The 115,343-nt window shown below is 51.1% G+C and carries 88 protein-coding genes, 1 tRNA gene, 2 rRNA genes, 4 pseudogenes and 2 riboswitches (2 of these 97 only partly in view); of the genes and pseudogenes, 53 read left to right on the forward strand and 42 right to left on the reverse strand.

The features are described 5' to 3' along the window. From QWU00_RS15405 to QWU00_RS15435, 7 genes are all read left to right on the forward strand, one after another. A 23S ribosomal RNA gene (locus tag QWU00_RS15405) occupies positions 1-1,429 on the forward strand; it begins 1,312 nt to the left of the window's first position. Positions 1,430-1,540: 111 nt separating this feature from the next. Further along, positions 1,541-1,656 (forward strand): 5S ribosomal RNA (gene rrf, locus QWU00_RS15410). Between the two features lie 29 nt (positions 1,657-1,685). Beyond that, a tRNA-Met gene (locus tag QWU00_RS15415) sits at positions 1,686-1,762 on the forward strand. A gap of 750 nt (positions 1,763-2,512) precedes the next feature. Beyond that, positions 2,513-2,977, forward strand: a complete 465-nt coding sequence (locus tag QWU00_RS15420) for a (2Fe-2S)-binding protein (protein ID WP_035380748.1) — start codon at positions 2,513-2,515, stop codon at positions 2,975-2,977. Positions 2,978-2,979: 2 nt separating this feature from the next. Further along, positions 2,980-5,235, forward strand: coding sequence for a xanthine dehydrogenase family protein molybdopterin-binding subunit (locus QWU00_RS15425; protein ID WP_035380750.1), 2,256 nt, complete (start codon positions 2,980-2,982; stop codon positions 5,233-5,235). A gap of 57 nt (positions 5,236-5,292) precedes the next feature. Beyond that, a complete protein-coding gene (locus tag QWU00_RS15430) occupies positions 5,293-6,654 on the forward strand; it encodes a c-type cytochrome (RefSeq protein ID WP_035380752.1) in 1,362 nt (453 codons plus the stop codon). 76 nt (positions 6,655-6,730) lie between these two features. After that, positions 6,731-7,603: an aldo/keto reductase gene (locus QWU00_RS15435; RefSeq protein WP_166443807.1), complete on the forward strand. Its 873-nt coding sequence runs from the start codon at positions 6,731-6,733 to the stop codon at positions 7,601-7,603. A gap of 74 nt (positions 7,604-7,677) precedes the next feature. Here the strand turns inward: QWU00_RS15435 and QWU00_RS15440 are convergent, their stop codons facing one another. Next, entirely contained in the window at positions 7,678-8,661 is a 984-nt protein-coding gene (locus tag QWU00_RS15440; RefSeq protein WP_035380756.1) for an aldo/keto reductase, read from the reverse strand. A gap of 301 nt (positions 8,662-8,962) precedes the next feature. Further along, on the reverse strand, positions 8,963-9,883 hold the full coding sequence (locus QWU00_RS15445; RefSeq protein ID WP_035380758.1) for a LysR family transcriptional regulator: 921 nt from the start codon (positions 9,881-9,883) through the stop codon (positions 8,963-8,965). Positions 9,884-10,050: 167 nt separating this feature from the next. Between QWU00_RS15445 and QWU00_RS15450 the strand changes: the two genes are divergently transcribed. Both QWU00_RS15450 and QWU00_RS15455 read left to right on the forward strand, forming a co-directional pair. Continuing rightward, positions 10,051-10,635 carry a flavodoxin family protein gene (locus tag QWU00_RS15450; protein ID WP_035380760.1) on the forward strand — a complete coding sequence of 195 codons (585 nt, stop codon included), beginning with the start codon at positions 10,051-10,053 and terminating at the stop codon, positions 10,633-10,635. Between the two features lie 89 nt (positions 10,636-10,724). Continuing rightward, positions 10,725-11,102: a carboxymuconolactone decarboxylase family protein gene (locus QWU00_RS15455; RefSeq protein ID WP_231551758.1), complete on the forward strand. Its 378-nt coding sequence runs from the start codon at positions 10,725-10,727 to the stop codon at positions 11,100-11,102. A 98-nt stretch (positions 11,103-11,200) separates the two neighbouring features. On the opposite strand, the gene QWU00_RS15460 is transcribed toward QWU00_RS15455, so the two are convergent. From QWU00_RS15460 to QWU00_RS15470, 3 genes are all read right to left on the reverse strand, one after another. After that, the gene (locus tag QWU00_RS15460; RefSeq protein WP_035380762.1) at positions 11,201-11,944 is read right to left on the reverse strand and encodes an SDR family oxidoreductase; all 744 of its coding nucleotides are present in this window, start codon (positions 11,942-11,944) and stop codon (positions 11,201-11,203) included. A gap of 106 nt (positions 11,945-12,050) precedes the next feature. Beyond that, entirely contained in the window at positions 12,051-12,413 is a 363-nt protein-coding gene (locus QWU00_RS15465; RefSeq protein WP_035380764.1) for an MmcQ/YjbR family DNA-binding protein, read from the reverse strand. A gap of 52 nt (positions 12,414-12,465) precedes the next feature. Next, the gene (locus tag QWU00_RS15470; RefSeq protein WP_035380766.1) at positions 12,466-12,813 is read right to left on the reverse strand and encodes a cyclophilin-like fold protein; all 348 of its coding nucleotides are present in this window, start codon (positions 12,811-12,813) and stop codon (positions 12,466-12,468) included. 464 nt (positions 12,814-13,277) lie between these two features. Here QWU00_RS15470 and QWU00_RS15475 point away from each other — a divergent pair, with 464 nt between their 5' ends. Continuing rightward, positions 13,278-14,483 carry an MFS transporter gene (locus QWU00_RS15475; protein ID WP_035380768.1) on the forward strand — a complete coding sequence of 402 codons (1,206 nt, stop codon included), beginning with the start codon at positions 13,278-13,280 and terminating at the stop codon, positions 14,481-14,483. A 100-nt stretch (positions 14,484-14,583) separates the two neighbouring features. Here QWU00_RS15475 and QWU00_RS15480 read toward each other — a convergent pair whose 3' ends face one another. Continuing rightward, entirely contained in the window at positions 14,584-15,486 is a 903-nt protein-coding gene (locus tag QWU00_RS15480; protein WP_035380770.1) for a LysR family transcriptional regulator, read from the reverse strand. Between the two features lie 83 nt (positions 15,487-15,569). Next, positions 15,570-16,142: a redox-sensitive transcriptional activator SoxR gene (gene soxR / locus QWU00_RS15485; RefSeq protein ID WP_316248921.1), complete on the reverse strand. Its 573-nt coding sequence runs from the start codon at positions 16,140-16,142 to the stop codon at positions 15,570-15,572. A gap of 27 nt (positions 16,143-16,169) precedes the next feature. Here soxR and QWU00_RS15490 point away from each other — a divergent pair, with 27 nt between their 5' ends. The 7 genes and pseudogenes from QWU00_RS15490 to QWU00_RS15515 all read left to right on the forward strand — a co-directional run. Continuing rightward, a complete protein-coding gene (locus QWU00_RS15490) occupies positions 16,170-16,913 on the forward strand; it encodes an SDR family NAD(P)-dependent oxidoreductase (protein WP_035380773.1) in 744 nt (247 codons plus the stop codon). 257 nt (positions 16,914-17,170) lie between these two features. Further along, a complete protein-coding gene (locus QWU00_RS15495; RefSeq protein WP_035380774.1) occupies positions 17,171-20,362 on the forward strand; it encodes an efflux RND transporter permease subunit in 3,192 nt (1,063 codons plus the stop codon). Next, the gene (locus QWU00_RS15500; RefSeq protein WP_035380776.1) at positions 20,352-21,530 is read left to right on the forward strand and encodes an efflux RND transporter periplasmic adaptor subunit; all 1,179 of its coding nucleotides are present in this window, start codon (positions 20,352-20,354) and stop codon (positions 21,528-21,530) included. Before QWU00_RS15495 ends, QWU00_RS15500 begins: the two co-directional genes overlap by 11 nt. A gap of 2 nt (positions 21,531-21,532) precedes the next feature. Further along, entirely contained in the window at positions 21,533-23,005 is a 1,473-nt protein-coding gene (locus QWU00_RS15505; protein ID WP_035380778.1) for an efflux transporter outer membrane subunit, read from the forward strand. 60 nt (positions 23,006-23,065) lie between these two features. Further along, entirely contained in the window at positions 23,066-23,266 is a 201-nt protein-coding gene (locus QWU00_RS16890; protein WP_081939078.1) for a helix-turn-helix domain-containing protein, read from the forward strand. A 260-nt stretch (positions 23,267-23,526) separates the two neighbouring features. Continuing rightward, positions 23,527-23,748, forward strand: a pseudogene (locus QWU00_RS15510) (IS481 family transposase); the annotation flags it as partial. After that, a pseudogene (locus QWU00_RS15515) lies at positions 23,744-23,845 on the forward strand (IS630 family transposase); the annotation flags it as partial. The pseudogenes QWU00_RS15510 and QWU00_RS15515, both read left to right, overlap by 5 nt. Before the next feature lie 76 nt (positions 23,846-23,921). On the opposite strand, the gene QWU00_RS15520 reads toward QWU00_RS15515, so the two are convergent. The 4 genes and pseudogenes from QWU00_RS15520 to QWU00_RS15535 all read right to left on the reverse strand — a co-directional run bounded on the left by QWU00_RS15520 (position 23,922) and on the right by QWU00_RS15535 (position 28,792). Then, entirely contained in the window at positions 23,922-24,950 is a 1,029-nt protein-coding gene (locus tag QWU00_RS15520; protein ID WP_035380780.1) for a methionine synthase, read from the reverse strand. 27 nt (positions 24,951-24,977) lie between these two features. Further along, a complete protein-coding gene (locus tag QWU00_RS15525; protein WP_035380782.1) occupies positions 24,978-25,961 on the reverse strand; it encodes a DUF1852 domain-containing protein in 984 nt (327 codons plus the stop codon). Positions 25,962-26,313: 352 nt separating this feature from the next. Continuing rightward, positions 26,314-27,001, reverse strand: a pseudogene (locus QWU00_RS15530) (IS5 family transposase). 957 nt (positions 27,002-27,958) lie between these two features. Continuing rightward, entirely contained in the window at positions 27,959-28,792 is an 834-nt protein-coding gene (locus QWU00_RS15535) for an IclR family transcriptional regulator (protein WP_035380788.1), read from the reverse strand. 1,821 nt (positions 28,793-30,613) lie between these two features. On the opposite strand from QWU00_RS15535, the gene QWU00_RS15540 reads away from it, so the two are divergent. After that, complete coding sequence (locus tag QWU00_RS15540; RefSeq protein WP_052051395.1) at positions 30,614-33,001, forward strand: Hint domain-containing protein; 2,388 nt, start codon at positions 30,614-30,616, stop codon at positions 32,999-33,001. A 232-nt stretch (positions 33,002-33,233) separates the two neighbouring features. Here the strand turns inward: QWU00_RS15540 and QWU00_RS15545 are convergent. Continuing rightward, a protein-coding gene (locus tag QWU00_RS15545) for an IS3 family transposase (RefSeq protein ID WP_150395534.1) occupies positions 33,234-34,420 on the reverse strand; the annotation gives its coding sequence in 2 pieces (ribosomal slippage) (positions 33,234-34,150 and positions 34,150-34,420; 1,188 coding nt in all). Positions 34,421-34,444: 24 nt separating this feature from the next. Here QWU00_RS15545 and QWU00_RS15550 point away from each other — a divergent pair. Then, entirely contained in the window at positions 34,445-35,470 is a 1,026-nt protein-coding gene (locus QWU00_RS15550) for a TonB-dependent receptor domain-containing protein (RefSeq protein WP_262411420.1), read from the forward strand. Between the two features lie 179 nt (positions 35,471-35,649). On the opposite strand, the gene QWU00_RS15555 is transcribed toward QWU00_RS15550, so the two are convergent. From QWU00_RS15555 to QWU00_RS15575, 5 genes are all read right to left on the reverse strand, one after another. Beyond that, on the reverse strand, positions 35,650-37,410 hold the full coding sequence (locus QWU00_RS15555; protein WP_052051428.1) for an FAD-dependent oxidoreductase: 1,761 nt from the start codon (positions 37,408-37,410) through the stop codon (positions 35,650-35,652). A gap of 7 nt (positions 37,411-37,417) precedes the next feature. After that, positions 37,418-38,482, reverse strand: a complete 1,065-nt coding sequence (locus QWU00_RS15560) for a Gfo/Idh/MocA family protein (RefSeq protein WP_052051427.1) — start codon at positions 38,480-38,482, stop codon at positions 37,418-37,420. Next, positions 38,479-39,297 carry a sugar phosphate isomerase/epimerase family protein gene (locus QWU00_RS15565; protein WP_035381190.1) on the reverse strand — a complete coding sequence of 273 codons (819 nt, stop codon included), beginning with the start codon at positions 39,295-39,297 and terminating at the stop codon, positions 38,479-38,481. Before QWU00_RS15565 ends, QWU00_RS15560 begins: the two co-directional genes overlap by 4 nt. 55 nt (positions 39,298-39,352) lie before the next feature. Further along, on the reverse strand, positions 39,353-41,119 hold the full coding sequence (locus QWU00_RS15570; protein ID WP_035381188.1) for an FAD-dependent oxidoreductase: 1,767 nt from the start codon (positions 41,117-41,119) through the stop codon (positions 39,353-39,355). Between the two features lie 75 nt (positions 41,120-41,194). Next, on the reverse strand, positions 41,195-42,046 hold the full coding sequence (locus QWU00_RS15575) for an IclR family transcriptional regulator (protein ID WP_052051426.1): 852 nt from the start codon (positions 42,044-42,046) through the stop codon (positions 41,195-41,197). Positions 42,047-42,406: 360 nt separating this feature from the next. Between QWU00_RS15575 and QWU00_RS15580 the strand changes: the two genes are divergently transcribed. Next, entirely contained in the window at positions 42,407-43,975 is a 1,569-nt protein-coding gene (locus tag QWU00_RS15580) for a carbohydrate porin (protein WP_166443797.1), read from the forward strand. Between the two features lie 30 nt (positions 43,976-44,005). Here QWU00_RS15580 and QWU00_RS15585 read toward each other — a convergent pair whose 3' ends face one another. Together QWU00_RS15585 and QWU00_RS15590 are read right to left on the reverse strand one after the other, a co-directional pair. Further along, a complete protein-coding gene (locus tag QWU00_RS15585) occupies positions 44,006-44,809 on the reverse strand; it encodes an IclR family transcriptional regulator domain-containing protein (RefSeq protein WP_035381184.1) in 804 nt (267 codons plus the stop codon). A 47-nt stretch (positions 44,810-44,856) separates the two neighbouring features. Next, positions 44,857-45,381 (reverse strand): helix-turn-helix domain-containing protein, encoded by a 525-nt coding sequence (locus tag QWU00_RS15590; protein WP_166443798.1) that lies wholly within the window; start codon positions 45,379-45,381, stop codon positions 44,857-44,859. Between the two features lie 589 nt (positions 45,382-45,970). Between QWU00_RS15590 and pcaH the strand changes: the two genes are divergently transcribed. The 12 genes from pcaH to QWU00_RS15650 all read left to right on the forward strand — a co-directional run bounded on the left by pcaH (position 45,971) and on the right by QWU00_RS15650 (position 58,534). Beyond that, positions 45,971-46,672 (forward strand): protocatechuate 3,4-dioxygenase subunit beta, encoded by a 702-nt coding sequence (gene pcaH, locus QWU00_RS15595; protein ID WP_035381180.1) that lies wholly within the window; start codon positions 45,971-45,973, stop codon positions 46,670-46,672. A gap of 11 nt (positions 46,673-46,683) precedes the next feature. After that, the gene (gene pcaG, locus QWU00_RS15600) at positions 46,684-47,271 is read left to right on the forward strand and encodes a protocatechuate 3,4-dioxygenase subunit alpha (RefSeq protein ID WP_150395664.1); all 588 of its coding nucleotides are present in this window, start codon (positions 46,684-46,686) and stop codon (positions 47,269-47,271) included. Beyond that, on the forward strand, positions 47,264-48,661 hold the full coding sequence (gene pcaB / locus QWU00_RS15605; protein WP_052051425.1) for a 3-carboxy-cis,cis-muconate cycloisomerase: 1,398 nt from the start codon (positions 47,264-47,266) through the stop codon (positions 48,659-48,661). Before pcaG ends, pcaB begins: the two co-directional genes overlap by 8 nt. Continuing rightward, on the forward strand, positions 48,652-49,821 hold the full coding sequence (gene pcaDC / locus QWU00_RS15610; protein WP_035381176.1) for a bifunctional 3-oxoadipate enol-lactonase/4-carboxymuconolactone decarboxylase PcaDC: 1,170 nt from the start codon (positions 48,652-48,654) through the stop codon (positions 49,819-49,821). Before pcaB ends, pcaDC begins: the two co-directional genes overlap by 10 nt. Positions 49,822-50,152: 331 nt before the next feature. Continuing rightward, positions 50,153-50,854, forward strand: a complete 702-nt coding sequence (locus QWU00_RS15615) for a 3-oxoacid CoA-transferase subunit A (RefSeq protein ID WP_035381175.1) — start codon at positions 50,153-50,155, stop codon at positions 50,852-50,854. Positions 50,855-50,856: 2 nt separating this feature from the next. After that, a complete protein-coding gene (locus tag QWU00_RS15620) occupies positions 50,857-51,519 on the forward strand; it encodes a 3-oxoacid CoA-transferase subunit B (RefSeq protein WP_035381174.1) in 663 nt (220 codons plus the stop codon). After that, positions 51,512-52,717, forward strand: a complete 1,206-nt coding sequence (pcaF, locus tag QWU00_RS15625) for a 3-oxoadipyl-CoA thiolase (RefSeq protein ID WP_035381172.1) — start codon at positions 51,512-51,514, stop codon at positions 52,715-52,717. The genes QWU00_RS15620 and pcaF overlap by 8 nt, the downstream gene beginning before the upstream one ends. A 117-nt stretch (positions 52,718-52,834) precedes the next feature. Further along, positions 52,835-54,226: an MFS transporter gene (locus QWU00_RS15630; RefSeq protein WP_166443799.1), complete on the forward strand. Its 1,392-nt coding sequence runs from the start codon at positions 52,835-52,837 to the stop codon at positions 54,224-54,226. Continuing rightward, positions 54,223-55,053, forward strand: a complete 831-nt coding sequence (locus QWU00_RS15635; protein ID WP_035381170.1) for a shikimate dehydrogenase — start codon at positions 54,223-54,225, stop codon at positions 55,051-55,053. Before QWU00_RS15630 ends, QWU00_RS15635 begins: the two co-directional genes overlap by 4 nt. Then, positions 55,054-55,881: a sugar phosphate isomerase/epimerase family protein gene (locus QWU00_RS15640; RefSeq protein ID WP_035381168.1), complete on the forward strand. Its 828-nt coding sequence runs from the start codon at positions 55,054-55,056 to the stop codon at positions 55,879-55,881. It begins immediately after the preceding gene. Next, the gene (gene aroD, locus QWU00_RS15645; RefSeq protein WP_035381166.1) at positions 55,875-56,630 is read left to right on the forward strand and encodes a type I 3-dehydroquinate dehydratase; all 756 of its coding nucleotides are present in this window, start codon (positions 55,875-55,877) and stop codon (positions 56,628-56,630) included. The genes QWU00_RS15640 and aroD overlap by 7 nt, the downstream gene beginning before the upstream one ends. 20 nt (positions 56,631-56,650) lie before the next feature. Continuing rightward, positions 56,651-58,534, forward strand: a complete 1,884-nt coding sequence (locus QWU00_RS15650; protein ID WP_035381164.1) for a bifunctional sugar phosphate isomerase/epimerase/4-hydroxyphenylpyruvate dioxygenase family protein — start codon at positions 56,651-56,653, stop codon at positions 58,532-58,534. A 30-nt stretch (positions 58,535-58,564) separates the two neighbouring features. Here QWU00_RS15650 and QWU00_RS15655 read toward each other — a convergent pair whose 3' ends face one another. From QWU00_RS15655 to QWU00_RS15685, 7 genes are all read right to left on the reverse strand, one after another. Further along, positions 58,565-59,788 (reverse strand): carbohydrate porin, encoded by a 1,224-nt coding sequence (locus tag QWU00_RS15655; RefSeq protein WP_231551809.1) that lies wholly within the window; start codon positions 59,786-59,788, stop codon positions 58,565-58,567. 524 nt (positions 59,789-60,312) lie between these two features. Further along, complete coding sequence (locus QWU00_RS15660; protein WP_231551808.1) at positions 60,313-62,604, reverse strand: TonB-dependent receptor; 2,292 nt, start codon at positions 62,602-62,604, stop codon at positions 60,313-60,315. Positions 62,605-62,890: 286 nt separating this feature from the next. Then, positions 62,891-63,123, reverse strand: a riboswitch (cobalamin riboswitch). Between the two features lie 237 nt (positions 63,124-63,360). After that, positions 63,361-64,119 carry a precorrin-6A synthase (deacetylating) gene (gene cobF, locus QWU00_RS15665; RefSeq protein ID WP_035381160.1) on the reverse strand — a complete coding sequence of 253 codons (759 nt, stop codon included), beginning with the start codon at positions 64,117-64,119 and terminating at the stop codon, positions 63,361-63,363. A gap of 175 nt (positions 64,120-64,294) precedes the next feature. Continuing rightward, positions 64,295-65,620 (reverse strand): cobyrinate a,c-diamide synthase, encoded by a 1,326-nt coding sequence (locus tag QWU00_RS15670; protein ID WP_035381158.1) that lies wholly within the window; start codon positions 65,618-65,620, stop codon positions 64,295-64,297. Further along, on the reverse strand, positions 65,617-66,411 hold the full coding sequence (cobM, locus tag QWU00_RS15675) for a precorrin-4 C(11)-methyltransferase (RefSeq protein ID WP_035381156.1): 795 nt from the start codon (positions 66,409-66,411) through the stop codon (positions 65,617-65,619). The genes QWU00_RS15670 and cobM overlap by 4 nt, the downstream gene beginning before the upstream one ends. Then, the gene (locus QWU00_RS15680) at positions 66,408-66,815 is read right to left on the reverse strand and encodes a cobalamin biosynthesis protein (RefSeq protein ID WP_052051423.1); all 408 of its coding nucleotides are present in this window, start codon (positions 66,813-66,815) and stop codon (positions 66,408-66,410) included. Before QWU00_RS15680 ends, cobM begins: the two co-directional genes overlap by 4 nt. Next, positions 66,812-68,005, reverse strand: coding sequence for a bifunctional cobalt-precorrin-7 (C(5))-methyltransferase/cobalt-precorrin-6B (C(15))-methyltransferase (locus QWU00_RS15685; protein WP_035381154.1), 1,194 nt, complete (start codon positions 68,003-68,005; stop codon positions 66,812-66,814). The genes QWU00_RS15680 and QWU00_RS15685 overlap by 4 nt, the downstream gene beginning before the upstream one ends. On the opposite strand from QWU00_RS15685, the gene QWU00_RS15690 reads away from it, so the two are divergent. Continuing rightward, positions 68,004-68,753 carry a cobalt-precorrin-6A reductase gene (locus QWU00_RS15690; protein WP_035381152.1) on the forward strand — a complete coding sequence of 250 codons (750 nt, stop codon included), beginning with the start codon at positions 68,004-68,006 and terminating at the stop codon, positions 68,751-68,753. The two genes, QWU00_RS15685 and QWU00_RS15690, sit on opposite strands and share 2 nt — an antisense overlap. Here the strand turns inward: QWU00_RS15690 and cobJ are convergent. The 9 genes from cobJ to QWU00_RS15735 form a co-directional block, all read right to left on the reverse strand. Next, positions 68,729-69,463 (reverse strand): precorrin-3B C(17)-methyltransferase, encoded by a 735-nt coding sequence (gene cobJ, locus QWU00_RS15695; protein WP_035381151.1) that lies wholly within the window; start codon positions 69,461-69,463, stop codon positions 68,729-68,731. The two genes, QWU00_RS15690 and cobJ, sit on opposite strands and share 25 nt — an antisense overlap. Then, on the reverse strand, positions 69,463-70,206 hold the full coding sequence (locus QWU00_RS15700) for a precorrin-2 C(20)-methyltransferase (RefSeq protein WP_035381150.1): 744 nt from the start codon (positions 70,204-70,206) through the stop codon (positions 69,463-69,465). Before QWU00_RS15700 ends, cobJ begins: the two co-directional genes overlap by 1 nt. Positions 70,207-70,211: 5 nt before the next feature. Then, positions 70,212-70,841, reverse strand: a complete 630-nt coding sequence (locus QWU00_RS15705; RefSeq protein ID WP_035381148.1) for a precorrin-8X methylmutase — start codon at positions 70,839-70,841, stop codon at positions 70,212-70,214. After that, on the reverse strand, positions 70,825-71,973 hold the full coding sequence (gene cobG, locus QWU00_RS15710) for a precorrin-3B synthase (protein WP_035381146.1): 1,149 nt from the start codon (positions 71,971-71,973) through the stop codon (positions 70,825-70,827). Before cobG ends, QWU00_RS15705 begins: the two co-directional genes overlap by 17 nt. Continuing rightward, positions 71,970-75,209, reverse strand: coding sequence for a cobaltochelatase subunit CobN (cobN, locus tag QWU00_RS15715; RefSeq protein ID WP_035381144.1), 3,240 nt, complete (start codon positions 75,207-75,209; stop codon positions 71,970-71,972). The genes cobG and cobN overlap by 4 nt, the downstream gene beginning before the upstream one ends. A gap of 5 nt (positions 75,210-75,214) precedes the next feature. Beyond that, on the reverse strand, positions 75,215-76,297 hold the full coding sequence (gene cobW, locus QWU00_RS15720; RefSeq protein ID WP_045543523.1) for a cobalamin biosynthesis protein CobW: 1,083 nt from the start codon (positions 76,295-76,297) through the stop codon (positions 75,215-75,217). A gap of 3 nt (positions 76,298-76,300) precedes the next feature. Further along, positions 76,301-76,657, reverse strand: coding sequence for a DUF1636 domain-containing protein (locus QWU00_RS15725; RefSeq protein ID WP_035381142.1), 357 nt, complete (start codon positions 76,655-76,657; stop codon positions 76,301-76,303). A gap of 97 nt (positions 76,658-76,754) precedes the next feature. Next, positions 76,755-76,979, reverse strand: a riboswitch (cobalamin riboswitch). Between the two features lie 174 nt (positions 76,980-77,153). Further along, positions 77,154-77,907, reverse strand: a protein-coding gene (locus QWU00_RS15730) for an IS5 family transposase (RefSeq protein WP_304651050.1) whose coding sequence is annotated in 2 segments (ribosomal slippage) — positions 77,154-77,568 and positions 77,567-77,907 — 756 coding nt in all. Because the reading frame shifts where the segments join, the coding sequence is not laid out codon by codon here. Between the two features lie 207 nt (positions 77,908-78,114). After that, on the reverse strand, positions 78,115-79,038 hold the full coding sequence (locus QWU00_RS15735) for a LysR family transcriptional regulator (RefSeq protein WP_035378540.1): 924 nt from the start codon (positions 79,036-79,038) through the stop codon (positions 78,115-78,117). A gap of 120 nt (positions 79,039-79,158) precedes the next feature. Here QWU00_RS15735 and QWU00_RS15740 point away from each other — a divergent pair, with 120 nt between their 5' ends. From QWU00_RS15740 to QWU00_RS15765, 6 genes are all read left to right on the forward strand, one after another. Further along, complete coding sequence (locus QWU00_RS15740) at positions 79,159-80,796, forward strand: MFS transporter (RefSeq protein WP_035378542.1); 1,638 nt, start codon at positions 79,159-79,161, stop codon at positions 80,794-80,796. A 16-nt stretch (positions 80,797-80,812) separates the two neighbouring features. Beyond that, positions 80,813-81,889 carry an HlyD family secretion protein gene (locus tag QWU00_RS15745; protein WP_035378545.1) on the forward strand — a complete coding sequence of 359 codons (1,077 nt, stop codon included), beginning with the start codon at positions 80,813-80,815 and terminating at the stop codon, positions 81,887-81,889. A 4-nt stretch (positions 81,890-81,893) separates the two neighbouring features. Further along, a complete protein-coding gene (locus QWU00_RS15750) occupies positions 81,894-83,414 on the forward strand; it encodes an efflux transporter outer membrane subunit (protein WP_035378553.1) in 1,521 nt (506 codons plus the stop codon). A 4-nt stretch (positions 83,415-83,418) separates the two neighbouring features. After that, positions 83,419-84,168, forward strand: coding sequence for a pirin family protein (locus QWU00_RS15755; RefSeq protein ID WP_035378547.1), 750 nt, complete (start codon positions 83,419-83,421; stop codon positions 84,166-84,168). 94 nt (positions 84,169-84,262) lie between these two features. Then, complete coding sequence (locus tag QWU00_RS15760) at positions 84,263-84,973, forward strand: TetR family transcriptional regulator C-terminal domain-containing protein (protein ID WP_035378549.1); 711 nt, start codon at positions 84,263-84,265, stop codon at positions 84,971-84,973. Positions 84,974-85,211: 238 nt separating this feature from the next. Further along, positions 85,212-85,685 carry a c-type cytochrome gene (locus QWU00_RS15765; RefSeq protein ID WP_035378551.1) on the forward strand — a complete coding sequence of 158 codons (474 nt, stop codon included), beginning with the start codon at positions 85,212-85,214 and terminating at the stop codon, positions 85,683-85,685. Between the two features lie 321 nt (positions 85,686-86,006). Here QWU00_RS15765 and QWU00_RS15770 read toward each other — a convergent pair whose 3' ends face one another. The 3 genes from QWU00_RS15770 to QWU00_RS15780 form a co-directional block, all read right to left on the reverse strand. Further along, a complete protein-coding gene (locus QWU00_RS15770) occupies positions 86,007-88,667 on the reverse strand; it encodes a GH36-type glycosyl hydrolase domain-containing protein (protein ID WP_231551617.1) in 2,661 nt (886 codons plus the stop codon). 338 nt (positions 88,668-89,005) lie between these two features. Then, positions 89,006-90,093 (reverse strand): IS3 family transposase gene (locus tag QWU00_RS15775; RefSeq protein WP_150395605.1). Its coding sequence is split into 2 segments (ribosomal slippage): positions 89,006-89,832 and positions 89,832-90,093, totalling 1,089 coding nucleotides; the frame shifts between segments, so codons are not numbered across the junction. A 54-nt stretch (positions 90,094-90,147) separates the two neighbouring features. Beyond that, positions 90,148-95,772 carry a glucoamylase family protein gene (locus QWU00_RS15780; protein ID WP_081939003.1) on the reverse strand — a complete coding sequence of 1,875 codons (5,625 nt, stop codon included), beginning with the start codon at positions 95,770-95,772 and terminating at the stop codon, positions 90,148-90,150. 485 nt (positions 95,773-96,257) lie between these two features. On the opposite strand from QWU00_RS15780, the gene QWU00_RS15785 reads away from it, so the two are divergent. Continuing rightward, on the forward strand, positions 96,258-97,019 hold the full coding sequence (locus tag QWU00_RS15785) for a DNA/RNA non-specific endonuclease (protein ID WP_231551637.1): 762 nt from the start codon (positions 96,258-96,260) through the stop codon (positions 97,017-97,019). 262 nt (positions 97,020-97,281) lie between these two features. On the opposite strand, the gene QWU00_RS15790 is transcribed toward QWU00_RS15785, so the two are convergent. Continuing rightward, a protein-coding gene (locus QWU00_RS15790) for an IS3 family transposase (RefSeq protein ID WP_150395605.1) occupies positions 97,282-98,369 on the reverse strand; the annotation gives its coding sequence in 2 pieces (ribosomal slippage) (positions 97,282-98,108 and positions 98,108-98,369; 1,089 coding nt in all). A gap of 142 nt (positions 98,370-98,511) precedes the next feature. On the opposite strand from QWU00_RS15790, the gene QWU00_RS15795 reads away from it, so the two are divergent. The 6 genes from QWU00_RS15795 to QWU00_RS15820 all read left to right on the forward strand — a co-directional run bounded on the left by QWU00_RS15795 (position 98,512) and on the right by QWU00_RS15820 (position 105,779). Next, the gene (locus QWU00_RS15795) at positions 98,512-99,864 is read left to right on the forward strand and encodes an NCS2 family permease (RefSeq protein WP_035379692.1); all 1,353 of its coding nucleotides are present in this window, start codon (positions 98,512-98,514) and stop codon (positions 99,862-99,864) included. Positions 99,865-100,057: 193 nt separating this feature from the next. Continuing rightward, positions 100,058-101,365, forward strand: coding sequence for an allantoate amidohydrolase (locus QWU00_RS15800; protein WP_052051301.1), 1,308 nt, complete (start codon positions 100,058-100,060; stop codon positions 101,363-101,365). Beyond that, a complete protein-coding gene (locus QWU00_RS15805) occupies positions 101,365-102,591 on the forward strand; it encodes a pyridoxal-phosphate-dependent aminotransferase family protein (RefSeq protein ID WP_035379690.1) in 1,227 nt (408 codons plus the stop codon). The genes QWU00_RS15800 and QWU00_RS15805 overlap by 1 nt, the downstream gene beginning before the upstream one ends. 40 nt (positions 102,592-102,631) lie before the next feature. Then, complete coding sequence (locus QWU00_RS15810) at positions 102,632-102,817, forward strand: AtzG-like protein (protein ID WP_035379687.1); 186 nt, start codon at positions 102,632-102,634, stop codon at positions 102,815-102,817. A gap of 2 nt (positions 102,818-102,819) precedes the next feature. Continuing rightward, complete coding sequence (locus tag QWU00_RS15815) at positions 102,820-104,169, forward strand: AtzE family amidohydrolase (RefSeq protein ID WP_035379685.1); 1,350 nt, start codon at positions 102,820-102,822, stop codon at positions 104,167-104,169. A 5-nt stretch (positions 104,170-104,174) separates the two neighbouring features. Then, positions 104,175-105,779, forward strand: a complete 1,605-nt coding sequence (locus QWU00_RS15820; protein WP_035379682.1) for a gamma-glutamyltransferase family protein — start codon at positions 104,175-104,177, stop codon at positions 105,777-105,779. A gap of 58 nt (positions 105,780-105,837) precedes the next feature. On the opposite strand, the gene QWU00_RS15825 is transcribed toward QWU00_RS15820, so the two are convergent. Next, on the reverse strand, positions 105,838-106,740 hold the full coding sequence (locus QWU00_RS15825) for a LysR family transcriptional regulator (RefSeq protein ID WP_035379680.1): 903 nt from the start codon (positions 106,738-106,740) through the stop codon (positions 105,838-105,840). A gap of 252 nt (positions 106,741-106,992) precedes the next feature. On the opposite strand from QWU00_RS15825, the gene QWU00_RS15830 reads away from it, so the two are divergent. The 5 genes from QWU00_RS15830 to QWU00_RS15850 are packed head-to-tail and all read left to right on the forward strand — an operon-like array spanning position 106,993 to position 111,621. After that, positions 106,993-108,441 (forward strand): NAD(P)-binding domain-containing protein, encoded by a 1,449-nt coding sequence (locus QWU00_RS15830; protein WP_035379678.1) that lies wholly within the window; start codon positions 106,993-106,995, stop codon positions 108,439-108,441. A 20-nt stretch (positions 108,442-108,461) separates the two neighbouring features. Then, positions 108,462-109,355 carry an allantoinase PuuE gene (puuE, locus tag QWU00_RS15835; protein WP_035379677.1) on the forward strand — a complete coding sequence of 298 codons (894 nt, stop codon included), beginning with the start codon at positions 108,462-108,464 and terminating at the stop codon, positions 109,353-109,355. Next, complete coding sequence (gene uraD, locus QWU00_RS15840; protein WP_035379675.1) at positions 109,352-109,867, forward strand: 2-oxo-4-hydroxy-4-carboxy-5-ureidoimidazoline decarboxylase; 516 nt, start codon at positions 109,352-109,354, stop codon at positions 109,865-109,867. The genes puuE and uraD overlap by 4 nt, the downstream gene beginning before the upstream one ends. Beyond that, positions 109,864-110,196 (forward strand): hydroxyisourate hydrolase, encoded by a 333-nt coding sequence (uraH, locus tag QWU00_RS15845; RefSeq protein WP_035379673.1) that lies wholly within the window; start codon positions 109,864-109,866, stop codon positions 110,194-110,196. Before uraD ends, uraH begins: the two co-directional genes overlap by 4 nt. 3 nt (positions 110,197-110,199) lie before the next feature. After that, positions 110,200-111,621 (forward strand): nucleobase:cation symporter-2 family protein, encoded by a 1,422-nt coding sequence (locus QWU00_RS15850; protein WP_035379671.1) that lies wholly within the window; start codon positions 110,200-110,202, stop codon positions 111,619-111,621. Here the strand turns inward: QWU00_RS15850 and QWU00_RS15855 are convergent. Then, positions 111,618-112,370, reverse strand: a complete 753-nt coding sequence (locus QWU00_RS15855) for a LysR substrate-binding domain-containing protein (protein ID WP_238706765.1) — start codon at positions 112,368-112,370, stop codon at positions 111,618-111,620. The two genes, QWU00_RS15850 and QWU00_RS15855, sit on opposite strands and share 4 nt — an antisense overlap. Before the next feature lie 15 nt (positions 112,371-112,385). After that, positions 112,386-112,592, reverse strand: a pseudogene (locus QWU00_RS16895) (LysR family transcriptional regulator); the annotation flags it as partial. Between the two features lie 213 nt (positions 112,593-112,805). On the opposite strand from QWU00_RS16895, the gene xdhA reads away from it, so the two are divergent. Both xdhA and xdhB read left to right on the forward strand, forming a co-directional pair. Continuing rightward, positions 112,806-114,281 carry a xanthine dehydrogenase small subunit gene (gene xdhA, locus QWU00_RS15860; protein WP_035379667.1) on the forward strand — a complete coding sequence of 492 codons (1,476 nt, stop codon included), beginning with the start codon at positions 112,806-112,808 and terminating at the stop codon, positions 114,279-114,281. Further along, positions 114,274-115,343 carry the beginning of a xanthine dehydrogenase molybdopterin binding subunit gene (gene xdhB, locus QWU00_RS15865; RefSeq protein WP_262411413.1) on the forward strand. The gene runs 1,327 nt beyond the window's last position, so the window shows 1,070 of its 2,397 coding nt (coding positions 1-1,070); the start codon lies at positions 114,274-114,276; its stop codon lies off the right edge, out of view. The genes xdhA and xdhB overlap by 8 nt, the downstream gene beginning before the upstream one ends.

Raw genomic sequence — 115,343 nt, forward strand, 5'->3', positions numbered from 1 at the left:
TCCACGCAGGGTTAGTCGGCCCCTAAGGCGAGGGCGAAAGCCGTAGTCGATGGGAATCAGGTGAATAGTCCTGAACCTGCCAGAAGTGACGAATGCAAGATGTTGTCAGTCCTTATCGGATTGGACTGGCTTTTTGCGCATTCCAGGAAATAGCTCTGGCGTATAGACCGTACCCGAAACCGACACAGGTGGACTGGTAGAGAATACCAAGGCGCTTGAGAGAACGATGCTGAAGGAACTAGGCAAATTACTCGTGTAACTTCGGGATAAGCGAGACCCGTTGGTGGGCAACCATTGGCGGGTGGCACAGACCAGGGGGTAGCGACTGTTTAGTAAAAACACAGGGCTCTGCGAAGTCGAAAGACGACGTATAGGGCCTGACGCCTGCCCGGTGCCGGAAGGTTAAGAGGAGGTGTGAGAGCACTGAATTGAAGCCCCGGTAAACGGCGGCCGTAACTATAACGGTCCTAAGGTAGCGAAATTCCTTGTCGGGTAAGTTCCGACCTGCACGAATGGCGTAACGACTTCCCCGCTGTCTCCAGCATCGGCTCAGCGAAATTGAATTCCCCGTGAAGATGCGGGGTATCCGCGGTCAGACGGAAAGACCCTATGAACCTTTACTGCAGCTTTACAGTGGCATCAGAGACATTCTGTGTAGGATAGGTGGGAGGCTTTGAAGCGGGGGCGCCAGTTCCCGTGGAGCCATCCTTGAAATACCACCCTGAATTTTTCTGATGTCTAACCGCGGTCAGTTAGCCTGATCCGGGACCCTGTATGGTGGGCAGTTTGACTGGGGCGGTCGCCTCCCAAAGTGTAACGGAGGCGCGCGATGGTGGGCTCAGGCCGGTCGGAAACCGGCTGTTGAGTGCAATGGCATAAGCCCGCCTGACTGCGAGAGTGACAGCTCGAGCAGAGACGAAAGTCGGCCATAGTGATCCGGTGGTCCCGCGTGGAAGGGCCATCGCTCAACGGATAAAAGGTACTCTAGGGATAACAGGCTGATCTCCCCCAAGAGTCCACATCGACGGGGAGGTTTGGCACCTCGATGTCGGCTCATCACATCCTGGGGCTGGAGCAGGTCCCAAGGGTTCGGCTGTTCGCCGATTAAAGTGGTACGTGAGCTGGGTTTAGAACGTCGTGAGACAGTTCGGTCCCTATCTGCCGTGGATGTTGGAGACTTGAGAGGATTTGTCCCTAGTACGAGAGGACCGGGATGAACACACCTCTGGTGCACCGGTTGTCGCGCCAGCGGCACCGCCGGGTAGCTAAGTGTGGACGGGATAACCGCTGAAAGCATCTAAGCGGGAAACCCACCTCAAAACTAGGTCTCCCCAAGGGCCGTGATAGACCATCACGTCAATAGGCCAGGTGTGAAAGCGCAGTAATGCGTGCAGCTAACTGGTCCTAATCGCCCAATAGGCTCACTCTCTTACCGTTCCCTTAAAAGAACGGCCCGTGCACAGAAATCATCCATGCAAAACGTCATACTTCATCATACCCAACCGTCCACACCACCCCAACTCAAGGGTGATTTGGATGACCTGGTGGCCATGGCGGGGAGTGATCCACCCGATCCCATCCCGAACTCGGCCGTGAAAACCCCCAGCGCCTATGATACTGCGGCTTAAGTCGTGGGAAAGTCGGTCGCCGCCAGGTCTTCCAAATCACCCAAAAATCAACACAAACGCGGGGTGGAGCAGCCCGGTAGCTCGTCAGGCTCATAACCTGAAGGCCGCAGGTTCAAATCCTGCCCCCGCAACCATCTCAAGTCCTTGATAGGACACGATAAACCCGCCCTCAATAGGCGGGTTTTTTTTGTGCACAAATCACACCGCAGGAAACACATAGGAAACAAATGGAAAGGTACCAGGGCGCAATTTTGTCGGTGTTCACGTTCGCGTGAGTTCCGGAGCCAACCTAGAATTGGCACGAGAAGCCACTTACGAAGCGGGTCAACCGGTGAGTGAATGGCGAATACGTCTTACTCGGGGCGCCCAGATCATAGCTTCTCGGTGCACACCGGGTGCTGCGAGTGTTTTGCCGGCAGTGTCTCCAGTGATTAGACCGCTATCAAGCTCTTCACAGAGAGCGTTGAGCGGCCATTCCACCATCCCGCCGTATTTTCGATTGCCACGTGTAAACATAGTATCTCTGGTCCTGAGCCTGCGGCATAAATATGTAGCCGCAGAACATGTCTGACCCCCCTTCAGGATCCCGATGACATGATTCTGGGTATTTTTTAATGTCAGTTTTCAGGGCACAGACTTCACTTCAATCCAAAGTCCAGTTCATGGGAAGACATAGAATACCTCAAGTTTTACAGCTTCAAATCGTTATACATTTATGTGCTGCGCTCATGATGATATGCATTAAATTAGGGCTAATTTTCTATTTTGAAAAATAATAACATAAGAGTTCACGCCGTTGAATGGACTGAAAACAAAAATCTAGATTGGTGAATTATGTCACCATTCATAATGATTTTGTACAAAATCAATAATGGGAGGTTTACATGGAGTTGAACATCAACGGTATTCAGCACCATGTGGATGTCGAACCTGATACTCCCTTGCTCTGGGTTCTGCGCGACGACCTTGCGATGACGGGCACCAAGTATGGCTGTGGGCTGGCGCAGTGCGGGGCCTGCACTGTGCTGGTTGACGGCCAGGCCGTGCGGTCCTGCGTGACTCCTGTTGAAAAAGTGGCGGGCGCGTCGATCACGACCATCGAGGCGATCGAGCAGGATGATCTTGGCAAGCGTGTGGTAGCTGCATGGGTGAAACATCAGGTTCCGCAGTGTGGTTACTGCCAGTCCGGGCAGGTCATGGCCGCGACCTCACTGCTCAGGCAGGTTCCCCACCCCACGGATGCCGATATCGACGCAGCGATGGTCAATCTCTGCCGCTGCGGAACCTATAATGCCATTCGTGCCGCCATTCATGATCTGGCATCCGGTTCAAAGGACGGGGGAGCATAAGAATGGTGAACGGTCTTTTTGATGATGCTCCCCTGATGCAGCAGGGACCGGTCAATCTGTCCAGACGGCGCTTTATGCTGACATCGGCAGGCGCTGCAACGGGCGCATTCGTGCTGGGTTTCGGCCTGCCGGCCCGACAGGCGCGCGCCCAGGCCGCGCAGGGACCAAAATATCGCGGAACACAGGTTCCAGCATTCCTGGAAATCCGTCCGGATAATACCGTGCGCCTGCAAAGCCCCTTCATTGAAGGCGGGCAGGGAACGTTCACCGCCATGGCACAGATCGTCGGCGAGGAACTGGACGCGGACCCTTCGACTTTCCTTGTTGAAAATGCCCCGGCAGGGGATGAATACGCTGTGATGGACAGCGGTATGCGCATCACGGGTGGGAGCATGTCGGTGCAGAACGGTTATCCGGCCATGCGACGTCTCGGTGCACTCGGACGTGAAATGCTGCTTCAGGCCGGGGCGCAGCATCTGGGTGTTCCCGTGTCAGAGCTGACCACTCTGCCGGGACAGGTTGTTCATGCCGCATCGGGCCGAACGGTCACTTATGGAGAACTGGCGCCTGTGGCCATGGATCTCCCGGTGCCTGATCCGGCCAGCGTAAAGCTGAGAGATCCGTCGCAGTTCCGCTGGATCGGCAAATCGGTCAAGCGGCTGGATATCTACGAGAAATCGACAGGCAAGGTCGACTACGCAATTGATGTGCGGGTTGATGGCATGCTGCACGCAGCGGTCCAGCATGCGCCGCGCCTTGGCATGACGGTTGGCTCCATCCGCAACGAAGAACAGGTGAGCCAGATGAAGGGTGTTCACTCCGTTCATCGTCTGCCGGGGGCGGTGGCGGTCGTGGCCGAGCGGTGGTGGCACGCCAGACGCGGGGTTGAAGCTCTGCTGGTGAACTGGGTCGAGGCTGAACCGGGGGCAGCCTCAGACATTCGTGTGATGCCAGCGGATTTTTCGACGGAAGAGTTCAGGAAACATCTGGCGACAGTATCCGGGAAAGAAGAGAACGCGGAGACCAAAGGCGATGTGACGCGTGGATTGAAAAACGCCCATACAGTCGTCGAGGCAACGTATTTCAGCCAGTACGTGAACCATGGGCAGCTTGAGCCTCCTTCCGCACTGGCACGGTATAATCCCGATGGAACACTCGACATCTGGCTCCCCAACCAGGCCCCCGACATGTTCCGTGCCGATATGGCCAGGCGCACCGGGATGGATGCCGAAAAGATCACGATTCATTCACCGTTACTGGGTGGGTTTTTCGGACGTCATTTCCTTTACGACCATGGTAGCCCCTATCCGCAGGCCATTGCGCTCGCCAAAGCGACGGGTCGGCCCATCAAGCTGATCTGGACCCGTGAGGAAGAGTTCCTGCGCGATGCCCTGCGTCCCATGGCGGCCGTGCGGTTCCGTGCGGGGCTTGATGCCACTGGTCGTCCTGTTGCGCTTGACGTCGTCAGCGCTACGGAAGGAGCAACGGAAGGTCTCGGGACGAAGCGCGGAAAAGACCTTGACCCGACAGCCCTCGAAGGACTGACCAACAAGGCCTACGATATTCCCGACCGTCGGATCGCCCAGTTGTTCGTCAGAAATCCGGCGACGCTGGGATACTGGCGTTCCGTCGGGAATTCCATGAATGACTTTCTCTATGAAACATTTCTGGACGAACTTGCGGACAAGGGACATCAGGACCCCTACGAGCTTCGGTTACACCTGCTCCGGGACAACAGGCGTCTGACGACTTTGCTCAAGGCGGTCGCAGACCTGTCGGGCGGCTGGAAGCGTGGCCCGTTTACGGCGGCAGATGGTTCACGCCGTGCGCGCGGGATTGGCATGGCGTCACCTTTCGGGTCTGAAGCTGCGGCGATTGCGGAAGTGTCGATCGAAAACGGGCGTGTCAGGGTGCACGAGGTCTGGGAAGCCATCGACCCTGGAAAGGTCGTGAACCCCGCGATTGTGGAAGCGCAGGTCAATGGAGCCATAGCTCTCGGACTGTCTCAGGTGCTTCTTGAAGAGACTGTTTACGAGAACGGTATGCCGCGTGCGCGGAACTATGATGGCTACCCAATTCTCGCTCTGAATCAGATGCCTCGTGTGCATGTGAAGATTGTCGAGAGTGGCGAGAAGATGGGTGGCGTCGGGGAGCCACCGCTGCCTGCCATCCCACCCGCGGTGGCGAACGCGGTTTCGACCCTGACCGGGCGGCGTATCCGAAGCATGCCGCTGTCACGTCATGATTTTGCAAGCTGAGACTTTGATCGTCGTCTGGCACGTCCCGCGTGCAGCAGAAAGAGTGCGGAACTGAACATGACTAACCGCCTGAAGAAAATTTTCGCAGTCGTGATCCCTGCGTCGGCTGTTCTGGCTGCGGGAGCGGCATGGTTCGTGACCCGTCTCCCTGCGTCGTCCTTTGAGAAAACCGGTTCTCAGGAAGAGCCGTCGGCGCAACTCGTGGCGCGAGGGGAGTATGTGTCCCGTCTGACGGATTGCGTGGCCTGTCACAGTGTGCCGGGTGGGGCAGCCTATACCGGGGGCCTGAAGATGGTGACGCCGATGGGCGCAATCTTCGCCACGAACATCACGCCTGACCGTGAGACGGGGATCGGTGCCTATACGCTGGCGGATTTCGACAGGGCGCTTCGTTCCGGCGTGGCAAAGGATGGGCACCGTCTTTATCCGGCCATGCCCTATCCGTCCTATGCCAAGCTTTCTGACGATGATGTCAAAGCGCTTTATGCCTATTTCATGAAGGGCGTCCCGGCCGTTCATCAGGAAAACCGTGAAAGCACGATCCCCTGGCCGCTGAACATGCGCTGGCCTCTGGCTTTCTGGAATGTGGTTTTTGCCCCGTCAGACGTTTATCGCCCGGACACGTCGAAAGATGCCCAATGGAACCGCGGGGCCTATCTTGTTGAAGGGGCGGGGCACTGCGGGGCCTGTCATACGCCGCGAAGTCTGGCCTTCAACGAAAAGGGGACAGACAGCCATAGTGCGGCCTTTGTCTCCGGCGCTCTGATCGATGGTTGGTTCGCGCCTAGCCTGCGCAACGACCCCAATACGGGGCTGGGCCGGTGGAGTGAGGACGATATCTTCCGTTTTCTCAAGACCGGCCGGAACGACCATGCCGTCGTGTTCGGCTCCATGACAGAGGCTTTCAACAACTCGACGCAGTTTTTCTCGGATGATGATCTACGGGCTGTGGCACACTATCTCAAATCCCTGCCTGGCGACGGGCAACGGGATGGTGCTCCGTGGCAGTATGAGCCGACACAGGCCAGGGCACTCCAACCCGCCGGACGGCAGGGCATCCCCGGTGCGCAGACCTACATGGCGAAATGCAGCTTCTGTCATGGGGCGGATGGGCGCGGGCAGGGGCAGTGGGTTCCGCCGCTGGCAGGAGCAGCTTCGTCTCTGGTGCCGGACAGTTCCTCTTCCATCAACGTCACACTCAACGGGTCTGGCCGTGTCGTCGCGGCCGGTGTGCCGGATTCCTACCGAATGCCGTCATATCGCGAGCAGCTCTCCGACGGGGAAATCGCAGATGTGCTGACTTTTATCCGATCTTCGTGGGGAAACCGGCAGTCTCCCGTGATGAAGCCGGATGTGAAAAAACTCAGGGAGCAGACCGTTCCTGCCAGCAGCAGTCCGGTTATTTTGAAAACTCGTTGAATTTCTCGGGGATTGAAAAAAACGAGTGTTACGATGCCCGAGTGCAGGTGCCGAATGCGTGATGAAGGATGCCGACATGACACGAATTAATGCCAGTCTTTCCGGAGAGTTCCTGCTAGGCGGAGAAATTTCCGTTCATCGTCTAGGGTTTGGTGCAATGCGCCTTACCGGACCGGGTGTGTGGGGAGAGCCTGAGGATCGGGAAGAGGCCCTGCGCGTCTTGCGCCGCCTGCCGGAAATCGGTGTCAATTTCATCGACACCGCGGACAGCTATGGCCCTTTCGTCAGCGAGGATCTGATTGCCGAGGCTCTGGCGCCTTACAGGGGCCTGACCATTGCGACGAAAGGCGGTCTGGTTCGTCCTGGCCGGACGGAAGGACAATGGCCGCAGGTCGGGGACCCAAACTATCTCGGGCAGGCTGTTCGTCTGAGCCTTCGGCGGCTGAAGGTTGAACGGATCGATCTCTGGCAGCTTCACAGGATCGATCCCAAACTTCCAGCAGAGGGACAGTTTGAGACCATTCGCTCCTTTATCGATCAGGGCTTCATCCGATATGCCGGGCTGAGTCAGGTGTCGGTCGCGGAGATTGAGGCTGCCAGAAAGATATTCCCGGTCGCTACTGTTCAGAACCGGTACAATCTGACCGACCGTGCGGATGAAGATGTGCTGGAATACTGTGAAGCCAATGGCATCGGTTTTATGCCCTGGTTTCCTCTGGCGGCAGGCGAACTGGCAAAGCCGGGCGGGATTGTCGATAGCATTGCCAGAAAACATGGTGCGACACCGGGTCAGATCGCATTGGCATGGCTCCTCAGGCGTAGTCCCGTGATGTTGCCCATTCCGGGAACCAGCCGTGTCAGCCATCTGGAAGAGAACGTTGCTGCGGCTGCGATCACGCTTTCGGATGAAGAATTCGACCAGCTCGATGCCGCGTCGAGAAGTCTATAAAAGGGTATCCTCCCCCTGACACAGGCAGGCGTGCTGGTGTCAGGGGGAAGTGGCAGTCGGAGGAGGGCCGGTTGTTACCAGGCGTAAGCTTCGGGTGCTTCACCGCCGGGGCCGGGCCAGATTTCATCCAGACGCTTCAATGTGTCTGGAGAGAGACTAACGTCCAGTGCTTTAAGACTGCTTGCCAACTGCTCCTGCGTGCGGGGGCCGACGATTGGGGCTGTCACGACAGGGTTGTGGAGCAGCCAGGCCAGTGCGACGTCAGCGGGCTGTTCGCCAAGTTCCGCGCAGAGGGATTCATAGGCTTCAAGCTGTGGTCGGTATTTCTCGATTTCCTTGAGTTTGCTGGCTCTGCGCGTACCGTTTTCCTTACCAAGAACGCCACCGAGCAGACCGCCGCCAAGCGGGCTCCACGGGATGATGCCGAGACCATGGTGCCGACAGGAGGGAATGACCTCAAGTTCGATCATGCGGGCGGTCAGGTTGTACAGGCTCTGTTCCGAGACCAGCCCCATGAAGTTCCGGGCTTTGGCCGCGGCCTGTGCGGTGGCAACGTGCCAGCCGCCGAAATTGCTGCTGCCGACGTAAAGTACTTTGCCCTGCTGAACGAGCAGTTCCATTGCCTGCCAGATTTCTTCCCAAGGCGTCCGGTGATCGATGTGGTGCATCTGATACAGATCGATATGATCTGTCTTGAGGCGTCGCAGGCTGTCCTCACAGGCCTTTCTGATGTGATAGGCTGACAGATATTTGTCGTTCGGACCCAGCCCCATCGGCTGGTACACCTTGGTGGACAGGACGATCTGGTTCCGGCGATTTGTATCTTTTGAGAGCCAGTTGCCGATGATCTCTTCGGACGTGCCAAAACCCTGTGCCATGTCCGGTGTTTGTGGCCCACCGTAAACGTCGGCGGTGTCGAAGAAATTGATCCCGGAGTCCAGCGCAGCGTCCATGATGGTGAAAGCCGTTGGTTCATCCGTAACCATACCGAAATTCATGGTGCCCAGACAGAACTTACTGACTTTCAGACCTGTCCGACCAAGATATGTATAGTGCATGGTCAATCCTTCCGTGTTTGATCGCGCCTCGTTACCGCTGTAAATTCCTTCCTGTTTTCGAATGACAGGAGCCTGAAGCGACCTTTCAGGTAACTATTTGGGCCGCCGATTATCCGTTGAAACAGCTCTGTCTATCGATCAGCTCTTGATGAAGGCGCTAATGAGGGAAAAGATAGCCCTTTTCCCAGGCAGGGATTAGCCCTTTCATTATAGACATGGTCATGAGGTATTCTCATGAGTGTGAGTAAACTGTGTATGGTTTAAAGCATCCTTACAACAGTGCCATTTTTACTCAATTACATTAGTGGGGCATCGGATCTTCTTGACTGATACCGGGCAATTTTTCAGCCAAAGTATCGACGATTACACGCAGGCGTTTGGGTAATGTTGGCGTTTCTGGCCAGACAGCGAACGTGTCAACAGCAGTAGAGGGAAATCCGTCCAGGAGAGAGAGAAGGCGACCTTCATTCAGATGAGGTCTGATAAGCCAGTCTGGTAACCACGCAATCCCTAGTCCTGCAACGGCAGCATCGACAATCGCCTCGAGATTGTCGAACTGAAGACGCCACTTTAATTTACAGTTCTGTAGATTGCCGTCCAGATCCCTTAACTGCCACGGGAAAAGCCTGTTTGAACGCCAGTAAACCAAGGCATCGTGCATCTCAAGATCATGAATTGTTTGAGGTTTGGCACGTTCGGAAAAATATGATGGTGCAGCACAAACAATTTTATTCTGACTGCATATTTTTCGAATGCGTAATCCGCTTCCGTCTGCGATCGGACCTTGGCGGATTACCAGATCAAAACCTTCTCCTATCACGTCCACAAGGAGATCGCTGAAGCGCAGATCAAGATCAAGATTGGGATATTGGCGGGCCAGTTCCAAAAGAATCGGTGTGACACAATGACGACCAAACAAGATTGGCATCGACACGCGAACCTTGCCAGCAACGTCGGTACGACCCGCGTGGAGCTGTTCTTCTCCCGAGCGTAATTCCTTAAGGGCGCGTCGACATTTATCGTAATAGATCTGCCCTTCTTCGGTCAGGGTGAGAACGCGCGTTGTCCGGTTGAAGAGCCTGGCGTCAAGCCGTTCCTCCAGTCGTGCCACGGCCTTTCCCACAGCAGAACGCGACAGACCGAGACGCTCTGCCGCGCGGGAGAAACCGCCTGCCTCAACGGCTTCGACAAAGACGGATATATTTTCAAGGCGGTGGTGCATGGTGCCCTTATTGTAGAATTATACGCTCATATTATGGGAATGGATTTCGCCACACGCTCATATAATTCTACATTATAAACTTACCGAGGCCCAGCGTGGAGTTGGTCGGAAGAGTGTCGCTCTTTGCCCACCCTCTGCGGCAAAAACATAGTGCAGGATTATCTATCATGCTGATTTCTATCGTATATCACAGTGGTTATGGCCATACCGCGAGGCAGGCAGAAGCGGTTGCGGAAGGCGCGCGTCGCGTGGCGGGAGCCGATGTGAAGCTGACTTCGATCGGTGACGGGGAGATTCCCTGGGACACGCTGGAAGCCAGTGACGCGATTATCTTTGGTTCGCCGACCTATAACGGCCTGATCAGCGCGAAATTCAAGGAATTCATGGAAGCCTCGACCAAGACGGCATGGTTCGAGCAGAAATGGCTTAACAAGATTGCGGCGGGGTTCACCAACTCTGGTGCACAGCACGGCGACAAGCTCAACTCGCTGGTGTCCATCGCGCTCTTTGCTGCCCAGCATGGCATGACGTGGGTCAATCTCGGCCTGATGCCCGGCAACAGCAGCAGTACCGGCAGTGTGAACGATCTGAACCGCATCGGAAGCTGGCTGGGTGCCATGGCGCAGTCCAACAATGATCAGGCCCCGGATGTGACGCCGATCAAGAGCGATCTCGACACGGCGGCCCATCTTGGGCAGCGTGTGGCGGAAATCACCCAGCGTTTTGTCTCGGGTTCAACACAGGGCAAGTAACTTTTGGAACGCTCGGTTCTGCTGCGTATGCGGCAGCGGAAGAGCATTGTCTCTTTCGCTTCGAGCGGTGTCGTGGAGGACGCGAGACGATGTCAAATACTCCATCTCTGACGCTGGAAGATGTGCGCGGTGTGGCTCCTGCTCTGGCGCATTATACGGAAACCGCAATTATTGGGGATCTGTGGGCGCGCTCCGGTCTTTCCGCACGTGACCGAAGTCTCGTGACTGTCTCCGCTCTCGTGGCTGGAGAGCGGACAATCGGGTTCGCGCATTATTTCATCAGGGCGCTCGATAGTGGTGTGACACCTGGTGAACTGTCTGAACTCATCACGCATGTCGCTTTTTATGCGGGGTGGTCAACGGCGTTTAATGCGGTTGCCATTCCAGTCGTGGCGCTGACCAGACGTCTTCCACGCAGACATCTTTTGATCGGCCGGCTTTCCAGAGTTTTATCGATCCGGCGTTGATGATTATTCTCGTGAACGCAAGGGTATTTTCAAACCGGAAAAACGAAGCGGAAATGTCAGGCTCGTAAAAGGAGCGAGCCTGACACTATGCCTGCCTGTTACCAGGGTTGGTTTACAGGACCGACCGTGAATTCATTGACAGTGGTGTCTTCCGGTAGGTCGATGGCAAACGCAACGACTTTGGCAACGCGATCAGGCGAGATGCCATACGTCTTGTAAAGACCCTGCATCTGTTCCTGCACGGCACTGTCCGTGATGGAATCAAGCAACTCGGTGTTGATCGCAGCGGGGTAGAGCGTTGCGGTACGGATGTTGCTGTTCGCGGATGCGGACTCCATACGCAGCACTTCCATGAAATTGCGCACGAACCATTTCGTGCCGCCGTAGACGGCGCATCCCGGATAGGCCTTGATGCCGGCAACGGATGACGTCGCAATGATCTGTCCGGATTTCTGCTCCAGAAAAGTCGGCATGACGGCTGCCACGCCGTTCAGGACGCCCTTGATGTTGACGTCGACCATCCTGTTCCAGTCATCGGTTTTGAGTGCTGAAACCGGAGAATTGGGCATGAGGCCCGCGTTCAGGAAGATGACATCCACACGGCCGAACGTATCCTTGGCGAATTGTACAATGCGTTCGTTATCAGATGGCTTCGTGACGTCCAGAACCTGATAGGCAGCCTGACCACCAGCTTTCTCAATGTCAGTCACGATCTGCTTTAGCTGGCTCTCCCGGCGCGCACCGAGGACAACTTTTGCCCCCTTTGCTGCCAGTAGCTTTGCCGCTGCTTCGCCAATCCCTGAGGAAGCGCCCGTGATGAGGACGACTTTATCTTTAACCATTTATGGTAATCCTATGCGGTTTGAGTGTTGCCACGCAGCAATCGACAGAGTGTTCAGAGACTACGATTTTTAGTCTGTCTGAAGCCTTGTGCATGGGAAAAAATCTCTAGAGCGTCAGTTCGAAACTGACGTCGATAAGATTTTCGATGAGAGCATCAGAAACGCTGCCATCCAGCAGGATACTGATCCAGTGGGATTTGTTCATATGGTAGGCCGGAACAATTCCTTCTGTCGTAAGATAATCCTGTATATTTTCCGGGCGGCATTTGACGTCGAGAATATCGACATTCCCGCCTTCACTCAGCTTGAGTGTCTGACGGGGCACATTCAAGATAAGTCCAAACCACGTCTCGCGATCTTCGTGCCGGAGTGCGATATAGTCGGGAAAGTAATGAAAGGAATGGTCTGGGATCGTATCGTATTTTCTTTTGACGTAGGATAAAACACACTGTTTCTGACTCAGGTTCATATGGTGGTTCCTCAGACAATACTTAATACATCAATGGTATTATGTATTTTGCTTAAAGAGCTTCCACCTGCATTTTTATGCGACCGGTAAGAGCAAGCCCCTCAAGGTTGTCTTCAATCTGGCCTAGCTTGATGAGGCCAGATGAATATTCAAAATTACGATAAAAGATGGCGATATTTCCCCAAGGAGCATAATAGGTAATGTCACCTGCGGAAGGAGCATATCCTTTGGGTGCTTTGTCGCTCGACAAATGCCTGGGAAGGTCACAGATTTTCTCAGTCGTATTGTAATCTTCAAGCATCAAGGTCATTGGCAAAAGAGAGAGAAAATCTCTCCCGGAAGGAGTGTCTTCCAACGAAGCAAAGATCACTTGTTCTCCAAGTGTCAGACGTATTTTCATATTCACCTTTCTTCCGTCTGGAGATGAAACCTTTGCGAAAACCGTAACGTGGGTGACACATTCAGACCGACTTACGCAGTAGACGGGCTCACCGAGCTTTGTAGAAACAAAATACGCCGTGATCTTGCCGCTGAGAATCACTCATCCGGTACGCCTGACTTAACCATTATAGCGATATAAAAAGCTTGGGTTTAGAGGCGATATTTAGAACATAGAGATGAGTATATTTCATGAATGCTGCTGGATGGGATCTTGGTCTAATTAATGAAATCTACTCATTTTGATCATGATATTATACGGTCTAGTTCTGGCACATCATCTGGTTTATTCAGCACATGCTTGATGAGTTCCTTATTGTGATTAAAATTATTTCTCGTTTTTATTCACAATATACTTAAGAAAATACAGAATAATTCAAAAAATGGTCCTTATATTTCGAAGGAGGGCCACTCAGTTGAGGTATAATGAAAGAAGTATCTGAAATATCACCTGATGTGGAAGTGGAGCCAGAAGCGATATCTGGCTCGTGGAGCGGCGTGCTCGCCATGTCTCTCGGCGCATTCGCTCTCATTGCATCCGAATTTATGCCCGTCAGTCTCTTGACCCCGATTGCGGCTGATTTACAGATCAGTGAAGGGCAGGCTGGGCAGGCCATTTCAGTTTCTGGTGCTTTTGCCGTATTGACGAGCCTGTTCATATCTTCCCTGACCAGAGGGCTCGATCGCAAACGGCTCCTGTTGGGGCTGATTGGTGTGATGATTGTTTCCGGGAGTGTGGTGTCCGTCGCACCCAATTATCTCATTTTCATGCTCGGCCGCGCTTTAATCGGGGTGGTCATTGGCGGCTTTTGGTCTATGTCGGCTGCTACAGTCATGCGGTTGGTAGAAGAACATCATGTTCCACGGGCTCTGGCTATTCTGAACGGCGGAAATGCTCTGGCAACCGTTATCGCAGCTCCTGCAGGCAGTTTCCTTGGCGGTCTGATCGGTTGGCGTGGAGCATTTTTTTGTGTTGTTCCTGTTGCTGTTATTGTCTTCCTTTGGCAACTGGTAAGTCTGCCGTCCATGATGTCTGGCAAGACTCATGCGTCACCAAATGTTTTTAGGTTGCTCAAAAAGCCTCTGGTCGCCGTTGGGATGGCGGGAGCAGGCCTTTTCTTTATGGGGCAGTTTAGTCTGTTTACTTATGTAAGACCATTTCTTGAAATTGTTGCTCACGTCAACGTCTCCACTCTGTCGTTCATTTTGTTGCTGATAGGGGTCTCCGGTCTTGTGGGAACCTTGCTGATTGGCGGGTTGTTGAAGAACAGCGTTTATCCGGTTCTTATTATCATTCCATTTATTATGGCGTTACTGGCTGTCGGGCTTCTTTGCCTGGGTAAGTCGATCGTGATGTCTGCCGTCATTCTTACCATCTGGGGGATGTTTGCGACATCTGCCCCTGTTGGCTGGTGGACCTGGCTGGCGAGAACGCTTCCCAATGATGCTGAAGCAGGAGGTGGGCTTATGGTTGCGGTCGTACAATTGGCTATTACCATGGGAGCAACCTGCGGGGGAATTCTCTTCGATGGCAGCGGATATCGTGCGACCTTTGGTGTGAGCGCACTCATTCTCACAGCAGCGTCATTCAGCGCGTTAATGGCAAACCGCATATACAAACGCGGAGTATAGTGCGTGTCGCCATATTAAAGTAAAATCTAACGTAATATTTGAACGTTAATTTTAATATCTCCCCCATTTTTAATCTTGAAAATGGGGGGCTTGTTGAAATTCAAGGGGTGCTTTTATGAAGGCGCATTTCGTCAATAAAAAGAGAAAGTGGAGCAACATTTTCATGGTGTCTTGGGAAGCAGAGATGATACCCGGACCAGTAAGGGCACCAGTCTTCTAAAACCTGCAGAAGGCGTCCTTCCTGAATGTATTTTCGTGCTACCATTTCAGGCATATGAGCCAAACCTAAGCCTTCCAGGCAGGCATCTCGAATGGGAAAGATGCTATTAAAAATTAAAGATCCTTCTACCTTCACGGTTATGTCTTTCCCCTTTTTCTCGAACTCCCAGGCGTAAATGCGACCATGCGTTGGAAGCCGTAAGGTCAGACAATTATGATTTAATAAATCCTTTGGGTGTTTCGGTTTGGGGTTTTTTGAAAAATATTCAGGTGATCCAGCTACAACAAAACGAATATCTGGTGTGATAGGAACAGATGTCATTTCTTTTGTAATATTTTCACCAAGTCGAATTGCTCCATCAAAATCTTCAGAAAAAATATCAATAAGTTTAAGATCTGCTACAAACTCCATATTGATTTTGGGGTATTTTTGGACGAATTCTTTTATCTTAGGCAGGACAACGTAAGCCAGAGCATCATCAGGCATTGTAATTCGAAGATTTCCAGATTCCTGATTTCTTAATTCTCCTAATGATGTCAGTTGATTTTCTATTTGGTCTAAATGTGGGGCAATGCCGCTGATCAGTTGCTGTCCAGCAGTTGTGGGCGTAACGCTTCTTGTCGTGCGGGTCAGCAATCTCAAGTCAAGGCGCTCTTCCAAAAGACGAATGGTATGGCTGAGTGCCGATTGTGATACGCCTAATTTCGCGGCAGCTTTTGTAAAACTTTTTGCCCGTGCAACAGCGACCAGAGCGGTTAAATCATTCAAGTTTTCGCGTGCCATGTAATCGTCCCGATCCGCCGTATTTTAGTTAAGAAATAGACGCGTTATATGCGAAGGAATCCCTGATGTAATGAACTCAATGATCAGGAGAGAACGACCGCGCCGCGACCCTTCTTGGAAAGACAGTCTGAAGGATTGACCAATGGGCAATCGGTTCGGGACAAGCATCCGCATCCGATACATTTATTAAGATGATTACGGAGTTTTGTCAGTCCTGCAATACGCCCATCTAGCATTCCAGACCATTTCCTTACCATTTGATCAATATCTTTGGCGGAAATTTTGTCAGTGAGCGGAAACGCAGCCAATATGGCTGTAATATCCGCTAAAGAGATACCCAGGGATTGCGCGGCTTTAATCAGCGCAATTCGCCGCAGCATATCCCGCGCGTATCGCCTTTGGTTGCCTTGTGTTCTGATTGAAGAAATTAGATTTTTACTTTCGTAAAAATGTAAAGCCGACACGGCAACGCCACTACGACGCGAGACTTCCCCGACTGTTAGAAAATTCGCAGATGATTTTTGTCCTGTCATTTTAGCTCTTGACCTCAAGTTAGCTTGAGGTTTTATACGGGTTGTCAGCCTGATTCCGCAAGGCTCTCGCTCATTTATGATCGGGTCCGTTTCTTCAGGATATGCCGCAAATTTGCTGCTCATATCCGATTACGTTCTGGAAGACTGACAATGTTTCAATCAAGCAATCAGAAAAAGATAGCCTTGGTGAGTGGTGCAAATAGGGGCATCGGTTTTGCAATTGCCAAAGGTCTGGCGCAGCAAGATGTAACGGTTCTTTTAGGGAGCCGGAATCTGGAAAAGGGGGACGAGGTTAGTGCCGCCTTAAGGCAGGAGGGGCTGGATGTCCGTGCTGTCCAGCTTGATACGACAGACGATGCAAGCGTGTGGAAAGCCTGTGGCCTTATCCAGCGTGACTATGGACGCTTGGATATTCTGGTCAACAATGCTGGCATAGGTTTAGATTTTGCCCAGGATCTGACGCTTGTTGAGCGTATGGAACAGACTTTGACCCTCAATGTCGTCGGCACGCTTCGCTTGATGGATGCTTGTATTCCGCTCCTCGAAGAGGCGCCCTTTGCGACCATCGTGAATGTCTCCTCGGAACTGGGTTCGTTTGGTCTTCGGAGTGACAAGGCATGGCAGTATTCAGCCTTTGTTCTGCCGACCTATCAGGCGTCAAAGGCGGCTGTAAATTCACTCACACTCACTTATGCGACACTGTTGTCCGAGAAGGACATCAAGGTGAATGCCGTCTGTCCAGGATATACAGCAACGGATGCAACGAAAGACGCTGTGGTTGCTCCAACGCGCAAACCTGAACAAGCCGCTGGTATCGCCATCAAACTGGCATTGAGCGGGAAAGATGGACCAACCGGAACGTTCCAGAATGAAGAAGGTCATCTCCCTTGGTAATTTCAGGACGGTCGGGATAGTTTTTTTGAATCTCATGAGGTGCCTCGATAAGGTGTTCCTCATGAGATCATTGATGAATTTGTCTCATAATCATGTTCGGAAAAAACCGACTAGTCTCAATATGGAGCTTATGAATATTCTGCTCATCTAATCGTTCCATAAATGTGCAGTGTACATTCCAAGATGATTGACTGTCTCGATGTCAAAATCATCGTGGTCGCGTGCGCTCCCGGTTAAAAGCAGGATTTTCAGAAGATATGGGCATTGTTGGTCTCGCTCTCCGAAAGCCCTATACTTTTATCGTCGGCGCAGCGCTGATCCTTCTGCTTGGTATTTCCGCCATCTTCAGAACGCCGACTGACATTTTCCCCAATATCGATATCCCGGTCGTGACCGTCGTCTGGTATTATGATGGCCTTTCTGCACCGGAAACCGAAAAACGCATTAGTACATATACGGAATTTTCTCACAGCTTTTTCGTCAACAATCTGCGGACGATTGAAAGCCAGACCACGCCCGGTCTTGTGCTTCAGAAACTGTATTTCCAGCCGGGAGTGGATATCGGGGTCGCTCTCGGGCAGACCGTTGCCGCCACGCAATCCATTCGTGCCCAGCTTCCACCAGGCGTGCAGCCGCCCATTATCATGCAATACAGTGCCTCCAGCGTGGCTGTTCTCCAGCTTTCCCTGTCATCAGACAAACTGACAGAAAGCGAGCTGTACGATTATGGCGTGTATCGTCTGCGGCAGCAGATGGCGCCTGTTCCTGGCACGCTCCTGCCCCCGCCGCATGGCGGCAAGATCCGCCAGATCATGGTCGATATTGACCCGACCAAGTTGCAGGCGATGAAAATCAGCCCGCTGGATGTCTCTAACGCCATCAACGCTCAGAACCTGACACTTCCGGGCGGCACGGTGAAATTCGGGCCGTCCCAATACAATATCCAGATGAACGGCATCCCGTATTTTTCAAAGCAGCTGAACGATATTCCGTTGCGGAAAGACCCAAACACAGGTGCCATTATCCGTATTCGCGATGTTGCACAGGTCCGTGACGGCTGGGAGGTGCAGCATAACGTGGTGCGCCGTGAAGGGCAGCGTTCGGTTCTTCTGCGGATTATGAAAGCCGGGAACGCGTCCACTCTGGCGGTGGTGAACGCCATGCGGGACACGGTTCTGCCCATCTCACGCGCCGCAGCGCCTCCGGGCATGAAGATTGACGAACTGTTCGATCAGTCCCTGTTTGTAAAGGCTGCCATCAAGGGCGTGGCGTCTGAAGCCGTGATTGCCGGTTTGCTGACTGCCGCCATGATCCTCGCCTTTCTGGCAAGCTGGCGTTCCACGTTGATTGTGGCAGTCTCCATCCCACTCGCTATCCTGTCTTCCATCGCCATTCTCTCTGTTACCGGAGAGACGCTCAATCTCATGACATTGGGCGGCCTCGCACTGGCCGTGGGCATTCTGGTGGATGATGCCACGGTCACGATCGAGAACATCCACCGTCTGCATCATGACGGCGCAGACTTACGCAAAGCCGTTCTGGATGGTGCCGCGGGCATTGCACTGCCGACACTGGTGTCCACGCTGGCGATTTCCTGTGTGTTCGTGTCCGTGGAATTCCTGACCGGCCCATCACGCTTCCTGTTCACGCCTATGGCGCTGGCCGTTGTGTATGCGATGCTGGCCTCCTACGTCATCAGCCGGACTCTGGTGCCGATTTTTGCGGCTCTGCTTCTGCGCTCGGAAGAACAGGCCAAAAAACGCCGTGAAGAGGCTGGAAAGCCCCCCACGATTTTTGAGCGGTTCGGTGCAAAATTTGATGCCCGGTTCGAGCACTTTCGGAATGGTTATGAAAAGGCGCTGTCTGGCCTTCTGAACAGCGCATGGAAAGTTCCGGCTCTGGGCGGCATCTTTATTCTAGGCGCTGTGCTTCTTGCAACGCAGGTGGGACAAGACTTCTTCCCAGTTATTGATGCTGGCGAGTTCAAACTCCATGTACGCGCGCCTGCAGGCACGCGGATTGAGACCACCGAACGGATTTTCGATCAGGTTGAAGATACCATTCGCGAAGTTGTTCCCAAGGATGAGCGCGAGCTTGTGCTCGATGATATCGGCATTCCTTTCCGTTTCTCCATGCCCTTTGATGATGGCTCAACCATCGGCCCGAATGACGGACAAATCATGGTGGCCCTGAAGGAAAAACACCGCCCGACAGCGGAGTATATCAGCCGTCTGCGCACGGTTCTGGCCAAGCGCTTCCCGGATGTCGTGTTCTATTTCCAGCCCGCCGATATGGTGACGCAGATCCTGAATTTTGGTCTGACATCCCAGATTGATGTGCGGATTACGGGGTATGATCAGGCGAATAACCGAGCGGTTATGGGCAAGATCATGGAGGACATGCGGCATGTGCGCGGTCTGGTGGATGTGCATCTGCACCAGCAGCTTGCAGCCCCAGCCCTGAACGTGTCGATCGACCGTGAACGGGCACAGGACCTCAATCTCGTTCTGAACGATGTAGCCCGTAGCGTCATGGTCTCGCAGGCGTCCTCCAACACCGTCACGCCGAACTTCTGGCCCGATCCGCAGATGGGAACGCTTTACCCGGTTGCCGTGCAGACACCGCAATATCAGGTCAACACCGTTGATGATCTGGGCAAGCTGGTGGTGGCAGGGAATGCATCACAGGCGGCCGCGATCCCGACCCTTTTGCGGAATGTGGCGACCATTGAACGCACGGTAGCCCCTGACGTGATTTCACACAGCAACATTCAGCCGGTTCTGGATATCGACGCCAGCGCCGAGGATCGCGACCTCGGGAGCATTGCGCGGGATATCGGGCGGATTGTCGAACGCCATAAAGGCGACCTGAAACCCGGCAACAACATCGAAGTGGCAGGGCAGATTGACAGCATGAACACCTCGTTCACGCGCCTTGAAATAGGCCTGCTGGTGGCGGCTGTTGCGGTCTATCTGCTGATGGTCGTGAACTTCCAGTCCTTCATGGACCCGCTGGTTGTCATACTGGGTCTGCCCGGCGCCATGTGCGGCATTGTGCTGATGTTGTTCGTGACAGGAACAACTTTTTCCGTGCCCTCACTCATGGGCGCGATCATGAGTGAGGGTGTGGCGAGCGCCAATTCCATCCTGCTTGTCACCTTCGCCAAGGAAAGCCGTGCCCATGGCATGACCGCCCTAGAGGCTGCGATGGAAGCCGGGCGGGAGCGTTTGAAGCCCATTTTAATGACTTCCCTTGCGATGGTGATCGGCATGCTGCCGATGTCGCTGGGCCTCGGAGACGGCGGCGAGCAGAACGCGCCACTGGGCCGTGCCGTAATCGGTGGGCTGATGATTGGCACCTGCACCACGCTTTTTGTTGTTCCCTGGCTCTACAGCCGTCTGCGCCGTCGTGAATCCCGCATGCTTGAGGAATATGAGAATGTCGTCTGAGCCTGTCATTTCCCATTCTGGCCAGGAACGCAGGCGGCTTTCCCCCGGCATTGTTGCAGGCTTGAGTGTCATCGTCGCAGTTGGTTATGGCGTTTATACCCATATCGAGCGTGCGCACGCGGTCACGGCAACGGCCAGAGAACGCGACCAGCAGGTTCCGGATGTGCGGACCATGATCGCGCGTGCTTCGACACAACCTTTATCACTGGACCTGCCGGGCGAAACCGTGGGGATTGAGACAACACCCATCGGCGCACGCGCATCAGGCTATATCGACAAGCGGCTTGTCGATATCGGAACCCCAGTGCAGGCGGGACAGGTTCTGGCTATTATCCGAGCGCCGGAACTTGATCACCGCGTAGAGCAGGCGCAGGCGACACTGGCGCAGGCTCGTGCCAATCTAGCTCTGGCGCAGATTACCGCGAGGCGGTCCGGCGGACTTGTCGGTGGCGGGGCTGTCAGCAAGCAGAATTTTGATGTGGACCGCCTGACACAAAATGTCCGACAGGCCGAACAGAAAGCCGCTGATGCCGTGCTGGCTGAAACAGCGCAACGTCGGGCCTATACGACGGTAACCGCCCCTTATGACGGCGTTGTCACCGTCAGGAATGTGGAGGCCGGGGATCTGGTCAGCGCTGATAATGCCACGTCACGCCCCCTGTTTGTGGTCACCCGCACCGACCGGTTACGCGTGCGTGTCCACGTTCCCCAGGATGCTGCTCTGACAGTCAAAGTGGGTGAGCCGGCCTCGATCGTAGTGCCGGAACGACCTGGTCAGATTTTCAAAGGCACAGTGACGCGAACTGGGCACGCGCTGGAACAGGGAAGCCGTATGCTGCCCGTTGAGATCGAAATTGATAACCACGATAATCGCCTGACAGCCGGGCTCTATGCGGAAATCCATTTTGATCTGCCACGAGCGGCCTCTGTCATCATGGTGCCCTCAGAAGCCCTCAATTATGAAGCTGATGGTCTGTCTGTTGAAACTGTCACTGCTGACAACAAAATCGTGGTTCACAAGGTCAAGATCGGCCGGGATTATGGAGATCATCTGGAAATTCTGGACGGGTTGCCCGATGGCAGTCTGCTTGTGGTGCATCCCCCGTCCGCTTTGCATGAAGGCAGTGTTGTCGCGCCGCAACTCGACAAGAACCTAAAGGTGATCTGAGCGTGAGGTCTTCATTCCTTCTTCACGGGATCGCGCTGACGGCTTTGCTCGGCGGTTGCACCATGATCCCGCATTATCACCGACCGGCGGCACCGGTGTCCACGACATGGCCATCCAGCGGCGAACGCTCTACGCAGGCGAAGGATGATACGGCGCTCATGCAGGACTGGCGCGATTTCTACCGCGACCCTGTCATGCAGAACCTCATTGCCACGGCGCTGGAGAACAACCGGGATCTGCGCATTGCCCAGCAGCAGACGCTGGCTGCCAGTTCGCAATTCGACATTGAGAATGCAGCCCTTTTCCCGACTTTGAACGGAACGGCGGGTGCCAATATCCAGAAAATGAACTCTCATATCTGGAGCCTCTCCCGCACGGACGAACCAATCTACATGCGGCAGTATGCAGTTGGTTTCGGCGTTTCCGCCTACGAGGTGGATCTTTGGGGCCGCATACGAAGTGCCTCAAGAGCTTCTTTTGACCGTTATATGGCTAGCGCGCTGAACCAGCAGGCCATGAGGCTGAGTATTATTTCCAGTGTTGCGACGGCTATGCTGAACTGGGTGGCAAATGCGCAGGCGCTGACCCTGACACAGGCCGTTCTTGCCAACAGACAGCGTACCTACGATCTGGTTAGGCGGACGGCGGACGTGGGCACCGGAACGCAACTCGATGTTGCGGAGGCTGAATCTGCTCTGCATGATGTGGAAACGAATGTTGAAATCTACACACGTCAGAAAGCCGAAGCGTTTAACCAGTTGACCCTGCTTGTCGGGATGCCGTTACCGGACGCGACTGTACAGTCGCTCAACGCGAAAGCATCTCTTGAAGCGGTCACTGTTTTCCCCGAGGTTCCCGAAGGTCTGCCTTCGGAGATGATCGCGCGTAGACCAGATATTCGCGTAGCAGAAGCGGATCTGCGCGCCGCTAACGATGATATTGGTGCGGCCCGGGCCGAATTCTTCCCTAAAATCCAGATCACCGCCGCCAATGGTACAGCAAGCAACAATATTACGCGCCTGTTCCAGAGTGGGATGGGAGCGTGGAATGTGGCGCCTCAGATCACAGTACCACTGTTTGATGCAGGCCGCCTGACCGCCCAGCTTAAGCAGGCCCATAGCCGCAAACGCGAGGAAGTGGCGCGATACGAAAAAACAGTTCAGCAGGGATTCCGGGAAGTTGCGGATGCTCTGATCGGACGTGAGACATATACGCGACAGACGAGCGCGCAGCAAAAAGCCGTTGCAGCCAACCAGCGACAATATGATCTGGCTTTGCAGCGTTATAAGGCAGGATACGATCCGTATCTGGAGACTCTCGTGGCACAGCGGGCACTTTATACAGCGCAATTGAGCGCGATTACGACGCAGCTTCAGACGCTCTCTAACAGTGTCACCTTATACAAGGTGTTGGGGGGAGGTTGGAATGATACCCCACCCAAGCGTAAGTCATCTTTCAAGGAACATATTTTGTAAAAATTCGAGAGCAATACTGTTTCGCATAGCGATACTATTACGAAAAATCCTTTCGTATGAGTGAGCATCTTTCTCGCAACGGTCGAGGCTGGAGGTTTCGCCCCAGCCGCTGAATGTTTGGGACTCTCGCGCTCCGCCGTGGCGAAAATAATTGGTCGCATTGAGCATCTACTGGGCGTAAAATTGTTCAATCAAACGGCCCATCGCAACAGTTTGACGGAAGAGAGGCATTTACTACGAACGGTGTGTTTGTGCCCTTGAAGAACTTCGAGCTGGTGAATCTATGCTGGAGTTCGGAGGCTTTAATGTCAAATGTAGATTGAAAGTTGCGATGTCGGCATCGTTCGGGAGGCATTGTGTGGAGCCATTACTGCTCGATTTGGAAGAGAAATACCAAAACCTGAATTTGGATCTTCGTTTCTCGGATACAGACCATAATTTTGTTACCGAACGATATGATTTAGATGTTTAGTTCAGGGATTCGATGGTGTATTATTTTCACGGGAGTGGAAGGAAGCGCTATGGGCGAGGTTCACCACGGGAGCGCCACTACTACTATGACAGTCCGTCGAGCGATACAGCATAGTCAAGAGAGCCTAAAGGCTCTGGCGAAACACTACGCGATCAACCCGAAGATGGTCGTCAAATGGAAGGGCCGGCCCGATACGGCGGATCTGCTCACTGACCTGAAGGCTCCTCTTTCGACGGTTTTGTCGATCGAGGAGAAAGCCACTCTGTGTGCTTGAGCGCCCTATCAACAGGCGTAGTTTCCTAGCCTATGTCGAGCAGGTTCTGTTTTCAACACTCAAGTCAGGTGATATCGTCGTGCTCGATAATCTCCTGATGCGAGCTTAAAACCCTCATATGACCAGCATAAAACCGATACAAACTCAAAACGAATTCTGCCAAAGCAGAGCTAGGCTGAGAGCTCTCTTCGAATGATCTCTGCGCCTGCACCTAAAGCATAGAGCTTATCTCGTGCCACTTGGCGCGTTAGAGGAGCCATGCCGCAGTTGGTGCACGGATAAAGTTTGTCAGCATCTACAAATTGAAGGGCTTTTCGTAACGTATTGGCAACTTGCTCTGGTGTCTCAATGACGTTGGTGGCAACATCAATAGCGCCTACCATCACTTTCTTACCGCGAATGAGCTCAATGAGATCCATCGGGACGCGGGAGTTCTGGCATTCGAGTGAAATCATATCGATATTGGATTTCTGAAGTTTTGGAAAAATTTCTTCATACTGACGCCACTCTGTTCCCAGAGTATTTTTCCAGTCGATATTGGCTTTGATGCCATAACCATAACAGATATGGACTGCGGTTTCGCACTTAAGCCCTTCAATGGCTTTTTCCAATGTGGCAATACCCCAGTCATTCACCTCATCAAAGAAAACATTGAATGCTGGTTCATCGAATTGAATGATATTGATGCCGGCATCTTCCAACTCTTTGGCTTCCTGATTAAGGATTTTCGCAAATTCCCACGCCAGTTTCTTGCGGCTTTTGTAGTGGCCATCATAGAGCGTGTCGATCATGGTCATAGGACCAGGCAATGCCCATTTGATTGGCTTCCTCGTCAGCGTACGTAAAAACTTGGCATCCTTGATAAACACCGGCTTCTTGCGCGTCACAGGTCCGATGACTGAAGGTACGCTAGCATCATAACGGTTGCGAATTTTAACAGTCTGGCGGTTCTCGAAGTCTACACCGCCAAGATGCTCTATAAACGTTGTGACGAAATGCTGACGCGTTTGCTCACCATCGCTGACGATATCTATGCTTGCCCGGTCTTGATCATCTAGCGCCAGGCGTAGCGCATCTTGTTTTCCTTCGAGCAGTTCCTCTCCCTGCAACATCCAGGGAGACCAGAGAGTTTCGGGCTGAGCAAGCCAGGACGGCTTAGGCAGGCTACCAGCCGTTGAGATGGGAAGTAGGGGGGGCATGAGAGATGGCCTCGTGTTTCTGATTGATCAAGCGTTGTAAGTGGCAGACCATTGTTCAAGGATACCCTGATAGGGCTTGATGAAATTTTCTTCCGTATATTTGCCTTGTACTACAGCCAATTGGTTGCGTTCCTCACGGTCATAGACAATACGAGTTATGGAATAATCCTGATGCGTTAAACTCGGTTGATAATAAGCCGGAGCTGCAGAGTTAGCGTTGTAAATTTCAGGTCTGTAAATTTTCTGAAAAGATTCCATCGTACTAATAGTGCCGACAAGCTCAAGAGGAGAGTAATCCGAAAGCAGATCACCGAAGAAATAGAATGCCAGAGGTGCAACACTCTTTGGCGGTATAAAATAACGGACTTTCATACCCATTTTTTCAAAATATAGGTCTGTAAGAGAAGAAGTGCGACTGTGATATTCAATGCCCAGAACAGGGTGCTGACTTTCTGTCCGATGATAGGTCTTGTTGGTTGAGACACTCAGGCATATGACTGGTAGTTTCTTGAAGTTATTCTTATATGGGATGGATTTCACGATGCTTTTAAAAAGATTCCCATGCAAATTCCCATAATTATGAGGAATGCTAAATTCTGACCTATCTTTGTTGTAGTTCGGCAGAAGCACACTAAAATCATAATCTCGCACATATGAGGAAAAACTATTCCCTACAACACCATCTATGCGTTTGTTGTCTTTTTTATCAACAATTGTCGTGTTCAGGACCTCAATTAGAGGAAAATTATCACTTTTCCCAGAAAAATCAATATCCATCTCAACTGAAACGATTTCAAGTTCGATGGAATAGCGATCCCCTCTAGCATTGTCCCAATGCGCAATATCATTGAAACGATTGTCAATCATTTTCAGAACATTATGCAGGTTTTTCTGACGGCTTTCTCCTCTTGCCAGATTAGCAAAATTGGTCGTAAGACGCGTCTTATCGGATGGATGATAATTCTCATCGAAACGAACTCGATTGATACTAAATGTAAAATCTTTAATCATTATAGTTCTGTATCCTTTTTTTTACGAAAAACCAGTATTTGGTTTTGGAGGATTCAAGAAGGTTTTAATTTTTATCCTGATTCTTTGAGGTTGTGGTCATTAGCATGTCTTCTGTTAAGCAATCGTCTGTTTGTCTTGTGTCTCAACGACAAAATAAATAAAAATGATTTGTTTTCATTAGAGCATAAACTTTGCTTATGGGTTGATGAAAACAAACTTTCATTGCTTAAAATAGAAAGCGCCTTGCTGACGAGGCATACGGAAAAATTCAAGCGCATAAGCTTTACAATTGGCACTGAGTAGCGGTTTAACACGAGTAAGTATTGCACAAGTCGCCAGGGCTAATCGACATTCAAGCGATCCAGATCATGGCTACTGTGAAATGGATGGTTGTGCGATCGTAGCGCGTTGCGAAACGACGAAAATGTTTGAGGCGATTGAAGCATCGTTCGATACGGTTTCGGTCTTTATAATGAGCCAGGTCGTGCGAGATGAACACCTTGCGGTTCCGTTTTGACGGAATGGCAGCCTCTGCGTTCATGACAGCAATCTGTTCGCGGAACCCATTGCTGTCATAAGCCTTATCGGCTATGACCGCGCTCGCAGCCTGGCCTTCGAGCAATGCAGATGCCTGGGTGGCGTCATGAACCTGACCGCCGGTGATAATGAACCGTAACAGTCGACCAAGAGCGTCGGCCAGTATGTGGATCTTGGTGGTTAATTCACCTCGGGAACGCCCCAGCGCCTGATTTTACGCCCCCTTTTTCGGTCGCCGTGTCCTGGTGTGCGCGGACAATGGTGCTATCAATCATCAGATACGAGTTATCGCGATCGGCGGTCAGCGCGGTAAATACTCACTCCCGCCCGCCCGCATGGCACCAACGACTGAAGTGCCGGTGGACCGTCTTCCAGCTTCCATAGCGTTCAGGCTGGTCGGCATCAGTGGGCGCGCCGGATCGCAACACCCATAAACATCCGTTTACACACAGACGGTTGTCCGATCCAGTCCGCCCAGGATCGCTCGCCTTCTCTGTCAACAGAACTCAGATCTGCTCCCACTGCGCTGTGCTCAATTCGGATCGCTTGATCCCCATCGCAAGCTCTCCCCATCAACACAGAGACCTAGAAGCAGCGATTGGCCTATTTGGAAATCCTGAATGTCGATTGGCTCTAAGGCGAGACAGGCGCTCTTCAATATTAATGAAGGCAGGCTGTTTCATATCGCGACTTATACAATTAGAACTGACAAATAGAAATCAAAGAGATAGCTTAAAAAAAGAGTTTTTTAGAACGATCTATCTGAGGTGGTAGGCCGTAACGTCTGGTCGAATTGTCAGCTGTTTCTCTCAGGTGTCGCATTGAGGTGCGAGGAAAAAAAGAGATAATCATGCTTATTCGCTGTTCATTATGGACAGTCCTGAATGCGGCCTTTGTTAGCGAGCCGGATTTCATAAGGAAAACCCTAAGCTTAATTTATACAGAACCTTATTGGATAACGAAAATTTATCCATAACGATAAACACATAAATCTTTATTTTCGTTTCGATGATAGGTTAGATGTCGAAACGAAATGAATGGTTTATGTGAAACACCATAAATTCTTGACGATATGGGATAGAGGGATATCAGGAATGTTTGGCCATCGTACTAACCCATTATTGTTTCGGAGTGATAACGCACTATCGCCTGTTGTGTGGGCTCTTGTTCTGATCTGTGTGGTATGTAGTAACGAGGGACGTGCTGCTTCCATGTCTTCCACTACAAGTCATGTGAAAAAAATCGATCATAAGAAAAAACAAAAAACTTCATTATTATCAATAAAAAAACAAAAAATATTCGTCAAGTTACTGCACATGCAAATGAAACAGTTTCTGTCCAAGGGACGCGGCTTGGTAATTCAGTTCTGTCTCCTTCCACAAGGGAGCATAGTACAGTACAAGTTTTCCGTTATAGTGTGGATCAATTGAAGGAAACTGGTCAAACTAATATTTTGGCGGCTATTGCACAGCTTTCACCTGCCGTAACATCATCCCCGTTTGGGGGGATAGGGGGCAATGGCCTGAACAAGACAATGCAATTACGTAATCTTGGTGCTGATCAAACAGAGGTGGACCCCGTATTTCGGACATATAGATTGTCGCGCTAGCCAAGCTTACGGCGGCTACTACCTTTCCCCCAGCATCGCGGATTGGAGCTGCTACGCAGCGGATGCCGGGTTCATTTTCCTCTAAATCGAAGGCGCAGCTCATTAGGCCAGATTGGCGCAGTCCGGCTCGATAATCACTCCAGTCAGGAAGCCGCGCATGGGGCGTTGCTGGATGGCTTAAAGCAACATTGTAGAGCGTGCGCCATTCGGATTCAGGTAAATCCAGCATCAGTGCTTTGCCAAGCCCTGTCGAGGCAAGAGGCATACGTTTGCCGATACGCGAGCGCATTTCCAGCCCGCGTTGACCGGGAATCTTGTCCAGATAAAGCACTTCAACACCCTCCCGGATACCCAGGTGAACGGTGTCACAGGTTTTGGCACCAAGCGCGGTCAGATGATCGCGTGCCAAGGTTACTACCGGCAGATGATCGCGTGCCAGAAATCCCATTTCTACCAAGCGGGAGCCTAAGATGAAAGATTGGCCGTTGGCACTGGATGTTGAACGCAAATAGCCAGCCTGCACTAGTGTGCTGGCTAGCCGATGGGTGGTGCTTCGGCTGCATCCAATGACAGAGGCAATTTCCATCAATGTACTATGGCCTTCGGCCACAGCTTCGATCACCGACAGGCCTCTCGTCAAAGTCTGCGTTCCAGGTGGGAACGCAGATGTTTCAATCCCAGTCATCTTGGTTCTTTCGTTTGCTTTCAGCACATCATGGACACCAGCCTAAGGAGTCGTCAATATTTTGGAGCTCTATCCTACATAGTGGGATGATGAGGTTGATTAGTTGTTTTCTTTCCTTCTATAAACCCTGAAAATTGTGAAATAATTCGTTCTCTTTTCTTCTTTTTTTAGAAAGAATTCGAGTTTCTCAGGTCACGCCAAGCGTTGATAGGCCTGTGATAGTGAACGGCGGCGTATGGCCATGGTGGATATCGCGAACTGTTTTATGCGAGGCGCAACTCATGACGCACAATGCTATCCCGTCGTCTTGCGGGTGTTATTGCAGTATGCCTGTCGGTTGTTCCAGTCTGGCAAAGGAAAGGTACAGGAAACTTTCTTTTCTGGCCTATATTGGCTTTGACTGGAAAACGCGTTTCTTCCGCCGGGCTGATCTTTCGATTGGTATCCTCCACGGACGGCACACCGCGTGTCTATACTCTTTCCATCAGGCAGGGGGCAGGTGTGGGGAATTATAGAGTATCTGGCGCTGAATGACGTGGAGGCAGTTTTGAACGTTGCTGAAGCGCAGGTCCAGCGCGATCGATTTCAGATATGAAACATGAACTCTCTGCTGTTTAGTCTCGGGATTTGATGGTGTGATATTTTCACGTCAATGGAGAGGCAAACCCACAGAGCTGTTCCCTCAGGATCTTCATGGACAATCAGCACTGAAGTTTACGAAAATGCGCCAGAAGGATGATGGGCCACCTATCCAACAGACCTCTCACTCCCGTTCTTGGGCCACAAGTTGTATGTTCTCCATCGACCAGAGATGCAGGTTGATTTAAAAATGGAAGGACAAAGATGCTATAGGCAGCCACGGAGTACTATTGAAAGAAGGACTGCTTGAGCGCAGAGATACGGCATCCGATGTCTGGGCACACACCATGTACCGATCAAAAAAACCCTTACGAGGCCTTCATGGAAAAGCATGGCCTTGTTTCAAAAATCCATCACAGGGCCATGCTCCGAGATATCAAGAGATCCAATGCGGGAAAGCCAGTGAGCCGTTCGCGGGGCGACCAGGTTTTGCTGGTCAGAAATCACAGATGGCTCTTGTCATTCGAACAATGAGAATCACCAGTGCTACCATGAGGATTAGGTTGGCCAATATCGTTTCCATCTCTTCCTGTCGCGGATCAGCGCGACCGGCTGGCAATCTAGGGCACAATATTTCCCGCGTTGCTTTCAGTGTAGGGCAGAAACACGTTTAGAGAAATCATTAATATTTATTATGTTATTCCTTGAATAAGGGATTCAGAACTTGAATTAACTGTTTTTCGATTTCTTCACGTGTGGGCAGACGTGATATATCAGCTCCCGAATGAGGCTAACAGACGTGCTTTCCTTGGCCTCCCAACGTTTTAATCCTTTTTACTGGCGACTACATTATCCTGGCGGATGACAGCAGGTGACTGCTGTTGGGCTTTCTTTGAAGAGAGACGGCGTTGCTATATAATAAGGAAAGGAAAATAAATCTTATACCAGATGAATGTTGTTTCAGTATAAATATAAAGTTATTAATTATAAAAATAAATAATAAATAACTTAAGTATGAACTATTAAATAAATAAAAACATCATAAAAAAATAAAAAATTAATAAATGAAAATAATAATTAAGGTTTTGTTTACTAAAAATAGTTTTCATTTGTTTTGTAGCTTTGCTAATTATACAGATTAGTAATGTTTGTTCGTTCGTTACAAACGGATGGGTCTTTTCTAGTTCGAAACTCGGTCCGCGTCCGTTCTCATTAAACGATCGTTGGATAGGGAGTGCTGTCATGGCAACAGACGATCAAAGCGACCTGCTTTATAGCAGTTACGTTTCGGGCTATGTAAATTATGATCGTAGTTACGGTAACCTTGTTAACGGTGCCGTTGCATCTGGTACGGCCAATGGTAATAGTGCCACGCTGAACGTTCTGTCTGGAAGCAGTAATGTTTCGGGGGCGACAGCAAACAATCTGGGTGTCCTTCTTACGTCTGGAACTCTGAATGCTGCGTCCATTCAGTCCGGCGGTGCGGGCGTTGCAGTTGCCAATGGCATTATTAGTGGCGCGACAGTTGCATCCGGCGGAAGTATGATTGTTACCCAGAACGGTACAATCACAGATCCTACAGTGCATGGCGGTGGTGTCGTTGCAGCAGGTGCTTTCACTGCCAAAGGGCAGCCTTTTCCAGCCGGCGGTGTCATTTCAGGCGGGACATTCGACGTGGGGGCCACAGAAATGGTCAGCGCTGCGTCCGCATATGGTGGCCATTTTAAGGGCACCCAGCTTCTTCTGAATGGTGCAACCGCGAGTGGGGGCCTTTTCGAGGCCGGTGGCCAGCAGATTATTGGTGGCTATTACCTTTCAGCAGTCGATAGCTCGGGTGGGACAATAACCAAGGTCTCCAATGTTTCGGGGACGGAAAGCGGTTGGACGGCAAATACTGCTGTTGCCTCAGGTGCAAGTATTCAAAATGGCGGAACAGCCTACGTTCTGCATGGCGGCACGGCAGTAAGTGGTTCCGTGGGAACCGGTGGGAAAGAAATTGTTGAATCTGGTGGTAGAACACTCTCGCTTACCGTAAGCGGTGGCACTGAAATTATAGAAAGTGGTGGCGTCGCTTCTGGCAGTATTGTTATGTCAGGCGGCACTATAACTGTCAGTAGTGGCGGCACGGCGTCAAATACCATTCTCGGCGCCGGAGGTGTGGAGGTTGTTAGCAGTGGTGGAACCGCTTATGCGACTACTATTTCGAATGGCGGTACACTCAGCGCAACCAGTGGCGGTATTCTGAGTGGTATAACGATCGTTTCCGGTGGTGGCACTCTTGTGTTGGGTGGAAATAACGGGAATTCAACAGTTAACCTTGCTGGAACCAGTTTTGACCAACCGGCTAATGTTGTTATCTCTGCGGGAACGACCAACATTGCCGAGACCTTTACAGGATGGAGTGACGGCGACCAGATTATCTTCAAGGGGCTGACAGGAGCGGCTTCTTCGATCTCTTTTTCTGATGCAAACCATATTACATTTGCATTGGGTGGTCAGACATTCACTTTAAATATTATAGGGGTGAGAAATAAATTTAAATTTATTAATGACAATGGCACCACAATTCTGGAAACGTGCTTTCTCACTGGAACCTTGGTGCGTATGCTAACCGGGTATGTTCCTGTAGAGGATATACGGCCTGGTGATGTCATTATGGTACGTGATGGTGATACTTTCATGTCTCGTGATGTAAAATGGGTCGGAAAAAGCCAAGCTGTGGTCCGCACAACATCTCCTTACCCGGATGAAGCTGGTTATCCAGTAAGGATCAGCAAAGGCGCTCTTGAAGATAACGTGCCTTTCAAAGACATGCTTGTTACACCTGAACATTGCCTCTTTATCAACGGTGCCTTTATTCCAGCCCGTATGTTGGTGAATGGAAAAAATATCAGCTACGATACACGGTATGCTGTTTATGATTACTACCATGTTGAGACAGAGCAGCATGCAGTTATCGAAGCGGATGGTGTCCTGACAGAAACGTATCTCGATACAGGTAACCGGACGAGCTTTAACAGTTTGTCAGATAGTGATGTTGTTGCAGGCCACTTCGAGACACCGAAGGACTGGGCGCGTGATGCGGCTGTTCCGCTAGTAACCAGCCGTGAGAGTGTTGAGCCTATATATCGGGCTATCGACGGCCGTAATAAAATGAGCGGATTTAATGGTGAAGTGCATGGGAGTCAGGATATATGGTCTCACGATCCAAATCTGTACCTTGAAACGCCAGACGGTGCAGTTATCCGGCCGGTAAAACAAAATGGGAAGAATGTGGTCTTCATGTTGCCGCCGGGCCTACAGAAAGTGTATATTGTTTCCAGAACAGCACGCCCGGTAGATGTTATTGGTTCTTTTGTTGATGATCGGCGCGAGCTCGGCGTTCTGATTGGTAACATAGAGTTAATGGGTGGACGGAATAAGTGCTCTCTTGAAGCACCTCTGGAGCCGCAAAATATTCTAGGTTGGGCATCGTACGAAGCTGACACTGCTAGGTGGACCGCTGGTAGAGCTGAAATTGATCTTTCCACCTTCCTCGTTGAAGGGTTTAGATTGTTGAATATTGAAGTTGTTTCCTCTCTTTCTTATCGTGAGAAGATGGTGGAACAGAAGAATAGCCTAAGTGCCTGACGCCTAAGTGCTAAAACATCTCTTGTAGCTATAATATGGCCGCAAGAGATGTTTTGTATTTAGAGTATGACTTAAAAAGGTAAGAGACCAGATGATCGAGACGCTCCTTCTTCAACTGCGAGATGCGGCGCAACACAGTGTAGCCTTTGAAAGCGCGTCCCGATCATGGAGTAGAGGTGGTCCCGTCCGTTCGGACAGTTTTGCGGGCTTGATAAGCTATACCCGGTTGTTGTTATGCCGCCCTTCTGACGGCGTTGCTGTTGGCCATCTGGTCCGGGGTTAACCCCGGACCAGATGGCGTCGGCACGTTATGATACGCCTCATCGGGCGTTCGTCCAGCCAGCGCCGTATGCGGACGCCTTTCGTTATAATGGGCGATCCATCTGCCAAGCCCGGCCCTCAGCTCTGATCCGGTCTCGAACGCGTGCAGGTAGACGCATTCATATTTCAGCGACCGCCACAGACGCTCGATGAACACGTTGTCCAGCCATCGCCCACGCCCGTCCATACTGATGCGGATCTGACGCTCTTCCAGTATCCCGGTGAAACGGGGTGTCGTAAATTGCGACCCCTGGTCAGTATTGAAAATGTCCGGGGCGCCATAGCGCATGAGGGCATCCTGTAGCGCCTCGATACAGAACTCCACGTCCATCGTGTTCGACAGACGCCAGGACAGGACCTTGCGCGTGAACCAGTCCATGATCGCCACGAGATAGAGAAATCCCCGTTTCATGGGAATATATGTGATATCGGAACACCAGACCTGGTCAGGCCGATTGATGACCAGATCCCGTAGCAGATATGGATATTTCCGATGCTCCGGATGGGGCACGGTCGTGCGCGGCTTCTGGTAGATCGCCCGCAGGCCCATGATCGCCATGAGCCGCCGGACCCGCTTGCGGCCCACTTCATGTCCCAGGCGGCGCAGATGCCATGTCATCTGCCGTGAGCCATAATACGGCGTTTCCAGGAACTGGGCGTCGATCAGCCGCATCAGCTCCAGATTGGCTTCGCTCTGTGGCACAGGCCGATAGTAGACGCCCGACCGGTTGAGTTGCAGTAGCGTGCATTGCCGGATTATCGGCAGGCATGCTCTCTTCGGGTCAATCATCTGCCGCCTCTGATCACGCCCAACCGAGCAGAGGCATCCCGCAAAAAATCCCGTTCCACCAGCAACTGGCCGATCTTGGCGTGCAGTTTCTCTACATCAGCAGGGCTGACTGAAGGTTCCGTTACTGACTTACCAGAAAAAAGGCTTGCCATGCCTTCGATCGCCTGGCGCTTCCATTGGGCGATCATCGTCTGATGCACGCCATGTTTCGAAGCCAGTTCCGCCAGCGTCAGTTCCCCACGGATCGCCTCCAGCGCAACCCGTGACTTAAACTCTGCCGCATACCGTTTCCGCGTAACCTTGCCCATAAAACCCGTCCTCGTTCAGGCCAGATGATAGCTTATCGCCCTGTCCGAAAAATGGGGACCACCTCTATAAGCGGGTTTGGGCAGGTGCAGTATGATGTCACTCCTAAATTGCAATTGGTGGGCGGTATTCGCATTGAACATGAAAAACGCACGCTTAATAACGCTTATGCACATTACCTGACCAATGGCGTAGTGACCAATCCCCAAAACTATGTAGCCAAACAATCACAGGATTATACCCTGCCGTCTGCAAAGTTCAGTGTGCAATATCATCCCCTATCGCATGATATGCTCTATTTCACATTCAGCAAAGGTATAAAATCTGGCGGATTTACTGTATATAATACGTCAGATGTTAATCAAATGACCAATCCATTCAAGCCCGAACAGCTTTATGCGTTTGAAGTAGGTAACAAGCTGATTATTCCGAAATATAATATTAAATTCAACGCTGACTTCTTCTATTACGATTACTACGATCGTCAGGTTCAATCCAAAGTGTATAGCCCCACGACAGGCTCCGCTATTGGTTTGTTTGTTAATGCACCAAAATCACATATGTTTGGTGGTGAGTATGAATTTGCGTGGTCTCCATTACCAGATCTGCACATTTCTCAATCAGGCGCATATGTGACGGGCGCGTATGATAAATTTAGCACGGTTGTAGGAGCCCAGAAGGTCAATGGAATCTGGACCGGCATTTCACAAAATGTCTCTGGCCGCACAATTGATGTGCCACATTTTACAGCAAATGGGTCTGTAGATTACACATGGCACACAGGACGATACGATGTGGTAACAGGTGTCGATTACAGCCTGCGAACAACTGATCATTCCTTGAATGCCGTAAATGTTTTACCCGGTTACACATTGTGGGGAGGATACATTTCCTTTGCGCCGCATAATGGGCCGTGGAAAATTGAAGGTATTGGTAGAAATATTACCAACAAACACTATGATGTAACACGTGGATATTTTGTTGGTGGAGACAATATTGCCGTAGCAGGCTTGCCCGCTACCTGGGAAGTCCGCCTTCGCGCAGATTTTTAGAGTAACGGCTGAGGTAAACCCGAATAATGAGGAAAGATCGGTTAGGCTTCTAAAAATAACGTCCTCACCAGATAATAAATTATGTGGCGCAGTCTATTGAGAGGTCAATCACGAGCAAGCGAAAGGAGCGCTTCAGATGAAGGGGCTTTAGACCCCTCCATCTGTCCACCTGATTAATTTTACGCTTCTTCTTTCTCATCGCATTGATCATCGTATTGATGTTGAAGAACCGTGTCTGCTGAATTTAAACGGGCGATTGCATCCTTACCGGCAATATATCCAAAGGTCATGGCCGGCCCCAGATTGATTCCACCGGAAGGGTAATAGCCACCCATAACACTCGCTTGATCCGATCCAGCTACCCATAAACCTGGAATAGGAGAGTTAGTAGAATTTAGCGCACGTGCATGTTGATCCGTTCTGACCCCTGAGAATGTACCGAAACTTCCGGGAACAATCCGTAACGCGAGGAATGGGCCCTTATCTATTGATGCGATGCAAGGATTAGGGGTACAGGAAGGATCTCCACCTGAGCGATTGAAGGGAGTACTGCCTCGTCCGAATTCAAGATCAAGTCCTTTGCGGGCAAAGCTGTTATAAGTGTTTATTGTTTGCTCTAGCCCTTCGGGAGAAATGCCACACTTTGTCGCCAACTCTCGAATAGTTCCTGCTTCCGTGATGTAGCCGTTCTGAATATATGGGCGTAAAGGAAAAGGAGCTGGTTTTGCATAGCCCAGTCCCCAGCGCCTTTGAAATGAGCGTGAACAGATAAGCCAGGAAATAGGCGCTTCATTTTCTTCCAAAGCATTAAACAGCCCTGTTACGTAATCATAATAGCCGTCAGCCTCGTTTACAAAACGCTTTCCGTTGGCTTTTACTGCAATAATGCCGGGCTTTGCACGTTCGATGATATGCGGATAATGCCCAATTGTGCCATCACGAAAGGGCACAAGCGAAACAGGACACCATGCTGCGGGAGAGGCAACAGATGTGTTAAGTTCTGCTCCAGCCGTTTCTGCTAGAGAGAGGCCATCCCCTGAGGTGCCCGGAGCCGCGACTGTCCAATGTTCTTTTCCGCTAGGGGTATGCGGAAAAAGAGCCTTGCGTCTTTTTATGTCATGCGGAAATCCACCTGTCGCCAGCACGACGCCCGCGCGTGTCTTAATCAGGGCTTCTCCGGTTTTAGAGTGTACCATTGCGCCACAAACTGCTCCATTTTCGATGAGAAGCTGTTTTGCAGGACTAGAGACCAGAAAACGTACGCCAGCTTTCTGGGCGGAAAGCATTAGTCTGGCGATCAAGGCGTTTCCGTTTACGAGCTGAGAACTCCGCTTATAAAGCGCTAGATCCACAGCGTGACGGGTTAAGCGTTTTATTACGTGGGTAAGTGCCTTGAAAGAACGTGTCGCATTGAGGAAGGATTTCAGGTCCGGACCCGCCTGAATTCCTAAACCATGCAGTGTTGTCTCCCGCATTGGCGGCCGGAGAAGGGACCAGAGTTTACCTAGTTTTCGGCCGTCAAAAGGTGCCGCAACGATAGATCTGGCTCCTGTTCCGGCGCCGGGTGTGTTGCCGTGGATGTCACAAATCCAAGTGCCGGAAACAAATGAGACATCCGTTTCTTTTTCCAGAAACTCAACCATTTCTGGTCCTGCCTGTAATAAGGCTTTTATGCGGGGTTCATCAAATTGCGGGCCGAGTTCATGTTGTAAGTATGTTTCTGGAACGTCCAGAGTTTCCATATTGCCGTCAGCTCGAGCATGGCGTGTGCAAGGGACCCACATCCATCCACCAGACCATGCTGTAGAGCCGCCCAGCACAGACTCTTTTTCAACCACAATGACATTAAGTCCGCGTTTGGCAGCCGTAACCGCAGCGCAAAGCCCTGCAGCACCCGAGCCTAAAACCAGAAGGTCACAATGTTCGACATGCGCCATCATGTTTTCCTTAATCATATGTGGTATTGGAAAGATCTATTATCGTGTTGCGTTTGGCAGATTCTGCCACAGCAAGAGTGGCACGGAGTGTTAGAAAGCCTTCTTTAGCTGGCACAACGGGTAATGCTCGTCCTTGAGCGACATCGCAAAGATTGCGTAATTGGGCTATATAAGGGCTTTCTTTAAAATAGCCGGTTGAGGACCGTGTGAGTGGTTCATACCAGTCACGCTTACCCTGATATGACCAAATATCCAGAGAGGGCAGTGACAGTGAACCGTTACTCCCCGCAACCATGGTTGTGGTAACCGATGCAGGCGGAGTGGGATAGGAACTGATCTCACCTGATTGAAGATCCCAACTCCAGGGTGCGGATACACAATCACTCAGAGATACGGTTACCAGGACATTATTTTCCAACCGCATTAATACTGATGCTGTATCTTCAACTTCAAAGCCACGTCTGGCATTACTTGCTATAGCTTGTACGGTTCTGATCTCTCCATACAGATAACGAACCAGATCAATTTCATGGATTAGATTAATGAGGATCGAGCCTCCTCCTACTTCACGGCGCCAGGGAATAGAAAAATATTCGTCCGGCTTGTTAAAGAGCGCCATAATAGTAACGCTTGTAAGGCGGCCTAGAGTGTCTTCCTCAATAACGTTTTTTGCTGCACGGATAATAGGATTATGGCGCCTATGATGGCCTACAAGAACCGACACACCACTTTCTTCTGATGCTCTTACAATATCTTCCGCATCCTTTAAAGAACTGGCGATCGGTTTTTCAACAAGCGTTACAACGCCAGTATCAATAAGTTTTAGGGCGAGATCACGGTGCGTATGGTTAGGGGTGGCTACTATGGCAGCGTCTGGTTGTCCATATATTAGGGCATCTTCCAGAGTGGCAAACCATGGGATGTTCAGGGTTTCCGCCCATTCACGCCCCTGAAGGGTAGGATCAATAATGCCCGAAAGAGTGCAAAATTTACACTTCCTGATTTTGTCTGCATATAAACGCCCGATAGCTCCTGCGCCAACAAGAAGGATGCGGGGGATGGGCATCTGGCTCATTTTAGACTCTCTTTTTGCAAGAGTTCCTGTGTAAGGAAGTAAGCATCTTTTGCCCATTGAGCTTTGCCGTAACGGGCATGCCCTTCTTTATTCGGAATTTCAATGCTAACAGGGAGGTCTTTCGGAAGGGTCTCAAGAATACTGGCAAGCTCAATGCCTCCTTGCTCGGGGAGCAGGCGTGCCTCACGAGCTGTATGGATTAGCCCCTCTCTTGTCGATGGTATGGGGGCGGGGGCATCACATATTTGAACGTAAGCAAGGTGATCACGTGGTATGGTGGCAAGGTCCTGGAGGGTTGTTGATGATCTAGCGACATGCAAAGTATCAACAATAATTTTCCCATTATCTGTGGCTGCATTGTGAACAATAGAATGGGCTGTTTTCGCATCATGAACACTGGTCCATGGCATAAACTCCAATGCCGGAGACACACCTCTGGACTTACCTTGCTCGCATAAACAGGCAAAAGAGGCTGTCAGTCTGGAAAGGTCGGGGTCATCTCCCGCCACAAGAACTGTCGGAATAGAGAGTTCCGCACATATATCTAGAAAAACTAAAAATTTATCGATACGAAAAAATTCATCAATGCGAATTATTTCCATATCTGTGAACCGGATTTCGTGTTGCGCAGCCAGAGATCTTAACTTTTTTCTCAAGTGAGCATCAGAAAGGAGAGGGGGAAGATCGTCTCCTGGCGTGGCAGGTAAGGCGCGCAAACCAATTCCGTCGTACCCAATCTCTCTTGCTAAAGGAATCATATCCAATGGATTGAAGGGAGCTATTGTTAACCACGCTAAAGAAATAGACCGTGTCATGAGGGAGATTCCTCGTGTTGTGTATTACCTGTTATTATTTTTTTTAAGAAACAACTTAAGCTGATACCTTTCTATCATGGTGTGTAGCAATATCCGAAGATAATGGGACTTGAGAAGACTGGTGGGCGACATGATTTGCAATGCGCCACGCCATAACGAGTGCTGGACCCAATGTGGTTCCGGGTCCTGGGTAGGTACCCTTGAAGAGAGAGGTTAAATCATTTCCGCACGCATAAAGACCATTGATTGGTAGACCGTTTTTATCGGTAATCTGGCCATCAATAGTACCAGTCAGGCCAGCACTTGTCGCCAAATCTGCCGGCTTTACGGCCATGGCATAGTAGGGGCCGGGCCCCAGAGGGCGCATGCAAGGGTTAGGCTTGCAATGATCGTCACCATTAAAGCGGTTTAGTGTAGAGGAACCGCGGCCAAAATCAGTATCTACACCGGATCTGGCCAGAGCGTTGTAACGAGCAACCGTAAATTCCAAGGTTGTCGGGTCAATACCAATAGCAGTAGCTAGTTTCCCTACAGTAGCTGCCTGAATAAGATATCCGGAACGAGCAAAACGTTTGATGAGGCGGGTGCCAGGCCAGACCATCCCTAGTCCATACTTGTGAAGAAATGCCCGATCACAGATCAACCATGCGGGCATGCAAGGCTCTTTTTTATTATCCGAGATCATGCCCATGCAGAAATCATGATAGGATCCAGCTTCATTCACGAAGCGTTTTCCTGCACCGTTTACAGCAAGGAGGCCGGGTTTTGCGCGATCAAGAATAATATGTGGCCATAGCAATTCCTTACCGCCGCGAGTCACACGAGCAGAGCAGGGCATCCATAAGGCAGGACTTTCTGCACCATCAGAAAATCCTGCTCCTACCCGCAACCCAACAGTAATGCCGTCTCCCGAGTTACTTTTTGGCGCGAGAGATTTGAGATCGGCTATAGGGAATACTTTCGCTCGCAGAGCCTGATTAGTTGCGAGACCACCTGTAGCCAGAACAACTCCCTTACGGGCAAAAATAGTTTTCTCGCCAGAAGGTGTTTTAAAGCGTGCTCCGGCTATTTTCTCCTCTTTCCTGATAAGATCAATCAGTATCCAGTTGTAAAAAATAGGAATGTCTTTTTTGCGTAAACTAAGCAGGAGACGACCGACCAAGGCATTTCCCATAACAAGACGTGTACCGCGTGTATGGTTTTTGCGGTCAGACAGCAATCTGACAAACAAAGACAATGTGTGCCGGAAATTTTTAAAAGAACCAAATGGTTTCAGAAGAGAGTCTAGTTCATTCCGTCCGACCATCATTCCGCCTGGTGCGAGAAATTCTGGCCGTGGGGGACGAATACGTTTGAAATCTTTTCCTAGTTCTCTTCCATCAAAAGGAAGAGGAGCTAATGCACGACCACCATAAGCAGCTCCTGGACCTTCAAGATAATCTGGATGCGCAGTTGCTGCGGCAAGTCTTACATCAGTATAGTCCTGCAACTCTTGAATTGCAGCGGGAGCAGCCTCTAGGAATGCCTCTCGTAATTTTTCACCAGAACGCTCACCAATAACAGAGCGTAGAAAGAGGCGGGCATTTTCTACATCATCAGGGACGCCCGCCTCTTTTGAAAGAGACGTACCAGGCGCCCAGATTGTTCCACCTGAGGTAGAAGTAATTCCGCCTACCATGTCTGTTTTTTCACAAATAATCACATCAAGACTGCGTCTTTTGGCAAATAGCGCGGTGCTCATACCTCCAGCACCAGCACCCACGACAAGAAGATCCGTTGTGATTATGTCATCCAAGTGGGATGATGGGGATGTGTAACGCATTGTGTGACCTCATTTTTATTATTTTTCGGTACAATGCCCTGCGATGAGTAGGTCTTTTACAAAAGAGAGAATTTTCTAAAGTTTTTTGGAAATTTCTCTTGGAATAATTTGCATATTTCCAAGCTCTTCCGCAGCGTCTACCAGACGCTCGCCGAGATCAAGGGCTCGTGCCTCAGGAAGACGTAACGTTGGTCCTGCAATACTGAGCGTTGCCAAAGCCTCATTGGTTGTGCGAGAGCGAATGACACACCCTATAGCTGTCATCCAAGGGGCAAATGTTGCGACTGTTAAGCTGAAACCTCTTTTGCGTGTAGCATGGAGTGCTGAAAGAAGTTGGCTATCACTACGTGGTGCTTGCGGGCCAAATTCATCTTCAGCGCCGTAGCCTTGCTCTTTCACCAAGTTGACAGCCACTGAATCTGGCATAGCTGCCAGCCATGCTAGACCTGTCGCGGTACAAGACAAATGAGCGACCTGTCCCATTTCCGGATCATATTTCAGGCCGCTGCGGCTTCCTTGTGCGCGGGCAATCCATGTCAATTTATTCCCGTCTGGCACTGCCAACCGAACTAACTCGCCACTTTCCGTCGCCAGTTTATCAAGCAGAGGTTGAGCAAGATCCGTTATTCCACACGACGCCAGAAACGTGAATGCAATTGAAACCGATTTCATTGTAAGGCGATATCGCCCCCCGCTTCCTCCTTCTTGATGAATATAACCAAGGATTTGCAAGTCAGACGTAAGCCGATGGGTGGCACTTAACGGAATACGAAGGTCTGCACTGATTGATGAAATAGGAAGCCCTGCTGCGTGACGAGATAGCAGTTCAATAATAGCCAGCGTTCTTTCCATAATCCCGGAAGGAGACAATTTTTCTTCCACCTTATCTTCAGCAGGGGGATTGCGGGACGTAATTTTGGAAGGCATTCGCTTTTTCCTAAGAGCCATCTGGCTAATCTATTTTTCTTGATAATGGAAAATGTTTCCAATATCAAGAGATCAGTTTGAAATATGTTTCCAGATTCGCATATCACTGATGGCTTACCTTTGATCTGGAACACCCCAATAACAAGAACGTCATATGAGGCGTCGTATGAAAAACGTACCTTCAAACAGGAGAGCTCCTATTCGGCATCGATTGTGTGGCGGATATCGCAGGTAACTGTTCGATCCCTACCAGGCATTTGAGAATGCCTGGAACATTCAACCGATAGAAAATGGTTGCTTTCAATGTTATTTTGTAATTTCAGGCGGATTACACTATCCGCCTTTTTTCCGATGGCATGGATGTACATCTCGGTTGCATATGCAGCCCCTGATCCTTCCGTCAACAAAACGAGCACTATTGAACGGGGAGCATCTCTTCCGATAGCAACATTACCCAAACAAATTTCTTCTCATCCGACAAAGAGAGCAGAACCTGTTGTTAAAACAGAAAATTCTTCCTTAACTAACGGCAACCTTTCACAAGGGGTTCAACCCAAACCCAACTCCTTCTGGAGCGAACTGGATGTGTTTGCTGAAGATAATGCCGCATCATCAGCTCAGCAGCGCCAGAGAATGGGCGTGAATGCGTCTGCTTTGGGATCAGCATGGCCAGAAGTGCGTGTTGTTCCCAAGGAAGACCGCTTGCTTGGCTCGCTCGGGGGGTGGCGTCAACGTCTTTCTCGCCATGGTTTTGATTTTACTTTGAGTTATATGGTTGAAGGAGTAGCGAATGCTCTGGGTGGCCGTAGGCAAGGGTTTACCTATTCTCATCAGGTTGTGATGGGAACGGATTTTGATCTTGAAAAAATGTTTGGCTTTAAGGGGCTTTCTTTCCACATGCTGGGTGTCCAGCGTGCAGGCCGGAGTGTGGCTACAGATTATCTTGGCGTTACGGGACTGATTCAACCCCAGCAGGACTATGGTGCCGGGGGGAATGTTCTTTACAAGTTGGTTTATATGTATTTTGAACAAAGCCTACTTGATAAAAAACTGGTGGTGGATTTTGGCCGCCTACCGGCCAATCTTAAGTTCGCAAGTTCATATTTTGGCTGTTATGCCTTGAACAGTGTGATCTGCGCCCATCCAACAGGCCTCTCCGTTGGCTCCAAGTGGCGCTCCTGGCCGTTCTCCCAGTGGGGAATTATGGCGCGTTACAATCCTGGTTATCACTTGTATACCCAAGCCGGTTTTTTTGAGGCATCAGCTACGGAAGGAGGACGGGCAGGGTTCAATTTCTCCTTTAAGCCCCTTGGTTACGTTGTGCCGATGGAAGCCGGATGGGAGCCCTCTTTTGGGCGTCATAAATTGAGCGGACATTATAAGATAGGGGGGTATGTTGATACTTCAGATCATCCAGATCCTTTTACATCCGTTGATGGAAGACCCATCCTGATTTCTCATCAAGCTGCGAAAACTGAACGGCAAAGAGGAGCATGGTATGTGGGTGGAGACCAAATGATTCTGCGTTACGGACCAGCCAAGGATCAGGGTTTGATCCTTTTCGGAATTGCTGGATGGGACATGGGGGCCTCACTGCCCGGGCAGAGCCAGTATACAGCCGGTATAATTTCGCAAGGGATGTTTCCCGGCCGCGTTACGGATGCGATTTCACTCTTCTGGTCATGGCAAAATGTGAATAGAAAAATCACTCGCTCGCAGGAATTGCAATCAGACTTAGGCTATCAAACACTCCGAGGTGGCGTAAAACTGCCGCAATCCAGTTTTCAGGTTATTGAGTTAACTTATACAGCCTTCATTACCAGAGGCCTGAAAATACTTCCAGATCTACAATATATTATCCATCCTGATGCAACACGTACTTACCCTAATGCCTTGGAAGCGGGTTTCCGTCTTCTGGCTCAGTTTTGAATACAGAACCGGAACATTTTTAATTTCTAATTAGTATATTCGCTGCTGCTTACGTAGGGCCTGCCCAAGAGCAGCAGCAGCATCAATAACCGCAGGCAGAATGTACCGTTTGAGTTCTCGAAGTGGCGTACGTGTTGCTTGAGTGCTAACGTTAAGGGCTGCTACGACTTTGGATTTATGCCCTAAAACAGGAGCAGCGACCGAGCGAAGGCCCGCTTCAAGTTCCTGATCCTGAACGCAGTAGCCATCACTCCGTATCTGCTTCAGGTGCTGATGCAAAGTGTCGAAGTCGGTTATGGTTCTGGATGTACGGGCCTCAAGGACAGGCGGGAGATGCTGCAGTCGCTCTGGCTCGCTGAGACCCGCGAGTAGGACGCGCCCCATGGAGGTGCACCAGGCAGGCAAATGCCCGCCGACTGTAAGGTCCACTGCGAGAATACGCCGTGCTTCTGAGCGTGCGATATAAAGGATATCCTGCCCGTCCAGAATAGCCAAAGAGGCGCTTTCTCCTAATGTATGGCTTAGTTGGTTGAGGATAGGCTGCGCCAGGCGCGGTAACGGAAGATCTGACACACGCCCTGACAAATCAAGAACACGAGGCGTTGATTGAAAAAGGCGTCCGTTCTGGGCAAGATAACCAGTAGCAACCAAAGTCAACAAGGCTCTTCTTACGGCTGCGCGAGGAAGATTGACTTTGCGTGCGACATCGGAAAGCGTCAGGCCATCGGGAGCGTCTGAACAGGTTTTCAGAACGTCCAGACCACGAGCCAAGGCTGTCACAAAATCCCTGCTTTCAACGGGATCGTCAGTTAGGCCATTAGGTATGTGTTCCATACTGTTATTTCTGCCTGAGAAGATCAGGAACGGCAAGATGAACCTGTTTACTTCATCTCTCGCTCTTCTCTGAAAGCACGAATGGTTAACCCATGGCGATGACGAAACCAGCGTGAAAAATAGGCTGGATCAGTAAAACCCAGCCGTTCAGAAATTTCGACAGCACTTAGGCCGGAAAACAGAAGGAGACGTTGTGCCTCAGAGGAAAGTCGCATCTGAATAATCTCATGAGGTGAGGGAAGTGCCATACGCAAGCAGGCGCGCCGCAAGGTACGCTCGCTGGTGTTCAATATTTTCAGATAATCTGTCAGGGGGGTGCGGGAGGTCAGATCGTTCTCAATTAAAGAGTGAAAAGCTTCCACAAGCTGCACGTCTCGGCCTGTTGGCGAAGGATTCTGCGTAGCACGCAGGAGACGGCAGGTAAGCGTTAGAAAAAGCTGGGAAATGGCACTGTTGATCAGTGCTGAGGCACAGTCTGTTACAGTTGGCTGATGGCGCGTGATACCGAGAATACGCTCGTAATCTCCGAGATTGGCTTTCATCATGGTGGGGTGAGTAAGCAAGGCCATCATATCCGGACATTGCTCACCAAATGATCTCAGGTGCCCATGGCCTAATGTAAGAACATAGCCGCTGGTACAGGGAGCATAACTTAAGGAGTGAAAATGTCCGGCCGGAACCCAGATGAAGCCAGGACCAACAAAGTTTTCCGTCTTTTCATCCAATTCTATAACTCCTCCTCCTGTGAAGAGAAGGAAGATTTGCGAGAGTGACGTATGGGCGTGGCGTCGGACGCGCCAATTCACAGGGCGAGAGCGGCGTTCCAATGGTTCAATATGCAAGAAACTTTCAAGGCCAACATGGCCAATACGGTCATGATCCAGGAAGGGGTTCGGGGTATCAGACCTAGACATTGGTATTTTTCTATTTTCCATCAGTAACTATCGCATTGTTGTGATCTGACCGATAAGTGCAAGTTTGAACGGCTTTTTACATCGACCCTTCTGTAAAAAATTTCCATTCTCCTAAGGCAAAGACGATTCTTCTCAAACGCATTGTTGTCAGATTCGTGCCCACAACCTTAGGCGTTAATGACGTCTTTTTTTGTAGAGCATGAGCACAACGCAAAAGAGAACCGGAGCGGAAAAAGGAACAAAAAACATGGATATGCTCCAGTATTCACCTCAATCTTTGGCTGAACCTCCGTCACTTTACGCTGCATATGCCAGCACGGTAGCGCGCTCACCAAGAAAGCCACTCATTCAGATACCTCAGACTTTGACAGAAGGAACCGGACCGATCAATTTTGGAGAAAAATTGCTACGGCCTGCGGTCGCAGACCTGACACGCCAAGGAAAAGGAGAGCCTCTTGGTGAGCGTATCATTGTGTCTGGCCGGGTTCTGGATGATAGAGGCCGACCAATACCGCATACGATAATTGAAGTATGGCAGTGCAATGCAGCCGGTCGTTACATCCACAAAAAAGACCAGCATGATGCCCCTTTAGACCCTAATTTTATCGGACAGGGACGGGTGATTACAGACGCGGAAGGGCGTTACCGTTTTATCACGATCAAACCCGGCGCGTATCCTTGGCGTAACCATCATAATGCGTGGCGCCCGGCTCATATCCATTTTTCACTTTTTGGTCCCTGTTTTGCCACACGCCTGATTACCCAGATGTATTTTCCTGGTGATCCTCTACTTGATATTGATCCTATTGCATGTGCTGTGCCAGCAGACGCCCGCCAGCGAATGATCTCACGCTTTGATATTAACACAACTGAAAATGAATGGGCGCTAGGGTATGTTTACGACATCGTGCTGAGAGGTCGTGATGCTACGCCGATGGAGAATTCATGATGAGTGATGTCATGACAGATAGACGTCTTCCTCAGACCCCATGGCAGACTGTTGGTCCATTTTTTCACTATGCACTTCCATGGGAAGGGGGTGAAACCCTTATCGGAAGCAACCCTGCTGGCGAAAAAATTCTAATTCGCGGTCAAGTTCTGGATGGGGAAGGAAACCCTATTCCCGATGCACTGATTGAGATCTGGCAAGCAAACAGTGCCGGACGGTATGCTCATCCAGATGACACTCAGACGGGTAAGGTAGCGGATGCACGTTTCGTTGGGTTTGGCCGGTGCCCTACGGATGCTGATGGCATGTTTTCATTTTATACAATCCGACCAGGAGCAGTTCCTGGGCCTGGCAATAGCCAGCAGGCACCGCATATCGCCATCGGTGTATTCGGGCGCGGCTTGCTCCGGCGACTTGTCACGCGATTGTATTTTCCGGAATCAGAGTTGAATGCAAATGACCCAATTCTGGCATATGTGGAACCTGAACGTGTAGAAACACTGATTGCCGTTAGGGAGGCAGACCGAACAGATATTGCATCTTATAAGTTTGACATCCGGCTTCAGGGTGACCGTGAAACTGTGTTTTTCAATGTCTGATGCATTCTATTCTCCTGAAGAATCAGGAAGTGATCTGTTATTGAGAGGCATGTTTTCAACACCTCCTGTTTGTGCCTCTCTAAACGATCAGGCACAATTAAAGGCTATGGTCGCTTTTGAGGTGGCGCTTGCTCAAGCTGAGGCAACATTAGGTCTTATCCCAGAAGAAGCGGCTCAGGGCATTGCTGCTCATGCGCAGGTTGAAAACCTTGATATTCCAGCTCTAGCACAAGAGGCAAGGGCAGCAGGCAATGTAGCAATTCCTTTTGTTAAACGGCTAACTGCGCTGATTGCAGAGCAGGACACAGAAGCTGCGCGCTATGTGCATTGGGGTGCCACCAGTCAAGATGTTCTGGATACAGCAACAGTTTTACAATTAAGGAATGCAGTTTCCTATATCCGTCAGGATTGTATAGAATTGGAGCATTGTCTGGCTGGCCTTGTCATCAAGTATCAGGATACCATCCTGCCTGGGCGAACATGGCTACAACATGCTGTTCCAACCACATTTGGCCTGAAAGCCGCAGGCTGGCTTACTGCTGCCTCAGACGCAAGATACGGGCTTGAGGGAGCTTTGCAAAAAGCCTGTATGTTACAGTTTGGTGGCGCAGCAGGAACGTTGGCATCCTTGCAAAATAGGGGTCTAGGCGTAGCCGAATGTCTTGCACGCAGCCTTGATCTAACACTCCCGCCGTTACCCTGGCATACATTACGTGGCCCTCTTGTTGAATGCGGCAGTGCTCTTGGACTACTCTGTGGCGTAATGGGAAAACTGGCACGCGACCTCTCCCTTATGATGCAAACAGAAGTAGCAGAACTTTCACCCCCAGGAGGAAAAGCTCAGGGCGGCTCATCCACAATGCCTCATAAAAAAAATCCTGTAGATTGTGCTATAGCACTTTCTATAGCCACTCAGGCGCCCGGGCTAGTCTCTACATTATTCAGTTGCATGGTGCAGGAGCATGAACGAGGACTAGGCGGATGGCATGCTGAGTGGCAGACATTACCAGCCTTACTGCGCCTGACGGCAGCATCTGTTGAACGAATGAAGCATACAGTAACGTGCATGCAGGTTTTACCTGCGGTAATGGGGCACAATTTGGAAAAAACCCACGGTCTGACTATGGCAGAATCCGTAAGCATGGCACTGGCAGTTCAACTGGGAAAAGAAAAAGCTCACCATATTCTGCAAGAGTTGAGCCATCAAGCAACTGATAACGACCAGCCTCTTTTTGATTTTTTGATGAAAGATAGCCGTATAACAACGGTTCTTTCATATGAAAAAATAAGTAGCCTGATGAACCCGTCTCATTATTTGGGAAGTAGTCAAGTTTTTTGTGAACGCGCTTTGGAAGCTTGGCGTAAAAGGAATAATGCGGAATGTTTATAAGCTTGCGTGATCTGAATGTACACGTTCGGATTGATGGCCCCCCGGGAGCCCCGGTTTTGCTGCTTCTGCATTCACTAGGTACATCGTCAGATATATGGGATGGCATGATAAGCCAGCTCTCTAGCGCTTTTCGCGTTATCAGACCGGATATGAGAGGTCATGGGTTAAGCGATGTTTCCAAAGGACCGTATTCTATTGATCAGCTGGCAAATGATGCTTTTTCTATTTTAAAGGCATTATCAGTTCAGAAGGCATATATTGGGGGTGTTTCCATTGGAGGGCTAATCGCCCAGAAAATGGCTCTTCTGGAACCAGAGCGCGTTCTAAGGCTTTTCCTTATTGATACCGCATCTGTTTTTCCTTCGTCGGCCTCTTGGCTGGAGCGAGCCCATGATGTCCGGCTGCACGGTCTGAAACGAATGGCAGATGATGTTCTGAACCGTTGGATTACTACGCCAGGTCTCAAAACACCAGAAGCCAAAGGTTTACGGCAGATCTTTCTCCGTACAGATCCTGAAGGTTATGCCAGTGCTTGCGAGGCTTTGTCCTCTTGTGATCTTACGCAAGAGCTTCATGGTATTACGGTGCCAACTCTGGTTATTGTTGGTGAACAGGATACGGCAACTCCTGTTTCCGTAGCCCGTAAATTACGTGAATCCCTACCAGATGGACAACTCAAGATCGTGCCACAGGCGTCCCATATCCCAACTATGGAACAGCCAAAAGCGATTACGACGGCCATGCTCTCTTTCCTTACGGGTAGCGATCATAACAATATCCCACCTGATCTGTATGCCAGAGGAATGGATGTTCGGCGTGCCGTTCTTGGGAATTCCCACGTAGATAGATCAACTGCAGCGATCACACCATTTGATCAGGATTTTCAGACGTTCATCACTCGGACAGCATGGGGACAGGTTTGGTCTAGGGCGCAGTTTGACCGCAGAACGCGATCTATTGTGACTTTGGCGCTTCTGGCAGGACTAGGGTGTGAAGAAGAATTTGCGCTACATGTGCATGCAAGCCGAAACACAGGGTGCTCTGATGAAGATATCGCTGAATTGCTCTTACATGTTGCGGTTTATGCAGGCATACCTAAAGCAAATAGTGCTATTCGCTGTGCAAAGAACATTTTAAAAGAACATCACAAAAAAGAATGATAAAGGCTGAGCGCTATTATTACTTGATATTTTAGGCCTCCTTGCGAGGCCTTTTTTATATAGATCACACATATAGGCGTGCAAAGATTTGTATCATTAAATTTATAAATTCATAATTATATTCTACTTTTTAATGAAACTTTCTGCACTTTGATTATTGCTCTCGTGGTTATTCCCAAACATCATGAAGCCTCGATCACATGATCGAGAGACGTATTTTGATGCTTGCCTGAACAGGCGTAAGAGTGCTCACTAGTATTCGCAAAACGCCCATAAGTTCGCTTAGCGCACAATAAAAATGGAATGTAAAAAAGCGCAAGGGAGAAAGAGGATGATTAACAAAGAAGTCCGAAATATAGCGGATGCGCTTGAAGGTGTATCCAATGGGGCCGTGGTTATGGTGGGCGGATTCGGATCAGTTGGACAACCTGACGCGCTTATCGAAGGTCTTATTGAACAAGGCGCACGAGACCTCACCGTAATCGCCAATAATGCCGGATCTGGCAGAGTTGGGTTGGCCAAGTTGATGGAGGCTGGTCGGATAAGAAAAATCATATGTTCTTTTCCACGGTCTGCCGGATCTGTGGTTTTTGAAGAACTGTTCCGGGCGGGAAAGCTGGAACTTGAGATTGTGCCGCAGGGTACGTTAGCTGAGCGCATTCGGGCAGCAGGAGCCGGTATCCCGGCATTTTATACTCCTACCACGGTGGGCACTATTCTTGCGAAAGGCAAGGAGAGCCGCAGTTTTGATGGAAAAACCTACGTTATGGAGCATGCGCTGCATGCTGATATTGCTCTAATAGAAGCGTGGCGAACTGACCGCCTGGGAAACTGTATCTATCGTGAAAGCGGACGAAATTTTAATGCTGTGATGGCCATGGGAGCGAGAAAAACAATTGTGCAAAGTTGTGGAATGGTAGAATTGGGAAACCTTGATCCAGAAGCGATCGTGACGCCGGGCATATTCGTGGACCGGATTGTGGTGGTACCTGACACAGCCAATTCAGATGTGGCTTTGGAAGGAGCAGTATAGTCATGACAGACTTTAAGCCACTTTCCCGTAAAGAGCTTGCGGCCCGCATTGCACAGGACATTCCTGAAGGATGGTATGTCAATCTTGGCATTGGCATACCTACGTTAATTGCAGATGTAATTCCGGCAGAAAAAGAAATTATTCTGCATAGTGAAAATGGTGTTCTTGGCTTCGGGCCAGCTCCTGCGTCAGATAAGATAGATCCATGGCTGATCAATGCTGGGAAGCAGCATGTCACGTTAAGGCCTGGGGGCAGTTTTTTCCACCACGCCGACAGCTTTGCAATGATCCGTGGCGGCCATCTTGATTTATGTGTGTTGGGTGCATTTGAAGTCTCTTCTTCTGGTGATCTCGCCAACTGGGCAACTTCAGAACGCGATAATGCTCCAGCGGTCGGCGGGGCAATGGATTTGGTAGCGGGAACCCGGCGTGTTTGGGTTGCAACGGAGCACACTACCCGGGAAGGTTTACCCAAACTGGTTAAAGCCTGTTCTTATCCTTTAACCGCACCAGGTGTTGTGAGCCGCATTTACACGAACCTTGCCATCATCGAAGTTATGAATGGCAATTTTACTGTAAAAGAAATGATTCCAGGCATTACAAAGGAGATTTTGCAGGAATATACCGGTGCAAAACTCCTGTTTGAGGAAGTTGAATATGTCTGAGGCCTATATCTGTGACTTTACTCGTACTCCAATAGGCCGTTATGCAGGTGCATTGCGGGATGTTCGGACGGATGATCTGGCTGCGCATCCACTCCGCGTTCTGCGGGAGCGGAATATAGAAGTTGATTGGGATATGCTGGATGATTGCGTTATGGGCTGCGCCAATCAAGCAGGAGAAGATAACCGCAATATTGCCCGTATGGCTCTTTTGCTAGCCGGGTACCCGGTTGGTTCTGCTGGAACAACCATCAATCGCTTGTGTGGTTCCGGGTTGGACGCAATAGGACAGGCGGCACGAGCGCTCCGATGTGGAGATGCGGATCTGATACTGGCAGGCGGCGCAGAAAGTATGTCACGTGCTCCCTTTGTTATGGGAAAGGCGACGGAAGCATTCTCTCGTGACGCCGCCGTTTATGACACGACAATAGGCTGGCGTTTCATAAATCCCCATATGCAACAAGAGTGGGGTTGTGATTCCATGCCTGAAACAGGAGAGAACGTTGCTGAACGTTATGGTATTTCCCGTCAGGATCAGGATACGTTCGCATATTTATCTCAACAGAAAACTGAGCGAGCCCGCCAAGAAGGATATTTTGCGCGGGAAATTTCTCCCATAACAATTAAGAAACGGAAAACTGAAGAAACTGTTCACGAAGATGAGCATCCACGTCCAGAAACCACTCTGGAAGGACTGAGTAAACTGAGAACGCCTTTTCGTAAAATGGGGGGAACAGTCACAGCGGGAAACGCTTCAGGCGTTAATGACGGGGCAGCGGCTCTTCTGATGGCGAGCGAAGACGGAATAAAGCGTCATGGCTTGACCCCGCGTGCAAGAGTCATTGCCATGGCAGCGACTGGAGTAGAGCCATCAGTCATGGGAATAGGGCCGGTCCCCGCTGTTCAGAAGCTTTTGCACAAAACAGGATTTTCCCTTGAGGATATGGACCTGATTGAGTTGAATGAGGCATTTGCAAGTCAATCGCTTGCTGTGCTGCGCCAATTGGGACTTCCGGATGATTGCGAGAGAGTTAACCCGCATGGAGGCGCAATTGCGCTCGGGCATCCTTTAGGCATGTCTGGCGCACGGCTGACGTTAACTGCCGTAAATGGATTGGAAAAGAAAGGCGGACGTCGCGCACTTGTAACTATGTGCATTGGTGTAGGCCAAGGAATTGCCGCCATTATTGAGCGTGTATAAGCTAGTTAAATACAACTGGACTTAGAGTTCTTTCGTAAAAAGCGTTCACTTCCATAAAAACAAAAAAAACCGGATCAAGATCAGACAGAAGATCTTATGGTCCCAGTGGAGGCTGGCATGTCTGGCTTTGTTCGTTACGAAAATCAGGTGAATCCGCCCACAACAGAAAACAGCTTTTTAGAAGAACAAGCTGTTCTTCATTCCGAAGCAGGAAAGGCAGCTGGCTGGACTGTGATGCGGGCGGTAATCATTGCACTGTGTTTTGGTGTCAATATGGTCGATGGCGTTGATGTTCTCATGTTGTCCTATGTTGCGCCCACCTTGTCCCAAGGTCTGGGGCTTAACGCGGAAGAGTTAGGAATTGTGTTTAGCGCTGGCCTTGGAGGCATGGCCTTTGGTGGACTGGTTATAGCGCCTCTATCCGATAAAACTGGCAGAAGGCCACTGATTATTCTGTCAGTTTTGTTAATGGCAATCAGTATGCTGGCCAGCGGTTATGCTACAACCATGGCCCAGCTTGTTGTTTTACGTGTGATTGTAGGTGCAGGGATTGGCGCGGCACTTGCCGGGATTGCCACCTTGGCAGCGGAATATGCACCTCCCAAACATCATGATTTTGCAGTAGCCATCCTTCAAGGCGGCTACCCTATAGCTGCAACCATTACAGGGTTTATTGTGGCGCCCCTGATCCATGTTTGGAGTTGGAATGCACTGTTGATTGCGGCGGGTATATTCTCGGCTTCAGCACTGCCTCCTCTGTTTTTCTTTCTTCCTGAATCAATGGCTTTTCTGGTTCAAAAGCAACCACCAAACGCGTTACGGCGTATTCAGGCCATAGAACGGCGCCTCAAACTCCCCATTACCCAAGAACTACCTCTACCTGCGCCGTTAGAGAACAAAAATATGGGTGTAAAAGGTCTGTTCCGTGAAGGGCGTGCAATGCGAACAGTACTGTTGTGGACCTCCATTATTTCTGGCTTCATGACATTGTACTTCATTATCAGTTGGATACCAAAACTTGCAGTAGAGGCCGGATTAGATATCTCTGACAGTATTTATGCTGGTGCCCTTTATAATATTGGTGCTTTTGTCGGCTGCGCAACCATAGGCCTTATTGCCATAAGGCTCACGCTTCATCGCACTATTATTCTTTATTTGCTGCTTGCGTCTGTTGCCCTTACGGTTTTTGGCATAATGCCCATGCCTTTGTTTGGAACGCTCTTTGTGGCGTTTATAATTGGGGTCTTTCTACAGGGAGGCTTTAACGGCCATTATCCTTTAGCAGCGAGCTTATACCCTACAAAAGTAAGAGCAACAGGTATGGGATGGGCTATGGGAGTGGGGCGCATTGGTGCTGTAATCGGTCCTTACATGGGCGGTCTTCTTCTGCAAAACCATGTCCGAATTTCATACATTTTTATTATATATAGTGTGCCTCTTCTTATCTGCGCCGCGTGTGTCTACGCCATGTTCATTATTCAAAAATCTGCTGAAGGAACTGTATCATGAGTTGGCTTTGTGGTCTTGTTGGTGAAGGTATTTCTAGTTCACGTAGTCCTGCAATGCATGAACGTGAAGCGAAGAATATGGGTATTCCGTTAGTTTACCGTATTATAGACACCCATCAATGGAAAGGCAGCGTACAGAATCTTCCGGATATTTTCCACTGGCTGGAACGTTTTGGCTTTAACGGTGTGAATGTTACTCACCCTTATAAGCAGGCAATTATACCGCTTCTGGATGAATTATCGGACGCAGCTTCTGCTATTGGTGCTGTTAATACGGTCATTTTTAAAAATGGAAAACTCTCTGGTCATAATACTGATTGGTCTGGCTATGCAGCCAACTTTAAACAGACACTTCCCAACGCGTCCCTGGCTTCTATAGGACAGATTGGGGCAGGAGGAGCGGCGGCGGCAGTTGCGTATGCCCTTCTTTCCCTAGGGGCTGTGGAATTAAAAATTTTTGATGTAGATAAAAAGAAAGCTCATGATCTTGCCGAAAGGCTGCAAAATCTTTTTCCTTCAGCAGTTGTAAATGTGGCTCAATCTGCAAAAGATGCAATTAACGGGGCATCTGGAGTAGTGCAAACCTCTCCCATCGGCATGGACTCCCACCCGGGGACACCATTCCCGTCTAGTCTGTTAACAGAAAAGCAATGGTTTTCAGAAGTGATCTATTTTCCACGAGAAACCAAACTTCTTGGAGAGGCACGCAGCAAGGGATGCCCCACCGTCAGCGGCATTGGTATGGCCGTCTTTCAAGCGGCGGATGCATTTGAACTGTTTACAGGCTTAACGCCTGCCCGTGAACGGATGCTAAGGGAATTCGATTAAATGGATCGGGAACTATCACTTGCCCATCTAACGGTAATTTCTTTACCACCTCCCGAAATAATACGGGTAGCTGCACGCACGGGCTATCAGAGCGTAGGGTTGCGGTTGATCAGAGTAACCCCTGAAAGTCCCGGATATTCATTGATGGACAATGGCTTAATGCGTCGTGAGACACTTCTGGCCATGAAAGAAACACAAATAAAAGTTCATGATATTGAGTTTGTTAAAATAACCCCTGAACTGGATATCTCATCTTTAAAAGAATTTTGTGCTGTCGGAGCAGAGCTTGGGGCTTCTCGTATTATTGCCGCGCCTTATGATCCCGATCTGGCTGGTCTTGCAGATAAATTTGCGGCTTTATGTGATCTAGCAGCCGATTATAATCTTGGGGTAGTGCTTGAATTCTTTCCCTGGACAAATGTGCCTACCTTAAAAGACGCGCTGGAGATCAGACGTCGCGCTGGAGAGCCAAAAAATGGAGGTGTTCTTGTTGATTCCCTTCATTTCTTCCGGTCTAAAAGTAATTTTTCTGATCTCGAGCATTTGAACGCAGATACTTTACCATTTCTGCATTTATGTGATGGTCCTTTGCGTGGCAAAAAAGACATGGGAGGGCGTCTTTTTGAGGCAAGAGCGGAGCGGTTGCCGCCCGGCAAAGGAGAACTGCCTTTGGCGGAACTGATTAAAAGAATGCCCTCTAATATTCCGATATCATTAGAGGTACCTATGGAGCACATGGCCGCAGAAAAAGGTCCTGAAGCCGTTGCGCAGTATGCGCATGAGTGTGCAGTTCATCTTTTAAAAAGCATGGAGCCATCCCTATGCTGAAACCATTTTGCGACAGTATTCCAGCAGTGATTGTCCCTGTTACTGACAGGAATGTTGATGATGGCCTGAAATCGGTTCAAGCTCTAGCTCGAAACCCCAGGGTTAATATTGTTGAATTACGTCTCGATTATTTAGATGGTCATAAAAATAACGACATTCTTCTGAATTTTTGTGAGTTATCCGCAGATCATTTAGATGGAAAACCATTTATAGCGACATTTCGTACCAAGGAAGAAGGAGGAGAAAGCGACATTTCCTCCGAGCAATATATTTCTTTATGTCAGGCAATTTGCGCGAGTGGAAAAGCAACCTTTGTAGATATTGAGTATAATCGTGGCGATGAAACTGTAGAGAAAATTTTGAAATATGCTCGTTTAAATCCTATCAAGACGATCCTTTCCATGCATGATTTCATAAAAACAGACTCTCGTGAAAAATTGATTGCTCACCTTGAAGCGATGAAGAAATTTGATCCAGATATTATTAAATTAGCTGTTATGCCTAACTCTGCGGACGATGTACTCAGTTTACTTTCTGCAACGCATGCGATGCATCAAGAATATCCGGATACGCCTTTGATTACTATGTCTATGGGTAAAATGGGGGCACTTTCGCGTATGGCAGGAGGCCTTTTTGGTTCAGTTGCAACATTTGGGACCGCCGGAAGACGCTCTGCTCCGGGCCAGATAGAGCTTGGTGCCCTGTGTGAGGTTCTCGAAATTGTACACGAAGCTTCAATGAGTGATTAATTTTATAGAGGATGCAAGCCATGCTGGATTCAATTGCGACTGTTTCTCTGGGTGGAACACTAAGAGAAAAACTTGAAGCTATCTCGGCTGCAGGCTTTCGTGCTGCTGAAATTTTTGAGAATGATTTTGTCTCCTCTGATTTATCAGCGCATGATTTACGTCTTCTAATGGATGATCTTGGCCTTCAAAATATTGCTTATCAGCCATTTCGTGATTTTGAGGGGTTGAAAGGGCATGCACGCAAAAGAGTTTTCGATCGTGCTGAACGCAAATTTGATCTTATGCAAGAAATGGGCACAGATCTTTTGCTTGTTTGCTCCAGCACTATGAAAGATGCCGAAGGAGATGAGGGGCGCATCATTGATGACTTTAGAGAACTAGGAGAACGTGCTGCATCGAGAGGCCTGCGCATAGGTTATGAAGGATTAGCATGGGGACGCTATATTAATGATCACAGAGATGTGGCTGCTATTGTGAGTGCTGTCGATCTACCATCTGTTGGTATTATTCTGGACAGTTTTCATTCTTTGTCTCGTCATATTCCTATTTCTTCCATAATGGATATTGATCCTGCCAAGATCTTTCTGGCCCAGATTGCTGATGCTCCTTTAATGAATATGGATATCCTTCAGTGGAGCCGCCATTTCCGCTGCATGCCACTTCAAGGTGGACTGCCCGTGACAGAGTGGGTCGCAGCGTTAATAAAGATTGGTTACAGCGGGCCTTTATCTTTAGAAATTTTCAATGATCGGTTTCGTTCTGGTTTTTCCAAAACCGTTGCAATTGATGGAAAACGCTCTCTTGTGACAGTCCGGGATGATGCGCACTATCTTGTGGGGGAGGAAACTCACCTACCTGATCGTTCTGATCCTGCCATCAAATTTATAGAGTTTTCTGTTCCACCTGGAAAAGGGGAAGAATTAGGAAAAATATTGGATATGATTGGGTTTGAACACATTGGGAATCATAAGATACGTGATGTCGCTCTTTGGCGATCACAAGACGATATTTTTATTATTATAAACAGAGAATCTTATTCCTTTTCTGGCAGTTTCAGTCTGATACATGGAGATGCTTTGTGTGCAATAGGGCTATACATAAAGGATCGTAAGGCAGCACTTGAACGGGCTCATCATTTAGGTATGGCAGTTGCTGAAAATTTATCAGACAGTTTGTCTGGTCGCTCAATCAACGCGATACGGAGTGTTGGTGGGAGTCTTGTTTATTTTCTTGATGAGGACGTTTACACGGAATTATGGGAAAAAGAGTTTGAGATTACACAAAAAATTAAACCAGAAATAAAAGGATCAATAACCTCTTTTGATCATGTAGCATCTATTGTTGGTTATGATGAGTTTCTTTCTTGGGTTTTGTATTGGACGTCTCTTTTTGACCTTGAAGTCTGCCAGGAAGTGGACCTGATTGATCCCGGCGGGGTCGTACAGAGTCAAGCTTTGGAAAGTAAAAATAAGAATTTTCGTCTAACACTCAATGGCTCTTTAGGAGCAAGAACCCTAGCTTCCCGTTTTGAGAAGAAATTTCTTGGAGCAGGTTATCAGCATATTGCTCTGGGCACGGACGATATTTTTGCGTTTTCAAAACGTATGCGCAAGACTGGCCTTCCTATTCTAGAAATAAATAAAAATTATTATGATGACATTCAGGCTAGATTTGGTTTGACAGACGCATTCATTATAGAATTGTCCGACGGTAATATTCTTTATGACCGAGATTCTGATGGTGGAGAGTTTTTCCAAATATTTTCGCGCGCGATTGATCGGATGTTCTTTTTTGAGATTGTTCAACGTGTGGGAGAATATAAAGGATATGGTGCGGCCAATACCCAAGTTCGTTTGACGGCTCAACGTCGGGCAGGAGAGAAACAGTATTCAGAACATATCTGATCTGTTTCTAATCTCCCATGTTTTCTATATTCAGAATGTTGTTGTCATGTTGAGCCCTGTTACAACACTATTACGAGCAGAGCGGCCGGTATCCGGATCACGATTGACACCGCCAACATTCAGGAAATACTGGAAATCTGGCTGAAGAATAAGATACGGAGTAACCGCCGCTTGGTAGGTCAGTTCAATATGGTGTTCCGGCCTTAGCTGATACGGTACACTCGTACCCAGCCGCACCGCGTCATGTGCATTCCGATTGGCTTCACGTCCGTAGATACTGGCTCCCCAGGCGATGCCAATTGTATCATCGGGGCGTCCGGGGAGAAGTTCATCAAAAGTAAAGCCGCTTTGTAATTCAAAGTAGAAACGGTTTCGGTCACCATTACTGACTGTCGTTCTTACGAAAAGATTAATTGTCTTTCCAGATTCTTTTTCTTTACGCCAGATCATCTGGTCAATCAGGGCATAGGCCATCCAGTTGCCGCGATGATAACGTGGCACCCCTGTGCTGTTTGAACTCGCCAACAGGTTGCCCTGGTTATCATATCTTTGATCGGGGAAACGACCGGTATCATATAATCCGCCAACTTTCCACGTTCCTGGTAGGGCTGGAGCATCCTTTCCGCCTAATCGTTTGGCCATATCTAGCCAGAGCTGGGCTTCACCCATGAAAAGCGTTCCTCCACTTGTTGAGAACAATGTTCCTGTGGGGTCACGCACGGTTGGGCTAACGTTGCTGTAGAAGGGGCCGCGTGTGGGATTATCGTCAGTAATTGCGCCCATTAACACCACTGGATAGGCAGGGGTCCATTTGACACGCGCACCCACCGCAGAAAAAGGCCACGATGGGCCACCTGAATACAGATTGTTTGAGGTGGAAAGAGGCCAGCCAAAACTGGCATTCATAAAAAAAGACGCATTTTGGCTAACCAGGAATTCTGTATCAAGGTCAATGGAGCCGACCCGGATGTCCAGATGGTTATGAAATAAGCTTTGCCCATACCAGAGCTCGAAAAGACGGGTGGAACGTCCCACATCATAGCCGCTAACGGCATTCAACGCACCGAGACGTTCGTTGGTAAGGGACCGACCACGAATTTGTAAGGCGCTTACGTTCAGGAGGCCGCCCTGCCAACCGAACGCCTGTTGGGTATTCAATGCAACAGCAACGGCTGTCATGCCATCATATGTTGGACCAGGATGTAGCCCTCCCGAAACAAGACCCCATAATTCCTCAACATCTTGAATGGTCACTCTTACGCCTTGCCGCGTGAGCCAATCTCTTGCACCGCCTGCATTGCCGAGTAATTCGGTGCTTGAATCCTCGGGAGGCTGAACAAAACCGGGAGCGGGGACGGGAAGGGGAACCCCAGATGGCAGAATATCAGTTGTTAGAGGCACACTGGCGGCACAGGCCCCATGTTCTCTACTGAGACAAGCGCCCACAGTAAGAATAAGAATGGCGCAACGGGTGGCCCGGATAGAAGATGCCCCCACGTTTTTAGAATCTCCTCCTGACACACATAGACACAACTATCATGTCATTGAGAAGAATGGCAGGGGAAAGGCCCAAGCCGACCACAGAATGGGCTGCTTTACCTTATTCCGGACCAGCCTTTCACTCTTGAGGAGGCGTCGTTCTGGTAAGTGCTTGCTCCGCATGCTCTTGGTATATGCATGAGAGCAAAGCTTTTGAGCGCATCAAAGGCGAACGACTACACTCTTTAACTATCCCCGCACACTTCGAACTGGTTGAATGCAAAGGCTGTGCAGCGGCCTTAAAAATCAGCCGTTACAGCCAGACGAGCTGAAATTGGCTCCAAAGGATGCCCCGTTGCGCCTGTTTGTACGGCAGCCGTGGGGGTCAACCGATAGTCGTACGCATATTGTGCCGCATAGGCCCGGGTATTGAAAACGTTGAACACGCTGGCTTCCAGTTTTATTTTTTTATTGAAACGATAACCAAGATTCATGTTGACTTCCTGATATCCGCTGGAGCGTAAGCTATTGTCCTCTATCAGGGGATATCCACCCAGCCACCTGACCTGGAGACCGCCATACCAAGGCCCACGATCGACCATAACACCAAAAGACCATACAAAGTTTGGGGCATTGGTAACATATGCTCCATCAATACCGTAACTGGAAAGGTTGTGACCCCGGTAGCGGGCTTTGGCGAATGAGAGATCGGTATTGAATTCAAGCCAGGTAAATGGATTGTACTGTGCCGAGAATTCCACCCCTTGGCGGCGGCTGGCTGGGCCGGGAGAGGTAACGCCCGCATCACCATCATAACTGAGTTCAGAGTCAAAATCGATAATGAATGCTGCTGCCTGAAGATGCAGGTGAGAAAATGGCGTGGTCCGAACCCCAACTTCTCCACTGACAGCAGATGTCATGAGCGGAACTTTAACAGAGCCTTTTGTAAATTCATCAGACGTATAGGAGCCCGACACGGAGCGAAAATCATTGGAGTGAAATCCACGTCCTCCGCTTAGGTATAATTCTGTTTTTTTCCATGGCCCAAAAACAAGACTGCCTTTGGGCTGAAACAGCCACTGATGCTTTTGTGTCAGGCTATTATCGACAAGATTTTCATCCGTTCCCCCCTGATAGTCTTCACGCAGACCAACGATCATTCTCAGCCAGGGTAGCCAGTGCGTTGTATTTTGCACAAACAGACCGACTGAAGCCAGATTAATATTATCGGCATTGCACGTATAGGGAATTGTTGCCTCAAGGCTGGAAGGACAGTTTGCTAATGTCACGCGCTGCCGCGTATGGCGACGGTCGACATACAGAATATCATACCGCCCCTGTACGCCAATCCGTGTTTCCGTGCGGACCAGGCCGACATGATCCTGCCGGGTATAGACACTGCTGCCCCCTACAGTTGTGCGGGTTTCATCCTGTTGCTGCTGATCTCCGTTAACAGGATCATCCAGATAATGAGTGAAATTGTTCCACAAGGTCAGACGGTCATGGACAGCAAAAGCACTTGTCACCCATTTCCAGTTATCCCGGGCCAGATGGTAATGGCCAGAGAGGCTATAGCGCTCAGAAAACCCTCCATCGGTTGGGTCAAGAGACCCATAGCGGCCGATTAGTCCTTCATGGTAGGCATCCAGAGGTTGATCATTTGTTGCGCGCCACTGGCCGCGATAGAACATGCCTGTCAGATCAAAACCATTTTTGGCGCTTCCATACGTATAACGTGAAAGTGCACGGATGCTGCGGGCGTTATCCGGATATTTCCACGGACCATCCGAGTGGGAAATGTTAAACGCATTCACCCAACGGCTCGTATTGGAAAAATGGGTTGTGCTGCCGATATAAGCCCGATAGTCGCCCAGAGTGCCTGCGCTCAGGCTGATCTGGCGTGGAATATCATCAGCCAGCTTCATATGGTCCGATCCGGCAACACCAAAATCACCAATATCTGCATGAAAGGGGCCTTTTGTATAATCGACCCCCGCAAGCACTTCCGGGATCAGAAAGTTGAGATCTGTGTAGCCCTGACCATGGGCATTGCTGACGCCGTTGACCGGCATATCATCAATAAATGAGGCAAGGTCTGTTCCGTGGTCCAAATTGAAACCACGCAACAGGAACTGATTGGCTTTTCCCTCGCCAGAGTGGGATGTCACTACCAGCCCCGGCACAGCTTCCAGAATTTGACCAACACGATAGACGGGGCGAAGCTGGATTTCGCGTGCAGTCAAAGAGCCTTCGCTCGCGGTGCCAGCACGGCCCAGCAAATCGCGCCGGGATGCTGTTACCTGAATTGTTTCTGGCGCTCCTTCCTTGACAGAAACATTCTGCGCGCCTTGTGCGGCAGGCGAGTTTTTTGCCTTACCCGTTACGCTCGGCGTTGAGGACTTGAGAGAAGAGCGGGAATGTTTTGTTTTTTGCGTGGTGGGTACTGCCAGTGGGGAGCCTGCGGCCATTGTGGGGAGGGAACAAAACGTGAAGCCAGTAGAAAGCATGGCCGTGACAAAAAAATGCCGCTTGTAACGTATAATATGGCCTGCTGGCGCAGAAAAAAAAGAGAGTTGGAGGCGAGCGGTCATGGTGATCCTGCAGTGCGACAGAGGCACAACGGTCTTCTAAATGTGCGTCTGTGTACTGCCCGACTGCGGGAAACTATAAACAAGTTTAAGCAGCGAGGCAGGGGGAGCGCAGAAGAACGCGGCCTATAGAAGGCGGACGAGAAAAGAAGGCTGCTGATAGGGCGCTATCTTAGGCCATCAAGCGCTTTTCTATGAGGCATGCTGCATGCAGGGAGAAGGATGAGGAAGGGAACTCGGGCCGTCATGGTTTCTCTCTCAGGAAACCAGCCATCCCCGACCGGCATCCGGGCTTATCACGACGATGGCAGGTCTCCTGACTCGCGGATCACAGAAATCTGTTTGGCCTTCCCGGTCCAAATGTACCAGTGACCTGTTCCTGCAAGGAAACATAATAAACAGACTCTCACCGCCAACAGTTGCGGGGGCAGTTGCAGACTAGCTTCCGGACCAGCGTCCAGCCGAAGCATACAGCATTCCCTTTTCATCCGTTTGCACGGAACCATCGACTATATGCCCTTATAAGCAGGACGTTGGCGTGATTTCAATACACTCATAGAGGGAAATAGAGTATTTTCCTACTGTATTCGGACATCAGTAGCCTAGGGATAACTCTATTTTGTAGATATTTTCAGGCTTTTGTCTCTATGCCTATTCGGCGTGGGCTGTAAGTAACATTAGAAATTAGGAAAGATTCTATTCTTCCATTAAAGATAGACAATTCTTCTTGTTTTACATTCTTTACTGCTTTACCGTTTTTTATTGTTTTGCCTCTGAACGGCGCAGCAGATAGATATCCATGATCCACCCGTGGCAAGCTCGGGCTTGAGCGCGGGTTGTGATGATTTCTGGGCCAATTTCCGTCAAGGGACCGGAGAGTAGTATCTGTTCCGGCATGCCCACATACGCTCCCCAATAGATAGTGATATCCTTTGCAGGAATAAATTGGAACGAACAGTCTCCATCCAACATGACAATGACTGTATTGCTGCCGTTTGGCCAACCATGATCACGTAACTGGCGGCCGGTTGTGACTGTAAAGGGTGCGCCTATATCGTTAAGCGCGATGGTATGTGCTGCTGCCAGCATATTCAGGGACATAATCCCCGGGATACTACGGATTTGTGGGGCTGGTTCCAAACGCGCGGCAATGCGCAGGGTGCTGTCATATAGTGCGGGATCTCCCCATACGAGCAGTGCAACCGTTCCACCTTGCGGCAGGTGTGTACAAATAGTTTCCTGCCATACTCGTGCAATAGCATTATGCCATTGCACAACACCATGGCGGTAATCTGGATCCGCTGTATTGCGGCGAGGCATATCAAATTCTGCAATCCGGCAAGCAGGATTTGTAAGAATCTGTTTGCAGAGAGTTTGGCGTAGATCAGCCAGATCAGCCTTATTCTGTTCCTTGCGGGGAATAAGAATGAGGTCGGCCGCGTTGAGTTCGCGCACAGCCTGTAGTGTCAAATGGTCAGGATTTCCTGTCCCGATTCCGACAAGAACCAGATCAATCATGTAATGTTTCCGTAGGAATAAACTGGATATACGGGCTGTAATACGGAGCAAGGTGTGACGTTTACCCTCTCCGCAAGAATGGCAGTTTGCAGGAAGATGCCACCGGCATAAAACCGCCCTTGCTTCTCCCGCGGTCGCCCTTTGGCGAGAGTTGTTCTCTCAAGACCGGAGTGGATCATGTTGCCGGTGCAATGAGATGAAAAAACGTGCCTGTTGCCAGGCCCCGGCGTGAGCCTGCTTCAGAGACTTGGGTGCCGTTAGCATCAACTGTCATGGCAAGCATATCATCTGGTTGATTTGTAATGGTGGCATAATGGAATTCATGCCCGCGCAGGCGTTGCCCCGCATTATAGCCGGGAATTGGAGCCGCCAGAGTGGCCAGCCGATAGCCCAAATGCATACGCCGTTTGGCAAAAGAGGTTTCCAGACCAAGCAGACCTGCCATTTGATGATGCGTTCCTTGCGCATCAACCAGACCTGCGCCCATAGCCATGTAGCCGCCGCATTCTCCATGAACGGGCCGCGTTAGAGCAAAATTCTGGAGTTTTTCGCGGAAATGACCGGCAGCAGCCAGAGTTTCCGCATGCAGTTCAGGATAACCACCGGGAAGCCAGCAGACATCGGCGCTCGGGGCTGGTGCTTCATTAGCAAGGGGAGAGAAGGGGACAATTTCGGCCCCCATGGCCCGCCAGCCTTCAAACAAATGCGGATAGATAAAGGAAAAGGCTGCATCTCGCGCCAGTGCGATACGCTGGCCCGGAGGCGATACAGTAAGCGACTTGGCGTGGGTATTATAATCACGACTTGCAAGCGCCAGAATCTGATCCAGATCCACATGTGCAGCAATAAACGCCCCTAGCTTGTCCAGCAAAGTGGAAAGGTGAGGCTGTTCTTCAGCCTGTACCAAGCCCAGATGCCGCTCAGGCAGGGTAACAGCGCCCTGCCGGGGGAGTGCGCCAACCACTGGTAGCCCGACATGAGCCATGCCAAGACGGATCAAGGCTTCATGCCGTGGGCTGGCAACACGGTTGAGAATGACCCCGGCCAGCCTGATATGAGGAGAGAATTGAGCGAAACCATGCGCGATAGCCGCAGCAGATTGAGCCTGTCCGGAAACATCCAGCACCAGAAGAACAGGCCATCCCGTTAAGGCTGCAAGATCCGCACTGGCACCGTTGCCAGCTTCTCCAGCCGATGCCACGCCATCAAATAACCCCATGGAGCCTTCAGCAACCATCAGATCAGCGTCTGTCCGCGCACCGATCAGGCCACTAATCCGGTCCTTACACATGGCCCAACTATCGAGATTGAGGGAGACACGGCCAGACGCAGCAGTATGAAAAGCGGGGTCTATATAGTCCGGCCCATTTTTGAACGGTTGGACACTCAGCCCTCGCGCCTTCAATGCGGCAAGCAGCCCGAGTGTCACCATTGTTTTGCCCGCGCCAGAAGCTGGCGCGGAAATAATCACTCCTGGGCAGTTTGTCTGATCTGGCGTCATGTGGCCTCAGGAAAGCGTGGGGCCGTTCCGAGAGGACGGAAGCGACGATCATAATCCGCAGCGTACAACCGGCTTGTCTCAAAATCCGTGGCACCAAGCGAGCGTCCAACTAGAATCAGGGCCGTACGCTCAAGCTCATGAGCAAGGTCATTGGCCAGAGCCCCTGCAAGCGTAGCCAGAGTAGCGCGGACAATCCGCTCATCTGGCCAACTGGCTCGCCAGACAATGGCGACAGGACAGTCAGGCCCGTAATGGGGAGAAAGCTCCGCCACCACGCGGTCCAGCACGTGGATGGATAAATGAATGGCAAGTGTTGCCCCTGTTGCCGCGAAGGCTGCAAGATTTTCGGCGGCCGGCATGGATGTGGCGCGCCCGGAAGTACGTGTCAGCACAACAGACTGCACGATACCGGGCAAAGTCAGCTCCGTTCCCAATGCCGCGGCAGCGGCGGCAAAGGAAGGAACGCCCGGGGTTACATCGTATGGGATATCAAGAGCACAAAGGCGGCGGAGCTGCTCCCCCATGGCGGACCACACCGACAGATCACCCGAGTGGAGACGAGCGACATCCTGACCAGCAGCATGAGCGGACTCAATTTCCGTGATAATCTCATCTAGAGAGAGGGGGGCCGTGTTAATAATCCTGGCACCAGGAGGGCAGTATTCAAGCAGCGCCTCTGGAACCAGGGAGCCTGCATAGAGGCAGACTGGACAGGCCGCTATCAAATCTCGCCCACGCAGGGTTATCAGGTCAGGAGCACCCGGTCCGGCACCAATAAAGTGAACAGTCATGCCGTTATATCCTTCTGTGTCACGTTTTTGGCCATATCTGGCACAGTCCGTTCAGCAATAGCTGCTGTTGCCATACCGTCTGAGGAGACAACACGAGACACCAGCAGGCTTGCTCCTTGCCCTGCTGCGGCGAGTGCCGTTGCTTCTGCAATACTTCCCGTTCCGAAACGACGCATGATACGGTCTGAGACGGTTGGAGTTGTGAGAGATGGCAGCATATCAGCCCCTATCGGACAGATGGGGAGGCCAAGTTCTTCAGCCAGCGCCATAAAGGCTGGAGAGCATATCTTGGGTGCCAGTGTGGCCAGAATGCCAATACCCTGAGCACCTCCCGCCGCCGCCAACGCACACCGCAATGAGGCGAGGGATGCTGCACGGCGAAATCCGAACCCTGCAACCTTCATCGGGTCACACTCCATTGTACAATTGGACGGACCGGAACCCAGCCACTCATGGTCCCTAATGGAGCAGCACTTGCCAGTTCGATCCGCAGAAGGTCTCCCCCTTTCTGCCCGTACCAGGTGGCCAGTAATGTTTCTGTTTCAAGTGTCACGCTGTTTGCCACAATGCGCGTACCGGGAGAGAGCGTATCCCACACATAATCCAGCAAGGCGGCACTGCCGCCCCCGCCAATGAAGACAGCATCAGGTGCAGGCAACCCCTCCAAGGCATCTGGCGCTTGGCCTTCTACAATCTCCATGCGAGGTTCTAAACCGAACGCGCGGGCATTGGCCTGAATATTGGCTATACGTTCCGTACGGGCTTCCACAGCAATGGCGCGCCCCCCCGCGAGACACCATTCCAGCGAGATGGAACCTGAGCCGGCCCCGATATCCCACAGAAGTTCGTCGGGCCGAGGAGCTAGAGCGGAAAGAGTAAGCGCCCGCACGGGGCGTTTGGTAATCTGGCCATCATGACGAAAGACGGTATCTGGCAGGCCAGAGGCATGACTAAGACCAGCCGAGCCAGAGACGGCAATGGCCACAGCAACGGGAGCCATAATATCCGTATAGGCAAACTGTTCTGCAACGACAGAACGAATACGTTCACGCGGCCCACCCAGTGCCTCCATGACATAGAGCGTTGAGGCCCCGAACCCCCGATGACTCAGCCAGCCAGCCAGAGAACCCGCTGACGCGGCATCACGTAGCAGACAGATGACGCGCTGCTTGTTATGCAGAACGGGTTGTAACCGTTCAAAAGGGGCTGCGTGCAACGCTATGCAGGCGACCTGCTCCAAGGGCCAACCAAGCCGGTTAGCTGCCAGTGAAAATGTAGAGGGAGCAGGGTGTGCAATCCATTCCTCTGGTTCTAGGCTGGCCGCAAGACGGGAGCCTGCGCCAAACCAGAATGGATCTCCCGATGCCAGAACAACCACTTTGCGGCCACGGGCGGCCAGAACCGGCTCCACGGAAAAGGGGATGGGCCAGGGGCGGCCACGTTCTCCGGCATCCACCAGAGCCAGATGGCGCGGGCCACCAAAAATGATTTCTGCATTGGCTAGTTCACTCTGGCGCGCAGCGGATAAACCTGCCATCCCGTCTTCACCAAGACCGATGATGACAAGCCAAGGTTCCACACGGGAGTTAACCATGATGCGCGTCCTGCTGCTGGGCGGCACGACTGAAGCCAGCCAGATGGCCCGTATTCTTGCTGATGCAGACATGGACGCCATTTTTTCCTACGCGGGGAGAACTGCCTCGCCGCGCCAACAACCGCTGCCTGTCCGCATTGGTGGATTTGGCGGCGTGGAGGGGCTGGTGGCTTATCTGCGTGAGGCGGGCATTACGCATGTGATTGACGCCACCCACCCTTTTGCCGCCAACATGAGTACCAATGCGGTGATGGCCTGTAGCAAGACAGGTATTCCGCTGCTGGCATTTGAGCGGGCTCCATGGTGTCCCCAAGAAGGCGATAACTGGTTGCGTGTTGCTGATGAATCCGCTGCCGCTGCGGCGTTGCCCGTTACTCCAGCGCGCGTGTTTCTGGCCATTGGCAGGCAGTTGATCAACGCGTTTGCGCAATGCCCGCACCATGAGTATCTGCTGCGTCTGGTTGATCCTCCCGAAGTGCCTCTGCCATTGCCCCGCGCAACAGTCATTATTGCGCGGGGCCCGTTTACGCTGGAAGGGGACAGGGCTGTTATGGAGACGCATGGTATAACCCATGTGGTTGCCAAGAATGCGGGCGGCATAGGAGCACGTTCGAAGCTGGATGCGGCTCGCGCCTTGGGTTTGCCTGTCATTCTGATTGATCGGCCCGTTGTACCGTCGCGTCCTCTTGCGCGCACGGCAGAAGCCGTCATGGCATGGCTTACTCATTCTGCACGCCTTGGCGTATAAACGTAGGGGCCGATGCAGCGTGTCAAAGAATTTCCTACCAGAACCACAGTGCGCATGTCAGCCATTTCTGCGCGCGCGTCTGCCAGCGTTGTAACTTTTATCTTCTCTTGCGGTGTTGTGACTGCCCGAGCAAAAATGATGAGCCGCTCTCTTCCACATTCCTGCCGCAGGATATCAAGTGCTTGCCCAAACTGATGAGGACGGCTTACCGATCGCGGATTATAAAATGCCATTGCGAAATCTGCTTGTGCAGCAAGGCGAATTCTTTTCTCCACAACACTCCATGGCTTGAGATTATCAGAAAGGTTGATGGCACAAAAATCATGGCCGAGTGGCGCGCCGGTTCTGGCTGCAGCGGCGAGCATGGCGGTAATGCCGGGCAATATCCGCGTCTCGACATGAGCCAAGTGAGGCGCACGGTCCATAGCTTCAAAAACCGCGGAAGCCATGGCAAAAACACCAGGATCACCCGATGAAACAACCACAACTTTGCGACCTGATGCTGCCATTTCCAAGGCGTGCGTAGCTCGTTCCAGTTCCACCCGATTATCTGTCGGGTGCAGCGTCAATCCCTCACGGGCAGGAATGCGGGCTACATAAGGAATATACCCGACTATATCTGTGGCTTCAGCAATAGCGACAGTCACTTCTGGGGTGATAAGGGTTTCATTGCCCGGGCCAAGCCCTGCAACGGTTAGGGTTCCTGTCATTACTTCCCCTTCCTCTCAAAGTCTGGCCGACGGCCCTGCCCATGGACCAGTACCGTTGCAAAGTAAGGGCAATTATTCGGGTCAGCTTCTGCTAGACGCATAATTTTCTGGTTTGGCATGGTTCCGCGTTCCACCAGCCAAGCGTCTTGCAGGCGACCTGCGTGTGTCAGGGCGCGACATATTTTGGGTAGGTTTCTACCCGTTTTCATAACGACCAGCGCATCGGCTGTTTGCATGTGCCGTATCAAGTCGGCTTCCTGCATGGTTCCGGTCAACACCGCGAGCACATCGTCTCCCCATGTCATAGGGGTTCCAATGGCGTTCCAGCAGCCTGTCATGCCGGTAATGCCGGGTATGACTTCAAGGGATGCACGCTCCTGCAGGCGGATATACAGGTGCATGAAGGAACCGTAAAAAAACGGGTCTCCCTCACATAGAACCACAATTTCCTGCGTGCGTGCCATATCTGCCAGACGGTCTGCCCACTGATCATAAAACTCGGCGAGCGCATGACGGTAGGCAATACTGGAAACCGGCAGTTCCGTTGTGACCGGATATTCCATGGGATATTCGATAACATCAGGCATCAACATGGCATCAACAATCTGCCGGGCCTGCCCCATGTGTCCAGCCTTACGGAAATAGGCAATATAAGGCGCGTTGCGGATGACCCGATCCGCACGGACGCTGAGAAGATCCGGGGCTCCGGGACCAAGGCCTGCACAGATAATCTTGCCAGACATTCCGCTTACTCCGCCCAACTGGCGAGCGCATTGACGGCCGCCACGGTCATGGCCGAACCGCCCAGCCGCCCCCTTACCGCTAAAAACGGAAGATCAGATGTTGCCATCAGCGCCTCCTTTGATTCCGCAGCCCCCACAAATCCGACCGGACAACCGATAATGGCTGCGGGGCGCGGGCAGCCTGGGTCTTCAAGCATAGTGAGAAGATGGAACAATGCCGTGGGAGCATTCCCGATTGCTACAATGGCCCCCGCCAGATGCGGCCGCCACAGTTCCAACGCTGCTGCTGAGCGCGTATTGCCCATCTGGGCGGCAAGAGCCGGCACAGATGAATCATGCAATGTGCAGATAACGGCATTGTTGGCAGGCAGACGGGCACGGGTAATGCCTTCGCTGACCATGCGGGCATCACATAAAACTGGAGCCCCCGCTTCTAGCGCCGCCCGGGCAGCAACAGCCATTGTGGGAGAGAAAACCAGATGATCCTCAAGGCCAATCATTCCTGCCGCGTGAATCATTCTTACCGCGACACGCTCTTCTTCTGGACTGAAGCGGGCCAAATTGGCTTCCGCCCGAATAATGGAGAAGGACTGGCGATAAATGGCGGCACCGTTGGTTTCATAAGAATAGGGCATCGGGGTCTTCTAACAGTATTTCGGGGGATAGGAGATGTTTGCTGGGTGCAGCACAAGCATTCCCGTTTCGGATAAGACCAAAACCATCAGTCTCTGCTACCAGCGTGAGCGAAGCCTTTGCTGGGTGCGCACATCCCTTCGTACAGCCTGAAACGTGAAGGCTGACTGCTGGCGGAACATGCGAAGCAAGCGCACGGGCTAACGGACGGGTTGGCCGCAAAGCCTGCGAGCAGCCGGGAGCACCTGTACACGCGGCAACACGTAATAACGGATCGTGCGGATTGGTGATGATATGATCCAGCACAGGCGGCTCTGATTGTCCTTCAAGAAGCACCATTCGCCATGGCGTAAGACGTAAAGGAGCAATAGAAGCAAGGGCCGCAAGGAGAGATGCTTCCATCTGCCCAAAGGGCAAGGCCACCAGAATACCAACAGATGACCGATGCGGGACCGGAGCCACCATTACTTTCTCTGGTGCTGCTTCTCTTTCCATGAAGGCCCGAGGCAATCTGACGCCGTGAGCTAGATGCGCCGCCATGCGGCTCTCTCCACCTGTGGCGATAAACCATTTTGCCAATGACAGTACAGTGTCGACCACATTCTCCGGCGTTACGCATGCACCAGTAACAGCACCATCAGGACGGCAAATGAGAGCCCCCGTGGTGTCACGCTCAATCCGAATGTCCGCAGAGACGTGGCGCAGCACAGGGGAGGAACCGGAATCAAGAGCAAAGCCAAATTTACGGGGCAGGAGGAGTGTTTCTTGCTCCTGCAATGCTTTGGCCAGCTTTTCAGCCAGTTCCACTGTGCCATCGCCATGCTCCCAATATGGAGTTACGATACAATTTCGCCTTGCTTCCGCCTCTGGCGTTGGGTCAGTCAGTCCAAGGTGCGTCAGTCCCATTACCAGAGGCTGATAAGTGCGATCCATTACGCCACGAATATGCAACGTAGCGCGAGCTGACAGATCAATAAGACCGTTACCAAACTGTTGCGCCAGATACGCAATACCGGCTGCCTGTTCCTGTGTCAGGCGCCCCGTTAAAGAACGCAGACGCACAAGAAGCCCATCACCAGAAGCCATGGGGCGCAGAATGCCCGGACACCAGCCTTTTACCTCATGCCTGCTCATGCCGGCCCGTGCAGATTGGCAGCAATGGCGTTGCTGCGTGTGTTCCACAAGCCGGCTTCGGCAAGAGAGGAAAAACGCTGGCGCAGCGCAACAAGAGCGCCGGGGTTTTCCTGACCCATGAAGGCCACAATATCGTCACGCCCAAGCGTAGCCTGGTAATAGATATCAAAGAGGTGGGCCGGGACATCGCGTGTTAGATGCGCAAAGGCGGCGAGGTTATCAAGGGTAGCGGTGATTTCCGCCGCACCACGAAAGCCATGGCGCATCATCCCGTTTGCCCAGCCCGGATTGCCCGCACGAGCACGCACCACTCGGGCAATTTCTTCACGCAGCAAACGCGCCCGCGGTGTGTCTGGTCGGGTGGTATCCATATGGTACAATGTTGGGGTTGTGCTACCTATCCGTGCTATGGCCGCAACAGGGCCTGCTTCATGCGCCGCGTAGTCAGACGATAGCAGAAGATCCGTTTCGGGAAGGTCCTGCACATGCACGACGCTATCTGTCTGGGATAGGCGTTTTTCCAATGCTCCGCGGTCCTGATGCATGTCTCCATTAGCGGCAATAGTCCATTCAGACGCAGTGAGCCACGCTTCTCCGGCTGCATCGCGGCCTTCATCACTATAGTTTTCCAGCGCTTCCCCCATACCAAGCCCGTAACTGCCGGGGCGCGGGCCGAAAACACGCGGGCCACGCACAGAGTACGGATTTTCTGCTGCTGGTTCGTCTCTTTTCGCCAGGGCGGCGGTCGCGGCCTCAAACATCTGAGCCAGACCGGGGAAAACATCTCGGAACAGGCCTGAAACACGTAGTGTCACATCAATGCGCGGTCGCCCCAGAAGAGCTGGGGGAAGAATTTCAAAACCGGAAACACGCTCCGATCCGGCATCCCACTGCGGCGCAAGCCCGGCCAGATGCAATGCCATGGCAAACTCCTCGCCGGCGGTGCGCATGGTGGCAGAACCCCAGAGATCAACAATCAGCCCATGAGGCCAGTCTCCATGATCCTGTAAATGACGGCGGAGTAGTTCCTCAGCCAGCCGCACACCTTGGCCATGCGCAACACGGCTTGGTACGCTGCGGGGATCAACGGCATACAGATTGCGCCCGGTGGGCAGAACATCAGATCGGCCACGCTGAGGGGACCCAGCCGGGCCTGGCGCAACCTGACGGCCCGCCAGCGCTTTCAGCAGACCGTCACGCTCGCCAGCCCCATGACCGTAGATATGCAGGCCATCCCCAAACTGACTTTCCTTGATATCGCACACAAAGCGATCAATCCGCACAATGGCTTCGGCAGCACCAGCCTTTTCGGCAAGCCCCAGATCCTGCTCAACACCGCTCGCCTGTGCTTCCGCGCGGATTACACTGATTAAGCGATCACGACGCGCTGGGTCCAACCCTTCTGCCGTGGAATATTCATCAAGCAAGCGTTCAAGCCGCAGAAGCCCCTCTGGCACGGCACTAATGTGTTGAGGAGGAGGAAGGTGCCCCAGTGTCACTGCTCCAATCCGGCGCTTGGCCTGAGCGGCTTCGCCCGGATCATTAACTATAAATGGATAAATGACAGGGAGCGCCCCGATCAACGCCTCCGGCCAGCAGGTAGCGGAAAGTGCCACCGCCTTGCCAGGCAACCATTCCAGAGTACCGTGCGCTCCCATATGCACCAGCGCATGTAATCCTTGCATCTGTAGCCACAAATAGAAGGCTACGTAAGAATGCCGGGGGATACGTGTGAGATCATGATAATCCGCGTCTCGCAGATGCGCTATCCCACGTTCCGGTTGAAGGGCAACAAGAGCATTACCCTGCTGCACAGCGGAAAAATGGAAACAGCCATCTTGCACTAACGGGTCATTGTGCGCCTCGCCCCATGTGTGTTTCAGGGCGTCTTGTAATTCGGACGGCAAAGTGATGAGGGCGGCGTGATAAGCTTCTAACGGCCACTTCTGCCTGCAATGCTGAAGCGCTAACCCAAGCGGCTGTTCAGTTGGAAATACGGTATAACCTGCATGCTGAAGGTTTTTTAGAATTGCGTCCGTGGAAGCCAGCCCGTCCAATCCAACAGCATGAGCCAACTGATCCGGACGACCGGGATAGGTGGAAAGAACAATTGCAAGTTTTTGATCGGCTGCAGGTGTGGCGGCAAGGCGGTGCCATGCGGTAACCCGTTCGGCCACAGCCACAATGCGTTCAGCATCGGAGCGATGCACCAAACGAGAAAATTGAAGATCTGGATCACGTGTTTCAACCGCTTTGAAACTGATGACCCCTGCAAATATGCGTCCGTCAACTTCGGGGAGGACAACATGCATGGCAAGATCAGCGGGAGAAAGACCTCGTTCTGCTGCGGCCCAATCCTCTTGACGGGCCGTAGAAAGCGCGACCTGAAAAACTGGATATCTGGTGGCGTCAAGCGGTGAAGTGCCATTTTCCCCACGTGCGGAAAAAGCTGTCGCATTTATGATAACGGCAACGTGGTTGTCACACAGAGCCTGACGGATCCACTGCGCTGCATCAGGCTGCTTAAGCGAAGGGGCAAACATTCCCATGGCGCGAAAGCCGCGTTCCCGCAATGCCCTGATCAGGGCATCAACTGGCTCTGTATCTGCTGCTGTCAGATAGGCCCTATAGAACATTACGACAGCCAGAGGCGCGCTGCCTGAGGGAACGGAAAACGTGACGCCTAAATCTGGATCATACCATCCTGTGTCAGGTATGATATGAGGTGTAACGCTTAACTTGGCTTCCAACCCCGACACCAAAGCCAGTTGTACAAGAGCTGCCTGAGCCGCTTCAACGCCCCCCATATTGCACAGATTTGCCAGTTTCCGCAGTGTGGGTTCAGTGACTGTAGAACAAGCTATCAGGCTTGGATCTTCACGCCCATCTGCTGCAAGAACGGCCAAAGCAATACCATTTTCACGCGCCAGTTGCTCGACCTGCACCAGCCCGTAATGCCAGTAACTGGCACCGCCTATCAGCCTGACCAGAATGCCTTTTGCCCGCGCAAGCGTGGTTTCAATATAGGTATCGACCGAGAGCGGATGCCGCAATGCAGCAAGATTGGCCAACCGCAGAGTAGGGAGTGCCCCATTTGCAGCATGCCACCCAGCAGCAAACGCGCCCAGATCACTATCAGAAAAAGAGAGCACCACGAGATCAGCCGGGCTTTGCCCCAGATCAATGGGAGTTTCCGTCTCTTCCAGGCCATGACTTTCTCGGAAGATCACGTGCATGCGGATTAATCCTCTGGCGTGGTCTGTCCTATCAGCACGGCCTGGATTGCTTTGGCATCAACATGATCGTGCTCAGCAATCACCACAAGACGCGTCTGCCGGGGCTCTGTGCCCCATGGTCGGTCATACTGAGTACGCACGCGCTCACCTACACCCTGCAACACCATCCGCATCGGTTTTCCGCTGACGGCAACATAACCCTTTACACGGAGAATGTGCTGCGTGCGGGCAAGGGAACGCACTGCTTCGACAAGCGCGTCAGGATTGGTGACCTCCGGCAGATCAACGACTACACTGTCGAAATCTTCATGCTCGTGCTCTTCCTCTCCATCATGATGAGAAGGACGGGCGGCAAGATCATTCTCCGCCTGAGCATTCAGGCCCAGAATCACCTGAGGGTCAATGTTTCCATCCTTGACAGGAATGATGGGCAGGGCGCGCGGAGTGAGAGAGGCGATAACCTCCCGAGCCCGTGTCACGCAGACTTCATTGACCAGATCCGCTTTTGTAAGGAGAACAATATCCGCACAGGAAAGCTGGTCCTCAAACACTTCAGCCAGCGGTGTGTCATGGTCCAGATTATCATCAGCCTGTCGTTGTGCGTTTACAGCTTCTGTATCTGGGGCAAAGCGTCCTTCCGCCACGGCTTCTGCATCAGCCAGCGTGATAACGCCATCTACAGTAATACGAGACCGGATACTGGGCCAATCAAACGCCTTGAGCAGGGGTTTCGGTAAAGCCAGCCCTGAGGTTTCTATCAGAATGTGGTCGGGCCGCTGGGGGAGGGCCATAAGCCGTTCAACTGTGGGAATAAAGTCATCTGCCACTGTGCAGCAGATGCAGCCGTTGGCCAGTTCAAGAATGTTCTCTGCCGGGCAACTCTCATCTGCGCAGGATTTCAGAATTTCTCCATCAACGCCGAGTGTTCCGAACTCATTGACCAGAACCGCCAGCCGCCGCCCTTGTGGGTGCGTCATCAGATGACGGATCAATGTGGTCTTACCTGCACCCAGAAAACCCGTAATGATGGTGACCGGGACCTTGGCAAGATTGTGCCGGGCGGTTCCTGCTTGGGGTGTGGTGTTCATATCTCAGTTCTCCTGCGGGGGAAGGCGGGCGAGGCTTTGTTTACGGAAAATCTGCGGCCGCTGCCGCCACGGAACCAACCCATCCGATGTGGCGGCGTAGGCTTCGGCGCCAGCCAGAATTTCGGGGGCATCAGCTTCCGTAAGCCTGCCATACACATAGCTCCATCGGCCTGGAGCGCTTAACGCCACCACGCATCCGTTATTACAGGCGGACAGGCATTCCACAGGCACAATTTCCAGCCCGGAATCTGGTTTTTGGCCGGCAAGGTGCGTGTAAAGACGGGCTCCGGGTACCGGCTGCCCTTCCACCACGGGTTCTCCCGCGCGGCAGGTTGTGCAAACAAAAAGTTTTGCGTTCATATCCCAGCCCTGCTTGCAACAAAGGGCACCGCAGGTAGACCTCTGGCTGCAAAGGCAGCAAGGAACGGTCAACCGGTTGCAGCGCACCCCGGCTGCCCGTTGAATACTCTTGCTGGCAGGTCTCCCGGCTTGCGGAATCAGGGTTTCCCCAACAATCATCCACCTTCCCGACAATTTGTCAGTGGCGCAGGATGATCTTTCCGGTCACGGTCGCGGGGGCGGCTGTGATTGAGGCTTCTTTGATACAGAAGCCCTGTCACATTCCCTCTTAGCCACCTTATAGGCGCACCTATAAAACGGAACCAACACGCTAGGCTGTTGCGGCAAAGTGCCCATGATGTCAAGCAATGGAACCCCATGGCTCATGTGCAGAGGGCATCCTCCGAAGAGGAAAAGCAACGATATGGCTATTCGAGAAGCTAATCTGACTAAGGCGGAACAATCTGCTGGAAACGGCAGATGAAATATCTCTCGCAACGAATGCTAGGGTGTGTCGTCAGTTAATTCCAATGATGGCGGAGACGAATTGCACGGCTGCGAGGAAAGTTGACTTCAGCTTGTCATATCGTGTTGCAATACCCCTGAACTGTTTAAGTCTGGCGAAGAAGCGTTCGATGATGTTTCGTTTTTTATAAAGCGAGAAGAGGATTTTCCGTGGATTGCGTCGGTTTTTCTTTGACGGAATAACCGGTGTGATCCCCCGCTCTTCAAGCTTTTCGATGAGGGGATCGGCATCATAAGCCTTGTCGGCGATGAAGACCTCGGGATCGACTTCATCGAGCAATGGCTCTGCTTCTGTGATGTCGGCCCTTTGTCCGGGCGTCAGGGAAAGAGCCGCAGCCTTTCCCGCGGCATCGACAATGGCATGGATTTTCGTGGTCAGTCCGCCACGGGACCGCCCGGTGGCCTGATCCGCCCCCTTTTTTACGGGCGCCCGCGCTATGCTGGTGAGCACGGACAATGGTGCTGTCGATCATCATGTATTCGTTGTCATGGTCAGCAGCCAGATGCCGGAAAATCCGCTCGATCACGCCGCCTTCGCACCAGCGACGCAGCCGCCGGTGCACGTTCTTCCAGTCCCCGAACCGGGCAGGCAGATCACGCCAGGGAATGCCTGCACGGTAACGATACAGCACGGCTTCGATAAACAGACGGTTATCCGCAGCCGTCCCACCGACATGACCTTCGCGACCCGGGAGAAGATCTTTTATTCGCTCCCACTGACCATCGCTCAAACCATACCGTCGCATTCACACTCTCCCCGTTCCAGAAACAGGAAGAAAACATCACAGATCAAACGGGAGTACAAGCTTCATAATCCCCCCGTTTAACTGACGACACGCCCTAGCTAATGAACCACGAAAGAATGGATACGCTTGTGCCGCCATATCCGAAAACATGTCCTTCGTTATGCAAAGCTAGTCACTTTCCAAATTGAAGTTAGAAAATAAATTAATCTAAAAACTACTTTTTTCAAATACATGCCGTGACACACGAAATAATGTTTCTCTAAGCCAGCGATGTATAGGGTCCATATCCCTCCGTGGATGCCATGCCTGAAACGCTTCGACATTCGGCAAAGAGAGCGGGAATTCGAACGAAGCCAATGACAGAGCATCAAGAGAAATATGATCAATGACAATGCTTGGTAAAGCAAGAATGAGGTCCGTGTTCTTCATACTTTCGATCATGCAATGGTAATTGGGAACCACCATAGGAACATTCCGCGTGAGGCCAAACTGATTACGTAAGACCCAATCAATCGGGCCATGGGCGCGTCCTCGCCGGGAGACGCTGATATAATCGTAACACACCATGCTTTCGGGGGTGATTGGAGTATTCAGGATAGGATGTTCTTTACGGACCAATCCCTGCATCTGATCCCTGAAAAGGGTTTGGCGGCGGATTTCGGGCTTCATCAACTCAGTTGCGCCAATATACAGATCAATACTGCCTTCCCGTAAAGGATCTGAAGCAGCTGTACCAATTTCGGGTGCCCAGATTACCTCGCTCTTGGGGCAATCTTTTTTGAGAGCTTGCAACAACGGCAAAGCAAGGGCTGCTACAACCAAATCATTGGCGCGAATTGTAAATGTGGGGCTCATATTGGCCAGATTGGCCAAGGCCCGTGTCTGGATCAGCGTATCTGCATTCTGAACCAGGTCCTGAACTCGCCCCAGAATACCCGCAGCAAAAGTGGACGGGATCATCCTCCGTCCGGCTTGAACCAGAATAGGGTCTGCGAAGGCTTTGCGCAATTTCGCCAATTGGCGACTCATGGCCGGCTCACTGACCTTCAGACGGCGCGCTGCAAGAGAAACACTCTCCTCTTCCACAAGCACCTGAAGATAACGCAGAAGATCAAGATCGTAGCCTTTCATCCTTGCAGAAATAGACGTTGCCAGGTGGAATGACCAGAAATTTCCATTCCTAAAATCGAAGTCGTCGCTTGCCGGAAATAGGGGTTGTCCCGCTCTTTTGGCTCAGGGACATGTAGCGGTATGAACAACGTCATTCCTGCACAGGCGGGAGGCGAGCCGATCATTCACGCGGCACCTCCACGGCCCTCATACATTCCGCCCTTTGGTCTGCGTACAATCATCGGCTGCCTGGGCATGCTGCTTGCCGTGCATGTTGCGGGCTTCAATGAACACGTTACAGAAATCGGGCTTTCTGACATCCGCGGGGCAATGCATATTGGCCACGATGAAGGAACCTGGGTTATCACGATTTATGAGGCCTTCAATATTGCTGCCATGGCTTTTACGCCATGGTTTTACATGACGTTCTCCATCTATCGCTTCTCCATTTTCATGACAGCGATCATGGCGCTGTTTTCCATTCCGGCACCGTTCATGCCGGATATTACTTCCCTTTGTATCTTACGCGCGTTTCAGGGAATGGCAGGGGGATGTCTGCCACCTGTGTTGATGACGGTCATGCTGAAATATCTACCGCCTGAAATCCGTGTGTTCGGTATTGGCGGGTATGCCATGAGCGCCACTTTTGGACCCAATCTTGGCCTACCGTTGGAAGCGTTCTGGTTCGAGCATGTGGGGTGGCACTGGCTTTACTGGGAGATCATTCCTACCGCGGCGCTCGCAATTGCCATGATGGCTTATGGTCTGCCGCGTGACCCCATGCATTTTGAACGGTTTGAGAAATTCAACTGGTTTGGCCTGCTTGTGGGGCTTCCTGCCATCTGCTCGCTGGTGATTGTTCTGTATCAGGGCGACCGTCTGGACTGGTTCCGCTCCCCCATTATTACTGACCTTACCTTCTGGGGTGGGGCGGCATTTATTGTGTTCGTAATTAACGAGGCCTTTCATCCCAGCCCTTATTTTCGGATTCAGTACTGGCGCTCCCGGAACATTCAGGCGGCTTTGCTTTCGCTTGTCGGCATTCTCGCGATCTGCGGCATCATGGGGGATATTCCGGCAACCTATCTAGAGGCCGTGCACGGTTATCGGCCTATTCAGGCGGCTCCCGTCTCTCTGGTTGTCGCAGTGCCACAACTGATCATGCTACCGTTGATAGCAGCCATCTGCAACAACCCGAAGGTGGACTGCCGCTTCATTCTGGCTGGTGGAATGTGCTGCCTGGCGGCGGCAGCGTGGCTTGGATCATGGCTTACGGTGGATTGGGTGAGGGATAATTTTTACCCCATCCAGATCCTTCAGGTGTTTGGTCAACCCATGACGGTCATTCCCACACTCATGCTGGCCACAATGGCCATGGGCCCGGCAGATGGTCCATTTATTTCCGGTATGGTGAATATGCTCAAAGGATTGGCCAATGCTGTTGCCTATGCCCTCTTTGCCGCCCTCAGCCGCAGGCGTGAGCAGTACCATTCCACCATGCTGCTCGACCATCATGGCACTCATGGCCTTGCCTTGCAGGGAATGGGTAATCCCATCACTCAGCAATTGTCCGTCACATCACCGGACAGCGGGCATGTTGCACGGAATTCTCTGCAAGTCTTCCATACCTATGTTCATGAACAATCCCTCGTTCTGGCGCTGAACGATATCTACTATCTGCTGATCTGGGTGTGCCTTGGCTATGCGGTCATGAATCTCATTCTGCCACGGCGGGTTTATCCCCCTCGTGCACCATCTCCTACTGCTCCGGCACGCTAATTCGGAATAACCAATCATGATCTATAAAAAACCACTACTTTATGCTGGCTGCGCAGCCGGTGCGCTTGCTTTCCTGGCATGGGGCGGGGCTCGGCTGATTAATGGTGACGGGGTCAATCAATATACCAATGACGCCTATGTTACGGCCGACTTTTCCACTGTAGCGCCCAAAGTGTCTGGGCGTATTGACCGTGTAATTGCTCAGGATAACGAGCAGGTTCACGTTGGAGAGGAGCTTGCTCATATTGAGGATGATGACTATCGCGCAGCCCTTGATGTCGCCAAAGGCAACGTTCTCGCGGCACAAGGAGATGTCGCCAATCTGGAAGCCGAAATTGCGCGGCAGGATTCCGTTATTGCTCAGGTTCGGGCTGCGGTACAAGCCGATGAAGCAGAACTGACGTTTGCCCGCCAGAATGCAACACGATACCGCAACCTATCTTCTGGTGGAGCGGGGACTATTGAACAGAAACAACATTCCGAAGCTCAGGAACGGGAAGCACAGGCTGCGATTGCACGGGACCAGGCCGCGGTTGATGCTTCCATACGACAGGTTGCCGTTTTGAAAGCACAGCTTGAACGGGCACGAGGTGTTCTGCTGCGTGCGCAGGGGGACGCAAAACAGGCTGAACTGAATCTGTCCTATTGTACCATTCCGGCTCCTATTGATGGTGTTGTGGGCGAACGTGGAGTGCGGGTCGGAAACTATGTGCATCCCGGCACAGGTATTCTGGCTGTGGTACCTACCCATTCCGCTTATATTCTGGCCAACTATCAGGAGACCCAGTTGACGAAAGTCAAAACGGGGCAGAAGGCGACCGTTTGGGTAGATACCTTCCCGGGCCAGCCGCTAAAGGCGCATGTGGACTCACTCGCTCCGGCAACGGGCGTGGCGTTTGCCCCTATTCAACCTGATAATGCAACCGGTAATTTTACCAAGGTTGTGCAGCGCGTTCCTGTGAAACTAACCTTCGATCCTGGCCAGTCTTTGGCTGAAAAAGTACGCGTCGGGATGTCCGTAGAGGCCAATATTGATACCTCTTCACCGCCTGAAGGGGCACATGCCAATGATAGCCGTTATGTCTGGCAGTAAGTTTATGAAGCATTTCTTTCTTGCTGGCTTTTCATTACTGGCACTTGCTGGCTGTACCGTTGGGCCAGACTATCACAAGCCTGACGTAAAAGCCCCTACCGCGTGGCGTTCCACTCAACCGCCAGCAGAAAGTCGGGTGGTTAACGCCTCCACTGATCCTGCATGGTGGACCATTTTCAATGATCCCATGCTGACACGGTTGGAAAATGAGGTTGCAACCTCGAATCTGGATCTGAAGGCTGCCAGTTTGCGCCTTATGCAAAGCCAGGCTGAGAAGCGCATTGCAAGCGCCGCCCAGTTTCCGCACGCAGAGGCCAATGCCTCCTATGCACGGGAGCGCGCCAGTACCAATGGTATATTGGGACTATTGGGGACTATGGAGCGGGAAGGAAGCCAAAGCATTGCGTCTGGCGCGCAAGGATTTGGCCCTACCGCCTTGCCGGGCAGTGTGGGTAATCCCTCTTTCAATCTGCCGCAATATGGCATGAATGCCTCGTGGGAAGTCGATTTCTGGGGGCATGTCCGGCGGCAGGTAGAAGCTGCAACAGCAGCCGTGCATGCCACGGAAGAAATGCGACGCGATATTCTGGTTTCCCTGATGGCGGAGACAGCGCAGGATTATATTGATCTGCGTGCGACCCAAACCCAGATCGGGATTTTGGAACACAACATAGATATTGCAAACAACAGCGTAAAACTGACGACACTGCGCTTTCAGCAGGGAGCCGCAACCCGTCTGGATGTGGCAGAGGCGACCGGCCAGCTTCATACCTTTATCTCACGCCTGGCGCCACTCAAGGCTCAGGCGACACATAGGCTGAATGCACTAAGCTTCCTGGTGGCGCGGGAACCGGGCAGTTTAGATGCAGAATTGGGGAAACCGGCTCCTATTCCTCTGGTGCCAGCGGCTGTTCCGGCAGGATTACCCTCAGAGCTTGCCGAACGTCGTCCAGATATCAGAATGGCAGCAGACCGGCTGCATGCGGCAACTGCCAGCATTGGCGTTGCTATTGCTGATTTCTTCCCTCGGGTTACCCTCTCTGGCAGTTTGGATATTCAGGCGTTGCAGTTCAGTGGCCTGGGATCATGGGCTTCTCGCCAATATGGGTTTGGACCAACGGCAACACTTCCTCTTTTTGAAGGAGGGCGCCTCACAGGCCAGTTACATCTACGCCGTGCCCAGCAGAAAGAAGCTGCCACCCTGTTTCAGCGCACCGTTCTGAAGGCGTGGCAGGAAATTGATGATGCCATGGCCGACTTCACAGCCGCGCAAAGACGACGGGACGAACTGGCCGAATCTGTGCATGAGAACGACATTGCGGTGGACACGGCCAAGGCTCAGTATGTGCAAGGGGCCGCAGACTTTCTGAATGTGCTGACCCTACAAAATGCACTGCTATCCTCCCAGAGTGCGTTGGCAGACGCGACAGCGCATGTAGCCGAAGCCGTGACAAACCTCTACCGTGCAATCGGCGGAGGATGGGAAAATATCTATCCCGAAAAAACAATAAAAAAGCACGCGTGAGAAAATGATGATCATCAGACGGTCCGATACCTTGGGAACAGCACATTCCGGCGGTCAACTCCTGCGGTGTCATTTTGCATTTTCTGACTATCAGGAGGCAGAGCATACCCATGAAGGATGTTTACAGGCCGTAAATATAGGAACCATGTTGCCAAACGGCTGTTATCAAATCGGCCCGGAAGCGGCGGTGGATATCCTGACGTGGGTGCGTTCCGGTATTGTTACGACCACCATGGATCACTTTCAAAGTGAAGATATCGGGGCGGGAGGGCTGCATCTGATCAGTAGCGGCACGGGTTGCCGAACACTTCACTGGAAAGCAGGAGGGGAGGGTGTGTCCTTTATTCAGTTCTGGATACTGCCGGACATAGAAGGCACCACACCGATGCAGGAAAGTCGCCCTCAGTCTTCAGAAGATAAGAGCCGGGGCTTCCAAATCATTGCGTCAGGCTTTCCGGAAGATGATCCTGAAGAGCAGGAAAATGAAGAAGACAACGCGCCCATAACATTAAATGCGCGAGCACGCCTGCTTCAGGCCGCACTTCCGGCGCAAGAAGGTGCTGCTTATTGCACAACCCCCGGGCGAGATCTTTATATGTTGGTGGTCTCTGGAAGCATACGCATTGGAGAAGAAACCCTCTTTGCCGGTGATGCTGCGGCTTTTGAGGGCATCACCGATCTGACAGTGATTGCGAATCAACACTCTGAGCTTCTTTTGGCTGATGTTGCGGCTGATAGGCCTGCCAAGCATTGACCGAAGAATGCCCATTTTTCCATCTACCCGAACATCAAGTTTCAATGCTAATCAGGTAATTAGAGACATTTGACCTGAAAGTGTTGGCGACACCATGAAGAAAGCTGATCTGTCACGGGAGCCTGGTGTGCCCAGGCGCAATAATACCCAGCAGATTTTGAATGCTGCTGAAAAAATATTCTCAGCCTATGGTTTCGCCGGTGCACGGGTAGATGATATTGCCAAAGCATGTGCTCTTCCCAAGGCGAATATCCTTTATTACTTTGGGAGCAAGGAAGAACTTTACCGGGCAACATTGCAGCGGCTACTGGTCGGATGGCTGGCAGATGCTGATCAATGGATTTCCATCAAACATACCCCTATTGTGGGCCTTGAAGGATATGTCCGCGCCAAAATGGAATTTTCACGCAGCAGGCCCGATGCGTCACGCCTGTTTATGCATGAACTTCTGGCAGGAGGGGAATATGTCCGGGTGTTTCTGGACAGTACCTTGCGTGAGCACGTAGAGCAGAAAGCTCTTGTTTTTGAGTATTGGCATAAAGAGGGATTATGCGCCCCGGTGAATGCGACCCATTTCCTATTTACCTTGTGGTCAATGACGCAGGCCTATGCGGATATGCAAGTGCAGTTTGCCGCCGTTCTGGGTCGCCGACGCCTGAATATTACGGATTTTGAGACCGGTATCAGCACGATCATGCAGCTTGTGGGGGCTATTTGCAGGACCAGCCAACCACTGACATCACACAAGCAAGCAGACACGATCCAGCAGAAAGCGGCAACAAAACGGAATCGTATACCTCAATAAAAAAATAATAATAAAATTGTAAATAATATTGAAATAATGCCAATTTTCTAAATGAATTTTCCGCATGTTTAGCATTATAACTAAACTGATGCAGAAAAGATGAACGAATTCAGGGATCTTGGCATGGAAAATGGTTAACGAAGTTATCTGCCTTCCCCGATCACAACATCATCTGGTATTTTGGTACAGGTGCGCTAATCTATAACCGTTCTACATCTGTGATTGTTAGGGAACCATTATGATCAAACGTAGCCTGTTCCTTCTTGCTGGCGTTATGGCAACTCTCCCGGTTCTGGCGAGTTCAGCCAAAGCCGCATCAGATGGTGCTGCGGTTTACAATGCCAATTGCTCTGTCTGCCATCAGGCTGGTGGTGTTGGCATGCCTGGGCAGTTTCCGGTTCTGAAAGGGCGTATTGATAAAATTGCCTCTACGCCTGAAGGTAAGAAATACTTGGCGGATGTTGTTTTAAACGGTCTACATGGCCCTATTCAGGCTGGCGGCGTGGCCTATGCAGGCTTCATGCCTTCATTGAAGGCACTTTCGGATGATGATATTGCAGCAGTGCTGACATATGTGGCTTCTTTGGGTGACACCAAACCTGCACCTGGTTTTACGGCAGATGACATTAAGGCAGCTCGTGCCGCCCCCAAAAAGGGCGCTGAACTTCAGGCCGAACGTAATGCCCTGAATGCAGTACATCCGATCCCGTAAAATAATTTCGTTTGTTACAAGCTCTCTGGTTACAAAGATAAAAGCATGTAACCAGAGAGACCTTGCGAGACGCACTTTCAGGTGTCACATTCGATATCTTAAAGCCTGCTGTATTGGGATCATCGCGCCATAAGCCGACGAGGCCGATGGCGACAATAATGAGGGAGCAGGTGAAAAACTGCGCCAATAGTCTTCCACAACCAGAGCTAATAGATTCTGCGTGCGTTACCCGATCCGCATAAAGAGTGTGGATGGTATCGTGATTTTTGTAACGTCCAGACTGAAACTCTCCCAACGCAGCAGAAAGCGCGGCAAAACTGACTATCCCAAGATAACCTCAATAGTGTGCTCAAGGTTATCATCCTTCATCGTAACACTATTGGTTGTATGTATTGGGATGTTATCCATAGTAATGCGCTTTACACCACGACTAACCTGATCCGGATTGCGTACAGTTATTATGTAACGTGTATTACGCCACAATAGAGTAACTTCAAATTCAGGCCAATATTCAGGAATACACGGGTTAATGAGAAGAGCATTCCCCTGGATGTTAATCCCCAGAATGTTTTCCGTACCAACACGCTGCATCCAGCCCGCAGACCCGGTGTACCAGGACCATCCTCCGCGCCCCGTATAGGGGGGCTCCGAATAAATATCCGCAGCGACCACATAAGGTTCGAGTTTATAGCGCAAGGCTCGTTCTGTTGTGAGACTATGCTGGATGGGATTAAGGCCTTTGAACAGTGCGTGTGCAAGATTTCCATCACCCAGCGTTGCTATCGCCATGACTGTCCACAAGGCTCCATGAGTGTACTGCCCCCCATTTTCTCTGATTCCAGGCGGGTAACCTCGAATATAGCCAGGATCGGGCTGAGCCTTATCAAACGGAGGGGTAAGAAGCAGGATAAGATGGTCTTCATGCTTAACAAGGCGCTGAAGAACAGAATGCATGGCATGGGCGGCCCGCTCCGGGGAAGCCACACCTGACAATACTGACCAGGATTGCGAAATGGCATCTATCTGACACTCTGTGCCTGTATGAGAGCCAAGAGGTGTTCCGTCATCAAAATAGGCTCTGAGATACCAGTCTCCATCCCACGCACCTTCGAGAGCTTTAGCTAAAGCAACAAGATGCGCCTTCCATTGCGCCACCCGAACCAGCTCTCCCCGTGCTTCGGCAAGCGGAATAAAGGCTGTGAGGGCTGCATGTAGGAACCAGCCCAACCATACGCTCTCTCCTTGCCCGTGCTCACCAACCCGGTTCATACCATCGTTCCAATCACCTGTTCCCATAAGCGGCAGGCCGTGCCGCCCTACCGACAGGCTGTGATCCAAGGCTCGTGCGCAATGTTCAAAGAGAGAGGCGGTTGCGGCCGAGATAGATGGCACCATAAAACTATCATGTTCGGTTAAGGGGAGAGCTGGGGCTTCAAGGAACCCCACATCCTGATCAAGAATAGCTTTGTCACCACTGATAGTCACATAGTGGGCAACGCAATATGCAAGCCATGCTCGGTCATCCGATATATGCGTGCGCACACCAGCGCCGGTTTGCGGCAACCACCAATGTTGCACATCTCCCTCTACAAACTGGCGTGAGGCAGCGCGTAGAAGATGGTCATGCACCAAATCAGGGCAGGAAATTACCAATGCCATACCATCCTGCAACTGGTCCCGAAAACCATATGCACCACTTGCCTGATAAAAGCCTGCTCTTGCCAGCACCCGGCTGGACAATGTTTGATAAAGAAGCCAGCCGTTGAGCAGGATATCCATGCCACGATCAGGGGTCTTAACCTGAATGGAACGGCATACAGCCGCCCATTTATTTTCTACATCATGCAGAACCTGATCAAGATCTGCAGTTCTGTAATGGGTAATGAGATGCCGGGCTTTGTCTGTATCTTCTGCATCTCCCAGCATGAAAACAATTTCTACCCGACCATCTGCGGGAAGGATAATGCTGGTTTGCAAGATGCCGCATGGGTCAAGGCCTCCTCCCGTTTCGCCCTGCAAAGAGTCGAGCGCTGTAAATGCATCAGGACTATCAAGAGAGCCATTGCGCCCAATAAAACTCCTACGATCCCCCGATGACGCAGTGACATACCCTCCAATATCCGCAAAAGCGACGCGGGCGCCATAAGTCGGGTTCCAGCGGTTGTGGGCGAAGATAGCGCCCGTTTCATCATCTATTTCTGTTGTAACGAACTGCGCCATCTGTGTGCGGGATGTACCCAGAAGCCACTCCACATACGCGGTCACAGATAACGTGCGAGAGCGTCCGGATAGATTATGAAGCTGGATACGGGAGAGTTTTACGGAATCTTCTGTTGGAACATATTGCAGCAAAGTGCTGGCAATACCTTCAGCAATCCGTTCATAGCGCGTGTATCCGTACCCATGGTGAGCGACATATGTTGCCTCCGGATCTCGCCTTGTCGCTGCTGTCAGGCACCAGAGAATTTTTGTTTCTTCATCCTGAAGATAAAAAACTTCTCCCGCAGGGTTGCTGACTGGATCATTTGACCATGGGGTAATTTGACGCTCCTTACTGTTAAGCGCCCATGTATAACCACTTCCGTCTGCTGATGCCTGAAATCCGAAATTTTCATTTGCTATGACATTAATCCAGGGCGCAGGCGTTGTTTTGCCTGGTCCAATAACAACAACATAGGTCCGACCGCCTGCTGCAAAGCCACCATATCCGTTGAAAAATTCAAGATCTGGAAGAGAGGGAAGAGACAATGATTTTTCTGTCTGTGTGGTTTTGTCCTGTATAATTTTTCTCTTCCGGGGGAACATCAGATCAGAATAAAGGAGCCGCTCTTCAAGAGACTTGGTTGCATCCAGAACAATACGCGCTACTGACAGAAGCTGCGCCTGAAACGCAGGAGTGATGAGATCTGCGCGTAAAATACGGACAGAACCACCACTATCAGAAATTTTAGGAAGAGCGCGCACCTGTTCTTCAAGAGACATTTGTAGTTCTTGCAAATAAGAACTGGGATGCTCATTCAGAATAACAAAATCGAACTCCAATTGTTTCAAGCGTAGATATTCAAAGCCCACAAGAAGCTTATGGACAACAGGAATATCTACGTTATCCTTGATCCGCAGCACTAGGATGGGAAGGTCTCCAGAGATCCCCTGTTCCCACAAAATTGGTTGTGCTGCGGCGCCTCGAACGATTGTATGAGAAGAAGATCGCAGGGAAGAGCCTGCAAAGAGGAGAGAAGACGCTAAAGTTTGAAAAAGATTGGCATCGGCGGAAGAGACATGGTAATCCCCCCATTTTTAGTGGGGCGTTGAATGAGAATTCAGGCAGCTGTTTTTAGTTTCTGGGCGGGGGTTAGCCCGCTGTTCCCCATGTTGGGTCTGTCATGATTATATGTCCAGAGCCATTGTGTTGCGACCTCCTGCACGTCCTGAATGCTTTCAAACAAATACTGCTCCAGCCATTCCTGCCGGACAGTTCTGTTGTAGCGTTCAATATAGGCGTTCTGCTGCGGATTACCCGGTTGCGTATAGATCAGGGTAATCCCCTGTTTTTCGGCCCATGAAACCAACGTATGACTGACATATTCAGGGCCATTATCCATTCGGATGGCTTCTGGCCTGCCACGCCACTCCATAACCTGTTCCAGACAGCGGACAACCCGACAGGCTGGCAGGGAAAAATCAACCTCGATCGCCAGTCCTTCACGATTGAAGTCATCCAGAATGTTCAGGAGCCGAAAAGCACGTCCATCCATCAGCCTGTCCGCCATAAAATCCATGGACCAGACCCTGTTGGGAAGGGCCGGAACCGACAGCTTTTCAGGCTTTTCGCGAACCAGACGCCTGCGGGGTTTAATCCGCAGGTTGAGTTCCTGTTCCCGATAGATCCGATAAACCCGCTTATGATTCCAGACATGTCCCTGCACATTGCGCAGATACAGGAAACACAGACCAAATCCCCATCTCCTGTGAGCCTGGGTCAGTCCCACAAGAAGATCGGCAATCCTGTCGTTCTCCGCTGCCAGTCGCGGACGATAGCGAAAGCAGGTCTCGGATATCCCAAAAATCCGACAGGCCAGCGCAATGCTGACCCTATGATGCGCCACAGCTTGTGCGGCCAGTTCCCGGCGCTGGGCTGGCCGCTTCATTTTTTTCCAAGGGCTTCCTTCAGGATATCCGTCTGCATGCTCAGATCCGCATACATGCGCTTCAGCCGACGGTTCTCCTCTTCCAGAGCCTTCATCTGACTGATCATCGAAGCATCCATGCCGCCATATTTCGCGCGCCACCGGTAAAACGTGGCGTTGCTAATCCCATGCTCCCGGCACAGGTCAGGAACCGGGACACCGCCCTCAGCCTGGCGGATCACACCCATGATCTGGGCGTCAGTAAAGCGATCACTCTTCATCAGAATCTCCTCAATTCTTACGCTGAGAAAATTCTCATTCAAAAGCCACTCTTTTTATGGGGGGATTACCACATCAAGATGACGCAACTGTATCTGAGCATGTGTCCATGCCAACGTACGGATACGATCAAGGGCTGACGTATCCTGATGTGTGTCAATTAACTCCAGAATTTTGTCTCGAGAAGAAGCAACCATGGTCCAGAATGATATCCTGGCTGTAGCTCCAGGCTTGATAGTGACACGACTGCGAAGAGAGAACGAAGGATCAAGGACTGTTCCCGTCTGGCCAGATAAAGAACGTTTTCCCGTTATGGCAGCGGGTGCTTTTAAGGTGTGTCCACGCCCTATAAAATGGGCGCGGTTGGTTTCCATCTCCACAGATGTCGGACATACAGCGAGGTGCGCCATCCATATCTCAGGCTCATTCGGCTCGCGCCGTCTCCGGGTTGCTAGCAGTGCCTTGGCGCTCGGAACATACTCTGTCTGAACAAAAAGTTTGGTAAATGCAGGATGTGCAAGATCAGCAATTTGAGGAAGAAGAGCCAGTTCCATATAGGATGTAATATCGATCTCAACTACTTCATGACCTGCGTTCGATACCGTTATGTTCCTGATTTCTGCATCATCTTCCGGTGAGACGAGCACTTCCATTGTGGTTGTAAGAGCACCATCCTGACGAGAAAATTCTGCTCGGTCTTCATAAAAAACAGCTGAATAATCGTCCGGTGTTTCTCCGCATGGTTGAATACCAGCAGACCATATGTTCCCGGTTTTTATGTTTTTCAGATAAATATAAGCCCCAAAATTATCGAGAGTGGCGTCTTCCCGCCAGCGTGTCAGTGCTTGACCTTGCCAGCGACTATACCCGGACCCGGCCGCTGTCAGCATGACGGAGTAACGACCGTTCGAGAGAAGATGCGTGACAGGCTCCGGCGTAGAGGCAGTGTGGTAACGACGACCAAAGGAAATGGCAGCCGAATGAGGCTGCGCCTTAATATTTTCTTCCGAAGGCAGAGGGCGGGCCACCACACCTTGCTGCGGTGCCTGCTCCTGAAGGAGAAGTTCGGCCGAGGCTATGACGGGATCTTTATGGAACCGTGCTCGCATAACGCCTTCCAGAACCGTATCTGCCACAGCCAGAATAGACATGCCTTGGTGATGAGCCATGTAGGCGCGAATAACCGCAACATCCTGATGTTCGGGCACCCGCTCTGGCGTATAATCCAGAGCCTCATAAAATCCGTAGCGGCCTCTTGCGCCTGCTTTTTCCAAAACGAAAAGGTTAGACACTGCTTTTTGTGGGTCAACCATAGCCGCCAGAAGGGTAGCATAAGGTGCGACAACCGTATTTTCACCCAGCCTACGCTTTAACCCCAAACCCGGCACACCAAAATTGGAATACTGATAAGTATAATCCATATCACGCGCATTGTAGGCCGATTCAGAAATTCCCCACGGAATGTTACGCGCATACCCGTAATCAATCTGGTGCTGCACAATCAGAGTATTGGTTTCTTCAAGCAAACTCCCCATAGGGGCACGCATGACTAATGATGGCATAAGATATTCGAACATGGAGCCCGACCAGGACACGAGAACGGCTCCATTGCCACTTGCTGTAATGGGGCGTCCAAGGCGGAACCAGTCACGGGCCGGAATATCTCCTTTGGCTATGGCATAGAATACAGCCAAACGTGCTTCAGATGCCAGGAGATCGTAACAATTCTGGTCTTGTATATCTGCTGAAACCTGGTAACCGATCGAAAGCAATTTTCGTGATGAGTCCCGTAAAAAGCCGAACTCCATTTCCTGCGCCATGTTTCGGGCTAGTTGAATTAAGGCCCGCAATCTAACAGGAGTATTTTGCCGGAGTTGATCATCATAATCTCGAAGATGGCTTTCTATTGTTCTAAGGGGAGCAGATATCCAGTACAGTAAATCTGCAACGTCAGAAGGCTCTGAATTGTCTGGAAAAAGGGACGGATGCTGCGCATGCGCAGCAATCGTCTGGGCTTTTTTTTCAAGATTACGAAGACAGGCCTCCAGTTCTTCTTCAGACGCCGTAAGAAGTGCGTTTTTCAACCGGCTGAGCGATCTGATCAGCACTTTTTGCTGCTTGTTAAGAGGAAGACGGATGCCATTATGAAACATCATGTCCATTATGGCGATTGTAACACTATCCAACAATCCGGCCCGCCAAGAGAGATTCTCTTCCTGCTCTCCTAGCCATTCCTGACATGCTGCAGCAACCGCGATAAGATGCCCAGCCAGATTTCCACTATCGACCGTAGAGACATACATGGGAGAAAGAGGGGTAAGATCGACCGTACTATACCAATTATAGAAATGCCCTTTATATTTTTGCATTTTCTTTAGTGTTTCAAATGTTTCCTCCAGCCGGTCCAATGTATCTTGTAGGCCGCACCACCCAAAGTCTCTCGCGCTAACAGTACAGAGAAGATAAAGTCCTATGTTTGTTGGAGATGTTCGCCGCGCAAGAACCGGGCGTGGGTCCTCCTGAAAATTATCAGGAGGCAACATATGATCATCTGAAGTGACAAATGTTTCAAAAAATACCCAAGTGCGGCGCGCGGTAACGCGTAATGTGCGAATATCTGTACGTGATGGTCGGGATTTTGAGGGAAGAACAGGGGCACGGCTGGTCCATAACGCTATGGCGGGTGATAAGCCCCACAAAAACGCTAATGGCCCTGCCAGAAGGAGATCTTCCGGACTGTGCCATGCCATAAAACCAGAAAGCAGCACTGAAAATAGCGGTGCGGGAAGCATTTTGCGATAGTAATCTACCATCCCCGCAGGCTTCACATCTATGGTCTGCGCAGTTGGAACCCATTGTAGAAGGTGTTTATGGGTAATAGAAACACGGGTTAGTGTGCGAATTATTGCATCAAACATGAGGAATGATTGATGCGCAAGAAACGTAATAGTCAGCGCCACAGTGACAAAGGCTTTTGATGCTTGGGAGAGAAGAACGCTGACGTAATTTCGGAATGTTATCCACTCCTGCCTAGGAATGATATCTGGAAGAATTGGCAAAAATATTGGCAGGGAAACAGCTAGCAGGACGAACGCTGTCCATATTCCGGAGCTTTCCGGCATAAAGATCCAGCATGCAAGAAGAGCAAGAATCGTAAAAGGCGCGCACAGCGTTCTGCGTAAATTATCCAGCATTTTCCAGCGCGAAATCCCGGAAAAACGATCACGGGGTAAAGGTTTGCGGATTATACCGGAAAGTATCCAGGGCAGAAGTTGCCAGTCTCCGCGGGTCCAGCGATGTAACCTTTGTGCAGCAACAATGTAATCTGTTGGGAATTCTTCTATGACTTCTATATCTGAAACCAATCCTGCGCGCGCAAAAATACCTTCAAACAGATCATGACTCAAAAGCGAGGCATCTGGAACACGGCCTGAGAGAGCAGATTCAAAGGCATCAATATGGTAAATGCCCTTTCCAGCATAAGAACCTTCTCCAAACATATCCTGATAAAGGTCTGAGATTGCGGAGGAATACGTATCTATTCCTGTCGCTGTAGAAAAGAACTTCTGAAAAAGTGTACTGTGGTGTCCTACAGGAAGAGAAGGCGTAACACGGGGCTGCAATATGGCATAACCCTGTTCAACTCGCCCTGTATCAGGGTTAAAGCGGGGGGAATTGAGAGGATGGGCAAGCTTTCCCACCAAGCGTTTAACAGTTTCAAGTGGAAGACGCGTATCAGCGTCTAAAGTAATGATATATTTGACAGATGCTGGAAGGCGGCGCTCCGGGTCTGCCATAAAAGTGGTATCTGTTGCCCCGCGCAACAAACGGTTGAGCTCATGAAGCTTGCCACGCTTACGCTCCCATCCCATCCATATCCGCTCGCTATCACTCCAAACTCTGCGGCGATGCAAAAGCAAAAACCGGTCCGCATTCGCCGGGGGAAGAAAGCGGTTATTGAGATCTCTTATTCCGTCAACAGCCAGCCTCAGAAGCCCCTCATCCTCAGGAGCCTGAAAGCTTTCATGGTCTTTCCAATCTGTCAGAAGAGCAAAATGAACAGTTTCATCATGGGTTGCTAGATAGTGTACCTCCAACCTTTCCAGAAGGGTTCTGATGGTTTTTTCATCGGTCAGGAGAGCCGGGATAACAACCATGGTGCGCATATCGGCTGGAACACCTTCCAGCAATTCCAAGCCAGGCAAAGTACCAACCTTGAGAACACGCAACAAAAGGTGATTGATGCAAGAAACCGCAGCTTCAGATGCTGGAAAAAACGCCAAGACGCTTATTAGCAGAAGACAGGGCCAAAACGGTGTTTCTGTTATTGAGAAAGCAAGCGGCAGAAACAGAAAAAAAAGAGAGAGAAGAGTAACAATCAAACCGTAGCCGATAATGCCTCTTCTGCAGAAAGCCCGAACCATCCTTGTAGAAAAAGTAGGTCGGAACTCTATTTCCTCTTCCAGAAGGGAGCGTCCTTCCATAAGAAGATAATATCCCGGATCTGTTTTGCGCAAATCAGAATCTTGTATTGATAGACTTCTGGATGCCAAGGAAATGGCAATATTTGCAATATCAATTTCAGATTTTCGGCTTTTTTGTGCAAGATCCTCAATAGCCTTGCGATAGAGATCTCTGCTTGCAAAGTCTGCATCTGTAAAACTTTTATACTCTTTAAAAAGACAATCTATAAGACAGACCTGCTCAAAAAATTCCGTCCAATCCAATTCAGAAATCAGCCTTAGACTGGTGATGATATTTTGTGTCGTTGCGTTTAATAACCCCTGTTCACGTAGATCGTTCTGCACGGCAGCATCAATCGTTGTCCCTCTATCTTTAAGCCGTTGTTCCAGCCAAACAAGAACAGGGTCTTTCTCAACGTCCAGTCCTCTGGATCGGTGAGAAAGTCGCGCGACAAATGCCGGAGACAGAGTATCAGGATGAATGTGTTCCAAGAGGCCAGAAACTGAACCTACTTGCCCTTGGCGTAACTTTTCCAAGCGGTTTGCCAGAACATCTGCAGAGAGGCGGTTGGCATTATTCTCCATGATTGCCGCGACAACCCGACGGAGATTTTCAATAAGAACAATCTTCAGCGTGATGGGAATAGCCCATAACTCGCCAATTGTAAGAGGTGTTACACTCTGATACGCGAGCAAATATTTTCGTAGAAAATCCAGTTGAAGATGGCTGTCCGTATGCGCAACGAACGCCCATGTCACACCAAAAATTCGCGGCAATCCCCAAAAGGGGCCGTTCGAAAGTTTTGGAAGACGCATATAGTACTGCACAGGCAAATCAAGCGCTGTTTCACGGATTTGCATGTCAACAAGTGCGTAATTATCTGCCAGCCATTGTGCAGCGGGCGTTAATTGCCTGCCATCCTGAACAGCAGCGGCAATAGAAGCATCAGCTTGGCGAAGAAATACATTGTTTTCTTTTAATCTTGCTTTTAAAGGATTTCCAAATTTCCAGTTTTCAAGATCAGTCTCTTGCGCGGCGGCCAAGCTTCTTGCATGAGATTCCAAACGTTCCAGACCAAAAATTTCACTTCTTATGGGGAAAAGATTATCTTTCCATTGTAATTCTGGGTTAAACCCGAAAAAACGTCTAACGAAAGACGTTTTTAGCCCGACAGGGCAGGCATCTGAATAAGGTAGGGGATCGGCACGTCCATTCATACTTTTCTGCTCCTCATCAAGGGCCGAAATACAACGGATTATTTTGATGTATAAAAAAGAATACATGTTTTAAAAATGTTCTTTAGATAGAATTAAATAAAAATAGAAAATTTTGTTATTTTGGTTCTCTAGATTTTTCTATGAAATTGGAAACGTTAGAATTTTCGTTTATGCACTGAGATTTTCAACGCCTTATGAAACTTGAGGTTTCATATCTTTTCGTTCGCCACAAATATGGGCGGTTTTTTGTTAATCAGGGTAGAGAAAAGCTTTCCCCTATGTCACAAGGCTTCCCGCAAATCATTTTCACGCACCGTTCATGCGGAGATCCCAATACGTGCTGATACTGTTATATGCCTATTAAGTCAGAAAATAATTTGCCGAAAGGGGCCGTATTCCTCCTACTTACAGGGCTTGTTTTTAATAGTCCTGCGCTCGCTTCCTCTTGCCCTGAACTGTTTGCAAAAGGGCTTGCGCCTCATCTTATGGCAGAAGGCATTTATGGCGGGACCACTCTTTTATGTAATGGATATTACGCGGTTCTGGCTTCTGACTATACACACGGGCCGTTGTGGTCGGCCGAAGATCTGACAGAAGAAAATCTGGAAATTGCCGATCGCACGCAACGCCGGGGAAGTTTTTTTCCTGATAATCGGCTTCCTGCCTCCATGCAATCTAGTCCACGCGATTACGCCAATTCTCATTATGATCGCGGTCACATGACTCCCAGTGGCGATGAACCTGGCTTTGGAGCACAAAAAGAGAGTTTTTTACTATCGAACATTGTTCCCCAAACTCCTGAGCTCAATCGCAGAGCATGGGAAGGGGTGGAAAGCGCGGTCAGAGGCTGGGCAAGGGAAGAGGGTGAAATTTTTGTTGTGACGGGGCCAGGGTATGATCCCGATAAAACACAAACCATAGGCCCCAATCACATTCCCGTCCCAACAGTGATCTGGAAAGCGATTTATGATCCGGCGGCAAATTCAACCGGCGTTTATATTTGCCTGAATACATTTCATCCTACCTGCCGCATCACGTCTGTCACTACTCTCACACGCCTTGTAAATATTGATCCTTTCCCCGGCTTACCGGACTCTCTGAAAGATCATGTTTCAGCAATGCCTCCCATCAGGGAAAGCCCATACAGGCTGGCCAGACAAAATGGCACACGCAAACTGCTGAAAGAATGGGGAAAGAAATCGGTGCAGAAAGCACTGAGAGCGCTCATTCGTTCTCTGGTGCCGTAGCTGCTTGGCTGATTGCCACACATTCCGAAAGATAAACCTGATGCCGCCTCTTACTTCATCACGAGATAATAGAGAATAAACCGAGGCTAGTCCTCATCTCGTCTATCAAAGTGATCTGGTTTACCCTCACTCATCGCCCACTCGATCTGCAATCAGTGGGCCTGAAAGCACATACTTTTCTCTCGACGGACAAGAGGGCAAAACACGCTCGGTTGTTTCAGTAGGTAATCCCCCCATTTTTAGTGGGGCGTTGAATGAGAATTCAGGCAGCTGTTTTTAGTTTCTGGGCGGGGGTTAGCCCGCTGTTCCCCATGTTGGGTCTGTCATGATTATATGTCCAGAGCCATTGTGTTGCGACCTCCTGCACGTCCTGAATGCTTTCAAACAAATACTGCTCCAGCCATTCCTGCCGGACAGTTCTGTTGTAGCGTTCAATATAGGCGTTCTGCTGCGGATTACCCGGTTGCGTATAGATCAGGGTAATCCCCTGTTTTTCGGCCCATGAAACCAACGTATGACTGACATATTCAGGGCCATTATCCATTCGGATGGCTTCTGGCCTGCCACGCCACTCCATAACCTGTTCCAGACAGCGGACAACCCGACAGGCTGGCAGGGAAAAATCAACCTCGATCGCCAGTCCTTCACGATTGAAGTCATCCAGAATGTTCAGGAGCCGAAAAGCACGTCCATCCATCAGCCTGTCCGCCATAAAATCCATGGACCAGACCCTGTTGGGAAGGGCCGGAACCGACAGCTTTTCAGGCTTTTCGCGAACCAGACGCCTGCGGGGTTTAATCCGCAGGTTGAGTTCCTGTTCCCGATAGATCCGATAAACCCGCTTATGATTCCAGACATGTCCCTGCACATTGCGCAGATACAGGAAACACAGACCAAATCCCCATCTCCTGTGAGCCTGGGTCAGTCCCACAAGAAGATCGGCAATCCTGTCGTTCTCCGCTGCCAGTCGCGGACGATAGCGAAAGCAGGTCTCGGATATCCCAAAAATCCGACAGGCCAGCGCAATGCTGACCCTATGATGCGCCACAGCTTGTGCGGCCAGTTCCCGGCGCTGGGCTGGCCGCTTCATTTTTTTCCAAGGGCTTCCTTCAGGATATCCGTCTGCATGCTCAGATCCGCATACATGCGCTTCAGCCGACGGTTCTCCTCTTCCAGAGCCTTCATCTGACTGATCATCGAAGCATCCATGCCGCCATATTTCGCGCGCCACCGGTAAAACGTGGCGTTGCTAATCCCATGCTCCCGGCACAGGTCAGGAACCGGGACACCGCCCTCAGCCTGGCGGATCACACCCATGATCTGGGCGTCAGTAAAGCGATCACTCTTCATCAGAATCTCCTCAATTCTTACGCTGAGAAAATTCTCATTCAAAAGCCACTCTTTTTATGGGGGGATTACCAGTAAACGAACTGTTTGGCGTGGTGCTTCATGATGACTATAAGCAAATATCATCTGGAGCCGCGAGGAGAGAATGAGCGTATTTTCCACATTTTTGGGTCGGTATTGTGATCGCTACTTTCAGATATCTGCTCGTGGTTCCAGTTTCTGGAAAGAGGTGCTGGCGGGGGTAACCACCTTCGGGGCCATGGCTTATATTATGGCTGTTAATCCGGACATTCTCTCCGCTGCAGGTCTGGACCGGCATGATATGGTTATGACGACAATTGCCTCGGCAGTTATAGGTTCCCTTATCATGGCTTTATGGGCCAACCTGCCGATTGCCTTGGCTCCTGCCATGAGCAGCAATGTTATTTTTGCTCAAGTTGTAGTCATTCGTATGGGGGTGCCTCCTGCGGTTGCGTTTACCATGGTGCTGCTGGGCGGGTTGGCGTTCTTAACACTTTCCTTGACGCAATGGCGGCAGAGAATAGTCAAGGCGTTTCCTGTTCCGGTTCGTCTAGGTATCCATTTTGCCATTGGCGCATTCATTGCACATATCGGAATGGTAACTGGCGGGCTGGCCATCAAAGGAAACGATGGGCTGGCTTTCGGTCATTTGGCTGATCCTGCCGTTATTCTGGGCATTGCCGGACTGTTTCTCGCGGCATTTCTACGCTGGTCCCGCGTTCCGGCAGCCATGCTGATTGTGATTGCAGTTGTTACCCTTATCGGATGTTTTGTGCCGCATGGCTCAGGGAAGGTTACTCAACTGCCAACGCACTGGATGGACTGGCCGCATTATCCTGTTCACATGCTTTTCCCTTATGATTTCAAAGGGTTTTTCTCTCATTTTTTTCTTGTTCTGCCCGTAACCTTATATTTTTTTCTTGGCGATTTTTTTGACGCGACCGGAACGATGATGGCGGTTATTCAAAGGTCCGGCCTCAAAGACAAAGAAGGGCAGCCTCTGTTGGGACGAGATGCTTTTGCTGCCGATGCCACAGCGAGCATTGTCGGTTCAGCCCTTGGAACATCTACCGTGTCAGCCTATCTGGAATCTCTTGTAGGGGTGGAAGAAGGCGGAAAAACTGGGCTGGTAGGTATAACGGTTGCACTTCTTTTTGCGCTCTCCTCCCTGTTCTGGCCACTGATCACATCCGTGCCTGCCGTTGCAACGGCTCCTATTCTGATACTGGTGGGGCTAGGGATGCTCAGCGGCTTGACTGATCTGAAAACTCTCTCTGCACGAGAACAGATTATACCGCTCCTGATGGTGCTGATTACCGTCATGACGGGAGATTTCATGGTCAGCCTGGCTCTCGGGCTTTTGTTGTTCACATTTTTGGCTCTGGCGACCAAACGCTGGCAAGACATAACCATCATGTTGCTGGTGTTGGATGCTGTGTTTGTAACTTACCTTGTTCTTTCGTCAGGAATGGGCTGAAAAAAAACGACGCAGGTGAGAGGAAGCGCCTGCGTCTCCTTCAGCGGCCTGCCCGGAGATTTTCCCGCTATAAATTCAGCAATTCATGAGTCTCTTTTTTATGCAGGGGAGAAGGGTTGCAACCCTTCTTGCTTGTATGCAAGATTGTACGCGTGCCGTAACAAGCTACATGAATAGCCGGAGTTGTGACTGTATGACATCTCGCGAAACACCTTTCTCCACGCCTGTAGGTGTGGCTCAATATGGTGGGGCCCGAGCAGTCAAACGGTGTGACACGCTCGGCATAGCCCCTTATTCCGAAGAGGAAGGTGGGCTCTTCCGCCCGTATTTAAGTAACGCTTATCGGGAAACCGTACAGTGTGTCTCTGTCTGGATGAAAGAAGCGGGCATGACCACCAGACAGGACGCGGCAGGCAACCTTGTTGGACGATATGAAGGCAGCCTACCGGGCGCCCCCGCGCTTCTTATCGGCTCCCATCTTGATAGTGTTCGGAATGCAGGCCGTTATGATGGCCCGCTGGGCGTGATGCTTGGCATTGAAGCTGTAGACTACCTTTCCGCACACAAAAAGCGCCTCCCTTTTGCTGTGGAAGTTATCGGGTTTGGAGATGAAGAAGGGTCACGCTTTCCGGTATCCATGCTGACTTCTCGCGCTGTAGCCGGACTTATTCCAACGCCCCCCGATATCCTGAGAGATGCCACCGGGATAACTTTGCAAGAGGCTCTGGGAGCAGAAGGATTTCTTCTTGAAGAGTTCCCGAAAGCGGCCCGCAACAAAAAAGATGTGCTGGCCTATTTTGAAGCCCACATTGAGCAGGGACCGGTTCTGGAATCTGAAAACCGTGCAGTAGGGGCTGTAACGGCCATTGCTGCACAATATCGCTTTCTGATCAGCATCCATGGTTTTGCCGGACACGCAGGCACAATGCCAATGCATTTGCGGCAAGATGCGCTGGCGGCAGCGGCAGAATCCATGTTGGCGATTGAGGCCATTGCCCTGCAAAAAGCAGGTGATCTTGTCGCCACTGTGGGACGCCTGGACGTTACTCCCGGCGTCCCAAACGTTGTTCCTGGAGATGTTGTTTTCACGCTGGATATTCGCTCGGGCACGGAGAGTATCAGAAACGAGGCAGCAGACACCATCCGAGTTGCCTTAAATGACATTGCAAAAAAACGACATGTCGAACTCAGCATGGAATTGCAGCAGGATTTACCCGCAACTCCATGCGATCCCGCACTAACTGAGGCGCTAAGTGAGGCAATAGAGAAGGTAACTGGGGGTTCGGCACGCAAACTGGTCAGCGGTGCTGGGCATGACGCCATGGTGATGGCTGCGCTGGCTCCCGTATGCATGTTGTTTGTGCGGTGTGAAAAAGGCATCAGCCACAATCCTGCCGAAGCCGTGACGGCAGCCGATGTGGAAAGTGCCTTTCAGGTCATGATTAATTTTATTGAAAGCTATGCAGACTCATGCTCTGCACGACAGGAGAAAATGGCGTAATGGCACAGAATCTGTTTGGTCAGATTGATCCGCCCCAGCGGCTATTAATGGGGCCTGGGCCTGTTAACGCACACCCGCGTGTGCTCCGGGCTATGGCTGCTGACATGCTGGGGCAGTTTGACCCGGAAATGACAGCCTACATGAATGAAACCATGGAGCTGTATCGACAGGTTTTCATGACAGAAAACCGCTGGACTTTTCTGGTTGATGGCACTGCACGAGCAGGGATTGAGGCTGCTCTTGTTTCCTTGGTAGAGCCGGGGGCCAAACTACTGATTGTACGTGCCGGCCGTTTTGGCCTTCTGCTTTCAGAAATTGCACAGCGCATCGGGGCTGAAATCTGCACATTGGATCTGCCCTGGGGTGAAGTTGCTACACTGGAGCAAATTGAAAACGCGTTAATCGAGCATAAACCGCAGGTTTTTGCCTGCATCCATGGAGACACCTCTACCACCATGGCTCAGCCTCTGGCCGGGGTAGGGGAGCTTTGCCGCAAATATGGTGTAATATCTTACGCAGATGCTACCGCCACGCTTGGGGGCATGGCGGTAGAGACCGATGCATGGGGCATTGATGTGGTTTCTGGCGGCCTGCAGAAATGCATGGGAGGACCTCCCGGATCTGCTCCCATCACAATTTCCGATCGGGCCGCAGAGCATATTATGGCGCGCAAGCACGTAGAAGCTGGCATCCGAGGCGCAGATGCACTGGATGGGAACCGACCGCGCATTGTCTCTAACTATTTTGATCTCGCCATGGTAATGGATTACTGGTCTGAAAAACGTCTGAACCACCATACCGAAGCAACAACCATGCTTTATGGCGCGCGGGAAGCGGCACGGATTATGCTGGAAGAAGGGTTGGAACCGCGTTTTGCCCGCCATACAGCCGCCAGCACCGCCATGGTTGCCGGAGCCCGCGCGCTGGATCTGAACGTGTTCGGAAACGATAGCTATCGGATGACCAACGTGACCGGCATCTGGATCCCGGAAGGGGTTCATGGCGAAAATGTGCGGATGCGGATGCGGGACGATTTTGGAATTGAAATCGGCACAGCATTTGGGCCTTTGGCTGGGAAAATCTGGCGGATTGGCGCAATGGGCTACAATGCCGTCAAGCATAAGGTCTTACTGACACTTGCCGCTCTTGAAGTCTGCCTCGCTGCTGAAGGGCATAAAGCTCAGAGGGGCGCTGGGGTAGATGCTGCCCTTGCAGAATATTCCTGAAGGTCATTTTTATATCAGTATCTTGCGATAGGAGGGCAGATTGAGCGAACAGGACCACATTGCAAACGATCTGCAGGTGCTCGCGCGCCAGATTGATCTGACTATTCCTGCTGACTGTGTAGCCGGTGTTGCAGCCAATACGCAGTTATTGCGTGGTTATGTTAATCTGATTTGTGGCATGACTTTGCCTGATACCTGCCCTCCTGCCTATGAGTATCGGCCATAAGCATGTCCATTTCCTCCCTAGCACAAAGCATTCAGAGCGGTAGAGTTTCAGCATTTCAGCATTGCGCAGAAACCCTACAGCGCCTGAAAGAACGAGATGGAGCCTACAATTCCGTCACCCGAATTCTCGAATCTCGTGCGTTGGACGCAGCCAGAAAGGTAGATGCGCGGATCGCCAAAAGAGAGTCTGTAGGGCCGTTGGCGGGAGTGCCATTTGGCGTGAAAGATCTGTTCGATCTGGAAGGCCATGTTACCACTGCGGGTTCAGTCGTTCTGAATGACACCCCACCAGCCAGACGCGATGCCGAGGTTGTGCAGCGTCTATGTGCAGCTGGAGCCATTCCTGTCGCATCTCTCAATATGGATGAATTTGCATATGGGTTCGCAACAGAGAATGCTCATTATGGAACAACCCGTAACCCACATGACACGCAAAGACTGGCAGGGGGCTCTTCTGGTGGCTCAGCAGCAGCGGTAGCCGCTAATCTTCTTCCTTTCACCTTAGGGTCAGATACCAACGGTTCCATCCGTGTTCCTGCATCGCTGTGCGGTGTATGGGGGTTAAGGCCAACACAAGGACTTCTTCCGTTGGCGGGGGTTTATCCCTTTGCAAGTAGCCTGGATGTTATTGGTCCGTTCGCACAAAATGTTGCCGATATCCGTTCCGTCAGCGAAGTGCTTATTGGCCATTCCCTCGCTTATGAGGAGGATACCTCGCAACTCTCCGTGGGAATACTGGATGGCTGGTTTGCTCAGGATCTGAGTGAAGGGGTAAAAGCGGGTATTAGGGCTATTGGAAGTGCCTGCCTACACACAAAAACGGTTACGTTGCCAGAGGTTGCACGTGCGCGGGCTGCGTCTTTTGTTATTACGGCTGCAGAAGGTGGCAATCTGCACTTGGGACGCCTGAAGACTACCCCCATGGCGTACGACCCTGCAACACGAGACCGATTGATGGCGGGCGCATTGCTTCCGTCAGCGGCGGTTATTCAGGCGCAGCGCGTGCGAAACTGGTTCCGGGATATTATGCACCAGACTTTCAAAAAGGTGGATATTCTTGTGGCACCTGCAACGGTTGGCCCCGCGCCCCGCTTAGATCAACCGACCATTATGGTGGGCGGAAAGGCCGTTTCCGCTCGCGCTAACCTTGGGCTCTTCACCCAACCCTTGAGTTTGGCGGGTATGCCGGTTCTTTCCGCTCCTCTGGCTCCACAGAACACAGACAACTCGGCTCTACCGCTAGGCGTTCAATTTATTGCAGCGCCAGGAAAAGAAAGTATTCTTCTAGCATTTGCTGAAATGCTAGAACGAAAAGGCCTGCTAGGCTTCCCTCCTGTAACGGCTGGGAATTAAGCCTGATGTTGCACACACCGCGCTCCTTGCGAGGAATGGTAACATCCCCGCATCATTTGGCCAGCCAAGCCGGGTTGGATATTTTAAAAGAGGGCGGGTCTGCTATAGAAGCGGTGGTGGCCACTGCCGCCGCTTTGGCCGTCGTTTATCCGCACATGACCGCTATTGGAGGGGATGCCTTCTGGCTGATCTGTTGGCCTGATGGGCGAGTGGAAACCATAGATGCCTGTGGGGCAGCCGCGGCAAAAGCCGATCTGGCATTATACAGGAACGCCGGTTACCAGAACGTGCCATGGCGCGGAGGGCTTGCCGCCAATACAGTTGCAGGAACTGTTGGAGGCTGGGGGACGGCCTTACAGCTTGCGCAAGATGCGGCATGTAGTGCAAAAAACGGTCTTCCTTTAGAGCGGCTGCTGGAAGACGCAATCTGGTATGCTGAACAGGGAGTGCCTGTCACGGAAGGTGGGGCAGGCGTAGCAGCTGCCAAATCTGCTGAACTGAAAGACATCTATGGCTATGCTGAGGTGTTTGAACCACAGGGGCAGCCGCTCCAGAAGAACGACATTCTCAAAAATCCCGCCTTGGCAGAGACATTAAAGCGTATCGCTCAGGAAGGAACAGGGAGCTTTTACACTGGCGCACTCGCCCGTGATATTGCTCAAGATCTGACGCGGGCAGGCAGCCCACTTTCCATGATGGATCTGGCCTCCCATAAAACCTCTATCAGGCCACCGTTGTCAGTGCAGATCAAGGGCGCTACGCTGTACAATATGGCCCCTCCTACACAGGGCATCGCCTCCCTTCTTATTCTGGCGCTATTTGACAAGTTGAAAGCGGATCAGCCTGATAGCTTTGAGCATATTCATGGTTTGGTGGAGGCCACAAAGCAGGCGTTTCGATATCGGGATACGCATGTAGGAGACCCTGCCTTCATGAGTGTGGAGGCGCAAGACTTCCTGAACGACCCTGCCGAACTGACGCGAATGGCTTCGGCCATTGATCCTCTGAGAGCTGCCCCGTGGCCTTATCCCTCACAAGCCGGAGATACGGTATGGATGGGAGCCATTGACGGAAATGGTGTGGCTGTCAGCATGATCCAGAGCACCTATTTTGAATTTGGCTCCGGTGTTGTTCTCCCCCAGACAGGTATTGTCTGGCAGAATAGAGGCGCCAGTTTTCGTCTGGCGGAAGACGGATGGAATGCCCTAAAGCCCGGACGTAAACCTTTCCACACACTCAATCCGGCTGCCGCACGCTTCACGGATGGACGGACAATGGTGTACGGAACCATGGGGGGAGAAGGGCAGCCACAAACGCAGGCAGCACTTTTCAGCCGTTATGCGCGATATGATATCGGTTTGCAGGAAGCCATAACAGCGCCCCGCTGGCTACTTGGCCGCACATGGGGGGATGAGAGCGTCACGCTAAAATATGAAGACCGGTTTGACCCGGCCGTTATTGCTCAGTTGGGGGCGGCTGGACACGCCATTGAACGTATGGCCCCGTTCACCTCCTTGATGGGACATGCGGGCGCTCTGGTTCGCCATGCAAATGGTGTTCTGGAAGGCGCGACAGACCCTAGAAGTGATGGGGTGGTTGCAGCCTGGTAATTACGGCCTGAAACTCTGAGCGTTGAATGCTTTGAAGGAACCGCGTTAAGCCACTTTTTTAAAAGCGCTCGACAAAAAAATGCTCCACTTCAGAAATAATCAGGCGGGCCGCCATGGAGAGTTGACGCGAACGATCAACACAGAGTGCCAGCGTGATGGGAGAAAGCTTTTTATTGCGCAGTGGGACAAAAGAGAGCTGGCCTTTCTGGATTTCGTCATATGCGTCGAGATAGCTTAGAATACCTATTCCCACTCCTTCGCTGACCAGTGACTTGATCATCTGAATATTATCCGCACGGGCAATGGCCTGAATTCTCATGCCCGTTTCAGCTTCCAGAAGCTCCAGAGGACGCCACAATGCCAACGGAGCAGATGGGACGACGACAGGATATTCAGCGCAAAGACTGAAATATGCCTCCTTCATAGCTGCCACGGGGTGATCAGGCAGAGTAATAAACCCAAGGGGCACTTCTTTGTGCGCCCGCACAAACAATTCCCGCATGTGACCGGGATTAAACATGAGAGCAAAATCGGCCTCTCCGTTCACCAGTATCTCCCCCATGTCCCTACTGGTCCGGACGTGAATATTGACTGTAATACCGGGGTGGGTTTCTCTCAGTTTTCCAAGAACTGCCGGAATGAACCCTTTGGTCAGGGCATCAGGGATCACAATATCAGCGGACCCCTGCCGCAAGCCTTTCAGGTTGTCGATCTGGGTTGTCAGGGCGGCCATATCCCGGGTCCATCGACGGCAGGACGTCAGCAACAGTTCACCCGCGGTTGTTAACCGCAAACCAGTGGGAAGACGCTCGAACAGAAGCGTTCCCAGCGTTTTCTCTCCCTGAAGAATCTGCCGGTCTATCGCCGAAGCCGCAATATGCAGTTCATCCGATGCTTTGCGGATAGACCCCTGCTGTGCCACTGCCATAAAATACCGCAGAAAGCGCGAAAAGACCGGCATGATAGATGCTCTCATTTTGCGAACAGATTAGACTGATTTAAATCATATACAAGAACGGGAGGAATATGAAATTATTCTCTCAGTTTAACAGGGCTGCGTTGGTGTCAGTTCAGAGGATAACGATGGATGTCTTTTGCCAGAAAAACATGACCATGGAGGCATCGCCATCCTAGAGTGTTTTTCTGAAACAGGGCTCTGTCTTCTTTTCGCTTTTGTTTCCCTATCGTGCCGCTTTCTAATTAGGGCTCCATTATGAATCAGGTTTCTCCCTCTCTTGCCTTGCAGGAACTTGCCCAGCGGGTGCGTGCTGATCTGGCAAAAATCAGCTACGCGACCGGTAACTGGTGCCCAGAGATCAAACGCAATGGGGAAAAGGTGCTGGATGTCGCCATTATTGGGGGCGGACAGGGAGGCCTTGCAACAGCCTTTGGGCTACGCCGTCGGGGCATTCCCAACACCATGATTTATGATAAGGCTGAGCGAGGAGAAGAGGGGCCTTGGGTTACGTTTGCTCGTATGCTCACTCTACGGACCCCCAAACACGTAACTGGACCGGACCTGGGCATCCCCAGCCTGACACCGCAATCATGGTACGAAGCGCGCTATGGGGCGAGCGCTTGGCAAAATCTCGATAAAATCTCCCGTCAGGACTGGCAGGGCTATCTTGACTGGGTAAGAGACACGCTGGAACTACCCGTAAAAAATGACCACAAGCTGGTCGATATGGGCTGGGAAGACGGCCTGCTGCGGCTTGTTTTTGAACACAGTGACGGTCAATTGTCCCATCAATGGGCTCGTAAGGTTGTGCTTGCGACCGGCATTGAAGGCGGTGGCGCATGGCATGTGCCTGATTTCATTTCCAAAAAAATCTCATCACGCCGATATGCACACACTTGCCAGACCATTGATTTCGCCGCCCTGAGCGGCAAGCGCATTGGCGTGCTTGGGGCTGGCGCCTCTGCTTTTGATAATGCAGCTACGGCTCTGGAAAATGGCGCTGCCAGCGTTGATCTTTGCCTGCGGCGGCAAAAAATCCCGACTGTCAACCCGTATCGGTGGATGGAGAACGCGGGGTTCCTGAGTTACTTTGCTGATCTGCCAGATCTGACACGCTGGCGCTTCATGCGGAAGATTTATGATCTCAATCAACCGCCGCCGCAGGATACCTTCTGGCGCTGCCGCAAACATGAAAATTTTGCCTTTCACACCGGCACGCCATGGCTTTCAGTCAAAGAAAAAGGTGACGAGGTTATTGTAACCACACCACAAGGGGAAATAACGTTTGACTTCCTGATTATTGGCACGGGTTTTGTTATTGATCTGACCCGCAGACCAGAACTGCGCCTCATTGCCGAGAAGATACAACTGTGGCGAGACACATTTGAAGCACCACAGGGAGAAGACAATACTCTTCTTGGCAGCCACCCTTATCTCGGGAAACATTTTCAGTTTCTTCCTCGTGATAAAGCCGATCCCCTTACGCCGATGATGGGGGCCATTCACAATTTCACATTCGGGGCCATGCCAAGTATGGGTCTGTCTGGCGCATCTATTAGCGGCATGCGGTTTGGGGTGGAACGCCTAACCCAAGGCATTGGTCGTGATCTGTTCCTGACGGACGGAGACAAGCAGCTTCAGAGCCTTCTGGATTATAATACAGATGAATTGATCAGTCTGGACCCACCAGTTGCCGCTGAATAATGCCAGGAACAAGACAAGCCATGCTCCCTTATCCCCGTGATATGATTGGCTACGGGCCAACTCCTCCAGACCCCAAATGGCCCGGAGGGGCACGTATCGCCGTTCAGTTCGTTGTCAATTATGAAGAAGGTGCGGAAAACTGCATCCTGCACGGTGACAAAGGGTCTGAAGCTTTCCTTTCTGAAATGGTCGGCACGAAGCCGATTATCGGTGCCCGCTGCATGCAGATGGAAAGCTTGTATGAATATGGTAGCCGGGCCGGGTTCTGGCGGCTGCATAGGCTTTTTGAAAAAGTAGGATTTCGTCCCACTGTTTTTGGAGTTGCGAAGGCTCTGGCGCGCAACCCTGAAGCCGTTGCCGCCATGAAGCGGAGTGAGTGGGAAATTGCATCACACGGGCTTCGTTGGATCGACTACCAAGATATTCCGGAAGAAATTGAACGCGCCCATATCCGTGAAGCCATTGCGTTACATACAGAAGTAACGGGTGAGCGCCCCTTAGGTTGGTATCAGGGGCGAACCAGCCCCAATACGGCCCGTTTGATCGTAGAGGAAGGCGGATTTGTTTATGACGCAGATTCCTACGCGGATGATCTGCCGTATTACAATCGCCAATATGGCCGCCCTCAATTGATTGTGCCGTATACGCTGGATGTGAATGACATGAAATTTGCTGCCCTGAACGGTTTTACCGAGGGCGAACAGTTCTTTCACTACATGCGTGATAATTTCGACATGCTTTACCGAGAAGGTGGGCGCATGATGTCTATCGGTCTCCATTGCCGCCTAGCCGGAAAGCCGGCACGGGCATTGGCCGTGGCCCGTTTTCTTGAGCATGTAAAAGCACATGCTGACGTGTGGGTTGCTACCCGGTTGGAGATTGCACAGCATTGGCAGAAGGTTTATCCGGCATGACACTTGATGACGTGAATGCCCTTACACCGCCAGCCTTTGTTTCAGAGTTTGGTGACATTTATGAGCATTCCCCCTGGATTGCAGAGAAGGCTGAAAAAGAACGTCCTTTCTCCAGTCTTTCAGCGATGGAAGCAGTATTCTCACGGATTATCAAACAAGCTGACCAAAACGCAAAACATACGCTTGTATGCGCACACCCCGAGCTTGGACATCGGGCCGGAATTGACCCGGCCTTAAGCGAAGAGTCTGCTCACGAACAGGGCGGTGCTGGTTTGGACAAGCTGACACCAGAAGAATATGAACGTTTTCAAACCCTGAATACCGCCTATCGGGCCAAGTTTGACATGCCGTTTGTCATCTGCGTCCGCAAAGCGGGGAAAGCTCCTAAAACGGTAATCCTTGAAGCAATGAACCGTCGCCTGAAGAGCTCAACACAAGATGAACTGACTGAAGCCTTGGCACAAATCGATACTATCGCTTCATTACGGTTGCGGGATAAGGTGCAAGGATGAGTTCACTTTCCACACACGTGCTGGATACAGTTTCTGGCCGTCCAGCATCCGGGGTCGTATTCCGCCTTCTCTCTTCGGGAAAGGTGTTGTTTTCAGGCAAAACAGATCAGGACGGGCGCTGCCCTGAATTACGCTCGCTGCCTCTTACAAAGGGCCTCTATCTCCTTGAATTCGATATAGGCGACTATTTTCGTTCTCAAGGGCAACAACTGGCCGATCCACCTTTTCTGGATAGAGTGCCTGTTGCGTTTGGCTTGAGCGAAGAAGGGCATGCTCATGTGCCTTTGCTGGCCGCTCCCTACAGCTATTCTACTTATCGAGGGAGTTAATCTGTGAGCTCTGTCAGAACCCCTTCAAAAGCAATACATCCGGTAGATGAAATCCTGCCTGTGTGGCAGCTTGGCGTGTACGGCTTTCAACATGTTCTGACATTTTATGCCGCGGCTGTTATTGTCCCCATTCTGGTGGCAGGTGCTCTAGGGTTATCGCATGAAACGCTCGAGCATCTGATTGAGGCAGATCTCTTCACCTGCGGGATCGCTTCTCTTTTACAGGCCGTGGGGATTGGAAATATAGGGGTACGATTACCGCTGCTACAGGGGGTAACTTTTGTTGCCGTCATGCCGATGATTGCAATTGGCACCGCAGCTGGGGGCGGCATTGCCGGACTTCAACAGATTTTTGGCTCTGTTATTGTCGCGGGAATTTTTTCCTACTTTCTGGCCCCCCATTTTTCCAGATTGATTCGTTTTTTCCCACCTGTTGTAACGGGGTCTGTTATTCTGATCATCGGTCTGGCACTCCTGCCTGTTGCCGCCAATGATATTGTGGCTGGACGTGGCACCACCACAATGCAAGACCCAGTTCAATTGCGGAACGTGGCCTATGGATTAGGAACGCTATTCTGTATTCTTGGAATTCAGAAATTTTTCCGCGGCTTTATTGGGACCATCGCTATTCTGCTCGGGCTTATCTGCGGAACATTGGTTGCGTGGATGCTGGGAGATGCGCAGTTTCAGGATGTTTCTGCGGCTCCTTTGCTCACCATTGCTCGGCCCTTCTACTTTGGTCTGCCCAGTTTCCACATTGTGCCAATTTTTTCCATGATCATTGTCATGATCATTTCAATGCTGGAAACCACAGGCGATGTGTTCGCAACAGGGGCTATTGTCAAACGCCCTATCTCAGAAAAAGATATTGCTCGCGCCATTCGTGCTGACGGGCTAGCCACAACTATAGGCGGAATTCTCAATTCTTTTCCCTACACCTGTTTTGCTGAAAACGTAGGGCTGGTACGTCTCACGCAGATCAAGAGCAGATGGGTGGTTGCCGCAGCGGCTCTGATCATGATCGTGTTGGGCTGTATTCCCAAACTGGCTGCTATCATGGCCTGTGTTCCTCTGCCTGTTCTAGGTGGAGCAGCCTTGTCCATGTTTGCAACAGTGGCCGTTGTGGGTATTCAAACCCTGACACAAGTTGATTTTGACAACCAGAACAACATGATCATTGTGGGCACAAGTGTTGGCTTGGGAATGCTGGCCACAGCACAACCTCATATTGCAGACAATTTTCCACATTGGGCGCAAATCGTGTTTGGAAGCGGCATTACGCTTGGTTCAATGTCAGCCATGGTGCTTCATTTGATTTTCAATCACTTCAAGGCAGAGAAAATTCAAACCTCTGTCCTGGAAACACATGAAACACACATCACGGCAGAGGCTGAGTTCGCCTCCTATACGCACAAAGACTATTAAGGCATTGTGTCTGGATGAGATGAGGCAGCATCTGCCATGGAGAGCGCATGAAAATTTCTGCTAATCAAATCAAGAGTTGCATGCGCGGCGGCTGAAAGTTGCCGTTGCGTATTGTGGGTGAGCGCAAAGCAAAGAGGTTTTATATCACTTTGCGTAATCCTGACAAAACAGAGTTCTCCTGATTTCTCCTCATCAATCACATCCGCCTGTGTCAGCAAGGCAACGCCAAGGCCGCTCCTTACCAACGCCTTGATGCTAACAATGCGATTACATGAAAACGCAGGTTTTATCTCAACATTCTGTGTAAGCAGACCCTCCCGGATAGCTGCCCCCACCGCCAGCGTTGCATCAGGAACAATAAGGCGGCTTCCCAGAACGTGAGTTAGTCTGGTTTCCTTCCAAGCAGCCAATGGATGATCTGGTCGCACAACAAACCCGATCGGTGCCTGGAGGGTTGAAACCACACGAACGCGACGTGATGACTTTTCTGAGTCGAGAAGAGAGATTCCAAAGTCTACTTCGTTACGAGAGACGCTCTGCCATATGGATTTGAAATCCATAGTTTTGACGGAAAACTCTACGCGCGGATAATCTTTGCTAATCTCTGATAAGATATCGGGTATAAACCGGTCACTGACAGCTTCCACAACCGCCATTGTTACCAGCCCTCCATGCAGTCCAGATAGAGCGCTAAGGCGTGTCTGAAAAGCTTCAAAATCTCGCTTTCCACCACGGATGGTCGCAAGCAACAGTTCTCCTGCACTTGTCAGGCTTAAGCCGGTGCTGTGGCGGTGAAACAGGAGGGTACCCATTTCCTGTTCCACCGCCAAAATCTGACGGTTAACCGCAGATGGAGAGACATTCAGAACATTGGCTGCCTGCCGAATTGACCCTGCCTGTGCAACCATTTCAAAATAGATGGCAAAGCGGGAAAGAGTAAAAACGCGACCTGAGTTTCGCATAGGGTTCATGCCTCTATCCTGAGAGCTTTCTTCCTAAGGCATGTGTCGACAAAAACGCAACGGCGCGTCGTATTCTTTCTGTTGGACGGAAGCGTTGTTTTTTGGGATTCTATCGCTACCTGCCGCACAGAGACGTTCCGCCAACCCGATCAGCTTTCAATACCGAGCGGATTATAAGCCTGTAAGCAAATCAGAGTGTGGCCTTGTAGGAGAGAGACTGCCATGCGTGATCACATCCAATTTTATCTGGGAGATCAGCATTATCGGCTCTCCGATATTACGCCCGAGACAACAGTGCTGGATTGGTTGCGGGAAGCGTGCCACCGTACTGGCACCAAGGAAGGGTGTAACGAAGGCGATTGTGGAGCCTGTACCGTATTGGTTGTCCGGCTTGAAAACAATCAACTCACGTGGAAAGCTGTCAATGCCTGCATTCAGTTCCTATGGATGCTGGACGGAACCCAACTGTTTACAGTTGAAGATTTACGCTCTCCAGATGGGGTCCTGCATCCGGTTCAGCAGGCCATGGTTGATCTCCATGGTTCGCAGTGCGGTTTTTGTACGCCCGGCTTTGTCATGTCTATGGTCGCCTACAGTAAGAAAGCGGAGGCGAGCGCCAAGGAAACCGACATCAATGATGCACTGGCAGGCAATCTGTGCCGCTGCACTGGCTATGCCCCAATTGTCAAAGCCATGAAACAGGCATTGTTGGCCCCGCACGATAAATTTGAGCAGGAACAAAGCAAGATTATCACCCGCCTTACTGCGTTGCAGAACGCGGATATGGCCGAAATCAACACGCCACGTGGGTCAATCAGTCTCCCCAGAACAGCCGATGAACTCGCCTCAGCCTATCAGAATGCTCCAAATGCAACGCTTGTTGCAGGCGCAACAGATGTAGGGCTGTGGGTTACCAAACGTTTACAGACACTTCCCCATGTTATCAGTGTTTCTGGTGCTCAGGATCTGAAAAAAATCGAACATCGGCCAGATGGTTTATGGATCGGAGCTGCCACACCTTATGCAGAGGCACAGAAGGATATCACCACCCTTTTTCCAGATGCAGGGGAGGTTATACGCCGGATTGGCTCTGCGCAGGTTCGTAATGTAGGAACTGTGTGTGGTAACATAGGGAATGGCTCTCCTATCGGAGATGGGCCACCTTTATTCATTGCCGCAGGGGCCACACTTCATTTACGCCGAGGGGAAACTCGCAGAGCACTACCTTTAGAAAATTACTTCCTGGCATACGGTCAACAGGATCGTCAGGAAGGAGAATTTATTGAAGGCATTTTGATCCCTTATCCTGAGCCAAATTTGCGCTACCGAGCCTATAAGGTTTCCAAGAGGTTTGATCAGGATATTTCTGCGATATTAGGCGTATTTGCCTTCACCATGGACGGGAATGGCGTGATTACCAAGGCGCGTATTGCGTTCGGTGGCATGGCAGCAACCCCCAAACGGGCTTCTGTAACGGAAGCGGCTCTGGTAGGAAAACGATGGGATGAACATGCCCTGAGCGCTGCGCGGGAGGCCATTCAGGTAGATTTTGCGCCGCTTTCTGATATGCGCGGAAGTGAATGGTACCGGCGGACTGTCGCTGCCAATTTGCTAACCCGTTGTTTTGCTGAAACGACGAAAATGCCCCAACAGCCCGAAACCCGATTGGCCGGTTGGAAGGAAGACGTTCATGGGTGAGACCGTAAAAATGCAGATCAGTCCCGCCGATGCAGACGTGAAACCCTTTGAAAACAGGGGCACTCCATCCGATCCTGCAATTATAGAAGGGGGAGCTTCTACAAGCCTGAAACATGAGAGTGCAAGAATGCATGTTTCAGGAGAGGCCACGTATATTGATGACATGCCCGAGCCGCGCGGACTGGTTCATGTTGTCCCAGGACTGAGCACCAAAGCTCATGCCCGCATCCTCTCGCTTGACCTGGATGCCGTGCGCGCTGCGCCGGGGGTCATATGTGTCCTGACACACAAGGATGTTCCCGGCCATAATCAGGTTAGCCCCGTGGGCAAAAACGATGAGCCTCTTCTGGCCGAAGATATCGTCTCCTATTATGGACAACCGATTTTCATTGTTATCGCGGACGACCGCCAGAATGCGCGCAAAGCAGCCCAACTGGCCCGCATAACGTATGAAGAACTACCAGCTATCCTGACAATCGCACAGGCCAGAGAAGCGGGAAGTGCTTTGGTATGGCGTCCTCTGGAAATGAAGCGGGGGAATGTTGATACAGCACTCAGCAAAGCCCCGAAACGCCTGAACGGCAGCATAACCATTGGCGGGCAGGAGCATTTCTATCTGGAAGGGCAAGCCGCTTTGGCCCAACCGGGAGAGGAGGGAGAAATGCGCGTGTGGTCCTCCACGCAGCATCCCACAGAAACACAACATATGGTGGCGCATGTTCTCGACCGCCCCAGCAACCTTGTCACAGTAGAAATACGCCGCATGGGGGGCGGCTTTGGGGGGAAGGAAACCCAAGCCAACACCCCAGCCTGTCTAGCTGCCTTGGCCGCAAACGCCACAGGGCGTGCAGCCAAGATGCGACTGGACCGCGATGATGATATGATCATGACGGGTAAGCGTCATGATTTTGTTGTAGATTACGATGTTGGATTTGATGAAACAGGCCATATTCTGGCCGTAGATATGGTGCTTGCAGCCCGATGTGGCTGGTCAGCCGACTTATCCGGCCCCGTTATTGATCGTGCGCTGTTTCATGCTGACAATGCCTATTTCTATCCCGA

The sequence above is a fragment of the Acetobacter tropicalis genome (assembly GCF_030644465.1).
Taxonomy (GTDB): Bacteria; Pseudomonadota; Alphaproteobacteria; order Acetobacterales; family Acetobacteraceae; genus Acetobacter; species Acetobacter tropicalis.

Coding starts and splice junctions, on each gene's coding strand:
- QWU00_RS15420 (WP_035380748.1), top strand. CDS start 2,513: ATGGAGTTGAACATCAACGGTATTCAGCACCATGTGGATGTCGAACCT.
- QWU00_RS15425 (WP_035380750.1), top strand. CDS start 2,980: ATGGTGAACGGTCTTTTTGATGATGCTCCCCTGATGCAGCAGGGACCG.
- QWU00_RS15430 (WP_035380752.1), top strand. CDS start 5,293: ATGACTAACCGCCTGAAGAAAATTTTCGCAGTCGTGATCCCTGCGTCG.
- QWU00_RS15435 (WP_166443807.1), top strand. CDS start 6,731: ATGACACGAATTAATGCCAGTCTTTCCGGAGAGTTCCTGCTAGGCGGA.
- QWU00_RS15440 (WP_035380756.1), bottom strand. CDS start 8,661: ATGCACTATACATATCTTGGTCGGACAGGTCTGAAAGTCAGTAAGTTC.
- QWU00_RS15445 (WP_035380758.1), bottom strand. CDS start 9,883: ATGCACCACCGCCTTGAAAATATATCCGTCTTTGTCGAAGCCGTTGAG.
- QWU00_RS15450 (WP_035380760.1), top strand. CDS start 10,051: ATGCTGATTTCTATCGTATATCACAGTGGTTATGGCCATACCGCGAGG.
- QWU00_RS15455 (WP_231551758.1), top strand. CDS start 10,725: ATGTCAAATACTCCATCTCTGACGCTGGAAGATGTGCGCGGTGTGGCT.
- QWU00_RS15460 (WP_035380762.1), bottom strand. CDS start 11,944: ATGGTTAAAGATAAAGTCGTCCTCATCACGGGCGCTTCCTCAGGGATT.
- QWU00_RS15465 (WP_035380764.1), bottom strand. CDS start 12,413: ATGAACCTGAGTCAGAAACAGTGTGTTTTATCCTACGTCAAAAGAAAA.
- QWU00_RS15470 (WP_035380766.1), bottom strand. CDS start 12,813: ATGAAAATACGTCTGACACTTGGAGAACAAGTGATCTTTGCTTCGTTG.
- QWU00_RS15475 (WP_035380768.1), top strand. CDS start 13,278: ATGAAAGAAGTATCTGAAATATCACCTGATGTGGAAGTGGAGCCAGAA.
- QWU00_RS15480 (WP_035380770.1), bottom strand. CDS start 15,486: ATGGCACGCGAAAACTTGAATGATTTAACCGCTCTGGTCGCTGTTGCA.
- soxR (WP_316248921.1), bottom strand. CDS start 16,142: ATGAGCAGCAAATTTGCGGCATATCCTGAAGAAACGGACCCGATCATA.
- QWU00_RS15490 (WP_035380773.1), top strand. CDS start 16,170: ATGTTTCAATCAAGCAATCAGAAAAAGATAGCCTTGGTGAGTGGTGCA.
- QWU00_RS15495 (WP_035380774.1), top strand. CDS start 17,171: ATGGGCATTGTTGGTCTCGCTCTCCGAAAGCCCTATACTTTTATCGTC.
- QWU00_RS15500 (WP_035380776.1), top strand. CDS start 20,352: ATGTCGTCTGAGCCTGTCATTTCCCATTCTGGCCAGGAACGCAGGCGG.
- QWU00_RS15520 (WP_035380780.1), bottom strand. CDS start 24,950: ATGCCCCCCCTACTTCCCATCTCAACGGCTGGTAGCCTGCCTAAGCCG.
- QWU00_RS15525 (WP_035380782.1), bottom strand. CDS start 25,961: ATGATTAAAGATTTTACATTTAGTATCAATCGAGTTCGTTTCGATGAG.
- QWU00_RS15535 (WP_035380788.1), bottom strand. CDS start 28,792: ATGACTGGGATTGAAACATCTGCGTTCCCACCTGGAACGCAGACTTTG.
- QWU00_RS15540 (WP_052051395.1), top strand. CDS start 30,614: ATGGCAACAGACGATCAAAGCGACCTGCTTTATAGCAGTTACGTTTCG.
- QWU00_RS15550 (WP_262411420.1), top strand. CDS start 34,445: ATGATAGCTTATCGCCCTGTCCGAAAAATGGGGACCACCTCTATAAGC.
- QWU00_RS15555 (WP_052051428.1), bottom strand. CDS start 37,410: ATGATGGCGCATGTCGAACATTGTGACCTTCTGGTTTTAGGCTCGGGT.
- QWU00_RS15560 (WP_052051427.1), bottom strand. CDS start 38,482: ATGAGCCAGATGCCCATCCCCCGCATCCTTCTTGTTGGCGCAGGAGCT.
- QWU00_RS15565 (WP_035381190.1), bottom strand. CDS start 39,297: ATGACACGGTCTATTTCTTTAGCGTGGTTAACAATAGCTCCCTTCAAT.
- QWU00_RS15570 (WP_035381188.1), bottom strand. CDS start 41,119: ATGCGTTACACATCCCCATCATCCCACTTGGATGACATAATCACAACG.
- QWU00_RS15575 (WP_052051426.1), bottom strand. CDS start 42,046: ATGCCTTCCAAAATTACGTCCCGCAATCCCCCTGCTGAAGATAAGGTG.
- QWU00_RS15580 (WP_166443797.1), top strand. CDS start 42,407: ATGTACATCTCGGTTGCATATGCAGCCCCTGATCCTTCCGTCAACAAA.
- QWU00_RS15585 (WP_035381184.1), bottom strand. CDS start 44,809: ATGGAACACATACCTAATGGCCTAACTGACGATCCCGTTGAAAGCAGG.
- QWU00_RS15590 (WP_166443798.1), bottom strand. CDS start 45,381: ATGATGGCCTTGCTTACTCACCCCACCATGATGAAAGCCAATCTCGGA.
- pcaH (WP_035381180.1), top strand. CDS start 45,971: ATGGATATGCTCCAGTATTCACCTCAATCTTTGGCTGAACCTCCGTCA.
- pcaG (WP_150395664.1), top strand. CDS start 46,684: ATGACAGATAGACGTCTTCCTCAGACCCCATGGCAGACTGTTGGTCCA.
- pcaB (WP_052051425.1), top strand. CDS start 47,264: ATGTCTGATGCATTCTATTCTCCTGAAGAATCAGGAAGTGATCTGTTA.
- pcaDC (WP_035381176.1), top strand. CDS start 48,652: ATGTTTATAAGCTTGCGTGATCTGAATGTACACGTTCGGATTGATGGC.
- QWU00_RS15615 (WP_035381175.1), top strand. CDS start 50,153: ATGATTAACAAAGAAGTCCGAAATATAGCGGATGCGCTTGAAGGTGTA.
- QWU00_RS15620 (WP_035381174.1), top strand. CDS start 50,857: ATGACAGACTTTAAGCCACTTTCCCGTAAAGAGCTTGCGGCCCGCATT.
- pcaF (WP_035381172.1), top strand. CDS start 51,512: ATGTCTGAGGCCTATATCTGTGACTTTACTCGTACTCCAATAGGCCGT.
- QWU00_RS15630 (WP_166443799.1), top strand. CDS start 52,835: ATGTCTGGCTTTGTTCGTTACGAAAATCAGGTGAATCCGCCCACAACA.
- QWU00_RS15635 (WP_035381170.1), top strand. CDS start 54,223: ATGAGTTGGCTTTGTGGTCTTGTTGGTGAAGGTATTTCTAGTTCACGT.
- QWU00_RS15640 (WP_035381168.1), top strand. CDS start 55,054: ATGGATCGGGAACTATCACTTGCCCATCTAACGGTAATTTCTTTACCA.
- aroD (WP_035381166.1), top strand. CDS start 55,875: ATGCTGAAACCATTTTGCGACAGTATTCCAGCAGTGATTGTCCCTGTT.
- QWU00_RS15650 (WP_035381164.1), top strand. CDS start 56,651: ATGCTGGATTCAATTGCGACTGTTTCTCTGGGTGGAACACTAAGAGAA.
- QWU00_RS15660 (WP_231551808.1), bottom strand. CDS start 62,604: ATGACCGCTCGCCTCCAACTCTCTTTTTTTTCTGCGCCAGCAGGCCAT.
- cobF (WP_035381160.1), bottom strand. CDS start 64,119: ATGATTGATCTGGTTCTTGTCGGAATCGGGACAGGAAATCCTGACCAT.
- QWU00_RS15670 (WP_035381158.1), bottom strand. CDS start 65,620: ATGACGCCAGATCAGACAAACTGCCCAGGAGTGATTATTTCCGCGCCA.
- cobM (WP_035381156.1), bottom strand. CDS start 66,411: ATGACTGTTCACTTTATTGGTGCCGGACCGGGTGCTCCTGACCTGATA.
- QWU00_RS15680 (WP_052051423.1), bottom strand. CDS start 66,815: ATGAAGGTTGCAGGGTTCGGATTTCGCCGTGCAGCATCCCTCGCCTCA.
- QWU00_RS15690 (WP_035381152.1), top strand. CDS start 68,004: ATGATGCGCGTCCTGCTGCTGGGCGGCACGACTGAAGCCAGCCAGATG.
- QWU00_RS15685 (WP_035381154.1), bottom strand. CDS start 68,005: ATGGTTAACTCCCGTGTGGAACCTTGGCTTGTCATCATCGGTCTTGGT.
- cobJ (WP_035381151.1), bottom strand. CDS start 69,463: ATGACAGGAACCCTAACCGTTGCAGGGCTTGGCCCGGGCAATGAAACC.
- QWU00_RS15700 (WP_035381150.1), bottom strand. CDS start 70,206: ATGTCTGGCAAGATTATCTGTGCAGGCCTTGGTCCCGGAGCCCCGGAT.
- QWU00_RS15705 (WP_035381148.1), bottom strand. CDS start 70,841: ATGCCCTATTCTTATGAAACCAACGGTGCCGCCATTTATCGCCAGTCC.
- cobG (WP_035381146.1), bottom strand. CDS start 71,973: ATGAGCAGGCATGAGGTAAAAGGCTGGTGTCCGGGCATTCTGCGCCCC.
- cobN (WP_035381144.1), bottom strand. CDS start 75,209: ATGCACGTGATCTTCCGAGAAAGTCATGGCCTGGAAGAGACGGAAACT.
- cobW (WP_045543523.1), bottom strand. CDS start 76,297: ATGAACACCACACCCCAAGCAGGAACCGCCCGGCACAATCTTGCCAAG.
- QWU00_RS15725 (WP_035381142.1), bottom strand. CDS start 76,657: ATGAACGCAAAACTTTTTGTTTGCACAACCTGCCGCGCGGGAGAACCC.
- QWU00_RS15735 (WP_035378540.1), bottom strand. CDS start 79,038: ATGAAAGGCTACGATCTTGATCTTCTGCGTTATCTTCAGGTGCTTGTG.
- QWU00_RS15740 (WP_035378542.1), top strand. CDS start 79,159: ATGAACAACGTCATTCCTGCACAGGCGGGAGGCGAGCCGATCATTCAC.
- QWU00_RS15745 (WP_035378545.1), top strand. CDS start 80,813: ATGATCTATAAAAAACCACTACTTTATGCTGGCTGCGCAGCCGGTGCG.
- QWU00_RS15750 (WP_035378553.1), top strand. CDS start 81,894: ATGAAGCATTTCTTTCTTGCTGGCTTTTCATTACTGGCACTTGCTGGC.
- QWU00_RS15755 (WP_035378547.1), top strand. CDS start 83,419: ATGATGATCATCAGACGGTCCGATACCTTGGGAACAGCACATTCCGGC.
- QWU00_RS15760 (WP_035378549.1), top strand. CDS start 84,263: ATGAAGAAAGCTGATCTGTCACGGGAGCCTGGTGTGCCCAGGCGCAAT.
- QWU00_RS15765 (WP_035378551.1), top strand. CDS start 85,212: ATGATCAAACGTAGCCTGTTCCTTCTTGCTGGCGTTATGGCAACTCTC.
- QWU00_RS15770 (WP_231551617.1), bottom strand. CDS start 88,667: ATGTCTCTTGAAGAACAGGTGCGCGCTCTTCCTAAAATTTCTGATAGT.
- QWU00_RS15780 (WP_081939003.1), bottom strand. CDS start 95,772: ATGAATGGACGTGCCGATCCCCTACCTTATTCAGATGCCTGCCCTGTC.
- QWU00_RS15785 (WP_231551637.1), top strand. CDS start 96,258: ATGGCAGAAGGCATTTATGGCGGGACCACTCTTTTATGTAATGGATAT.
- QWU00_RS15795 (WP_035379692.1), top strand. CDS start 98,512: ATGAGCGTATTTTCCACATTTTTGGGTCGGTATTGTGATCGCTACTTT.
- QWU00_RS15800 (WP_052051301.1), top strand. CDS start 100,058: ATGACATCTCGCGAAACACCTTTCTCCACGCCTGTAGGTGTGGCTCAA.
- QWU00_RS15805 (WP_035379690.1), top strand. CDS start 101,365: ATGGCACAGAATCTGTTTGGTCAGATTGATCCGCCCCAGCGGCTATTA.
- QWU00_RS15815 (WP_035379685.1), top strand. CDS start 102,820: ATGTCCATTTCCTCCCTAGCACAAAGCATTCAGAGCGGTAGAGTTTCA.
- QWU00_RS15820 (WP_035379682.1), top strand. CDS start 104,175: ATGTTGCACACACCGCGCTCCTTGCGAGGAATGGTAACATCCCCGCAT.
- QWU00_RS15825 (WP_035379680.1), bottom strand. CDS start 106,740: ATGCCGGTCTTTTCGCGCTTTCTGCGGTATTTTATGGCAGTGGCACAG.
- QWU00_RS15830 (WP_035379678.1), top strand. CDS start 106,993: ATGAATCAGGTTTCTCCCTCTCTTGCCTTGCAGGAACTTGCCCAGCGG.
- puuE (WP_035379677.1), top strand. CDS start 108,462: ATGCTCCCTTATCCCCGTGATATGATTGGCTACGGGCCAACTCCTCCA.
- uraD (WP_035379675.1), top strand. CDS start 109,352: ATGACACTTGATGACGTGAATGCCCTTACACCGCCAGCCTTTGTTTCA.
- uraH (WP_035379673.1), top strand. CDS start 109,864: ATGAGTTCACTTTCCACACACGTGCTGGATACAGTTTCTGGCCGTCCA.
- xdhA (WP_035379667.1), top strand. CDS start 112,806: ATGCGTGATCACATCCAATTTTATCTGGGAGATCAGCATTATCGGCTC.